The sequence below is a fragment of the Plantibacter sp. AC185 genome (genome assembly GCF_979258065.1).
Genome location: NZ_OZ409831.1, coordinates 3,615,993 through 3,729,488, shown reverse-complemented (window position 1 = coordinate 3,729,488; position 113,496 = coordinate 3,615,993). Strand labels below are relative to the sequence as shown.

Here is a 113,496-nt window from a genome sequence, read left to right as displayed (position 1 = left end):
CTGCGGGATGAAACCGAGCGTCGAGCCGCGCAGGGGGTGCCACTGCTTCCGGGAGAAGTCGGCGACCTCGTGACCGGCGACCGCGACCCGACCGGCGGTGACCGAGCCGTTGCCCGGGAGGAGCCCCGCGACCGCCCGGGCGATCGTGCTCTTCCCCGAACCGGACTGACCCACGAGCGACACCGTCTCGCCGCGCCCGACCTGGAACGACACGTCGCGCACCGTGTCGGTCAGCCCCCTCGAGCCACGTGTCCGGTACCCGACGGCGAGTCCGTCGACGAGCAACGGCACCGGAGCCGCGTCGACGACATGGAGTGCGCTGTGCTGCAGGGCTGCCTGGTTCATGCGGTGGTCCTCTCGCGGGTGAGTTGGCTGAGACGGCTGATGGCGAGCACGGTGACGGCGATCACGAGGCCCGGGACGACGACGAGCCACGGCGAGGACACGACGTACTGACGACCCTCGGAGACGAGCAGGCCCCACTCCGGGTCGGGGGGCGGAGCTCCGTACCCGAGGAAGCTGAGCGAGGAGATCCAGATGATCGCGAGGCCGAACTGGAGGGCCGTGAGCGACAGCACCGCGGAGTACGAGTTCGGGAAGACGTGCTTCGCGAGGACGTACGCCCGCGACCCGCCGAGATGGTGACTCGCCTCGACGAACGGCAGGTCCTTCACCGTCAGCACCTCGGAGCGCATGATCCTCGTGAACGCCGCGATCGAGGAGATCCCCACGGCGACGGCCGCGTTCAGGGTGCCGAAGCCGAGCGCCACGACGACGACCATCGCGAGGAGCAGCCCGGGGATCGAGAGCAGCACGTCGACGATCCGGCTGATGACGGCGTCGACGAGACCGCCGAACGACGCGGCGACGAGCCCGAGGACCGTGCCGGCGCCAAGTCCGATGAGGACGGCGACCGCCGAGCCGAGCAGGGTCCGACCGGTGCCGTGGATCACCCGCGACAGCAGGTCGCGACCGAGGGAGTCGGTTCCGAACCAGTGCGCGACCGACGGAGCGGCGAGCGCGTTGGCGTCGTCGGGCTCGAGCGGGTCGTATGGCGTGAGGAGGCCGGGTGCGACGACGGACACGAGGACGAGACCGACGACGATGATCGCCAGGACGTCAGCGACCCCGAGGCGGCCGCGGAGTCGACGGAACGCGTCAGGTCCGTCGTCGGCCGCGGTGACGTCGCGGTCCGGGTGGAGTCGGAGGCTCATGCGTCCACGCTCGCTTTCGTCGGGATACCGTCGGGCACCGCCGTCCCCGTCGCCGCCGCTGTCGCGACAGCAGGCCTGGCGAGGCGGGAGCGTCGGGACCGCCCATTCCCCGGGCGGACGATGCGCGGGTCGAGGACGGGGTAGACGAGGTCGGTCACGAGGTTGATGCCGACGTAGATGGAGGAGATGAGGATGACGACGGCCAGGATCACCGGGGTGTCCTGATCGCGCACGCTCTCGAAGGTGATGAATCCGAGGCCGGTGCGGGTGAACACGGCCTCGACGACGACGGCACCGGCCAGCAACTCTCCGACGACGAGGGCGAGCATCGTGATCGACGGGATCGCACCGTTCTTCAGGACGTGGCCGAGGGCGATCCGGACCTCGCTCGTCCCCTTCGCGCGGAGCACGGTGACGAAGGGTTCGTCCGCGGCCTTCCGGAGTCCCTGGATCAACACCTGCGTCAACGGACCGTTGACCGCGAGCGCCAGGGTCAGCGCCGGGAGCACGTAGGACACGAAGCCCTGATCGCGCACCGACGACACCCAGCCGAGCTGGAAGGAGAAGATCGCGAGGAGCACGAAGCCGATGAGGAAGCTCGGCGCGGAGATCGAGGCGATGGGCGCCGAGGCCGCGATGCTCCTGAGCGCCCTGACGGGGGCGTACACGGCGGTGAGCGCGATCGCGAGCGACAGCACGATCGTCATGACGAACGCCACACCCGCGAGCACGATCGTGTCCGAGAAGCCCTGCGCGACGAGGTCCGACACGGCACGACCGCTCACGAGCGAGTAGCCGAGGTCCCCGTGGAGGAGCCGACCGACCGTCAGCGTGAACTGTTCGATCGGCGACAGGTCGAAGTGGTAGTACGCCCGCAGCGCTTCGCCTGCGGACGGGGGCAGTGGGTTGAGCGGGCTCGTCAGCTTGTTCTCGATGGGGTCGCCGGGCAGGACGAAGAGGGTGAAGAAGACGAGCGTGTAGACGAGGGCGATCACGAGGAGCGCCTGGGCGACGCGCCTGATCACGTACTCGCGGTAGTGCCGGCGTCGCGTGTCCGCCGCGCTGGCGTTCGGATGCTGGTTGGACATGTGGGGCCTCCTCTCGGAAGGGACGGGACCGGACACGGGAGGGCCGGCCGATCGACCGCCCTCCCGCTCGCTCAGTCCTCGATCGAGGTGTTGTAGAACTCGGGCAGGGCGCCGTCGGTGAGGGAGAAGCCCTTCACCCGCTGCTGGGTGACGAACACCTGGCTGTCGTTGAGGATCGGGACGACGTAGGCCTGGTCGATCAGGTGGTCCTGGATCTGTCCGAGGATCGCCGCACGGGTGTCGTCGTCGGTCGCGGCGTTCTGCGAGTCGAGCAGCGACTGCAGGGTCGTGTCGGAGCCGACGAGCCCCAGGAGGTCTGAACCGTCCTTGCTGTAGTACTCGCTGAGGCCCTTCGAGGGGTCCGGGTGCGGCCAACCGACCCGGAGCGCCCCGACCTCCGGGTCCGCGAACGCGGTCGCCCAGTAGGTGGAGTAGTCGAGCTCGTTGAGCGACAGCTCGATCCCGACGTCCTTGAACTGGTTCTGGATCTGCTGGAAGAGGCTCTTCGCCGTGTTGTCGTAGACGTCGATGTAGGTCTTCACCGTGAGCCGCTCGCCGCCCTTCGTGCGGTAGCCGTCCGCGTCGCGCTCGGTCCAGCCGGCTCCGTCGAGGAGGCTGTTGGCCGCATCCGGGTCGTAGGCGAACTTCGCCGATTCGTCGACGTAGCCGAAGGTGCCCGGCGACAGGACCGACGTCGCGGGCGTCCAGCTGTCGGTGTACTGCGTCTCGATGATCTGCTCACGGTCGATCGCGTGCAGCAGCGCCTTGCGGACGTCGACGTCGTCGAGGAACGGCGCCTGGCTGCGGAGGAACCACTGGTTGCTGAGACCGACACCCGTCTTGGACACGATGTCGTAGCCGGCGTCGACGAGCCCCTGCTCCTCGCTCGGCTGGACGTAGCGGATGACGTCCGCCTCGCCCGACTTCAGGGTGCCGAGCCGGACGCTGTCCTCCTGCACGGGGATGACCGTGACCGAGGCGAGGTGCGCCTCGCCCTGGTTCGGGGAGGACGGCGGGGCCCAGGCGTACCCCTCACGACGGTCGAGCACGATCTCCTTGCCGTAGGTCTCGGAGGCGACGACGAAGGGACCGGAGCCGATGAGGTTCACGAACTTCGACTGCTCCTCCTTGCTCGCGTCGATCGTGGCGTCGGCGACGAGACCGGATCCCCACCCGGTGAGCACGTCGAGGAAGGGCGCGTAGGGTGCGGCGAGGACGACGGTGACGGTGCTGGTCGCGTCGTCCGGCGTCGCGACGAGACCGGGCGGGAACTGCGCGTTCGGGGTCGTGCCCTTCGCCTCGTCGCCGGTCGACTGCCAGTTCAGGTTCTTCGCGACGCTCGTGGCGTCGACGGCGGTGCCGTCGCTGTAGGTGACGCCGTCACGGATCACGAAGGTGTACGTGAGACCGTCGGGGCTGACGGTCCAGGAGTCGGCGATCCACGGTTCGAGTTCGCCCGTCTCCGCGTTGCGGTAGAGCAGTCGGTCGGTGATGTTCTGCTGGAGCGCACGGGTCTGCCATGTGCCCGCCTCCTGCACCTGCGCCGAGGTGGGGATCTCCGCGTCGAGGTAGGTGAGGCTGCCACCGTCCGCGTCAGACGAGGCCGACGCCGCCGAGCAGCCGGTCAGCGCGATGCTCACGGCGACGAGGGCTGCGGCGGCGAGTCGTGCTCGCCGTCTGGTGGTTCGGGTCATGACGGGTACTCCTGTGGGTCGGGGTGGTCCGGTGCTGTGCCGGTGTGGTTGCCCATCCTGGTCGGCGCACCGGGCCACCCCGCCGCTCTGTTACGACAGGTTTCCCGCGGGTTCCTTCGATGACGCCGTGTGACCGTCGAGCGCCCTCTCGTGCTGGTCGCCGAGGTTCCGTCCTCCGCGATATCGTGCGGCCGGGTGGTCGTCGGGGAGCCGGGCCGCCCCGCCCGTCAGGCGCTCGCGGAGCGTCTCCCCCGGTCGATACGCGTCGCGCAGCCGCCCTCGGCGACGCAGCTCCGGCACGACGAGTTCGACGAAATCGGTGAGCGTGTCGAGGCTGTGGTACTGCCGCAGGTTGATCCCGTCGATACCGACCTCGTCCAACCATCGCTCGATCTCGTCGGCGACGACCTCGGGGGTGCCGACAGCGAAGAAGTCCCGTTCGAGGTCGCTGCCGACCCGCACGATGAACTCGCCGACGGTGCCGGCCGTCACCTGCGGCGGCAGGGCGTCCGCCGGGACCCCCTCTGCGGCGAGCGCCTCGGCGACGGTCCAGTCCTCCGGGTGCGCCAGCGGGTCGAACGGCAGCCCGGCGTGCACGAACCGGCCGACGATACTCGCATGCTCGCGGTACTGCGCGGCCTTGGCCTCGGCCTCCTCCTGCGTCCGCCCGACGATGACGGCGGCCTGGACGACGATCTTCAGCGCGGCCCCGTCGCGTCCGTTGTCGGCCGCTGCCGCACGGAACCGCTCGAGGAGGGGTCCTGCACCACCTGGACCCCGCACGCCCGTGAACACGGCTTCGGCGTGCCGACCGGCGAACGCGATGCCGGCAGGCGATGCGGTCGCGGTGTAGAGCAGCGGTGTCCGCTGCGCGCTCGGCTCGGACAGGTGCGGTCCGGCGACCTGGAAGTAGCGTCCGACGTGATCGATGTACCGCACCTTGTCGGGGTCGGAGTAGACGCCGGCCTCCCGGTCGCGGATGACGGCGTCGTCGTCCCAGGAGCCCTCCCAGAGCTTGTAAAGGACGTCCAGGTACTCCTCGGCGATCGCGAACCGTTCGTCGTGCGGGATCTCCTCGGCGAGGCCGAAGTTCCGTGCGGCGTTCGGCAGGTAGGAGGTGACGATGTTCCACGCGACGCGGCCGTTCGTCAGGTGGTCGAGGGTGCTCATGCGACGCGCGAAGGCGAACGGCGGCTCGTAGCTCGTCGAGAAGGTGATGCCGAAGCCGAGGTGCTCGGTCACGGCGGCCATCGCGGGGACGACGAGCAGCGGGTCGTTGTTGGGGATCTGCAGGCCCTCGCGCAGGGCGTCGGCCGGGCCGCCGCGGAAGACGTCGTAGGCGCCGACCACGTCCGCGATGAAGATCGCGTCGAACCCGCCCGCCTCCGCTGTCCGGGCGAGTGTCGTCCAGTACCGGATGTCGGTGTACTGGTCGCGTCGGTTGTCCGGCAGGCGCCAGAGGCCGTGGGTGATGTGGCTCACGCAGTTCATCTCGAACAGGTTGAGGATGAGCTGCTTGGGGCTGGACCGCGTCGGGCTGGACTGTTCGCTGATGATCGACTCCTCCGGCGGAGCGGCGATCGGTCCGTCCGGACCGGGCCGCCTCAGCACCCTAGGCGCAGCGGGAGGGAGGAGGTCCGGCCGCGGTGTCACATCCCGTCATACGCCACCGGGCGACGCGGGGCGACGATCGGTCAGCGGGCGACGGACGGGACGCGGTCCTGCCAACGCAGTCGCCGCTCCAGTTGCGCACCGAGGGCGAGCAGGGTGGCCTCGCCTCCGGGACGCCCGATCAGCTGGACGCCCATCGGCAGCCCCTCGGACGTCTCGTGCACCGGGAGCGTGATGGCCGGCAGGCCGGTCGCGTTCACGAAGGAGGTGTGCGGCGCGTAGCGCACCTGCTGCTCGAAGTTCAGCTCGGGCGAGTCCTGGTCGTACCACCCGATCGGCCGTGGTGTCTGGGCGAGCGCCGGCGTGATGATCGCGTCGAACGGCGCGAACTGCGCGAGGACGCTGCGTTCGAACCGGTGGAGACTGGCGAGCGTCTCCATGAGCCGGGTCGCCGGCAGCGCCCGACCGCGCTCGACGAGGGACCTCGTGATGGGTTCGAGGAGCGCCAGCTCCGCCTCCGAGGACGCCGGGACACCGGCCGCTGAGGCCTGCCAGATCGTCGTGAAGTCGGTCGGGTACCGTTCGGCGTCGCGAAGGGTGAGCTCCTCCAGGCCGTGCCCCATCGCGGTGAACGCCCGGGTGGCGACGTCGACGGCGGCGCGGGCCTCCGGGTCCACCGCCAGCTCGAAGGCGCTGTCCCAGGGTGAGCCGTCGAGGACCGCCAACTGGAACCGGCCCTCGCCGCGCACGGCGTGCCCGAGCAGGGGTCCGTCGTCGGCGTCGGGTGCTCGCAGCGTGAAGTGATGGTCGATGCGTCCGTGCACGCGCTCGATCATCGCGTCGAGCAGGAGCGCCGCGTCGGCGACGGTCCGGGCGATCGGCCCGGGGACGACGAGGCCGGCGAGTCGGTCGACACCGGAGCCCGCGGGGACGAGCCCCCGCGTGGGCTTCAGGCCGACGAGCCCGCAGGCGGCCGCCGGGATGCGGACGGAGCCGCCACCGTCGGAGCCGGGGGCGAACGGGAGGAGCCGCGCGGCGACGGCGGCTGCGGCCCCGCCACTCGACCCCGCCGCTCCGCGGTCGAGGGCCCACGGGTTCCGCGTCGGCACCCCGTCGAGCGGCTCCGTGTAGCCGTACAGCCCGAACTCCGGGGTCGCGGTCTTCCCGAGGCTCACCGCTCCGGCCCGGTCGAGGACGCCGACCAGCTCGTCGTCGGTCGTCGCCACGACCTCCGCGGTGAGCCGTGACCCGAAGCGGACGGGCTGACCGGCACGGGACACGAGGTCCTTGTCGCCGATCGGGAGTCCCCAGAGCGGTGCGGTCCGAGGAAGTGCCTCGACCGCCTCCACGCGTTCGGCGAGCGATCCGGCGGCGACCGAGGTGAAGGCGCCGATCGCGTCGTCGAGGCGCTCGATGCGGTCGAGGTAGTGCCGGGCGAGCTCCGTCGGTGAGACTTCGTCCCGCTGCAACGCCTGCCACTGCTCGAGCGCCGTCAGCTCGTGGAGTTCCGCCATGCGACCAGCCTAGAGGCGGCGCTCTCCTGTGGTCCCCGTTCCCCGGCGGTTCCGGTCTCTGAGCCCGTCGAAGGGTGTCGACCGGTTCAGCGCTTCAAGGACTTCTGGAGGAGGACCGTGCCGATCCAGCGGCCGAACTTGAAGCCGACACGGCCCATGCGGCCCACCTCGGTGAACCCGAACTTCTCGTGGAGGGCGATCGAAGACTCGGCGCCCTTGTCGGCGATGACGGCCAGCATCTCCTTGAGCCCGGCGGCCTTCGAGCGCTCGATGAGCTCACCGAGCAGATCGGTGCCGAGGCCCTTGCCGGTCGCCGCCGCTCCGAGGTAGATCGAGCTCTCCACGGTGAATCGGTAGGCGCGCTTCTGCTTCCACGGCGCGCACAGCGCGTACCCGAGGATCTGTCCGGTCGGGTTGACGGCGACGATGAACGGGAGCTGGAGCCGCTGCAGGTAGGCGAACTTGGAGCGCCACTCGGCGAGGGTCATCGCGTCCTCGTCGAAAGTGACCATGCTGTTGGCGACGTAGTGGTTGTAGATCGCCCGGATGTCGGGCAGGTCGGCCGCAGTGGCATCGCGCATCGTGAAGGCGAACGGCGTCTCGGGGGTCGGCGGCTTGCGCAGGTGCGGCGGCAGCCGGCGCCTCGGCTCGTACTCCTCTTCCAGCATCCCCCAAGCCTAACGAGGGGGTGGGTCGGCGGACAGCCCTTGCGGCCGACGCCACGACCCGGTCGTCAGTCGAGCGACCAGTCGATCGGGTCCACGCCGCGGGAGACGAGGAAGTCGTTCGTGCGGCTGAACGGCTTCGAGCCGAAGAAGCCCCGCGAGGCGGAGAGCGGACTCGGGTGCGCCGAGACGATGACGTGGCGGTCGGGGTCGCCCGATGATTCGAGCAGCGGTGCCAGTCGTTCGGCGTCCTTGCCCCAGAGGATCGACACGAGCGGTGCGGGGCGTGCGGTGAGCGCGCGGATCGCCTGTTCCGTGACCGCCTCCCAGCCGTGTCGGCGGTGCGACCCGGCGGAACCCGCCTCGACCGTGAGGACGCGGTTGAGGAGCAGCACGCCCTGTCCGGTCCACGAACTGAGATCGCCGTGTTCCGGCGTCGGGACACCGAGGTCCTCGCGGAGTTCCCGATGGATGTTCGCGAGGCTGCGCGGCACCGGGCGGACCTCCCGGTCCGCGGCGAACGACAGGCCGATCGGATGACCCGGCGTCGGGTACGGGTCCTGCCCGACGATGAGGACCCGGACCGCGCTGAACGGCGTGCGGAAGGCCCGCAGGACGAGCTCGGGTGCCGGCAACCATCGGGCACCGGCCGCTGTCTGCGCCGCGAGCCAGTGGTCGATCGTCGCGAGGTCGTCCGCGACGGGTGCGAGCGCGTCGGCCCACCCCTCGTCCATCGACCCCGCCGCGGCGAGCTGTGCCGGGGTGCCGCCGAGGATCCCGTTCGTCATGGACTACTGCTGCTGCGGCTGCTCGGCACCGATCGTGCGGACGACGACCCCGTGCTCGGCGGTGAAGACCTGCCAGACACTGCCGCCACCGAGGACGGAGAGCGCCCCCTGCCCGACGACGAGCGCCGTGTTCTCGTCGATCGCGACCCCGCCGTCGACGACCCCGGCCTCCGTCGCGGCGACGAGCCGCCCGAGGGTGCCCCACTGTGCGGCATGCGCCTCGACCGCGATGTCGACGAGCCCGAGACCGTCGCCGATCGTGACCTCGTCGAGTTCCTCGGACGCCGCCTCGGGGCTCACGGGGACCTCGCCGACACGCCATCCGCCGATGATCGCGTGCTCGGCGGCGATCATCGCGCCGGCCGAGATGCCGAGGTAGGGCAGACCGGACGCGACGAGGCGTCGGATGTCGGTGGCGACCGGCGCGACCGCCTCCGCGTAGGCCGAGGGCAGTCCGCCGCCGACGACGATCCCGTCGACCTCGGCCAGCTGAGCCTGCGCGACCACGCCGCCCTCGCGGACGACCACGCGGATCGCCTCGATCTCACCGGAGCGTGCGACGGCACGTTCCAGGGCGGCGGACTGCTCGAGCCCGTCACCGTCGTGCACGACGACGATCGCGATGCGCGGGGCCAACCGACCGGCGACGACCGCGAGCGCGGCCGCCTCGGCGATGAACGCTGCGTAGACGGTCGACTCGGTCTCTGGGGCGGCCGGACCGCCGAGGAGGAAAACACTCACCCTGAGACCCTACCCGGCACCCCGGATCAGGCGGGGACGATCAGGCCGTGATCGTCGGCAGCGTCGACCAGGGGAAGGAGATCCAGCGGTCGACACGCTTCCACACGTAGTCGGGGCGGAGCACCGTCTGCGGCTTCTCGTACAGCGTCACCGTGCGGACCTCCGCCCCGCTCGCCTGCATGAGTTCCAGCACCATCGCGAGCGTGCGACCCGAGTCGGACACGTCGTCGACGAGCAGCACCCGACTCCCCGGCAGCCCGGCCACGTCGAGCAGCGGCGGGAGCACGACGGGCTCGGGGAGACGCGCGTCGACCCCGGTGTAGAACTCGACGTTCAGCGCGCCGCACGCCTTCACGTCGAGGGCGTAGGCGATGGCACCGGCGAGCAGGAGCCCGCCGCGCGCGATCGCGACGACGGAGTCGGGCCGGAACCCGCTCGCGACGATCGCACTGGACAGTTCGCGGGCCGCGTCACCGAACGTGGGCCAGTCGAGGACCTCTCGCTCCGGGGACGCTACGCTGGGGTTCTCGGTCGACATCCTCCAACGCTATCCTGCCGGCCGGGCCGCCTGTACCATCCCCCCATGGCGCGAGACAGCACGACGACCGGCGGAGCCTCGGCGACCGGATGGCGCACGTCGATCCGTGGCTCGGCAGCGGGCATCACGGCGGGACTCATCGGCTGGTTGTTCCTCGTCGAGATCACGAGCGGTGTCCTGCAGGGTTACTACGTCCCGCTCATCCCCGACCTCGTCGAGCACCTGGGCATCCACGACGCGGACTTCAACTGGTTCGAGGCCGCGCAACTGCTGTTGTCGGCGCTCGTCGTCCCCATCCTCGCGAAGGTCGGCGACATGTTCGGGCACAAGCGGGTCCTCCTCGTCTCCACCGTGTTGACGGCCGGCGCCAGCTGGTGGCTCGTCGTGGCCGGGGACTTCTGGTCGTTCCTCGCGGCCTGGGCGCTGCAGGGCTTCTACGTCGTGTGGCTGCCACTCGAGATCGCACTCATCTTCGAGCGGGGCCGTCGCTCCGGCACCGGGGCCTCGCAGACCCGCCGGGCCGCCGGGCTCCTCGTCGTGGCGCTCGAGGCCGGGGCCATCATCGGTGCGCTGTCGAGTGGCCGCATCCTCACCGCCCTCGGCGGCGATATCCCGCTCACGATGATGCTGCCGGCCGTTGCGGTGACCCTCGTCTTCTTCGCCATCCTCTTCGGCGTCCCGGAGTCCGAACCCCTGCCGGGCAGGACCCTGGACCTCGCGGGCTTCGTACTCCTCAGCCTCGCGCTCCTCCTCATCACCTCGGGGCTGACCTTCCTGCGACTCAACGGTCCGCAGACGTGGTGGGTGTGGGGGCTCATCGCGATCGGCGTGCTCGCGTTCCTGCCGTTCGGGCGATATGAACTGCGGCAGCCCGACCCGGCGATCGACCTCCGGGTGCTCCGGCAACCGAACATGTGGCCGGTGCAACTGACCGCCGGGCTCATCGGCATCAGCCTGCTCGGCGCCCAGGCCCCGCTCAGCACCTATGCGGGGACACCCCGGGAGAACGGGTACGGACTGGGGCTCGACGCCGGCGACATCTCCACGCTCATCGGCGCCTACCTGATCTCGATGATCGTCGGTGCGCTCCTGTTCCCACTCGTGTCGCGCTGGGCGACGCCTCGGATCGCGCTCATCATCGCCGCCTCACTCGTCGCGGTCGGGTACCTGCTGTTCCTCCCCTTCCACCTCGAGACGTGGCAGGTCTTCCTGAACATGGCGATCGCGGGGCTCGGCTCCGGTGCCCTCGTCGGCGCCATGCCGGCTGCGGCCGCGGCCGCCGCACCTCGCGGGCAGACGGGTGTCGCGTCGGCGCTGACCAACACGACGAAGACGATCGGCGGCTCCTTCGCCTCAGCCGTCTTCGGCGTGGTGCTGTTCGCCGGCGCCGCGCAGGCCGTCACGGCCGGGGCGTCGAGCCTGTCCGGTTACTTCACGGTCTGGGCGATCTGCGGGGCGGGGGCGCTCGTCGCCGCCGTCCTGCTCTGCTTCGTCCCGAAACTCGCCTTCGCGGATGTGGCCCCGGTCGACGTGGAACCCGGGCCACGCACCGATCCCGCTGCTGAGCACCCGGCCGGTCCCTGACCTCCCGACCCGTCCCTGACTGCAACCGGTCCCTGAGCCCCAACCGGTCCCTGAGCCTGTCGAAGGGCTACTCCGCGACGCGCAACGGACCCTTCGCCAGGCGGTACGGGGCGGCCTGGGCGACCGGCTTGATCGTGATGAGGTCGAGGTTGACGTGCGGCGGCAGGGAGGTCGCGTGGACGATCGCCTCGGCGACGTCGTCGGCCGAGAGCGGATCCGGCACGTCCTGGTAGACGGCGTCGGCGCGGTCCTGGTCGCCACCGAAGCGCACGAGCGAGAACTCCTCCGTGTGGACCATGCCCGGCGCCACCTCGATCACCCGGATCGGTTCGCCGTTGAGCTCGAGCCGAAGCACCTCGAAGAGCGCGCGCTCGGCGAACTTCGCCGCGTTGTACCCGCCGCCACCCACGTAGGCGACGTGGCCCGCGATCGAGGTGACACCGATGATGGTGGCGGCGCCACCCTCCGGGATGCTCCGACGGAGGATCGGCAGGAGCGCCTGGACCACGCGCTTCGTGCCGAGGACGTTGATGTCGAACATGCGGCGCCAGTCCTCGGCGTCGCCGTCCTCGACGGACGCGAGGCCGAAGGCACCGCCCGCGTTGTTGACGAGCGCCTGGGCGCCGCCGAGCTCCTCCACCCGGGCGGCGAGCGCGTCGACGTCCGCCTGCACGGTCAGGTCCGCGACGACCGCCGTACCGCCGATGTCCGCGACGAGCGCCTCGAGCCGCTCTGCTCGGCGGGCCACCGCCACGACGTCCCAGCCGTCGGCGGCGAATCGCCTCGCGGTCGCCTCCCCGATCCCTGAACTCGCACCGGTCACCACCACACGTCTCGTCGTCATGCCTCCAGGGTAGCCACCGGGCCGAGGCGTTACGCCGTGTTTCCGCGTGGTTGGCGCGTGCAGGTGGGGCCGGTAGCCTCGGGGTCACGACGGAGCACCACCCGGAGCCACGCCCGGCGACATCGCTGTCGGACCGAGCGGCCACACCGGCGGCACCCATCACCCGAGCAGCACCGACCACCCGAGCAGAGGGGACCATCCACCATGAGCGATGCCACGAACGACTGGAAGTTCGAGACGAAGCAGATCCACTCCGGAGCTGCGCCCGACCCGGTCACGAAGGCTCGGGCCACGCCGATCTACCAGACGACGAGCTACGTGTTCGACAACGCCGACCACGCGAAGAACCTCTTCGCCCTCGCGGAGTTCGGCAACATCTACACGCGCATCCAGAACCCGACGCAGGCCGTCGTCGAGGAGCGCCTGACCGCGCTCGAGGGCGGCAGCGGCGCCCTCCTCCTCGCCTCCGGGCAGGCGGCAGAGGCCTCGGCGGTCCTCAACATCGCACAGGCGGGCGACCACATCGTGTCGTCCTCGTCGATCTACGGCGGCACGTACAACCTGTTCAAGTACACGCTCGCGAAGCTCGGCATCGAGACCACCTTCGTGGAGAACCAGGACGACGCCGAGGAGTGGCGGCGTGCGGTGCGCCCGAACACGAAGCTGTTCTTCGCGGAGACCATCGGCAACCCGAAGATCAACATCCTCGACATCCGCCTCGTCGCCGACGTCGCGCACGAGGCCGGCGTCCCGCTGATCGTCGACAACACGATCGCCACGCCGTACCTCATCCGTCCCTTCGAGCACGGAGCGGACATCATCGTCCACTCGGCGACGAAGTTCCTCGGTGGTCACGGCACGGTCATCGGCGGGGTCATCGTCGACGGCGGCACCTTCTCCTGGACCGGGCACGCGGACAAGTTCCCGGGCCTCACGACGCCGGACCCCTCGTACCACGGCGCGGTCTACACGGACGCCGTGGGTGACGCGCTCGCCTACATCATCAAGGCGCGCGTGCAGCTCCTGCGCGACCTGGGTGCGGCCATCGCCCCGGCGAGCGCCTGGCAGCTGATCCAGGGCATCGAGACGCTCAGCCTCCGCATCGAGCGCCACGTGCAGAACGCCCAGCAGGTCGCCGAGTGGCTCGACGCCCACCCCGACATCGCGAGCGTCAACTACTCGGGTCTGCCGTCGAGCCCCTGGTACGCGGCGGCCAACCAGTACGCCCCGAAGGGTGTCGGAGCGGTCCTGTCCTTCGAGCTGAAGGGTGGGGTCGACGCCGGCCGCGCCTTCGTGAACTCCCTGCAGTTGTTCTCGCACCTCGCGAACATCGGCGACGTCCGTTCGCTCGTCATCCACCCGGCGTCGACGACGCACTCGCAGCTCACCCCGGAGCAGCAGCTCACGGCCGGCGTCACGCCCGGGCTCGTGCGGCTCTCGGTGGGGCTCGAGAACATCGACGACATCACGGCCGACCTCCAGGCCGGTCTGACCGCCGCGAAGCAGGTCGTCGAGGCCGCCCGGGTCTGAGTCCGTCCCGCAACGTGTCCTTCCCGGGTTGCGCCAGCGCGGTGCGCTGACGCGAGCGCACCCCACAACCGCGAGCGCGGGTCTCCAGAGACCCGCGCTCGCGTCGTTCGTTGCGCACTCGGGCCGGTTCCCCGTCACGCGAGCCCGTTGCGGCGTGCCGGAGCCGACGGGAGCGCACTCGCGCCAGCGCACCGCGCCGACCTCGACCGATCGGGTGACGTAACACGGCCGGTCGACGCCCCAGGGCACGCCACAATGGAGACCTATGGACTGGCAGACCCCGGAAGACAGCGTGCCCTCCCGCTTCGTGACCGAAGCCGAGGTCGGCGCCCTGCTCGCGAACCCGCCCTCGAGCGGCGCCTGGCGCGACGGCGACCGGCCAGGCGACCGGCTCTTCGCCCCGCTCGGCCGCCTCGACTTCGAACACGGCGGGAGCATCCCGCACGCCAGACTCGCCTACGAGACCTGGGGCACGCTCGACGACGACGGCGGCAACGCGGTCCTCATCCTCCACGCGCTCACCGGAGACAGCCACGTCCTCGGTGGTGCCGGCAACGGACATGCGACCGCCGGGTGGTGGGCCGGCATCGTCGGTCCGGGACTCGCCGTCGACACGGACCGCTGGTTCGTCGTCGCGCCGAACATGATCGGCGGCTGCCAGGGCAGCACCGGCCCCTCCTCCTTCGCGCCCGACGGCGTCGAGTGGGGTTCGCGGTTCCCGTACACCTCGATCCGCGACCAGGTCGAGGCCCAGCACCGACTGCTCGGCCACCTCGGACTCGACCGCTGGGCCGCGGTGATCGGTGGCTCGATGGGCGGCATGCACGCCCTCGAGTGGGCCGCCACCCACCCCGAACTCGTCGACCGACTGGCCGTGATCGCCGCACCCCCGGTCACGACGGCCGACCAGATCTCCCTGAACTTCGTGCAGCTCGAAGCGGTCCGCACGGATCCCCACTTCCAGGGCGGCGACTACTACGACGCCCCGGACGGTGAGGGCCCGCACCGCGGCCTCGCGCTCGCCCGCCGGATGGCCCTGCTCAACTACCGCAGCCCGGGTGAGTTGAACGCCCGTTTCGAGCGCAGCTGGCAGTCGAGCGTGAGCCCGCTCGGGCGCGGCGGACGCTTCGCCGTCGAGTCCTACCTCGACTTCCACGGCAACAAGTTCACCCGACGCTTCGACGCCGGGAGCTACGTGACCCTCGTCGAGGCGATGAACTCGCACGACGTCGGACGCGATCGTGGCGGCGTCGGGGCGGCGCTGCGGGCCTACACCGGTCCATCGCTCGTGCTCGGGATCGACAGCGACCGGCTCTTCCCGGTCAGCGGGCAGGAGGAGATCGCGCTCCATCTCCCCGGCAACCTCGACGGCACCCGACCATCGGTCCTCCGGTCCGACTTCGGACACGACGGCTTCCTCATCGAGAACGCGCTGGTCGCCCCGCATCTCAGCCGGCTCCTCGCCGTCTGACAGCCGCCCCCGTCTGTCCGACACCCGTTCCGCGGCGGTCGTGTCACCCGATAAGGTGACTCCTCAGAGGAGCGTGAGCATGGATCGGGTGGCGAGGACCCAGCGACGGCTGCTGCTGCGCACGACGCGTCTCTTCGGACTCGCGGGGTGCGTCACGGCCGCGATGATCCTCAGCGTCCCGGGCGTCGTCTCGGGAGGTCGGTACACCGTCCTCCTCGTCCTCGTCGCCGCCCTCGCGCTCACCCACGTGGCCGCCGAGCAGTACGACGGCCGTCGGTGGGTGGTCCTGGTGTTCCTGGTCGGTGTCGGGGTCGTCATCGTGATCGGTCTGTCCGACGGGAACACCGGCCAGGTCGGCTCCGCCAGCGCGATCGCCGCGATCACCTCCCTCGGCATGGGCGCCGTCGCGGCCCGACTCGTGCCGCTCCGGCGCACCTGGCCGCTGCTCCTGACCGCGTTCGTCGTGACGGCGGTCACGATCATCGTCGTCACCGGGCCCACCGCGCTCACGATCCCGACCATCGGCCTGACCGCGGTCGTGTGGATCGCGATCGGCGCCTTCGGCGGGTGGCTCGACACGAGCATCCCCCGACTCATCCGTCGGGTCGACACCATCGGCAGCGCCTACAACGCGGAGCGGCTCGCGAGTCAGGCCGAGTCGCAACGACGACAGGACGCACGACTCCTGCACGACACCGCGCTCGCGACCCTCACCATGCTCGCCCACTCCGGACGAGGCGTCGATGCCGCCGCCCTCCGCTCGCAGGCCGGGAACGACGCGCATCTGCTCCGCAGCCTCCGCCTCGGCGAGGAGCTCAGCCCCGTCTCCTCCGGCTCGTACATCCTGCAGCGCGGTGCCGACTTCACCCTCGACGAGGGCATCGAGGCCGTGACGGACCGGTTCGCCGGGCTCGGCCTCACGGTCAACGTCTACGGCGGTGGACAGGCGAACCTCGACCCACGTGTGCGGGAAGCGTTCCTCCTCGCGCTCGGGGAGTGCCTGGAGAACGTCCGGCGTCACTCCGGCGTCGACTCGGCCGACGTCACGGTCTCGATCGACGAGCTGACCGCCCGACTCCTCATCACCGACACCGGCACCGGGTTCGATCCGTCGGCCGTGCCGGACGGCCACCTCGGCGTCGCGGAATCGGTCGTCGCGCGCATCCAGGAGGTCGGTGGACAGGCGCGCGTCTTCTCCGCCCCGGGGGCCGGGACGACCGTCATCCTGGAGGTCCCGCAAGCATGAGTGTCGACGCCCTCGTTGAGGCCACCGGGCCGACCCGGCGCTACCGCCATCGGCGCGCCATCGACCGGCAGCGCTCGTCACTCGGAACGACACAGCTCGGCATCGGACTGTCGGTGTCCGGCCTCATCCTCGTCGTCTACGCCGCGATCCGATTCGTCGGATCGGTCCACCACTATCCGCGACCACTGCTCAGCGTCGTCGCCTGGCTGCTGCTCACCGCGGCGATCGCGTCGACCTTCCTCCTGCTCCGCCGTTCCGCGTTCCACCTCTCGGACCGGCTGTTCGTCGCGCTCCTGATCCAGCTGGTGGTGGTCGCCGCACTCGACCTCGCGAGCGTCTGGAGTCGCGACGCCGTAGGGGTCTATCCGACGGCGGCAGCGGCGGTCGGCGGCGTCCTGCTCGCGGTCGTCACCCTCCGCCCGGTCCGCGACATCGCCGCCGCGACCGTGGTGCTCGGGCTGATGCTCGTGGGGTCGATCCTCACCGTCACGCGGACCCAGACCGCGACGCTCGGAGCCGAGTTGCTCTTCGCCGCGGTCGCCGTCGTCCCGCCGCTCATCGCCTGCGCGATCGTCTCCCAGTACCGGCGGATCGTCCGTCTCGAACTCGACCGGGTCATGGTCGCCTCCACGGTCGCGAGCGTCCGTGACGCACTCGGGTTCTTCGACTCGGAGGAACTCGTCACCCTCGACCTCGAAGCGGAGGAACTGTTCGTCGGTGTCGCCGACGGCTCGGTCGACCTCCCGCTCAGCCCCGAGCTCGCCGTGCGCGCCTCCCGCCTCGCGACCGAGCTCCGGCGTCATCTCATGTCCGAGGGCAAGGAGTCCTGGCTCGAGCACGCGTTCCAGGAGTCGTCCGTGCTGTCGGACCGCGCGACCCTGCGCGACCCCGAGCGACTCGCGACGTATCTCGCAACGGATCAGCGGGATGGCCTGCTCTCTGCAGTATGGTTGCTCCTCGGGGAAGCAGATGCGCAGAGTGCCAGAGCTGTGCTGACGCTCGGACCGGTCGACCGCTCCGAACGACCGGGCCGATCTGGTGCGCTCGTCATCCCGATCGTCCTCGAAGCGGTCGGAGTGCAACGCGCCAAGGTGGATCCCGCGGTGTGGGAAGCGCTCGGACGAGTGGGCAGCTCCACGGACACGTACCAGAAATCCCGGATCAGGATCGAGATCGACAGCACCGTCGACAATCCTGCTGCGGGCCAGCGGAAAGGGGAACGTCAATGACGTCACAGGAGTCTCGCATCAGGGTCGGCATCGTCGATGACCACCGGATGCTGCTCGGCGCGCTCACCGAATGGATCAGGAGCGTCGCCGACGACATCGAACTCGTCGTCGTGACCCCGTCCTGGCCGGAACTGCTGACGCACCCCGCCTTCCCCGTCGACGTCCTGCTGCTCGACGTCGACCTCAAGGACAACGTGCCGGTCGCCGTCAAGCTCGCGACGCTGAAGACCACCGGCGTCACGACCGTGCTCATGAGCACCTACAGCGACCCGGCGGTCGTCCGCGAGGCGCTGGCCGCCGGCGCCCTGGGCTACCTCGCGAAGAGCGAGGACGCCGAGACCATCGTGCACGCCCTCCGTGCGGCGTCACGCGGTGAGTCCTACATCTCCCCCGAACTCGACCTCGCACTCGCGAGCGGCGCCTCCGGCACCGGCCCCCGCCTCAGCGCGCAGGAGCGACGTGTCATGGCACTGTACGCCGCCGGTGAGCCCGTGAAGATGGTCGCCGAGAGCCTCGGCATCTCCGACGAGACCGCGAAGAGCTACCTCAAGCGCATCCGCGAGAAGTACCGCAACGCCGGCATCGACGTCGGTACCAAGGTCGCCCTGCGCAAGCGGGCAATCCTCGACGGCATCATCGTCGACTAGCAGCGCGGTGCGCCGACGCGAGCGCGCGGGTATCGGTTCCAGCGCGGTGCGCTGACGCGAGACCGCATTGTTCGGCGTGAGCGCTACCCGGAGACGTCGGCGCGCATCTCCGGAGACCCGCGCTCACGCGTGCGGGGTGCGCTCGTGCGAGCGCACCGCGCTGGCACCCCACCCCACGGGCCGGGACGGGCGCCGGGTATCGGTCAGACGGGGATCGGTGCCGTCGGCGGATTGCGGTCCGCGATCCTGCGCTCCTCGGCGTCGTTCGCCCGCAGGAGTTCGCGCCGGAGCTGCCGTCGTTCGACCGTGAAGCTCGTGATGACGATCCCGAGGCCGATCACGGTCAGCACCACGCCGGTCCAGACCGGGGCGAGGTAGCCGAGTCCACCGGCGATGACCACACCGCCGAGGAACGCCCCGAGCGCGTTGCCGATGTTGAGCGCCGAGTGGTTGAGCGCGGCGGCGAGCGACTGGCTGTCACCCGCGACGTCCATGAGCCTCGTCTGGATCGCCGGACCGAGGCCCTGCGACGCGAAGCCGACCGCGAAGACGAAGAGGAACATGGTCGGGGTCCACGTCGCGGTGAGTGCCAAGGCGGTCAGGACCACGATCATGAGCGCGAAGAAGACGATCAGGGCCCGCTTCACCCCGCGGTCCGCGAGATGCCCGCCGACCAGGTTGCCGATCGTCATGCCGACCCCCATGGTCGCGAGCGCCCACGGGACGAGTGTCGCCGACTCCCCCGCGACCTCGGTCACGAGGGGCGCGAGATAGCTGTAGACGGCGAAGAGCCCGCCGAACCCGATGGACCCGAACCCGAGCACGAACCACACCTGGCCGCGACGGAAGACACGGAGCTCCCGACGCATCGTCTGCTGCGGGTTGCCCGCCTGCACCGGCACGGCGAACCAGATGGTCACGGTCGCGAGCGCGAAGATGCCGGTGACGATGAGGTAGGCGGAGCGCCACCCGAACTCCTGGCCCACCCAGGTCGCGAACGGCACGCCCACGACGTTCGCGATCGTCAGCCCGGTCATGACGAGCGCGACGCCCTTGCCGCGCTTCCCGGGCCCCATGAGACTCGCGGCGACGAGGGCGGCCATGCCGAAGTAGGCGCCGTGCGGCAGCGCCGCGACGAACCGTGCGAGGAGGACAAGGCCGAAGCTCGGCAGGAGCGCAGACGCGAGCGTGCCGACGGTGAACGCGACGCCCAGCCAGAGGAGGACGGTCTTACGCCGGTATCGCGCGACGAGCGCGGCGATCGTCGGCGCACCGACGACGACGCCGAGCGCGTACGCCGTGATCAACCAGGCGGCCTGCGCGTTCGCCTGCTCCTGGCTGCGCGCGGCCAGCTCGGGCAGGAGGTCGGTCGCGATGTTCGGCAGCAGACCCATCGCCACGAACTCGGTCGTGCCGATGCCGAACGCCCCGACGGCGAGCGCGAGGATGGCAAGACGAACACGGGTCGGCGACAGCTGCGTCGACCCGTCCAGGATGGTGGGCATGGATCGAGTGTACGGGAATCCTCGAATCGATTCGAGTCCCCCGGACGGCGAAACCGGACGACCGCTGCCCGATGGGCTCAGCCGTCGTTCTCGAGCGCGGCGTCGAGGCGGTCGAGCTTGGCGGTCAGCTCACCCGTGTAGCCGGGACGGATGTCGGCCTTGAGGACGAGTGAGACCCGGCTACCGTAGGCGCCGACCGCCTCGGTGGCGTCCTTGATGACCGCGAACACCTCGTCCCACTCCCCCTCGATGGTCGTGAACATGGAGTCGGTCCGGTTGGGCAGGCCGGACTCTCGGACGATCCGCACGGCGGCGGCGACCGCGTCGTGGACGGAACCGTCCGAGTTGCCGGTGCCGCTGGGGGCGACGGAGAAGGCGACGAGCATGGTCACTCCTTGTGGGTTCGAGCGGGGACGGGGATGGACGCCGAGGAGACGTCCTCGTCATGGTGGGACGGGGTGAACAGTGCGTGGACGGCCCAGCCTGCGAGGACCAGGTAGGCGAGGTTGCGGACCGTCAGCACCGTCACGAGGACCGGGTCGACGTTGAGCAACCAGAGGTACAGGTAGGGGTAGACGAGCTGCGTGAGCGCGGCGATCATCAGCGCGAGCACGGCCGGCGCGAGGAAGCGCCGACGCTGCAGGACGATCCCGAGGATCACCGGTGCCGCCAACCACATCGCGAACTGCGGTGACCCGACCTTGTTGAAGATGATGAGCGTGAGGACGAAGAGGAGCGACAACGGCGCGAGCACCTGCACGAGGGGGCGTCCGGACCGCACCGCGAGCACCCCGAGGAGCACCGCACCGGCGACGGCGAGGCCGAGGAGCGGCGTCATGACGGCGATCGCCGTGTCGACGCCCGGGCCCGTCACCTGGAAGGTCAGGATGTCGCGGTCGTAGTAGACGAAGCTCTGCGGGACACCCAGGACGGCGAGCCACAGGTAGGCGTTGCCGATGGGCGACTCGATCTGGAGACCACGTCCGGTCTGCTCCGTCACGAAGCTGACGGCGTTCGCACCGCCGAGCACGAGGCCGACCCCGAGGACCACGACCGACGTCGCCGCCGCCGCGACCAGGACCTGACCGCGATGGCGGTGCGCCAGGACGATCGCGCCGATCAGCGCCGCCGGCCAGATCTTCATCCAGGCGGCGAGCGTCAGGAGGACGGCGGCGACCCGCGGGCGGCCGGCGACCCAGAGGAGCCCGACGATCGCGATGGGGACGGTCACGGAGTCGATCCGGGCGAGCGCGATCGGTCCGAGCAGGAGGAGGAACGCGAGCCACCACCATGCCGCGATCAGCCGTGGGCGAGAGTGGCCGTTGCCGAGGAGGACCGCGAACGCCCCGGCGTTCATCGCGGTCACCAGCAGGAGCCAGCCGACGCCGTACCAGGCACTGCCGAGCAGCAGCGGGATCAGCATCGGCACGATCGCGAGGATCGGATAGACCCAGGGCTGGTCGATGGCGGGGATCGGGCCACCGGACGTCGCCTGTTCGACCCACGGCCGGTACACGAGGACGACGTCGCCGAGCGGGAGGCCCTCCGCCACGAGGCACAGCCACCCGACGAGGAGGTGCACGAGGCCGAACCCGCACCAGAGGAGCCAACGCCGCATCACGTGGACCATCCTAGGCTCGTGCCGCCGATGGGACCGGTCCGCCACTCGCTCGACGCCCGAGTGGGTCGGCTCCGCGAGCCTGCTGATCAGTACCCGCTGAAGGCGTCGGTGCGGACGTGTCCGACGCCGATCCCGCGCAGGGCGGGCTTCAGGGCCTCGATCATCGCGGGCGGACCGGAGATGAAGACCTCCCGCTCGGCAAGGTCGGGGACGGCCTCGGCGAGGCGCTCGTGGTCGAGGCGCCCGGGTCCGAGGCCACGCCAGCCGTCCGGCAGCCGGACGTCGTCCGTCGGTCCCACGACGAGCACCGGTGTCCCCCAGGTCTCGAGCTCGGCCGCGTAGGCGAGCTCCTGCGGGTCGGACACGACGTAGACGAGGACGACGTCACGCTGGTCGGCACGGAGGTGCAGCCGGGAGAGCTGGCTGACGAACGGGGTGATCCCGATCCCCGCGGCGATGAGCAGGATCGGCTTGCTCGTGTCCTTCGGCAGGACGAAGTCGCCCCACACGCCGGTCGCCGAAAGGCTCGCGCCGACGGGCAGCGCGTTCAGCGCCCGCTTGAAGCTACTGGCCCGCTCGGGCACACGCATGGCCACGCGGATCGTACGGTCGTCGTCGGGCGGCGAGGAGATGCTGAAGACGCGCCTCGAACCGCGGACGTCGGCCCCACGGTGCGGCAACGACAGCTCGAGGTACTGGCCGGCCGCGAACGGGATCGACCGCTTCGAGCTGAACTGGTACTCGACCGCCGTCGGGGTGAGCGCGCGGGTGCCTTCGAGCGTCAGTCGCATCCCCCGACGACGGGCGACGGCGAACGCGAGCACGTTGCCCACGATGAGCGCGAGCTCGGGGGTCGACGCCACCTGGCCGAGCATGAACGGGATGGAGAACAGCACCGCGACGATCGCCGCCTCGGCGAGCTGCTGCCAGCGCCGCGGTGGAAGCGTGAGCGGCTCGGTGAGCATGAACGCTGCGAGGAAGAGGATCGGGTACGACGTGAGCGGAGCCAGCAGTGCCGGTCCCAGCTCTTGACCGCCGGTGACGAGCCGGACGGTGACGAGCGCCCAGGAGAGCACGATGAAGACGAGTGCCATCGTGAGTCGCTTCGTCCGGATGAGGACGAGTCCGCCGAGGATGACGACACCGGGCAGCAGCCACGGGTTGGCGACCCACCAGACCGACGGTGACACGCCGGGGAGGGTGACGTAGCTCGCCAGCACGCTCATCACGAGTGCGGCGATGGCCGCCGGGTTGAGGACGTGTCGGCCTCGGATCGCGAGCAGGTACTTCGACGCCGAGGCGACCGTGGCGGCGAGGGCGATCCAGGCCAGCGCGGTGGGCTCGCTCGTCGGCCACAGGATGAAGAACAGCAGGAGGGAGGTGATGACGGACGACTCGCTGTGCGGCTGCACCTGGAACAGCGCACCGAACAGGCGGTTCGTCAGGTAGCCGACGACGAGCAGCGTGGCCAGGGTGGCGAGGAGCTCGAGCGGCTTGTAGAACACCTGCCCGAAGAGCGACAGCACGAAGGCGTAGATCGCGAGGGTGCCGAGTGACAGTGTCACGAGGCGGTACATGGTGACCCGCCCGAGGACGGTGCCGAAGAAGGAGCCGGTGCGGCCGTTCATGTGCGGTCTGCTTTCTGGGAGATGGTGCCGTCCGGGCTCAGGCCCTGTGGCGCGTGACTCAGGTGAAGAGTTCGCCGGGGAACCCGACGGACCGGTCGGTGAGACCGGTCGTGAACATACGGACGCTCTCGAAAATGAACGCCTCCGCCAGGGTCTCGTGATCGGTGAAGAACAGCGCGGTGGCCAGTCCGTCGGCGACCATCGCGTCCGGGGCGGTGACCCAGGTCGCCGCGATGGTCCTCGTCGGTTCACCGGTCCGGCCGTCGATGACATGGTGGAGCCCGTCGCCCCAGGCACGACGATTGGTCGCGGAGGCGCACAGGGCTCCGTCGTCGACCGTCGCGACCCCGATGGCCTTGCTGGGATCGTACGGATGCTCGAGCGCGATGCGGAGCGGGTCCGCCACGCGGGACCCGTGCTCGTGACGCAGGTCGCCCGAGGCGTCGACCGTGAAGGACTCGTGGCCGTGGCTGCGGAGGAGGTCCGCGACGAGGTCCACGAGCCGCCCCTTGCCGGCCGCGCCGATGTCGATCACGAGCGGACGGCTCGTCTCGAGCACCTCGCCGTCCCATCGGGCCACGTCGTCCCAGTGCGGGGCGGCGACCGCCGGGCCCTGGGGGACGAGCGAGTAGGAGGCGTCGTAGCCGAGCCGTTCGAGCGAGGTGCCGATGAACGGCGTCACGGCTCCGGCGGTGGCATCGTGCAGACGCCGGTACGTGTCGAGCAGCGCGACCGCATCCTCGCGCGTATCATCGGGGAAGGCGGTCGAGACCGGGCCGGCGGCGAACCGCGCGATGAACGCGTCGTCCCGGAACCTCGACCAGGTCCGGTCGAACCGGTCGATGCACGCGGCGACGGCCTCTGCGGTCTCGGGCTCGAGCGGCAGAGCCGTGTCGAGCTCCCATCCGGTGCCGATCGCCTCGAAGCGCAGTGTCGTCTCGCTCATCGTCGGTCCGGCCCCGCGGCTCAGCCCTTCGCTTCGGTCTTGATCGTGTCGATGGCCGAGTTGAAACCGCCGCTCGTGAGCGAGGAACCGGCGACCTTGGAGACCTTGAGGCTGTCGATGTCCTTGCCGACCACCTCGGCGGCGATCCCGGAGATGAACTCCGCCTGGTAGCGCTTGCTGTTCGCGCTCTCGGCGTGCGAGACGACGTCGACCGCCGTGACCTTGTCCTCGGCGAGTGTGACGGTCACCGTGATCGACTCGGTGCCGTTCGGCGACTGGTAGCTGCCGTCCGCGGTGTAGGAGCCGTCCTGGTAGTCGGTGGAGCCGGAGCCCGCCGCGGCGTCGGTGGAGGTGGTCGCCTCCGGCGCCGCCGTGCTCTTCGTCTCGGGCGACGTGGTCGTGGTCGAACTGCCGGCGTCGGCCGCCGAGCAACCGGCCAGGCTGCCGACGAGGGTGAGGCCGGTCAGGGCCGCGAAGGTCGTCTTCTTCGCCGCCACGGACAGGCGTGGCGTGCGGACGGGAGGCTGGGTGGTGGTGGGGTTGCGCATCGTTCAATCTCCTCGGGCGATGTGTGTGCCGCGGTGCGGCGGCCGCCGCGGCGAGGTCTCTGCCGCGGTGGCACCAGTGTCCTGAGCTTCCCTATGGGCGAGCTATGAGCGTTCTGGGAGTTGTCCTTCGTCCACCGATGAACGATCGTTCAGCGGAGGAGACCACCGACGACGCCGCGCACCGCTTCGGCCACGTCGAGCGCGGCCAGCGGGCCCTCGGCTGCCGCGGCGTCCCCGGCGGCCGCGTGCAGCAGCACCCCGCTGGCGGCCACGCTCGCCAGGCAGCCGGGGTCGGCGAGCACGCGCTCGGCGTTCGTGGCGACGAGCGCCCCGATGATCCCGGCCAGGGCGTCGCCCGTGCCGGCGGTCGCGAGCCAGGGCGATCCGCCGGAGACCGTGATGGCGTCGCCGTCAGGCGCGACCACGTGGGTCGTGCCGCCTTTCAGCACCACGACGATGCCGAGGCGGGCGGCGACGTCGGCCGCGTACGACACCGGGTCGGCACGGATGGCCTCGACCTCGGCCGGGCTCCCCAGGCCGCTCAACATGGTCGCCAGTTCACCGACGTGGGGTGTGGCCACGATGCGCCACGACTCGTCGACACCGAACGCCCGCTGGTGGGCACCTGCGGCGACGCGACGGAGTGAACCGGCATCGGCGACGACCGGCTCGCCCCCGTGCAGGGCGGCGTCGAGCAGGGAGCTCTCCTCGCGGGTCAGCTTGCCGGGGTCCATGCCGGAGCCGATGAGCCACGCCTGCACGCGCCCCTCCGCCGTCACGATCTCGGGGCGGCGCTGCAGCACGAGGTTCGCCGGTCGGTCCGCGCCGAGGTAACGGACCATGCCGACGCCGGTGCGGATCGCCGCCTCGACACCGATGACGGCGGCACCCGGGTAGCGGTCGGACCCGGTCACGACGCCGAGGACACCCCGGGAGTACTTGTCCGATTCGGCGTCGGGCACGGCGATCCAGTCGCGTGCGTCGGCAGGGGTCCAGAGTCGCGGTTCGGCCATGCCATCACCCTAGGCCAGTCGTCGCGGCGGACTGACGCTGAGCCGTCGATCGTCGGTCATCCCGGAGACGGGAATCCGAGCGCGCGCCGGGACGTTGAGCCGGGTGGCGACGCCCGTCGCCCAGAGACCCGAGGAGTTCCGTGCCCCAGCTGTTCGATCCGATCACCATCCGCGACCTCACCATCCCCAACCGCCTGTGGATCGCCCCGATGTGCCAGTACAGCGTCGCCGCCCAGGACGGCGTCCCCACCGACTGGCACCTCATGCACCTCGGCCAGTTCGCGGCGGGCGGCTTCGGCCTCGTCATCTCCGAGGCGGCGGCGATCAGCCCCGAGGGTCGGATCTCGCCCCAGGACGCAGGCATTTGGAACGACGAACAGCGCGAGGCCTGGCGACGGATCACCGCGTTCATCACCGAGCAGGGTTCCGTCCCCGGCATCCAGCTCGCGCACGCCGGCCGGAAGGCCTCCACGTTCGCCCCCTGGGGCACCGACGGACACGGCAGTGTGCCGATCGAGGAGGGTGGCTGGTCGACGGTCGCTCCATCGCCCGAGGCCTTCCCGGGCTACGCGGTTCCGGAGGCCCTCGACGACGAGGGGATCGACCGCGTCGTCGACGACTTCCGCGCGGCGGCCGTCCGGTCGGTCGACGCCGGCTTCCAGGTGATCGAACTCCACGCGGCGCACGGCTACCTGCTGCACCAGTTCCTCTCACCACTCGTCAACCACCGCGAGGACGGCTACGGCGGCTCGCTCGAGAACCGGGCCAAGCTCCTCCTGCGGGTCGTCGAAGCGGTTCGCGGGGTCCTCCCGGCCGGTCTCCCGTTGTTCGTCCGGTTCTCGGCCACGGACTGGGTGGACGACGGATGGGATGAACATCAGACCGCGACCGTCGCCGCCTGGTGCGCCGAGCGCGGGGCCGACTTCTTCGACATCTCCACCGGTGGAGCCGTCGGCGGCGTCCGCATCCCGCTCTCCCCCGGGTACCAGGTCCCGTTCGCGGCGCACATCGGGTCGACGGGTGTCGACACGAGCGCCGTCGGGCTCATCACCGACGCCCAGCAGGCCGCGGCCATCGTCGCCGACGGGCAGGCGGAGGCGGTCATGGTCGCCCGCGAGGCGCTCCGTGATCCGCACTTCGCGTTGCGCGCCGCGACCGAGCTCGGCGTGGAGGTCGCCTGGCCGGGCCAGTACGAGCGGGCCAAGCCGCGCGCCTGAGCGCGACCCCGACACGACGACGGCCCGCACGCGATCGCGTGCGGGCCGTCGTCGTGTCAGCGCTCAGGCGTCCGATCAGCGACGCCGGGTGGCGTCCTGGACCTCGCCGACGAGTTCCTCGATGATGTCCTCGAGGAAGAGGACCCCGGTGGTGGCGCCCGCTTCGTCGAACACCCGGGCGACGTGCGCTCCCGAGCGGCGCATCGTGGTCAGCGCGTCTTCGACGTCCGAATCCTCGAACACCGACACGAGCTGCCTGATGTGCTTCGCGGGCACCGGCCGCTCCTCGTCGCCACTGCCGTCGAGGTCGTCGTACCGCAGCACGTCCTTCAGGTGCAGGTAGCCGATCGGCACCGACTCGTCGTCGACGATCACGTACCGCGAGTAGCCGTACTTGGCGACGGCGCGCTCGACGTCCGAGGGGGTGGCCTCCTCCGTGAGCGTGATGAGGCTCCCGAGCGGCAGGGCCACGTCGTGGACCTTCTTCTCGGTGAACTCGAACGCCGCCACGAGCGCACCCGTCGAGTCGGTGAGCACACCCTCGCGGGTGGACTGGTCGACGATGGTCGCCACCTCGTCCAGCGTGAACGCACTCGCGGCCTCGTTCTTCGGCTCCACCCGGAACAGGCGGAGGACGGCGTTCGCGGTCGCGTTGAGGGACACGATGATCGGACGGAAGACGCGCGCCACGAAGACGAGCGGCGGAGCGAGCAGCAGGACCGCGCGATCCGGGATCGAGAAGGAGAGGTTCTTCGGGACCATCTCGCCGAAGACCACGTGGAGGTAGGAGACGAGCAGCAGCGCGATGATGAACGCCACCGTGCCGATGGTCTCCTCGGGCCAGCCGGTGAGCGCCAACGGCACCTCCAGCAGGTGGTGGATCGCCGGCTCGGAGACGTTCAGGATGAGCAGCGAGCAGACGGTGATGCCCAACTGACTCGTCGCCAACATGAGCGTGGCGTGTTCCATGGCCCACAGCGCGGTCTTGGCGCTCCGGCTCCCCTGCTCGGCGAGGGGTTCGATCTGCGACCGACGCGCGGAGATGACCGCGAACTCGGCACCGACGAAGAAGGCGTTCGCGAGCAGCAGCACCACGAGCCAGGCGATTCCTGCCCAGTCGCTCATACGTCACCACCGTCCTCCGACACGACGGGTCTCGGGGTGAATCGGATCCGATCGATCCGTCGGCCGTCGAGTCGCTCGACGCGGAGCGTGCCGTCCTCGAGCTCGAGCTCGTCGCCCGAGACCGCGAGTCGTCCGAGCTCGCTCATGACGTAGCCCGCGACCGTCTCGTACGGGCCGTCCTCGGGAACGCGCACGCCGGCTCGCTCGAGGAGCTCGTCGGGACGGAGGCTGCCCGGGAAGGTCGTGGAGTCGCGTCCGCGGACCACTCCGGCACGCGAACGGTCGTGCTCGTCGGCGACCTCGCCCACGAGTTCCTCGACGAGGTCCTCGAGGGTGGTCACGCCGGCGGTGCCGCCGTACTCGTCGACCACGACGGCCATCTGGTATCCGCGTCCGCGCAGCTGCGAGAGCAGCACGTCCAGCTTCATCGTCTCGGGGACGCGCAGGGCCGGCGACTGCAGGGCCGAGACGGGCACCTCGCCGCGTCGGTCGCGCGGGACCGCGATGGCCTGCTTGACATGCACGACACCGGTGATGTCGTCGACGTCGGCATCGGTGACCGGGAAGCGCGAGTGGCCGGTCGACCTCGCGAGGGCGAGCACCGCCTGGGCGGGTTCGCCACGCTGGATCGACGCGATGCGCGGCCTGGGCGTCATGACGTCCGACGCATCGTGGCTCGAGAAGCGGAGGGTGCGGTTGAGCAGGGTCGCGGTGTCGGCCTCGAGTGTGCCCTCGAGCGCCGATCGACGCACGAGCGACGACAGCTCCTCGGCCGTCCGGGCTCCGGACAGCTCCTCCTTGGGCTCGATGCCCATCGACCGCAGCAAGCCGTTGGCGCTGCCGTTGAGGACGACGATGGCGGGCTTGAACACCCAGGTGAAGGCCGTCTGGAACGGCACGACGAACTTGGCCGTCTGTCGGGGCAACGCGAGCGCGAAGTTCTTCGGGACGAGCTCGCCGATGATCATGCTGAGCAGCGTGGCGAGGGTGATCGCGACGATCGTCGCAACGACGGCGACGACGCCCTCGGGGATCCCGATGGAGCCGAGCGGACCGGCGAGCATCGACGACAGCGCCGGCTCCATGGTGTAACCGGTGAGGAGGGTGGTCAGGGTGATCCCGAGCTGCGCGCTCGACAGGTGCGTCGAGGTGATCTTGAGTGCTGCGATCGTCATCGTCAGGCGGGTCTCGCCGCGGTCGCGGCGGGCCTCGAGATCGGCGCGGTCGAGGTTCACGAGCGCGAACTCGGATGCGACGAAGAAGCCCGTCCCGATGGTCAGTACGAGGCCGACGCCGAGCATGATCCACTCAGACATGACGATCCCGTCCGTGCTGAGCGGGCGATGCCGGAGTGGGGGTACCGTCGCCCGGCTGGGCGGTCGTCTCCCGTGATCGGGTCAGCACGGGGCTGGGATGGTGGCCGGGGGATCTGTCTGAAGGAGGGTCGTCCATTGTGCGGACGAGTCTATCGGACATCCGCGGCTGTGGACCCCGGATTTCCGGGGTTCTTCTCAGCCTCTGCGAGACGCCGGCGCTCCTCGGCCGCGCGACGCTTCCGACGCCGCACGAGGAGGAACCGCACGCCGATGCACGCCGCGGCGAGCGCCGGGACCCCGCCCGAGACGATCATGCCCACGTGCGCCCCGGCGACCTCGACGAGCCAGCCCATGAGCGGGCCGCCGATCGACTGCCCGCCGAGCAGCACGAGGATGTACAGCGACATCACACGGCCACGGATCGCCATGTTGGACGACAGTTGGACGAGGGAGTTCGCCGCTGTGATGAAGAGGAGGTTCGCGACCCCGCCCGCGACGAGCAAGAGGGCGAACGGGAGGAGCACGGGCATCGCCCCGGCGGCCGCCTGCAGGACGCCGACCGCCGCCGCCGCGACGATCACGATGCGCAGGTCCACACCCCCACGCCTCGTCGACGCGAGCGCCCCGGTGAGCGCGCCGACGGCGACGAGGGCGTTGAGGAACCCGTAGCCGCTCGCGCCGATGTCGAAGACGTCCGACGCGTAGGCGGCGAGCAGGACCGGCAGGTTGAAGGCGAACACCGACATGAACGCGACCATGATGACCGTCCACCGGATGGCCGGCTTCCGCATGGCGTATCCGAGTCCCTCCTTGAGCTGGCCCTTCGCCTTCGCGACGACCGGGGTCGGGACGAGTTCCGAGACACGCATGAGCGCCAGGGTGAGCACGACGCCGGAGCAGGCGAGCGCGTTGATCGCGAAGGACCACCCGGAACCGACGGCGGTGATGAGGACACCGCCGACGGCCGGACCGACGAGCTGGCCGAGCTGGAAGACGGCGGAGTTGAGGCTGATGGCGTTCCGCAGCCTCGCCGGCCCAACGAGCTCGTTCACGAACACCTGTCGCGCCGGGTTGTCGACGACGGTGACGAGGCCGAGCATGAAGGCGATGACGTAGATGTGCCACACCTCGACCGCGCCGCTGAGCGTCAGGATCGACAGCGCGACCGCGAGGACGGCGGCGAGCGACTGCGTGATCATGAGCAGCACGCGCTTGGAGTAGCGGTCCGCGATCACCCCGCCGAGCAGTCCGAACAGCAGCATGGGCGCGAACTGCATCGCGACCGTGATCCCGACGGCGGCGACGCTGCCGGAGAGCTCGAGGACGAGCCAGTCCTGCGCGATGCGCTGCATCCCGATCGCGGTCGTCGCGACGATGTGTCCGATCGTGAAGAGTCGGAAGTTCGGGACGCGGAGCGAGGAGAAGGTGTCCCGCCAGGCGGGGCGCTCCCCCACGATCGGCATGGGGGCGGTGGGCGGCGGCGGAGCGACGGCGGTGTCGGAGGGAGGGGTCACGGAGAGAGCCAGCGTTTCGTATGTCGAGTGCGTGTCGTATGGGTGGAGCCGCGGAGGCCGTCGGCTCCCATCCACGCTATTGCCGACGCGGCCATTTCCGAGCAGGATGATCCCTATCAGTCCTATTCGATTCCCGAATGATCGGCTCACGCATGTTCGACCCCGCACTGCTGCGCACCTTCCTTGCCGTCGCCGAGACGAAGAACTTCACGCGCGCTGCCGCGCAGCTCGGGTTGAGCCAGCCGACGGTCAGTCAGCAGATCCGACGGCTCGAGGAGGCCGCCGGCCGGTGGCTCGTCGTCCGGGACACGAGGGCGGTCCGCCTGACCGACAACGGTGACGCGATGGCCGGGTTCGCGCGGACCATCCTCGCTGCACACGCCTCGGCGGAGAGCTACTTCACCGGCTCGGCGATGAGCGGTCGCCTCCGCTTCGGGGCCGCCGACGACCTCGCGATGACCCAGCTCCCCCGGATCCTGCGGCACTTCCGTCAGGGGCACCCGCAGCTGAACCTCGAACTCACCGTGAACCAGAGCGGGCCGCTCTACCGTCGGCTGAAGGCGGGCGCCCTCGACCTCATCTTCATCAAGATGCACCCCGGCCAGAACGAGGGCAAGCTCGTACGGACCGACTCGATGGTCTGGGTCGGTCTCGAGAAGACCACGATCGAGCCGGGCCAGCCCGTCCCCCTCATCGCCTACCAGGATCCGAGTCTCTCCCGGCAGCTGGCGATCGACGCCCTGGAAGCCGCCGGGCGCACCTGGCGGATCACCTGCAGCACCCGGGAGGTGAACGGCGTCCTCGCAGCGGTGCGGGCCGGGCTCGGCGTGGCGGTCTTCCCGCGCAGCCTGATCCCGAGCGACCTCGTCATGCTGAGCAACCGGCTGGAACTCCCGACCCTGGGCGGCGTCGACTTCACCCTGCTCGCGAACCCGTTGGCGGCGGCCGGCCCGGTGGAGGCGCTCTCCTCGGCCATCATGGACCGGTCGCTCGCCTGAGCGAGCACGCGGCGGTCAGGCGTCGACGGACTCCGACGCCTCGGCGAACGGCGCCGGGATGAGGTAGGTCTCGCGGACCTCGGCCGATTCGTGCGGGCCGCTGCCGTCCGGCGCGGTGAAGGGTTCGTCGAACTCGACGATCCACGTCGTCAGCTGTTCGGTCCACACCGAGACGAACGCCGCGGCACGCTGGCGGCCGGGTGCGACGATGACCCCGGAGGCACGCTCCCCCGTCGAGGGATCGGACGCCGGGTCCACGAGCACGAGGACCTGCATGCCGACACCGAACCCGTGCGTCCCACCGTTCACCACCATGGGCCCATCATCCCACCGCGGTCGTGCGCGCCGCACCAGCGCCCCGGCTCACCAGGAGACGGGCAGCGCCTTGCCCTCCTCGTACCCGGCGGCCGACTGGACGCCGACGATGGCGCGCTCGTGGAAGCCGGGGACCGAGTCGGCACCCGCGTAGGTGAACGACGAGCGCACACCGGCGGTGATCATGTCGAGGAGGTCCTCGACCGAGGGCCGGAGCGGGTCGATCGTGATGCGGGAGGACGAGATGCCCTCGGCGAAGAGCGTCTTCCGCGCGAGTTCGAACGGGTCGAGTCGACCGAAGCGCTCGTGTACGGCCTTGGTCGACGCCATGCCCCAGCTCTCCTTGTAGAGCGACCCGTCAGCGGCGCGCTGCAGCTCACCGGGGGCTTCGATCGTGCCGGCGAACCAGGACCCGATCATGACCGAGGACGCACCGGCCGCGAGGGCGAGGGCGACGTCGCGGGGGTAGCGGACGCCACCGTCCGCCCAGACCTTCGCGCCGAGTGCGCGGGCGGTCGCGGCCGTCTCGAGCACGGCCGAGAACTGCGGACGTCCGACCGCCGTCATCATCCGCGTGGTGCACATCGCACCGGGTCCGACACCGACCTTGAGGATGTCCGCACCGGCGTCGACGAGGTCCTGCACCGCGACGGCGGACACGACGTTGCCGGCGACGATCGGGAGGCCGAGACCGAGCGCACGGACGGCCGCGATCGCGCGGAGCATGCCCTCCTGGTGCCCGTGGGCGGTGTCGATCACGAGGACGTCCACCCCGGCGGCGGCGAGCGCCTGCGCCTTGACGGCGACGTCGCCGTTGATGCCGATCGCCGCGGCGACCCGGAGCCGGCCCGACGCGTCGAGCGCCGGCGTGTAGATGGTCGACCGGAGCGCGCTCGTCCGGCTGAGGGTGCCGACGACGGCGCCGTGGTGCAGCACGGGCGCGAACTCGAGGTCGGCGGCGACCATGAGGTCGAACGCGGCCCGGCCACCGGTCACGTCGTCGGCGTCGATCGAGGCGAGCGACCCGCGAGCGAGGTCGCCGAGCCGTGCGTCGGGCAGCGCCGTGGCGAGACGTGCGGCCGGGATGCAGCCGGCGAAGGCGTCGCGCTCGTCGTGGAGCACGATGCCGTGACCGGCGACCGCGGGGATCAGGCGCAGGGCGTCGGCCGCGGTCTGATCGGCGCGCATGATCAGCGGCGTGTCGAAGGCGACCGGCTGCTCCTTGACCCAGCGGATCGCCGCGTCGAGCTCTTGGAGCGGCATGTCCTGCGGCAGGACGCCGAGTCCGCCGCGCCGCGCCAGTGCCGCCGCGAGGCGTGGCCCGGTGACGGAGTTCATGTTGGCGGAGACGATCGGGATCGTGGCGCCGGTGCCGTCGTCCGGAGCCAGGTCGACGTCGAGTCGACTCGTGATCCCGGAGCGGCTGGGGACGAGGAACACGTCCGAGTACGTCAGGTCGTGGCTGGGAATCTCACCGATGAACCGCATGAGAACACCGTATCCCGACCGGCGTCCGAGCCGCACCGACGACGGAATGGGTTTAGGCTTGATGACTGGATCGTGCGGGCATGTTCCCTGCCTGCAAACAGTGAGAATTCAACGGAGAGAGTGGGCGATCGACGGTGTCGAGCCAGATGACCGGAGTGGGCGCCGATGACGGCGCAACGAACGAATTCGGAGCCAATGAATGGCTCGTCGACGAGATGTACGAGCAGTACCTCGTCGACAAGGATTCCGTGGACCGCTCCTGGTGGCCGATCCTCGAGCACTACCGGCCGGTGAACGGCGCAGCCCAGGGAACGACGGGCGGCCAGTCGGACGACGATGCGGCAGCCGCCGGCGCCACGGCGTCGGCCCCCACCCCTGCGGCGGCGGACGAGGCGGCGGCCCGGGTCAACCCGCCGACGGCCCCGATCCAGGTCATCGGCGCGCAGCCGGTCGCGCGCACCACCTCGGTCCAGGCGAAGCCGGCCCCGATCCCGGCCGACGCCCCGATGACGAGCCCGAACCAGGTCCAGCAGCCGAAGAGCGACCAGACCGAACCCGCTCCGGAGGACGTCGACAAGGTCACCGTGCTGAAGGGCATGGCCAAGTCGCTCGCCACCAACATGGACGCGAGCCTGACGGTCCCGACCGCGACGAGCGTGCGCACCATCCCGGCGAAGCTGATGATCGACAACCGCATCGTCATCAACAACCACCTGAAGCGCGCCAGAGGCGGCAAGGTCAGCTTCACCCATCTCATCGGCTGGGCCCTCATCCAGGCGTTGAAGGACTTCCCGAGCCAGAACGTCTACTACGAGGAGGCCGACGGCAAGCCCACGGTCGTCGCCCCGGCGCACATCAACCTCGGCATCGCCATCGACCTCCCGAAGCCCGACGGCTCCCGCGCCCTCATGGTGCCGGGCATCAAGCGCGCCGACACCCTCACCTTCAACGAGTACCTCTCGGCGTACGAGGACCTCGTGACCCGCGCCCGCAAAGGCAAGCTCACCGGAGCCGACTTCCAGGGCGTCACGATCTCGCTCACGAACCCCGGTGGCATCGGGACCGTGCACTCGGTCCCCCGTCTCATGAAGGGCCAGGGCTGCATCATCGGCGCCGGCGCCCTCGAGTACCCGGCCGAGTTCCAGGGCGCCTCCGAGCGCACGCTCAACGAGCTGGCGATCGGCAAGACGATCACCCTCACGAGCACCTACGACCACCGCGTCATCCAGGGTGCCGGCTCGGGCGAGTTCCTCAAGGTCGTCCACGAGCTGCTCATCGGCAGCCGCAGCTTCTACCAGGACATCTTCGCCGCGCTCCGCATCCCGTACGACCCGATCCACTGGTCGCCCGACATCAGCGTCGACCTCGCCGACGCCGTCGACAAGACCGCCCGCGTCCAGGAGCTCATCAACGCGTTCCGCGTCCGCGGCCACCTCATGGCCGACATCGACCCGCTGGAGTACGTGCAGCGCTCGCACCCCGACCTCGAGATCGAGACCCACGGCCTGACCTTCTGGGACCTCGACCGCGAGTTCGTCACGGGCGCCTTCGGCTCGGCCCGCACGGCCAAGCTGCGCGACATCCTCGGCGTCCTCCGCGACTCGTACTGCCGCACCACGGGCATCGAGTACATGCACATCCAGGACCCCGCGCAGCGCAAGTGGATCCAGAGCAAGGTCGAGCGCAAGTACGAGAAGCCGACGCACGACGAGCAGATGCGCATCCTCGGCAAGCTCAACGAGGCCGAGGCCTTCGAGACCTTCCTGCAGACGAAGTACGTCGGCCAGAAGCGCTTCAGCCTCGAAGGCGGCGAGTCCACCATCGCCCTGCTCGACACCATCCTCCAGGGTGCGTCGCAGGCCCAGCTCGACGAGGTCGCGATCGGTATGGCCCACCGCGGCCGCCTCAACGTCCTCACGAACATCGCCGGCAAGACGTACGGTCAGATCTTCCGCGAGTTCGAGGGAACGCAGGACCCTGCGAGCCACGGTTCCGGCGACGTGAAGTACCACCTCGGCACCGAGGGCACCTTCAAGGCCGAGGACGGCCGCGAGATCCCGGTCTACCTGGCAGCGAACCCCTCGCACCTCGAGGCCGTCAACGGCGTGCTCGAGGGCATCGTCCGCGCGAAGCAGGACCGCGGGCCGATCGGCGCGTTCGGCACCCTCCCGATCCTCATCCACGGCGATGCGGCGATGGCCGGTCAGGGCGTCGTCCTCGAGACGATGCAGCTGTCTCAGTTGCGCGGCTACCGCACGGGCGGCACGGTCCACGTCGTCATCAACAACCAGGTCGGCTTCACCACGCCTCCTGGCGAGGGCCGCTCCTCCATCTACAACACCGACGTCGCGAAGACCATCCAGGCGCCGATCTTCCACGTGAACGGCGACGACCCCGAGGCCGTCGTGCGGGTCGCGGAGCTCGCCTTCGAATACCGCCAGGAGTTCAAGCGCGACGTCGTCATCGACCTCGTGTGCTACCGCCGACGCGGCCACAACGAGGGCGACGACCCGTCGATGACGCAGCCGCTCATGTACAGCCTCATCGAGGCGAAGCGCTCCGTCCGCAAGCTGTACACCGAGGCGCTCGTCGGCCGTGGCGACATCACCGAGGAGGAGTACGAGGCCGCGCACCGCGACTTCCAGGACCGCCTCGAGCGCGCCTTCATGGAGACGCACGCCGAGCAGACCTCGCCGACGCCGATCCCGACCGAGGTCCTCGACGAGGACGGCTACTCCGGCGAACTCGAGACGACCGGTGTCTCCGAGGGCGTCGTGCAGCTCATCGGCGACGCGTTCAACAACAAGCCCGCCGGGTTCACCGTGCACCCGAAGGTGCAGCAGCTCCTCGAGAAGCGTCTCGACATGAGCCGCAACGGCAACATCGACTGGGGCTTCGGAGAACTGCTCGCGCTCGGATCGGTACTCATCGAGGGCACCCCGGTGCGGATGTCCGGACAGGACTCTCGCCGCGGCACCTTCGTGCAGCGTCACGCCGTCCTCCACGACCGGGTCAACGGCCAGGAATGGCTGCCGCTCGCGAACCTCAGCGACAACCAGGCCCGCTTCTGGATCTACGACTCGCTCCTCAGCGAGTACGCGGTCATGGGCTTCGAGTACGGCTACTCGGTCGAACGTGCCGACGCGCTCGTGCTGTGGGAGGCGCAGTTCGGCGACTTCACCAACGGCGCGCAGACGATCATCGATGAGTTCATCTCCTCCGCCGAGCAGAAGTGGTCGCAGCGGTCGAGTGTCACGCTCCTCCTCCCCCACGGCTACGAAGGCCAGGGCCCCGACCACTCGTCCGCGCGGATCGAGCGGTTCCTGCAGCTCTGCGCCGAGGACAACATGACCGTCGCACGGCCGTCGACCCCCGCGTCGTACTTCCACCTCCTGCGTCGCCAGGCGTACGCCCGCCCGCGTCGGCCGCTCGTCGTCTTCACCCCGAAGGCGATGCTACGTCTGCGTGGCGCGACCAGCCCGGTGGCGGACTTCACCTCCGGCCGCTTCGAGCCGGTGATCGACGACGCACGGATCACCGACAAGGCCGCGGTCAAGCGGGTGCTCCTGCACTCCGGGAAGATCCACTACGACCTCCTCAGCGAGCTGCAGAAGCAGCCGAACGACGAGATCGCCCTCGTCCGCGTCGAGCAGTTCTACCCGGTCCCGGTGGCCGAGCTGAACGCCGTGGTCGCGCAGTACCCGAACGCCGAACTGGCGTGGGTACAGGACGAGCCGGAGAACCAGGGCGCGTGGCCGTTCATCTGCCTGGAGGCCGCCAAGCACCTCGAGGGTCGGACGATCCGCAACGTGTCGCGCACCGCGTCCGCCTCCCCCGCCACGGGTTCGGCGAAGCGTCACGCCGCCGAGCAGGCGGAGCTCCTCCGCACCGCGCTGGCGCTCTGACCTCAGCCGCACGACCGACGACCGCCTGTTCCGACAGGCGGTCGTCGTCGTCTGCGTCGTCGTCTGGACGCGGGCGGTCAGCACGGCGACAGCGATCCGTGAGTGGGCGGTGAGCCACCGCCAATAGGCTGACGCCATGGACTTCGCATTCCTCGCCGTCGTCGCGGTGGTGACCATCGTCGCGGTGGCCCGCTTCGCGAACAAGCTGCGCGTGGCAGCCCCGCTCATCCTCGTCCTGGTCGGGCTCGCCCTCAGCTATCTGCCGTTCGTGCCGGACGTCGAGGTCAAGCCGGAGTGGATCCTCGCCGGCGTGCTGCCACCGCTCCTCTATTCGGCCGCCGTCAACGTGCCCCTGGTCGACTTCCGCCGCAACCTCAAGGCGATCTCCGGGCTCTCGGTCGTCCTCGTCGTGGTCTCGTCGGTCCTCATCGGCTGGATCCTTTCGACGATCCTCCCCGACCTGAGCCTGGCCGCCGGCATCGCCCTCGGCGCCGTCGTCAGCCCGACCGACGCGGTCGCCGCGACCTCCATCGGCAAGCGGCTGGGCATGCCGTCGCGCCTCGTGAGCGTCCTCGAGGGCGAGAGCCTCGTGAACGACGCCTCGGCCCTCGTCCTCCTGCGCTCCGCCATCGCCGCGACCGCCGGGACGGTCTCGTTGTGGGGTGTCCTGGGCGACTTCGCCTATGCCGTGGCGCTCGCGATCGCGATCGGGATCGTCGTCGGGTTCATCACGGTCCGGATCCGCTCCCGCCTCGGCGACCCGGTCCTGACGACGGTCATCTCCTTCGCCGTGCCGTTCATCGCGTATCTGCCCGCCGAGCACTTCCACGCCTCAGGCGTCCTGTCGGTCGTGGTCGCCGGGCTCTACACCGGGCATCAGAGCGCGAAGTACTTCACCGCCCAGGACCGCATCAGTGAGCGCATCAACTGGCGGACGACGCAGTTCCTCCTCGAGAACGGGGTGTTCCTGCTCATGGGGCTCGAGCTCGAGGCCATCGTCTCGCAGGTGGAGCAGGACGACCTCGGCATCTGGTCGTCGATCGGCCTCGGGTTGCTGACCGCCATGACCCTCATCGTCGTCCGCATCGTGTTCGTCGGCGTCCTCGTCTGGTCGTTGCGACGCGATGAACGGGAAGCCCTTGCCCGGCGGCCGAGACTGGAGCAGGTCTCCGCACGCCTCGAGGGGCATCCGACGGAGAACGCGCGTTCAGCCAAACGCAAGGCCGCCTTCTCGAGGTCGATCGCCCGGCGGAGCGCCGACCTGGACTTCCTGCAACGCGAGGGCCTCGGATGGCGGGGCGGCGCGGTGCTCGCCTGGGCGGGGATGCGTGGTGTCGTCACGATCGCCGCCGCTCAGTCGCTCCCGTTGGACACCCCGTATCGGGCGGAGCTGGTGCTCATCGCGTTCACGGTCGCGATCGTCACCCTCCTGCTCCAGGGCGGTTCCCTCCCGCTCGTCATCCGGCTGACCCGGGTCGGTGGGACGGACGAGCAGGCGGCGATGGCGGAACTGGCCGGTCTCGTGGAGGAGATCTCGACCGTCGGTGTGGCCGCCCTCGACGACCCGCAGCTGCGAACGGACGGCGGGGAGCCGTTCGACTCCGCGGTCGTCGACCGGGTACGCACGAGCAGCCTCATCCGCGTCGAGTCGGCGGCGGAACGCACCGATGCCGGCGTGGGCCCGCACGAGCAGTTCCGACAGCTGCGACGCCGAGTGCTCGACGCCGAACGCGATGCGCTCCTCGATGCGCGGGCGACCGGCAGCTACTCCTCCGAGGTGTTGGCGAAGGCGCAGCGGATGCTGGACGTCGAGGAGTCACGCCTCGACGGCGCCGGCTGATGCGGTCGGTCCGTCGTCAGGCGCTCTCGTGGGTGGCCTGGGTGGCCCGCAGCGACGCCAGGACCTGGTTCTTCAGGTCTTCGGGTGCCGTCTCCTTGCACGCCCGCTGCACGGCCTCGGTGAGGGTCTGGGCGACGAGCGCCTCGTTCTGACACTCCGGGCAGTTCGCGAGGTGCTCGCGGATGTCGGCCGCTTCGGTCGTGCACACCTCGTGACGGAGGTACTCCTCGAGGTCCTTCTTGGCCTTGTCGCAGCCGCAGTCGCTCATTTCTTGCTCCCCTGCTTCGTCACGGTGAACCCCCGGGACTCGGCGTAGTCGGCCAACAGGTCGCGGAGGAGTCGTCGGCCACGGTGCAGACGACTCATCACGGTCCCGATGGGCGTTTTCATGATGTCGGCGATCTCCTGGTAGGCGAAGCCCTCCACGTCGGCGAGGTACACCGCGAGGCGGAAGTCCTCCGGGATGGCCTGCAACGCGTTCTTGACGTCGCTGTCCGGCAGGTGATCGATCGCTTCGGCCTCGGCGGAGCGGCTGGAGGTGGCGCTGATCGACTCGGCGCCGCCCAACTGCCAGTCCTCGAGGTCGTCGATGGTGCCCTGGTACGGCTCGCGCTGCTTCTTCCGATACGTGTTGATGTACGTGTTCGTGAGGATGCGGTAGAGCCACGCCTTGAGGTTGGTGCCCTGTTCGAACTGCGCGAACGCGGCGAAGGCCTTCACGAACGTCTCCTGGACGAGGTCCTGAGCGTCCGACGGGTTCTTCGTCATGCGCATGGCAGCGCCGTACAACTGATCGATGAACGGCAGTGCCTGTGCTTCGAACAGTGATCGGGGGTCCGGCTCGGCCGGAAGGGCTTCTGGGTCGACGGAGGTCATCACCGGCCAGTCTACGGCCAGCGCCAGACGGCCGTGATCGGCCTCCGTCACCGGTCGTTCCAGTACCGCTGTGGACATCCGCTCCTCCTTCTGCTCTCGACCCCGACTACTGTTGGAACCAATGTTGACCAATCCGTATTCCGCACCAGATTTCGACGTGTACGGCGATGCCGAACCCGAGCACGACGACGCAGCCTGGCCGGCGCCCGTCGCGGGCGGTCCGGTCGATGCGACCGTCTCGCTTCCGGGCTCGAAGTCGCTCACGAACCGCGAGCTCGTCCTGGCCGCTCTGGCCGACGGGCCCTCCCTCCTGCGCGCCCCGCTCCACTCGATGGACAGCACCAACATGGTCGAGGCGCTCCGCGCACTCGGGACCACCATCGTCGAGCGACCGGCGTCGGGCGCGTTCGGCAAGGACTGGCTCGTCACGCCGGGCGAGCTGTTCGGCAGCACGACCGTCGAGTGCGGGCTCGCCGGCACCGTCATGCGGTTCGTCCCGCCGCTGGCCGCCCTCGCGCTCGGGCCGACCGTGTTCGATGCCGACCCCTCGGCCAGGAACCGGCCGATGGCCACCATGATCGGCTCGCTCCAGGCGCTCGGCGTCGACATCAGCGACGACGGCCGGAAGGCGCTCCCCTTCACGGTGCACGGCACGGGCACGGTGAAGGGTGGCAAGCTCACGATCGACGCGTCGTCGTCGAGCCAGTTCGTGTCCGGCCTCCTGCTGGCCGCAGCCCGCTTCGAGCAGGGCCTCCACCTCGTCCACGAGGGCGAGCGTCTGCCGAGCCTGCCGCACATCGAGATGACCATCGCGGCCCTCGCGGCCCGGGGGGTCACCGTGGAACAGCCCTCCGTCGGTGAGTGGGTCGTCGCCCCCGGCACGATCGCCGCGCTCGACGTCGACCTCGAGCCCGACCTCTCCAACGCCGCACCGTTCCTCGCCGCGGCGCTCGTCACCGGCGGAAGCGTCACGCTCCGCGGCTGGCCCACCTCCACCACCCAGGTCGGTGCCGACCTGGCGGACCTCCTGCCCCGCTTCGGCGCGACGGTCACCCTGGACGGCGACCGCCTCACCGTCACCGGCGGCGAGCGGATCACCGCGGTCGACCTCGACCTGACCACCGGCGGTGAGCTCGCGCCCGCCCTCACCGCGCTCGCGGCACTCGCCGACGGACCGTCGACCATCACGGGCATCGGGCACATCCGTCACCACGAGACCGACCGCCTCGCGGCCCTCGCGACGGAGATCAACAAGCTCGGTGGCGCCGTCACGGAGCTGCCGGACGGTCTCCGCATCGAACCGCGCCCCCTCCACGGCGGCGAGTGGTCGAGCTACCACGACCACCGCATGGCGACCACGGGAGCGATCCTCGGTCTCGTCGTGCCCGGGGTCACCATCGAGAACGTCGCCACGACCGCGAAGACGCTCCCACAGTTCACCGAACTGTGGCACGCGATGCTCGGGGGCTGAGCCGATGAGCTGGTGGGACGACGGCGTCGACGACGACGAGCCGGAACTCGACGAGTCGAGCATCAGGATGCGGCCGAACCCGAAGGCGAACCGCCCACGGACGAAGACGCGGCCCGAGCACCTCGATGCACTGACCGCACGCGTCCTCGCGGTCGACCGCGGTCGCTACACCGTGCTCCTCGACGAAGGCACGCCCGAGGAGCGCGTCCTGACGTCGACCCGCGCTCGTGAACTCCGTAAGCAGGCCATCGTGACCGGCGACCGGGTCGATGTCGTCGGCGACACCTCGGGTGCCGAGGGCACGCTGTCGCGCATCGTGCGGATCGTGCCGCGCACGACGCTGCTCCGCCGCAGTGGCGACGACACCGACGCCATGGAGCGCGTCGTCGTCGCCAACGCCGACCAGATGCTCATCGTCGTGGCTGCGGCGAACCCCGAACCACGGGCCCGCCTCGTCGACCGCTACCTCGTCGCCGCCTACGACGCGGGGATCACCCCGATCCTCTGCATCACGAAGACGGACCTCCAGGACCCCGACGAGTTCCTCGCGAACTTCGCCGGGCTCGGCCTGCGCGTGTTCCGCAGCCGGGAGGACGACGTCCCCCTGGCCGAGATCACCGAGGCCCTCATCGGCCACGACACGGTCTTCGTCGGCCACTCGGGCGTCGGCAAGTCCACCCTCGTCAACGCCCTCGTCCCGACCGCTGAGCGCGCCACAGGGCATGTGAACGTCGTCACCGGGCGTGGCCGCCACACCTCCTCGTCGACCGTCTCGTTGCGCATCGAGGCGCCCGGAGGATCCGGGTGGGTCATCGACACCCCGGGCGTCCGCTCGTTCGGTCTCGGACACGTCGACACCGCCAACATCCTGAAGTCGTTCACCGACCTCGCGGAGATCGCGCTCGAGTGCCCGCGCGGCTGCACCCATCTTCCCGACGCCCCCGACTGCGCGATCATCGAGGCCGTGGCCGAGGGACGGCTCGGAGAGAACGGCCCCGCGCGCCTCGACTCGCTCCAGCGGCTGCTGGGGACCTTCGCGACGATCAAAGCCGACCAGTACTCCTGACTAGGCTTGGGGTATGCCTGAACCCCTCCGTCTCTCCGCCGGCGACCCGGCCCCCGCGTTCACCCTGACCGACCAGGACGGCACCAGCGTGTCCCTGTCCGACTTCGCCGGACGGCGGGTGATCCTGTACTTCTACCCCGCCGCGATGACGCCCGGCTGCACCACCCAGGCGTGCGACTTCCGCGACAACCTCGCATCGCTCAGCGGTGCCGGGTACGTGGTGCTCGGCGTCTCGAAGGACTCCGTCGAGAAGCTCAAGGCCTTCCAGGAGGAGGACGGGCTCACGTTCCCGCTCCTCAGCGACCCGGAGCTGACGGTCCACCAGGCGTACGGAGCCTACGGTGAGAAGAACTCGTACGGACGCATCGTCACGGGCGTCCTCCGGTCGACGTTCGTCATCGACGAGACGGGCACCCTCACCCTCGCCCGGTACAACGTCAAGGCCACCGGCCACGTGAAGAGCCTCCGTAAGGCTCTCGGCCTCGACGCCTGACGCGTCGCGGCTGGACCATCAGGACCGACGCGTCGCGCTCAGATCTCGCGTCGGGTCACGGCGGCGACGGCCGGCGTGAACAGGAGCCCGAGGACGGCCAGCGACGGCAACAGCAGGAACCACCCGATCGCGGGTTGCGCGAAGACCCCCTGGAACGCGCCGACGGCGACGGCGATCTGCACGAGCTGCCAGGTGACCGCTCCCCCGCGGATCCAGCTCCGTCCGCGGATCGCGCCGAGGGCGAGCGCCGTGACGAACGCCGTGGCGATGAGCAGGATCACGAAGATCGCCAGTGCGCTCGTGAACGAGGCCGGCGTCGCCGCGACCAGCTCGAAGAGGAACCAGGCCGAGAGCCCGATCATGAGCAACGCCTCCGCGACGAGCAGGACGATGAAGGCCAGCACCGCCGGACGACGACGCTCCTCAGGGTTCGGAGCGGAGGCGGCGTTTCGATCGGTACTCACAGGGTTCACCCAAACTTGACTATTGATTTGCTCTTACCGATATGAAACCATGTTTGAGGCCGACATGAGGTCCACGAGGGTGTGGACAGATCCCGAATCCCGGACGATCATCCCCCTCGCATTTCGGCTTTCGCTTCCCGAGACCCCTCACTCGGTTGAAGAAATCTCACCATGCAATAAAAGGAGCTCCCCTATGGATTGGCGCGATAAAGCTGCCTGCCTGACCGTCGACCCGGAATTGTTCTTCCCGGTCGGGAACACCGGTCCGGCGGTCGATCAGATCGACAAGGCGAAGGCCGTGTGCGCCACCTGCAGTGTCACGGAGCTGTGCCTCCAGTACGCGCTCGAGACCGGCCAGGACTCCGGTGTGTGGGGCGGCCTCAGCGAAGACGAGCGCCGCGCCCTCAAGCGTCGCGCGGCTCGCGCCCGCCGCGCCTCCTAGTCGCAGACGAGAACCCCGGGTGCCGAACGGCCCCGGGGTTCTCGCATGTCCGCGGCCGTTCGCGACGGCCCAGGACCTCAGCTCTTGGCGACCCAGCGCATCGGGATCGCGATCGTGACCTCGGTTCCGCTCCCCATGAGCGTGTGCCAGTCGATCGTCCCGCCCAGTTCCCCCTGGATGAGCGTCCGCACGATCTGGGTGCCGAGGCCGGACCCGACCTTCCCCTCCGGGAGCCCCACGCCGTTGTCGCGGACCTGCACGCTCAGCAGCTCGTCCGTGCGGTCGGCCGTGATCTCCACGTCGCCGTCGCGGCCGTTGAGGCCGTGCTCCACCGCGTTGGTGACGAGTTCGGTGAGCGCGAGGGCGAGTGGCGTCGCGTACTCGCTCGGGAGCACGCCGAACGAGCCGGAGGACTTCGGGCGGACCGTGGTGTTGTGGGAGCTCGCCACTTCGGCGATGAGCAGGAGCACGCGCTCGAAGACCTCGTCGAAGTCGACGTTCTGATTGAGCCCCTCGGACAGCGTGTCGTGCACGACCGCGATGGCGGCCACGCGCCGCATGGCCTGCGTGAGGGCGTCGTGGGCGTCCTCCGAGTGCGTCCGCCTGGCCTGGATCCGCAGGAGCGACGCGACTGTCTGGAGGTTGTTCTTCACCCGGTGGTGGATCTCGCGGATCGTCGCGTCCTTGGTGATGAGTTCCTGCTCCTGGTGACGCAGTTCGCTGACGTCGCGGCAGAGCACGATCGCGCCGACCCGCTCGCCGCGGCTCCGCAACGGGATCGCCCGGAGGGAGACCGTCACGCCCTTGTCCTCGATGTCGGTCCGCCACGGCGCCCGACCGGTGACGACGAGTGGCAGGGACTCGTCGACGGTGACGGTCCCCGTCCCGGAGAGCAGATGGGTCGTGACGTCCGCGAGCGACTCGCCCTCGAGTTCCTCGGCGAATCCGATCCGGTTGAAGGCCGAGAGCGCGTTGGGGCTGGCGAACGTGACGGTACCGTCGACATCGAGACGGATCAGGCCGTCGCTCGCGCGCGGCGCGCCCCGGCGCGGTCCGGTCGGCGCTCCGAGATCCGGGAAGTCGCCAACCGCGATCATCTCGAACAGGTCGCTCGCGCAGTCGTTGAAGGTGAGTTCCTGGCGGCTGGGCGTGCGAGCCTCACCGAGATTGGTGTGGCGGGTGATGACCGCGATCGGTCCGTCGGCATTGGTCGTCTCGGTCGGAGATATCCGCCGGGCGACGGGTACGGCACGAACCCTGGTCGGGGTCTCCTCGTACCAATCCGGTGCGGACGACTCGATGATCCGTCCACTCTCGAAACAGTCGGTGACCTGCTTGCGCCATTCCTGCTTGATGGATTGCCCGACGAAGTCGCGATAGAAGAGTGTCGCGGCACTCGACGGACGCGAATGCGCGACCGCTATGAAACTGCCGGAATCGGTCGGTACCCAGATGACGATATCGGCGAACGCCAGATCCGCGAGGAGTTGACTGTCCGCGAGCAGCATGTGCAGCCACTCCACGTCGGCCGCACTGGAGCGGCCCTGGGCGAGAACGAGATCACTGAGCGTCGACACGATTCCAGTCTAGGCTCGGCCGGCCGACACCGAGTGCGCCGGGCGTGCCCTGACGACCACTGGTCCAGGCAGGCATGGAACGACGACGGCGCTCAGCGGCCCGTGGGGGGCCGCTGAGCGCCGTCGCCGGACGGGGATGCGTCAGTTGGCTGCGCGGTAGGCGTCCTGGACTGCCTGGGGGATGCGTCCGCGCGACGACACGGCGTGCCCGTTCTTCGCGGCCCACTCGCGGATCGCGGCGAGGTTCTCGGCGCTGTTGCGGGTGCTGGTGCTCGAGGTGCGGCGCCCACGCTTGACCGGGCGTCCGGCTCCGATGTAGGGCTTCAGCGACTCGCGGAGGTTCTTCGCATTGTCTGCCCCGAGATCGATCTCGTATTCGGTTCCGTCGATCGCGAACCGGACGGTCTCTCCTGCACCGGAAGCGAGTTCGCTGCCGTCGAGATCGTCGATGTATGTGGTGATGACTTTCTGAGCCATGGGGGGTCCTCCTGAAGATATCCGTGGTGAGTCCGACGGTTATCCGATCATATCGAACACCACCAAGCGAATCTGAATACCGACACGATACCGGAGTAATTCATCACCCAACGGATAACGATGCGTCGGAGAAGAATGCAGATGCATATATGGGCGAGCAAATGCATATTCGGTTGATCGCCCAATTGTATTGAGTGACTTCGTCGGGACTATTCCGCTCGGCGTGACCGACTCCGCGCACGACGCCCACGTGCTCCACCCGACGAGCGCCGCGAGCGGTCCCGCACCGGCGCCGGCTCCTGGTCGAGGACGGTGGACACGAACCGCCGCAACGCGACGGGAAGCGCCCCGCGCGGGGCCTGGTCGCGGAGGGTCCTCCCCGCGATCACCGCGGCGTCCACCACCCGTTGGTCCTCCGGCAGGAGCGCGGCCGCCTCGATCCCGCCGAAGCGGGAGAGCGTGGACGCCAGCTGACCGGCCGGGCCGGTACCGAGCGCGACGCCACGCAGCCGGTTCACCACCACCGAGATGCGCGACGGGTCGACGAGTTCGACGAGTTCCGCGTGCCCGCGGAGCAGCCTCGTGACCCCGACCGGGTCAGCCGCACCGACCTCCACCACCCGGTCCGCGGACCCGAGGACGGCGAACGCCGCCCCGTTCCGTCTGGGCGCGAACAGGTCGCTCGAGATCTCCTCGTCCGCCTCCAGACAGAACGCCGTGTCGATCACGATGTCGTCCATCCACGCCCGGCACCGTTCGATGGTCGTCGCGACGCGCTCCGTCGACAGTTCCGTCCAGCGTGCCGCACGGGAGATGCCGGTCAAGACCCGGAACGCGCCGGACGGCGACGGATGGACGACCGCGATCCGCTCGAGCTGCTCGATGTCGAGCGCCCCACTTCCGGCCAATCGGCAGGCCGCGGCGAACCCGGGCGCCTCGTCGAGGAGGCCGAGCATGGCCGCGACGGATGACCCGTAGGTGTCCGCGTCGATGAGGACGACCCGGCGTCCGCGCGCGGCCAGCTCGCTGGCGATGCCCGCGGCGACGGTGGTCGTGCCGGGCGACCCGGCCGCGCCCCACACGGCGATGACCCGCCCCGCGGCCTGGGCGACCGGACGAGGGCCGTCGCCGCCGAGGTCGAGCGGCGCGATGCTCCGATCGAGCTCCTCGGGATCGACCGGCAGGAGGACGATGTCGACCAGGCCCAGCCCCGCCGCATGGCGACGCTCGGACTCACCGGACGCGAGCGCCACGACCCTCGTACCCACGCGGTCCGCGAGGTCGATGAGGTCGGCGCGCAGGCGGTCGACCCCGGGTGACACGAGCAGTACGTCGACGGGCGTCCCGGCACCGATGCGCTCGTCGAGTTCGGCGCCGTCGTGACAGCGCCAGGCGACGCGGTGCCCGAGGTCGAGCATCGTCGCGAGGATCTCGCCCTCGACCCGTGGGTCGAGGGCGAGTCCGACGCGCAGCATCAGCGTTCGCCGTGCTCGGTGGGGACCACGGACAGCAGGTGCGCCGCCGCCGTCGCCGAGAGCACCGTCGCGACGGCCGAGCGTGGGACGGCGAGCTCGAGGGCGACCGAGCCGCGGCCGGACAGGAGCCCTTCGTCCTCGCCGACCCGGACGACCGTCGCGGCCGAGACCAACACCTCCGGCACTCCGTACCCGTCGCCGTCCGGCGCGGCCGCCCACAGGTCGACGACGGTCCCCGGCACGATGTCGGCGCCGAGCCGTCCGGCCGGTTCGACGACGAGCGTGGTCACGCCGACGGCGCTCGCCTCGCCGAGCGCGTCGAGCGGCACGAGCTCCCCCGCCGCGATCGTCCGCGTGACGTCGATTCCCGCCGGCGGTGCCGCTCCGGCTCCGAGGTACCCGCTTTCGACCGATCCCAGACGTGCGTCGATCACCTGGAGTGAGGAGCGGTCGAGCCGCGTTCCGGGCGTCAGCGTCTCGGAGGCCGCATACACCGGGGTCGTCCGGCTCGAGGTCGTGACGAGCCACCACACCCCCAGGATCGACACGACCACCAGCATGAGGCCCACGAGGAAGCGTGGGTCCACCCAGATGCGCGACCGGGACACCTGCCGTCCGCCAACACCATGACGCAGTCCGGCGAGACGGTCGCTCATCCGCTCGCCGCCGTCGCTTCGCGCTCCTCCCGATTCCGATCCGTGTCCCCGCTCGCTTCCCCGCACCGTCTCCTCCTTCATGGGCACCCCGTGCGCCGCCTCCGGTCCCATGCTGCCCGGGCTGCGGACATCGCGCCGAAGTTATCCACAGCCCGGCGGACGCCGCCCGCGCGAGAGGATAATCGAGGAATGGAATCGCAGCGCGATGCGGCCCCGCTCGGTCGCTTCCTCACCGTCGCCGACACGGCCGAGGTCTTGAACGTCTCGGCCCAGCACGTGGCCGAGCTCATCTCGAGCGGTGAGCTGCCCGCCATCCGGATCGGGCGCAGCGGACCGTGGCGCATCGAGTTCCCGGCACTCGAAGCCTTCATCAGCGGTCAGTACGAGGAGGCACGTCGTGCAGGCCTCTGGCATCAGGCCCAGCTCACCGAACTCGCCGAGTTCTCCGGCGCACCGATGCTCCGGCCCGTGCCACCACTCGGTTGAGCCCCGACCCCGGCAGGCGCCCGACGCCACGCCTCAGTCAGCCCGCTCGACGATGACGACCTCCGACAGCACGACGATGCGGATCTGCTCGACGCTCCGGCTGCGGCGCGGCGACCCCGGCTCGTGGACGGCCAGATCCAGATGGTCGCGGCCCACCCGGTCGATCGTGCCCGTCCAGCTCCCCGTCCGGGTCCGCACGACCACTGCAGCACGGCGCCGGCACAGATCACGGAGCAGGAACGAGACGGTCAGGCGGTCGAGCAGTCGCGGTTCGCGGACCACGACGTCGTCGAGACTCCAATCGACCTGGGTCTGCGTCATGGCGACCGCCGCGATCGCATCGAGCGGCACGACGACCTCCCGGCCGCCCGGGGTGCCGGAATCGGCCTGCAGCCAGTCCTTCCCGATGCTCCGGACCCGCAGCCGCCAGGTCGTCCCGTCGACGAGTTCCACGACGAGCGGTCCTGGTGCGCCGGCATCGCCGCAGAGGGCGGCCAGCCGCTCACGGAGGGTGAGGCGCGCACGCCGAAGCCGCTCGGCCTCGACGCGGACGGCGTCGTCGTCGACGGCGAGCTCGTCGTCGAGCTGACCGGCGAGATCGTCGAACAGGCTGTCCCAACGCATACGCCGACGGTAGTGCGCCGAGGTCGGCCGCGTCCTGCGTTCTCCACAGACCCCTGGTACCGGACACCGGAGAACTGACATGATGAGTGTGACATGTCAGATTCTGGTCGCCCGACTCGTGGCGGCCGCCCACCCCTCGGAGGCCCCATGAGCACCGCTGCCCGGCACGACGACGACGAGCCCGAAGCACACACGGCTCGCCTCCGGCCGGCGCCTCCGCTCCCCGAGCGACGCACGCGGGAGGTACGGGCGGCAGCCCGCCCCGGTGCGGACGACTATTTCGCGCCCCAACCGGCGCCCCGAGCCGAGCTCCCCGATCCGCGACCACTGCTCGAGAACCTGACTCGGAGCGTGATCGAGGTGATCGCCGGAGCCCGCGACCTCACGCAGCTCGCGCGCTGGATCACCGCTGACGTGCACACCGTCCTGCTGAAGCGCGTGATCCTCGCCGAACGGGCACGACGCGTCCGCGGCGTCCCGGGCACCGTCCCGGTCGTCTCGATCGGCACCGTGACCGTCTCCGAGCCACGCGACGGCGTCGTCGAGTCCGTGGTCATCGTCCACGGACGAGCCCGGTCCCGAGCCGTGGCCATCCGGCTGGAGGGCTTGGACGGCCGCTGGCGGGCGACCTCGGTGAGCGTGCTCTGACCGCCGCTGCATCTGCGCAGCACCCGACAGACGAGAGCCCTCCGGACCGATGTCACCATGGTCCGGAGGGCTCCCGTTCGTGCCGGCGTACGCCTACTTCTTCTTGCCCTGCTTGCGACGGTCCGAACGGTTGCTCGGAGCAGCCGCAGGGGCTTCCGACTGCTGGCCGAAGGCCCCACGCGACGCCTTCGCGGCCGGGGCGGCCTTCGTGGCGGGAGCCGCGTCGCCGGCGGGACGGTTCGTCTGCTGGAGACGCTGTGCCCGTTCGGTGGCCGCCTTCTCGATCTGCCCGCGCTGGTTGCGGACCTCGACCCCACCCTGCTCGCTCGGAGCGGAGTAGCTGAGCTTCTCGGTGTCGGGGGTCTCCTGCGTCAGGCCCTTGGCCGTGATCGCCGGCGCGGCGGTGCCTGCGTCGACCTCTCCGGCGACCTCGACCTCGAGGTTGAAGAGGAAGCCGACGCTCTCCTCGCGGATCTGCCCCATCATCTGCTGGAACATCGCGTAACCCTCGCGCTGGTACTCGACCAGCGGATCGCGCTGCGCCATCGCCCGCAGACCGATGCCGTCCTTCAGGTAGTCCATCTCGTACAGGTGGTCGCGCCAGCGGCGGTCGATCACCTGGAGGACGACGCGGCGCTCGAGCTCGCGCATGGCCGGGGCACCGAGCGACTCCTCACGGTTGGTGTACGCGAGCTTGGCGTCGGAGAGGATCTCCCGGCGCATGAAGTCGCGGTTGATCCGCCCCTTCGTCCCGGCCTCCTGGACGACCTCGTCGATCGTCAGGCCGACGGGGTAGAGCGTCTTCAGTTCGGCCCAGAGTGCGTCGAAGTCCCAGTCGTCGCCGTTGCCCTCGCCGGTGTGCTCGTCGAGGACGTCGTCGACGACGCTCTCGAGGAACTGCTGTGCGCGGTCGTGGAGGTCGTCGCCCTCGAGGATGTGGCGGCGGTCGGAGTAGATCGCCTCGCGCTGCCGGTTGAGGACGTCGTCGTACTTGAGCACGTTCTTGCGGATCTCCGCGTTCCGCGCCTCGACCTGCGACTGGGCGCTGCGGATCGCGCGGCTGACGATCTTCGACTCGATCGCGAGGTCGTCCGGCACGTTCTGACGCCCCATGAGGCTCTCCGCGGCTCCGGCGTTGAACAGGCGCATGAGGTCGTCGGTGAGGGACAGGTAGAACCGGCTCTCGCCCGGGTCGCCCTGACGGCCGGAGCGACCGCGCAGCTGGTTGTCGATGCGGCGCGACTCGTGGCGCTCGGTACCGAGGACGTAGAGTCCGCCGGCGTCGATGACCTTGTCGGCCTCCTCCTTGACCGCTGCCTTCACCTCGGTGAAGACGTCGTCCCACGCAGCCTCGTACTCCTCGGGGGTGTCGATCGGGCTGAGCCCCTTGGCGTTCATCTCCGCGACGGCGAGGAACTCGGCGTTGCCGCCGAGCATGATGTCGGTTCCACGACCGGCCATGTTGGTGGCGACGGTGACCGAGCCGAGTCGACCGGCCTGGGCGATGATGGCGGCCTCACGCGCGTGGTTCTTCGCGTTGAGGACCTCGTGCTTGACGCCCTTCTTGGCGAGGAGCCTCGACAGGTATTCGCTCTTCTCGACGCTCGTCGTGCCCACGAGGACCGGCTGGCCCTGCTCGTGGCGCTCGACGATGTCCTCGACGACCTGTGCGAACTTCGCCTCCTCGTTCTTGTACACGAGGTCCGACTGATCGATGCGCTGCATCGGGCGGTTGGTCGGGATCGGGACGACGCCGAGCTTGTACGTCGACATGAACTCGGCAGCCTCGGTCTCGGCCGTACCGGTCATGCCGGACAGCTTCTCGTAGAGACGGAAGTAGTTCTGGAGCGTCACGGTCGCGAGGGTCTGGTTCTCGGCCTGGACGGCGACGCCCTCCTTGGCTTCGATCGCCTGGTGGATGCCCTCGTTGTAGCGACGTCCGACCAGGATGCGACCGGTGTGCTCGTCGACGATGAGCACCTCGCCGTTCATCACGACGTAGTCCTTGTCCTTCTTGAAGAGCGCGCGGGCCTTGATCGCGTTGTTCAGGAAGGAGATGAGCGGGGTGTTGGCGGACTCGTAGAGGTTGTCGATGCCGAGGTAGTCCTCGACCTTCTCGATGCCGGGCTCGAGTACGCCGACGGTGCGCTTCTTCTCGTCGACCTCGAAGTCCTCACCGGGCTCGAGTCGCACCGCGAGCCGGGCGAACTCCTGGAACCAGCGGTTCGCCTCGCCGGAGGCCTTCCCGGAGATGATGAGCGGGGTCCGTGCCTCGTCGATGAGGATGGAGTCGACCTCGTCGACCACGGCGAAGAAGTGACCGCGCTGGACCATGTCCTTCGCCTGCCACGCCATGTTGTCGCGGAGGTAGTCGAACCCGAACTGGTTGTTCGTGCCGTAGGTGATGTCGGCCGCGTACTGCTCGCGGCGCTGCTCCGGCGTCTGCCCCTCGACGATCACGCCGGTCGTCATGCCGAGCGCGCGGAAGACGCGCCCCATGATCTCCGACTGGTACGACGCGAGGTAGTCGTTCACCGTGACGATGTGCACGCCCTTGCCGGCGATGGCGTTGAGGTAGGCCGGGAGGGTCGCGACGAGCGTCTTTCCCTCACCGGTCTTCATCTCGGCGATGTTGCCGAGGTGGAGCGCGGCGCCACCCATGATCTGGACGTCGAAGTGACGCATGCCGATCGTGCGGCGTGCAGCCTCGCGCACCGCGGCGAAGGCTTCGGGGAGGAGGTCGTCGAGGGTCTCGCCGTTCTCGAAGCGCTCGCGCAGCTCGACGGTCTCGCTCTTCAGCTCCTCGTCGCTCAACTCCGTGAAGTCGTCCTCGAGGGCATTGACCGCCTTCGTGAGGCTGGTCAGCTTCCGGAGGATGCGACCTTCGCCGACGCGAAGGATCTTCTCAAGTGGTGAGGCCACGAATTGCTCTCCATTACGTGTTCCTGATCTCCGTCCTGGTCGACTGACCGGGACGGACGGGGTGCACCAGAACGGGGCAGTCCTCTGAACATGTTAGCGGGGAGTCCCTTGAGTGGACGCTGTGTATCGAGGGGCGGACGGATGTCGACGGAGCGCCGCCGCAGCGCGGGACGGACGGGTCACTAGGCTGGCGACACCTACGGCGTAGGCATTTCCTGGAGGTTCGATGTCGGTCAAGCACGGTCTGCTCGCGATCCTCGCGCTCGGTGACGACTACGGGTACCGTCTGCGCGGTGAGTTCGACCGGCGGACGACACCCGACACACCACTCAACGTCGGCCAGGCCTATGCGACCCTCGATCGTCTCGAGCGGGACAGGCTCGTCGAGCGGGCCGCCGTGGATGCGCAGGGGCATGTCTTCTACCGCATCACCGCCGACGGGCGCGACGTCCTCGACCGCTGGTGGGCGACACCCGTCACGGCCAGCGCATCGCGAGACGAACTCCCGAACAAGGTCGCCCTCGCGGCGTCACTCGACGGCGTCGACGTGTTCGGGGTCATCGCCGTCCAACGCGCGTGGGCGCTCGATCTCGTGCAGCAGCTCGACGCGGACCTGTCGGCCCTCCCCCCGACGCCGCAGGGTGACATCGCGTGGATCGGGCTCGAAGCCAGACGGCGACGCTCCCTGGCCGAGCTCGATTGGCTCGAGGCGACCTCGGCACGCCTGCGCGTGCACGACGCCGTCTTCGAGGTCGGCACCGACATGCCACGACGCGGCCGCCCGGCGAACCGGGCGACCGCGTCGGTCGGGGTGCAGGACGCTAGTTCGAGCCGTCCTCGAGGCTGATCACGCCGTAGTCCCAGCCCTTGCGGCGGTACACGACGCTCGCCCGCTCCGACGAGGCGTCGATGAACAGGAAGAAGTCGTGGCCGACGAGTTCCATGCGGTCGACGGCGTCCTCGACGCTCATCCACTCCGCGGGGAACTCCTTCGTGCGGATGACGACGGGTGAGTACGCCTCCTGCTCCTCGTCCTCGTGGGTCAGCGTCGCGACGCTCCCGGTCGCGACCTGCTCGAGCAGCTCCGGTGCGGCAGGCGTGATGTCGACGCCGCTGAACCCCTCGCTGCTGGCGGCGTGCAGGGAGGTGCGGTGCTTGCCACGGTGCTCCTTCTTGCGGTCCTTCGAGCGGCGGACGCGCTCGAGCATCCGCGCGATCGCGAGATCGAAGGCCACGTACTTGTCGGAGCCGGTCGACTCCGCACGGACCAACGGCCCGGGGCCGACGAGCGTCAGCTCGACGCGGTCCTCGCCCTTGCGTCCGTTGGCGTCGTGATGGCGGGACACCTTGATGTCGAGCGACTGCGCCTGCTCGACCAGATGGGCGACCTTCTCCGCCTTCTCGGTCGCGTACTCGCGGAACCGATCGGTGATGCCGAGTCCAAGTCCGACGATGTTGATATCCACGTTCGACCTCCTCATCCGGCTGACCACCCGGTCCCGGGCGGTCCTTTCACGCCGTTCTGCAACCGTAGTGCCCGAGCCTGCGGAAGTCATCAGCGGTGTTCAGGGAACGTTCATCTACCGGCCTTGGTACCCTCCGTCCGTTCACGGTCCGACCCTGGCTAGGGCCACGACACCGACCACGAGACCACCGCCGTCGTGCATCGCCCGGACCGCTTCCCCGACGGTGGCGCCCGTCGTGACGACGTCCTCCACGAGGAGGAAGCGGCGCCCGTCGAGCCGCCGCGCCGCGACCAGGGCCCCGGCGAGGTTCTCCAGACGCTCCGCCCGGCCGAAGTCCCGCTGGTCGGCGGGCTCCCGCGCCCACCGCAGCGGGCGCGACGGTCTGGCGCCGAGCCGGCGCACGAGCTGCTCCACCGGGTGGAAGCCCCGATCGCGGGCGGCGCGTCGCCTGGCAGGGATCGTCGCGATCTCCGGCGAGACGCCGCCCATCGCCCGGCTCGCCTCGAGCACGGCGGACCGGAACGCCGGTTCGAGCGCGGCGGCCAGCGGTCGGACGAGGCCGGTCCGGGCGTCCTCTTTGTAGGCGAGGAGGACGGCGCCGACGAACTCGTCGTAGCGACGGGCGGCGAGACCGGGGGTACCGTCCGCACCGTTCCACCGCACGAGGTCGGCGTCGTCGTCGGAGGCCGCCGGCCGGACCAGGCGCCCGCGGCAGTCGTCGCACAGCTCACGGTCCGGCACACCGCATCCGGCGCACGTGACCGGGACCGGCCAGGGCCCACGCGTCCAGGCCGGCTTCGCGGGCATGAGCGAGGGGCGCAGTTCGACTCGACGAGGATCGCATCATCCGATGGTGGCGCCCACGCGGCGCGTCCGGTGGCGCATCGTCCGAGACGCAGACGGCTCCGGCGCTCCGGACGCGCTGTGGAGCGCGCTCACTCAGTCGGGCGACCCCAGCTGGGTCGCGATGAACCGGACGTCACTGCCCGCCTCCTGCCAGCTCGATCCACGGGGCAACAGCAGCCGGCCGTCACTCGTGAGGGCACGCAGCTGCGTCGGCCCGTTGCCCCCGACCAGGTTCGTGACGTCCGCGAGCTTCGGCACGGGCGCGGAGCGGCCGCCGATCTGCTGCGTGACGATCGTCGTCCCGTCACCGCCGCCCAGCAGGACGGCGACGGTGATGTCGTCGACCCAGGTGACGGTCGTCGCCTCCGTGGACATCACCCGGAGCTCCACGGGGTCGCCGAGTCGCAACGGCGCGTTCCGGTCACCGCGGATGATCGCGGCGGCCACGAGCCGCGACTGCGTCCCGTCCCGGAGCAGCGCGACGAGGCGCGTACCCTCCCGGGACACCTGGATCGAATCGATCGTGGACGCGCCGGTCCAACTCGTCGCGACCTGCACCGTGCCACCCGCGGCGTCGTGCGCGAGCAGTGCGGACGGCGCTGCTGCCGGGACCGTCCAGGTGAAGCCGAACGGGTCCATCGTCGGCGGGAGGAGGCCCGGGCGGTTGTCGACGAGCCGGACGTCGCCGTCCGCCTGGATCACCGTGACGCCGGCGGCGGAACGGACCGCGGCCTGGTCATGGTCGGCGGACAACACGGCCGCGTCGGCCCCGGCCGCCACGACCGCCGCCGATATCCCCGGCACGGCCTCGAGCCGGTTCCCCGAGGCGAAGCCGAACTCGTCTCCACGCTGGACGAGTGCCCGGGGGTCGACCCGTGGTGCGGCGAGCGACAGCGGCGAGACCGTCTGCGTGGAGTTGCCCACGACGGTGATCGCGACGTTCGAGACGGCGGCGACCCCGCCGACGCTGCCCGACAGCTGCACCAGGCTGCTGCTCAGCTGGAGCTGCATCCGCTGGAGGGTGACCGCGTCCGCCTGCAGGGCCGGTTTGGTCAGGTCCACGCGCGCGGTCCCGGCCTCGACCGGAACGGCGTCGCTCGTGAGCGAGGTCCCCTCGGGGAACGCCGTCGCCACCGCGCCCTTCAACCATTCGGCCGGTCCGTCGAGGAGCGCCCCGACGATCCTCGTCGCGGTCGACGCCCGCGAGGGGAACCAGCGCTGGTCGGGGACGAGTCGGGTGAAACTCGGGTCGAAGTAGCTCAGGGAGTAGGCCGCGAAGACGTCGGCGAACGTCGAGGACTCGAGGACGATGCCAGGCGGAGCGGCGGCGATCCGCCACTCCCCCCGCACCTGCTCGAAGGAGTAGGTCCAGCTGAGCGGCGACGAGTTCCCCGATTCGCGGTACTCACCCCGGTCGTCGACCGCCGCGACGGGGCTGACGGTGAGTTGCACCGTGTCGGCGACCGGGGCGAACGTGCGGCCGCCCTGGTCGATGGTCACTCCGGCGTCGGGGTCCCAGTCGGACCGGAGCGCCGGTGCGAGGAATTCGCGCGCGATCTCGTAGTTGTTCTGCGGGCTCGCGGCGGCGTCGATGAAGCCACGGAGGATCTGCTCCGGCGTCGCCCCCTCGGCTGGGCCCGGCGCGATGAAGTTGACGTCGACGTCGCCGCCGTCCCCCTCGACCGTGCCGCCGTCCTGCACGGAACCGCCCCGCGGGATGCCCACGCAGGCGCTGAGCACCACCACGAGGAGCATCGGCAGCGCCGCCGCAGCGATCCGACGCACTGCGGATCGTCGTCTCGGCGATCGTGCGGGGACGTCAACCACGACCATCCTCCTTGTCGTCGTCGGCCGATCGCACGGTCGGGAGTGAGCGGGTCGTCGGCGCGGTGAGCTCGTCGACGATGGACTCGATCGCATCGTCGGGCGGCAGGCTGATGGGCGAGCGGACGATCTCCGTCCCGGGTTCGCGTGGGATGGTGAGGCGGAAGGACGAGCCGGCGGCGGGCTCCGACCAGACCTCCAGCCACCCCTCGTGCAGGACCGCGTCCTCGAGGGAGATCGCGAGTCCGAGCCCGGTGCCGCCGATGGTGCGCTTGCGGGACGGGTCCGCGCGCCAGAAGCGGTCGAACACGCGCTCGGTGGCCTCACGCGTCATGCCCTGGCCGTAGTCGCGCACCGCGATCGCGACCGAGGACTCGTTGCTGTCCACCGACACCACGATCGGTTTGCCCTCGCCGTGCTCGATGGCGTTGCCGACGAGGTTGCGCACGATCCGCCGGATGCGCCGCGGGTCCATCGGGACCGCCGAGTAGCCACCCGGTGCGACGATCCGGAGGTCCGAACCCGTCGGCTCCGCGAGCGGTCGGAGCTCCTCCACGACCTCCTCCGCGAGATGGACGAGACTGGTGGGCTCCAGTTCGAGTTCGATGCTCCCGGCGTCGTAGCGGCTGATCTCCAGCAGATCGGCCAGCAGGATCTCGAACCGCCCGACCTGGTCGTGGAGGAGCTCGGCCGTCCGCTCGGTGGCCGGTGGGAAGGAGTCGCGCTGGTCGTAGAGCACGTCGCCGGCCAGGCGGATGGTCGTCAGGGGCGTGCGCAGCTCATGGGAGACGTCCGAGACGAATCGCTGCTGCACGAGCGAGAGCTCAGCGAGTTCCTTGATCTGCTTCTGCATGCTGGCGGCCATCCCGTTGAAGGAGCGGGCGAGGATGGCGAGCTCGTCCTCGCCCTTCTCGGGCATCCGCACGTCGAGGTCGCCGCCGGCGAGGCGTTGACTCGTCTCGGCGGCGGACCGGATCGGTGTCGCGACGAAGCGGACGATGAACCACGCTGCGCCACCGACGAGGATCATGAGGCCGACACCCGCGACGAAGAGGGTCCGTTGGACGAAGCCGAGCGTCTGCTCCGATTCGCTCAGGTCGTAGCCGAGGTAGATCTCGTAGGAGCCGGCGGTCGGCATCGAGACCTCCGAGCCCACGACGATGCCGGCCGTCGACGAGCCGTCGGCCGCGGTGAGCGTGACCGACTGCCACTGGAGGGTGTCCGGGTCGGCCCGGACCGCCTCGGTCAGCGCGTCGGAGATGACACCGCCGCCGAGCCCCGGCGACTCGAAGCCCGGGGGTGTGACCTGACTGAAGTCCTGGCCCGGTGCTCGGTAGGCGGCGATGAGGCTGCTGCCGGACGTCGTCTGGAGATCGGTCCGCACGGTCCCCATGAGCTGTTGCAGGGCGACCCGCTCGCTGGCGTCGGACGCGTCGAGGATGCTCTGCGCGGACGCGATGGCGCGACCGGAGCCGCCGAGCGCCTGCTGCAGCCGGGATTGGAAGAGGTCGTTGCCGATGCTGAACGAGAGGTAGGCGCCGGTCAGGAGGATGGCGAGTCCCGAGAGGCCGACCGTGATGGCGACCGTCCGGAACTGCAGCGAGCGCCGCCACTGCGAGCGCACCTGCTGCGGCCACCTCCGCCACAGCCGCCAGTCGGCCGCCCAGCCGGCGAGTCGGGAGGCCATGTCGGATCAGCCGGTGACCGCGCCGGCGCGGTATCCGACGCCACGCACCGTCATGACGATCTTCGGGTTGTCGGGGTCTTCCTCGACCTTGGCGCGGAGCCGCTGCACGTGGACGTTCACGAGTCGGGTGTCGGCCTTGTAGTGGTATCCCCAGACCTGTTCGAGCAGCATCTCGCGGGTGAAGACCTGCTGGGGTTTGCTCGCCAGTGCGAGGAGGAGGTCGAACTCCAGCGGCGTGAGCCCGATGACGCCGTCGGCGCGACGGACCTCGTGGCCCGCGACGTCCACGGTGAGGTCGCCGATGCGGAGGGTCTCCGCGAGGTCGGCGGCCGGCGCGCGCAGCCGCGTGCGGATCCGGGCGACGAGCTCCTTCGGGTTGAACGGCTTCACCATGTAGTCGTCGGCGCCGGACTCGAGCCCCTTCACCACGTCCGCGGTGTCGGACTTCGCGGTCAGCATGATGACCGGGACACCGGACTCCTGACGGATCAGGCGGCACACCTCGATCCCGTCGATCCCCGGGAGCATGAGGTCGAGGAGGACGAGGTCGGGCTTGGTGTCGCGGAACGCCTGGAGCGCGCCGCCGCCGTCCGCACAGAACGACGGCTCGAAGCCCTCGGTGCGCAGCACGATGCCGATCATCTCGGCGAGTGCGGTGTCGTCGTCGACGACGAGAATGCGTGCGTTCATAGCTCCGTCTCGGGTGTGACCGGCCGGCCGCGCTGCCTGACCGGTGTCCTTACGTCTCGCCTCAGCGTAGTCGAAGTGTCCAGGAGAACCGCCGAACCGCCGGTCGCGGGCAGGCTCGGTGTGACAACATGGAGGGGTTCGAGACGGCGAGGGGGTGTTGCTGATGGACACGGAACAGCGAGCCGGGGGCGAGATGGGCGACCAGGATCCGAACCCGTGGGCGACGCCGCAGGGGCCACAGCAGCCGGTGGCGCCGGAGCAGGCGACACCGCAGCAGGGGTATCCACAGCAGCCCGGGTATCCGCCGCAGCAGGGATACCCGCAGCAGCCCGGGTACCCGCCGCAGGCGACGTACCCACAGCCGGGATACGGCCAGCAGCCGTATCCGCAGCAGGTCCCGCCCCAGTACACCCAGCCGTACCCCCAGGCTCAGCAGCCCGGGTACGGGACCCCTCCCTCGGCTCCGACTGCCGCCTACGACGCGAATCCGTATGCGACCGGCGCGCCCTGGGCCCCAGGTCCCCAGCAGGGCTGGGCACCACCGCCGAAGCCGGGGCTCATCCCGCTCCGGCCACTGTCCTTCAGCGACCTGTTCGGCGCGCCCTTCCTCGTGCTGCGACGCAACCCGAAGGCGACGTTCGGGAGCGCCCTCCTGCTGCAGGGTCTCACCGCCGTCCTCTCCCTCGTGATCGTCGGCGTCGTCACCTGGCTCTCGTTGAGCCGGCTGTCGCAGGCGGCCCCTGGCGAGGAGGACGCCATCAGCGCCGGGGCGATCACGGCCATCATCCTGTCCTTCCTCATCCCGGTGGCGGTCTCGATCGCCGGCAGCGCGATCCTGCAGGGCATCATCGCGCAAGAGGTCGCTCGCGGCACCCTCGGCGAGAAATTGCCGCTCGGCGTGCTCTGGCGGCGCACGAAGGCGCGCTTCCTGCCGCTCATCGGCTACACCTTCCTCCTGATCGGTGTCGTGACGGTGTTCGTCGCCGTCGCGGTGGGCCTCGGATTCGTGCTGACCGGTCTCGGCGGGACCGCGGGCGTGGTTCTGACGGTGGTCATGGGCATCGGAGCGCTGCTCGTCCTGATCGCCGCTTCCGTGTGGCTCGGGACGAAGTTCTCCCTCACACCGAGCATCATCGTCCTCGAGAACGGCAAGGTCTTCCCCTCGCTCGCTCGCTCCTGGCGCCTGACCGACGGCTATTTCTGGCGGACCTTCGGCGTCCAGTTCCTCGTCTCCTCGGTCGTCAGTGTCGCGTCGCAGGTCGTCGCGACCCCGATCAGCCTGCTCGCGAGTCTCGTCCCCGTGCTGTTCGTCGGGGTGGGCTCGGAGGCGACCATGATCGTCGCCACCATCGCCGCGCAGGGCCTGTCATTGCTCGTCTCCGTCATCATCGGCGCGATCACGGTCGTCGTCATCAGTGCCACGTCGGCGGTCATCTATGTGGACCTGCGGATGCGCAAGGAGGGGCTCGACCTCGACCTCGCGCGGTTCGTCGAGGCGCGTGCGGGTGGTCGCGAGACGGTCGACAACCCCTTCGACGCCGCCGCCGCCGGAGGCAAAGCGACCCGATGAGCCCGCTGTTCCTCGCGTCGCGCCTCGACGTCCCGCTCGTCCCGGATGCACCGGGCGCCCGGGACCTCCTGCAGCGTGAGCTGTCGAAGCCCGAGTACCAGACAGCGCAACCGTCGTTGTGGGACATCGTGTCGAAGGCGTTCTGGGACTGGGTGAACTCCCTCCGGGTGCCGGGTGAGGGCCCCTTCACCGGCCTGTTCCCGATCATCGCGATGACCGTGGTCGTCGTCGGGATCGTCATCGCGTTCATCGTGTGGGGCGTCCCCCGCCTCAACCGGCGGAGCGCCCGCCAGCTCGACCTCTTCGGCGAACGCGACGATCGGACCGCCGAGCGGTTGCGCCAGGACGCGAGGACCGCCGCCGCGGCCGGCGACTGGACCCTCGCGCTCCAGGAGCTGTATCGGGCGATCGCTCGCGGACTGTCCGAGCGGACGATCGTCGTGGTCACCCCTGGCACGACGGCGCACGGTTTCGCCGCCCGGGCGGCGGCCGCGTTCCCGCAGGACGGGCGCGCGCTCGCGGAGGCCGCGGACGTCTTCGACGCCGTCCGCTACCTCGAGGCGACGGGTACCGAGGCACAGTACCGGGAGCTCGAAGCGCTCGACGCGCGGCTCTCCGTCGCCGCGCCGCAGCTCCTCGCCGACCCCGAGGAGCTGGTCCGGTGACGCTCACGACGAAGCCCACGGGGCATGGGCAGCCCGAGCCCGACGTCGCCACACCACGGCTGCGGACCCGGCTGCGACGGAACCGGTTCTGGATCATCGCGGCGGTCTTCGCCATTGGGATCGCCCTCGTGCTCATGTTCGCCACGCGAGGCGCATCGATCGACGCGGCGCTGCTCAGCCCCGGAAACCAGACCCCGAACGGCGGACGCGCGCTCGCGCAGGTGCTCCGTCAGGAGGGCGTCACCGTGACGGAGACCACCACGCTCGACGCGACGCTCGAGGCGGTCGAGGACACCGACAGCACCGTCCTCCTGTTCGATCCCAGCGGGCTGCTCGACGCCTCGCAGCTCGAGCGGTTGGGCGACACCGACGCCGGACTCGTCGTCGTCACCCCCCGGGCCGCGGCGCTCCGCACCCTGTTCCCCGGCGTCTCGTTCGCGGGCAGCTCGGACGCCACCGACGTCCTGTCGTCCGACTGCGGCGACCCCACCGCCGAGCGGGCGGGGACGGTCACCGGTGGGTGGACGCTGTACACGACCACCGACGCCGACGCCGAGGGCTGCTTCACCGCCGACAGCGGCGGGAGCGCGGTCGTGACGCAGACGGACGGTGCACGGGTGCTACTCGGCTCCGCCGACGCCCTGACGAACGACGTCGTCGACCGTGCGGGGAACGCCGCCCTCGCGCTCGGCCTGCTCGGCTCCACCGAGCAGTTGGTCTGGTACCTGCCGAGCCTCGCCGACGTTCCGGTCACCGGTCCCCCGAGCCTCGACGAGCTGACGCCGAGCTGGGTCGCCGGAGTCACCGGCACCGTCGTCATCACGGCGATCCTGGCCATGTTCTGGCGCGGGCGACGCTTCGGCCCGCTCGTCATCGAGGACCTGCCCGTCGCGGTCCGCGCAAGCGAGACGATGGAGGGGCGCGCACGCCTCTACCAGCGGTCCGGCAACCGTCAGCGGGCGCTCGACGCGCTGCGGATCGGCACCGTGTCCCGCCTCGCGGTCGCCGCAGGCCTCTCGCGCCACGCCTCCGTCGTCGAGGTCGCCGACACGGTCGCCGGACTCGCCGGACTCGACCCTCGGCACGTGCGGTCCGTCCTGCTCGACGCCGTACCGACGAGCGACGCCGACCTCGTCTCCCTGTCCGATCACCTGCTCGATCTCGAAGCCGCCGTCGCGCGCGCCACGGACCTCACCGGAAGGAACCATCCATGACCGACGCCCCCGTGCCAGGATCCACCGCACCGAACCCCGACGACCTCCGGCGAGCACTCGCCCAGGTCCGCGTCGAGGTCGGCAAGGCCGTCGTGGGTCAGGACGCCGCCGTCACCGGGCTCGTCATCGCGCTCCTCGCCAAGGGCCACGCGCTCCTCGAGGGTGTGCCCGGCGTCGCGAAGACGCTCCTCGTCCGGTCGCTCAGTCACGCGCTCAGTCTGGACACGAAGCGCGTGCAGTTCACGCCCGACCTCATGCCCGGCGACGTCACCGGCTCCCTCGTCTACGACGCCAAGACCGGGGAGTTCGAGTTCCGCGAGGGCCCGGTGTTCACGAACATCCTGCTGGCCGACGAGATCAACCGCACACCCCCGAAGACCCAGTCCGCCCTGCTGGAGGCGATGGAGGAGCGCCAGGTCAGCGTCGACGGCCGTTCGCTCCCACTCCCGGACCCGTTCATCGTCGCCGCCACGCAGAACCCGATCGAGTACGAGGGCACCTACACGCTCCCCGAGGCGCAGCTCGACCGCTTCCTGCTGAAGCTCGTCCTCGACGTGCCCGAGCGCGACGTCGAGGTGGAGGTGCTCCGACGGCATTCCGCCGGGTTCAGCCCGCGCGACCTCACGGCCGCGGGTGTCAGGCCGGTCATGGGCGCGGCCGATCTGCGGGCGGCGCAGCTCGAGGTCGGACGCGTGGGTGCCAGCGCCGACGTCCTCGCCTACATCGTCGACCTCGCGCGCGCCACTCGGCGGAGCCCGTCCGTCCGGCTCGGGGTCAGCCCCCGAGGGACGACCGCCCTCCTCGCGTCGGCGAAGGCCTGGGCATGGCTGAGCGGCTACCAGTCGATCACCCCCGACCACGTGCAGACGATGGTCCTCCCGGTGTGGCGCCACCGCATGCAGCTGCGGCCCGAGGCCGAGCTCGAGGGTGTCTCGGTCGACGCGATCCTGCGTTCGATCATGCAGCAGGTGCAGGTGCCCATCTAGATGGCCGTCACCGGGAGGTTCGTCGCGCTCGTCGCGTTCGGCATCGTGCCGATCGTGGTGCTCGGCGTGCTCACGGGCGACGCGGCTCCGGCGTTCATCGCATGGCTCGTGCTCGCCGCCGCGCTCGGAACGGTCGACCTCGTGGTCGCCGGTTCGCCTCGGGACATCGTCCTGCAACGGCAGCTGCCGTCCCGGGTCCGGCTCGGTGACTCGGCGACGAGCACCCTCTTCCTCACCAACCGCGGAGGTCGCCGCGTCCGGGCGCTGGTCCGCGACGCCTGGCAGCCGTCCGCCGGCGCGCCCGCCGAGCGACTCCGCGTCGACCTCCCGCCCGGTGAGCGGCGGAGCGTCAGCCTGGTGCTCACGCCGTTCCGTCGGGGCGAGCGACGGGTGTCCCAGGTCACGGTGCGGTCGTTCGGTCCGCTCGGTCTCCTGGCTCGACAGGCGACGCTGAACAGCGCCGGGCACCTCCGAGTCCTGCCGGCGTTCAACTCCCGGAAGCACCTCCCGAGCCGGATCGCACGCCTCCGCGAGCTCGACGGCGCGACGAGCGTCATGGTCCGCGGTCAGGGCACCGAGTTCGACTCCCTCCGCGAATACGTGCGAGGTGATGACGTCCGTTCGATCGACTGGCGTGCCACGGCACGACGCGGCGACGTCATGATCCGCACCTGGCGGCCAGAGCGCGACCGCCGGGTCGTCATCGTCACCGACACCGGCCGCACCTCCGCCGCGCGCATCGCCGACGAGCCGCGCATCGACACCGCGTTCGAAGCCGCGCTCCTCCTGGCCGCGCTCGCCACGAGAGCAGGCGACCGCATCGACTATCTCGCCTACGACCGTCGCGTGCGTGGTCGCGTCCAGGGGGCGACCGGCGCCGAACTCCTCTCCAGGATGGTCGATGCGATGGCACTCGTCGACCCGGAACTCATCGAGACAGACTGGGACGCCGTCCCCGGCCAGGTCAGGCAGATCACGAACCAGCGCGCCCTCGTCGTCCTGCAGACCTCGATCGACGCCCCCGGGGCCGCGCGCGGGCTCCTCGCCGTCCTCCCCCAGCTCACGCAGCGCCACACGGTCGTCGTGACGAGCGTCGTCGACCCGGCGACCCTCGAGGCCACGCGCGACCGCGGCGACCGCGAGACCGTCTACCGCGCCGCTGCGGCCGAACGCGCCCTGCTGGACATCGAACGCGTGTCGGCGGCGATCAGACAGCTCGGGGCCGACGTCGTCACCGGTTCGCCGGAGACCCTGCCCCCGGCGCTCGCCGACGCCTACATCGCGCTCAAGGCCTCCGGTCGGCTCTAGCCCGATCCGTCGCCGATCGAGCGGCTTCCTCCGAGTGCCGGCCGGAACCGGATCGACGGGTCAGCGGCCCTTACGCTTCTTGCGGCGTTCCCGGGCGAGCTCCTCCTGCTTGGCCTTGCGCGCGGCGAGCTGGGCGCCTCGGCTCGTCCCGGCGGCGGTGCCCTGGGTCGAACCGGCCTTCGGCGCCTTCCGTCGTCTCGCGGCCTGCTGCGGTGCAGGAGCGGCGGCCTGCTCGGTCGGGGCGGACCGTCGCGAGCTGTTGGCCGTGCGTCCGCGCACGATGCCGATGAACTCCTCCACGGCTTCGTCCTCGCGGTCCTGCGGCCAGACCAGCACGACCGGGATCGAAGGAAGACCGACGATCGGACGGTACTCCACGTCCTTCCGCTGGTGCAGTCGCGCGACCGACTGCGGGACCACGACGATCCCGACCTCGGACGCGGCCAGTTCGACCGCTGCCTCCGGGTCGTCGGTCAACGGGGCCGCCTGGGCGTCGAACCCGAGCACGGCGGCACGTTCGGCCCACTCGAGGACGAGCGGCGTCATGATCAGCTGCTCGTCGGCGAGCGCGGCCATCCCGACCGTGTCCTCGGCTCCGAGTGCAGCGCCCTTGGCGAAGACGACGACGGGGAGTTCCTCGAACAGGGCGATCGTGTTCAGCCCGTCCTGGTCGATCGGGACCCGGGCAAGCACGACGTCCGCCGCACCGGAGGCCAGGACCGCTTGCTGCTCGTCGAGGTCCACTCGGATCAGGCGGAGTTCGTCGTCCGGACGGCGCTCGCTCCAGATGCGCGCCCACTTCCCCGGGTTCACGCCGCGCGCGTAGGCGACGGTCAGCGCCGGCGGGACGATCTCCGGCACCGTGTCGGTGCCGATCCCGTCGTCGCCGACCTCGATCCCGTCGACCTGGTCGTCCTGCCTGTCCATCGAAGCCTCCACTGCTCGGCTTGCCACACTACTGCAGCTCAGTCGACGGGTGATCCGGCCGGTTGGGCGAGGACACCGCAGCGAGGTACGCTGAGCGGATGGGTGCGAGCGAACAGATCATGAAACCGGCGACCGCGGCGAAGAAGCTCGGGGTCTACCTGCCGGCGACCCCGGCGTCGTTCCAGGAGGAGCCGATCACGCGGTCGGCGTTCCTCGAACTGCAGGCGAACCCGGCGGACTGGCTCGTCGAGCTCCGCAAGAACGGACCGCACCCGCGGGACGTCGTCGCCCGCAAGCTGGGTGTGTCGACCTCCGGTCTGGCTCGCGCCGAGATCACCGAGGCGTTGACCACCGAACAGATCCAGGAGCTCCTCCGCACGCTGCCCGCCTGGCTCGTGCAGGAGCGCGCCGTCCACGCCGAGGTGAACGCCGAGAACGCCCGGGTCAACGCCAGGAACGCCGAGCGCCGCGCACGATCCGAAGCCGGCGAGTAGCCGTCAGCCGGCGACGATCCGCTTCGCGCCGGCCTCGAACTCAGCCAGATCACCCCGCTCGCCCGAGCGGTACGCGCGGCCGCCCCACCAGCACATGTACGTCAGGAATGCGGCGAGCGCTCCCCCGCCGATGATCATCTTGACCGCCCACGGCCACGGTGCCGGCGTCACGAAGCCCTCGACGAGCCCGGAGACGAAGAGCACGATGACCAGCCCGATGGCGATCGTGAACAGTGCTCGGCCTTCTTCCGCAAGCGCCTGGCCCCTCGTCCGTGGGCCCGGTGCCACCCAGGCCCAGAAGATGCGCAGACCCGCCGCGGCCGCGACGAACACCGCCGTGAGCTCGAGCATGCCGTGCGGGAGGATGTACTCGAAGAACACGTCGCCCTTGCCGTAGGCGAACATGACCCCCGCGGCCTGCCCGACCCCCTGGGCGTTGGTGACGATGATGTACGGGACCCAGACACCGCTGATGCCGAACGCGACGCATTGCGCTGCGATCCACGCGTTGTTCGTCCACACCTGGCCGGCGAAGCTCGCGGCCGGGTTGTTGGAGTAGTAGGCGACGAAGTCGTCCTCGACGTACTGCTTGAGCTGGGCGTCGGTACCGAGGTTCGCGAGGACCTGCGGGTTGCCGGCGATCCACACGGCGTACAGGGTCGCGATGACGACCGTCGCGACCGCGACGGCGAGGGTCACCCACCGGACCCGGTAGAGCGCGGCCGGCAGCGCCAGGACGAAGAACCGCGGGACACTCGACAACACGTTCGCGCTGGCGCCGGTGAACCGGAGGCGCGCCCGCGACAGCGACACCGAGAGGCGGTCGCCGACGAGGGTCGATCCGGCCGTCGTCTTGATCGCGGAGAGCTGGGTCGCTCCGGCCTGGTAGCGGTCGATCAGCTCGTCGGCCTCCGGCCCGCTGAAGAACCGCTGCTTGCCGAGCGCGTCGAGGCGGTCCCATTCCTGGCGGTGGGCTGCGGAGTAGGCGTCGAGGTCCATCGCAGCCATGCTACGCGGTGGTGGCGCTCCATGGCCGGTCCCCCGCGCATCTGCTTGAATGGAGCACATGTCCGAACCGGCCCGGGTCCCGCTGCACGAGACGACGCTGGACGACGGCACCGAGCTGATCACCGGCGAGGCGGTCGCCCTCGACGTGCGGCCCACCGGATTCATCCTGCGCGCGGCGGGCGCCATCATCGACTACGTGGTGTCCATCCTCGTGTTCGTCGGCCTCATGCTCGCGATGTTCTCCTGGATCCTGTCCGGGGTCGCCATGGACACCGCGATGTTCACCGCCATCGTGCTCGGCCTGACGGTGCTCTGCCTCGTCGTCCTGCCGGCAGCGGTCGAGATCGCCACCCGCGGACGGTCGCTCGGCAGACTCGTGGTCGGTGCCCGCATCGTCCGGGACGACGGGGGTGCACCCGGCTTCCGGCACGCGTTCATCCGTGCCCTCACCGGGTACTTCGAGATCTACGCCACAGCTGGTGGCATCGCTGCACTCACCGGCCTGCTCAGTGCTCGCTCGAAGCGCCTCGGCGACGTGCTCGCCGGGACCTACAGCCAACGTGAGCGTCTGCCGCGGGTGGTGGAGCCCGTCGCGATGATCCCACCGCAGCTCGCCGCCTGGGCCGGCGGCGCCGACGTGGCCCGACTGCCCGACCCGCTGGCGCGGCGCGTCACCCAGTTCCTCAAGCAGGCCGGCTCACTGACCCCGGCCACGAGGACCCGATTGGCGGCCGAACTCGCGGCAGAGGTGTCCCGATTCGTGTCGCCGCTGCCGATCGCTCCCCCGGAGGCGTTCCTCGTCGGTGTCTCCGTCATCCGCCGGGAGCGCGAGTACCAGGCCCAACTCGCAGCTCGTCAGCGCCTGTCGCTCCTCCAGCCGGTGCTGAGCGGTCAGCCGCACCGGTTCCCCGACCGCTGAGGCGGGGAACCGGCGGCACCGCCTAGTAGCGGTAGTGGTCGACCTTGTACGGGCCCTCGACCGGCACACCGATGTAGTCGGCCTGCTCGCCCGTGAGCGTCGTCAGCTGCACGCCGAGCGCGTCGAGGTGCAGGCGAGCGACCTTCTCGTCGAGGTGCTTCGGCAGCACGTACACGCCGATCGGGTACTCCTCGATCCGCGTCCAGAGCTCGAGCTGTGCGAGCACCTGGTTCGTGAAGGAGTTGCTCATCACGAACGAGGGGTGCCCCGTCGCGTTCCCGAGGTTCATGAGTCGTCCCTCGCTGAGCACGAGGACGCTGCGCCCCGTGGGGAGACGCCACTCGTGGACCTGGGGCTTGATCTCGATCTTCTCGGCGCCCTCGAGCGCCTCGAGCGAGGCCATGTCGATCTCGTTGTCGAAGTGCCCGACGTTCGAGACGATCGCGAGGTGCTTGAGCGCGAGGATGTGGTCGAGGGTGACGACGTTGAAGTTGCCGGTGCACGTCACGATGATGTCGACCTGGTCGGCGACGCTCTCGAGGGTCGCGACCTGGAAGCCGTCCATCGACGCCTGGAGGGCGCAGATCGGGTCGACCTCGGAGACGATGACCCGAGCGCCCTGGCCGCGGAGGGCCTCAGCTGCACCCTTGCCGACGTCGCCGTAGCCCGCGACGAAGACGACCTTGCCACCGATGAGCACGTCGGTCGCGCGGTTGAGGCCGTCCGGCAGCGAGTGCCGGATGCCGTACTTGTTGTCGAACTTGCTCTTCGTGACCGAGTCGTTCACGTTGATCGCGGGGAACAGCAGCTCACCCTGCTTCGCCAGCTCGTAGAGGCGGTGGACACCGGTGGTGGTCTCCTCCGTTACGCCGAGGATGTCGGCGGCGACCTTCGTCCAACGATCGCTGCTGCCGGCGAGCGAACGACGGAGCACGTCGAGGACGATGCTGTACTCGTGGCTGTCGGCGTCGGTCGTGTCGGGGACCGCTCCGGCCAGCTCGAACCGACGGCCCTGGTGGACGAGCATGCTCGCGTCGCCGCCGTCGTCGAGGATGAGGTTGGGTCCGGTCCACTCGGCTCCGGCCGTGGCGGCCTCGGTCGACCAGTCGAAGATCTGCTCGGTGCACCACCAGTACTCTTCGAGCGTCTCGCCCTTCCAAGCGAAGACCGGCACGCCGGCCGGTGCCTCGACGGTCCCGTGCGGACCGACGGCGACGGCCGCCGCCGCCTCGTCCTGGGTCGAGAAGATGTTGCAGCTCGCCCAGCGCACCTGGGCACCGAGCGCGACGAGTGTCTCGATGAGCACCGCGGTCTGCACCGTCATGTGCAGCGAACCGGCGATGCGGGCACCGGCGAGCGGCTGGCTCGCGCCGAACTCCTCGCGGAGGGCCATCAGACCAGGCATCTCGTTCTCGGCGAGGCGGAGCTGGTGTCGGCCGGCCTCGGCGAGCGACAGGTCGGCCACCTTGTAGGGCAGGGTGGTCGTGGGGGCAGTCGGTGCGGAAGAACTCATGACGCCATTCTCGCAGACCGTCAGGCGTCGTGGACCTTCATGTCGGGTCCGAGATCGGCACGGAGCGGTGGCGCGCCGACGGTCAGGAGCCGTAGCCGACGTCGCCGAGGACGCTGTGCTTCACGACGCTCCACCCCTGCGGCACGCTCAGCCGTACGGCGTGGATGGAGCAGAGGTCGTAGCTGTGCGGGCTCTTCTCGATGCTCAGCGGACCGAGGACGGCCATCGAGTCGCGGTAGTCGTAGGTCAGCGTCGCCACGGGCTCGCGCGAGCAGCCGACCTTCGAACACATCCTGTCCACCATTTGCCCCAGCGTAGCCCGGGGGCGCCCGCGGCACCGTCCGGCTCGCCGGTCGAGCGGGTCTGAACCGGGCCGCCGACGACACCTAGACTGGACGCATGGCGCAGGCTGACGAGGAGACGCGAGGCGCCCTCTCGCGCCGCCGATCACGGCACGGTCGCAACGGTCGTTCGAGCGTCGTCGGACCGGACGTGCCACCGATCGACACCCGGATCGACCAGTTCGACCTGACGGTCGCCACCACCGCCGACTACCTGCGCGGAGCCTGGCCCGCCGAACTCGCCGACGTCCGGTTCGAGGTCGGCGCGATGCCGGCGCAAAACTCCGGGACGGACGGCGTCGACCGCTGGTTCGTCGACCGAGCACGCCGACGCATCATCCTGTACCGGCTGCCCATCCAGCGGATGAGCAAGCTCCACCGGAACGACGAGCTGCATCAGCGCATGATGGTGGAGAGCTGCGTGTTCCGCGCCGTCGCCGAGCTCCTCGGCAAGGACCCCTGGGACCTCGGGCCGGAACGCTACCGGTTCCTCTGACCCGAGGCCGCCGCGGTCAACGCGGGTAGACGCTGATCGGCGCCGCCAGCGGGTTCGGCGGCGTGACCGGCAGCGACGTGAGTCGCCCAGCCGCAGCGAGACTGATCGAGGCGTGGAGGCCGTCGGCCCCGGCGAGGACGTAGCTCTGACCGGCGCCGACGCCGATCGGCACCGCGGTACCAGCCCCGACCGTCACCGTGGTCTCCTTGCCGTTGGCGTCCGTCACCATGACGTCCGCGTCGGTACTCGTCGGGTTGAAGACGTGCAATTTCGGATCCGGGCCGGTTGGGACGGTGAAGGCCGCGGTGTCGTCGAGTGCGGGGGTCGCTCCGAACCAGGCGAAGTCCTCGAGCGTTCCGCCGCGCGAGTTCGTCCTGGCCGCTGCGACCACGGGTCGGGTCGAGGTGACCTCCAGCGAGAACTCACCGGCCGGGAGTTCGGCCAGGGCGATCTCACCGGGAACGCCCGGCTGGATGGTCGCGTCGATGACGATCGGCTCGTCCTTCGCGTTCTCTCGAGTGGCGGTGATGACGACGTCGGCGGGCTCGGATCCCGGCGCGAACAGCCTGAGGGCCGTGGCCCGGTCGTCGACGGACGCGATGTCGGAGCTCGCCCCGGCGGCCGCCGGGGCCGTGACGACGACACCAGGGATCACGAGGTCGGTCGAGGGCGACGCGGTCGGCCCCTGGACCTCGACACCGCCCGGGGTGAGCACGCGGACCGTGCTCTGTTGGAGCGCGGCCACCACCTGGCCGCCCTCACTCGTCACGTGCACGACCGGGGTCGGCTCGTTGGGTGCGAGGCCGGTGAGGGCGATCACCCGCTGCGTGCCGGTGGCGACGACGATCCCGGCGGCACCCGGAGCGTCGATCCGCCCGGCGGCGCCGAAGACCTCGAGGGTCACGTTCGCATCGACGGCCGACGGATTGCTCAGGAGGACCAGCGTGGTGCGACCGATGTCACTCGATCCGCCGACGAGCCAGCTCTCGGCCGATGCCGGCGTGCAGGCGGCGGCGGCCAGGCCGGCGACCTCGGCTTCGGCGGCGATCTGCGACTGCGCACCGCTCAGGGGCGTCACCGTCCCGTCGGTCGCGCCGGGGACGGTGATCACCGTGGGTCCGCCGTCCGCCGCGCCGCTCGTGTTGTCGGGTGCGGCGAGCTCACTCGTCGTGGGCGTCACCCCGTTCGCTCCGAAGTCGACACTCGCCGGGCCGAAGGAGCCGGCTGCCGTCGCGGCTGTCGCGTCCTGGGCCAGGGCGAGCAGCGGCCCCGGGCACACGACCGACTGGTCGCCGGCCACCGGGGTGACTCGGATGTCCTGAGGGGCGATCTCCACCGTCGGGAGGGGCAGCTGCCCGGCCGCTGCGATCGTGACCGCGGCGATCCCGATCCCGACGAGGCCGGTGACGATCCGACCGGAGGTGATGGCGACTCCGCGCTTACTGGGCATGCGGCTGCTCCGTTCCCGGGGTGTCCCGGCGGGTGGTGTCGGGATCCGGCGTCGTCTCGGTCGAGTCGCTCGGATCCGGATCTGGCACGGCGGCATCGCGCGCGGCGACCGCCGGTTCGTCGGGGACCTGGTCGGCTGTGGTGTTCGCGTCCGCGTCGGCGTCTGGAGTCGACCCGGTCACGTCGCGGTCCGTGTCGACGGTGTCGTCCGTGACCGGCACGGTTCCATCGCGAACGACGGTGTCGTCGGCCGACCCGGTGTCGACGGTCGATGCACGGTCGTCGACGGACTCGGCGTCATCGGCTGGTTCGGCAGTCACCGCCGCGGGCACGGGCGCCTCAGCGGAGGAGGCCTGCCCCCGACGCCACCAACGCGGCTTGGACGGGCGGGTCGACGCGTCGGTGGTGTCGGCAGACTCGGAACCCTCCGCCTCGTCGTCGAGATCGGCGGTCGGTTCCTCGTCGTCGTACGTGCCGGTCGCCTCGTCGTCGATCACCGCGACCGTCGCCCCGGACGCGGCCGCCTTGCGAGCAGCACGACCCTTCAGCTTCACGGGCTTCCGGGATCCCGCGCGGTATCCGTCGCGGGACGCACCGTTGGGGATGCTCAGGAGCAGGGTGATGAGGAACACGACGCCAAGACCGACACCGATGAGGGTGCCGAGCACATTCGACGTCGGGAGCTCGGGACCGGTGCCGACGTCCGCGACGGTGCGCCAGAGTGTGCCGCTCGTCGTGTCACCGACGGCGACCAGCGCCGCGTTGGCGTCGAGCGCACTCGCCGCACGACCGGCGGTCTGACCCGCCACCGTCTGCTCCTCGCCGTCGGCGACCGGCGACAGCAGCACGAAGGCGATACCGTGCTCGACGAGGGTCTCCGTCGGGTCCAGTCCGCTCTGCGACGCGAGGTTGCCGGCGAGCTCGGCGACGACGCGGTCGTCCGAGGACACGCCGGGGGCCGTCTGGGCGATGGTCGACTGGCCGTCGAGCGTCTCCCCCTGGCCACGGATGACGACCGCGGTGATGGTCCCGTCGTCGCCGGGGGTGATGACGAGGGTGCCGAGCCGAGGATCGGTCTGCGTCGCGGCCGTCACGTAGGCGGGCAGCTGGCGACCGGAGCTCTCACGGACCACCGAGGTGCCGAGAGGCTGGGCGAGGGCGAGTGGGAGGGCGATCACCGCGGCGGCGAGGACCATGACGAGCGCCGGAACCGCCCGGAACCGTGGGATGCGGTCGAGGCCGAGGGTCGCAGCACCCACGATCCCGAGCCAGTACAGGCTGATCGCCGCGCCGGCCCAGACGGGGACGGCCGTTCCGGCGGCCGAGGCGAGGAGGAGATGCGTGGCGAACACGGCCGACACGAGTCCGAGGAACGCCGCGATGAGCAACGGGACGGCCCGTCGGGACCCCGGGAGGAACAGGGCCAGCAGAGCGAGGATCGCGAGCGGCGCGAGCAGCGCGGGCACCACGATGGCGGGAGCCGCACCCGGCAGTCCGAGCGCTGCACCGAGCTGGCTCCATCCACCCAGGCTGCCGCCGGGGAAGCCGAGGGACAGTTGCCAGCCGGACGCCGCGGTCGCAGGCGTCGCGACACCGGGGTCGGCGAGGATTCCGAGCCAGTTGTTCCGGTGGAGCCCCTGCTGCCAGATGAGCGGAGCGAACAGCGCGATGGCGGGGATCGGGACGAGGCCGACCCTGGCGACACCACGACCGGCGAAGACCATCGCGACGACCCAGATGACGAGCAACGCCGGGGCGAGGGACGGCGAGCTCGCGACGATCGCGGCGAACAGGAAGGCGCTCGTGCCGGCTGCGGCCCACGACCGGGACGCGACCACACCCGCGTAGAACAGCCAGGGCAGCAGGACATGGACGATGACGGCCGCGGGACGTCCATCGGCGAGTGCGGTCAGGAGCGTCGGGGCGAGCGCCCAGAGCAGCGCCGCCACCGCTCGAGGACCGCTGCGCTCCGTGAGCCGGGTGGCAGCGAACCAGGCGCCGAGCGCCGAGAGCGGCAGTGCGAGCAGGAAGAGGAGGACCAGGGAGAAGGACGGCTGCCAGAAGGTGATGGTCCCGAGCACTGCGAGGACCGCGCTGAACGGGTCGGCGGCACCGACGAAGCCGAGACCGACGTCGCGCCACCCGAAGCCGATGTGCTGCCAGAGTTCGCCGACCGTCGCCGAGAGCGGGAGGAGTCCCCCGCCGGTGAGGTACGTGGCTCCGAGGAGCGGAGCGAGGATCGCCGCTCCGATGACCGCCGTCGCGAGGACGACCCAGGCGCCTCCGCCGGAGAAGAAGCGAAGGTCGCGTTCCTCACCGATGAAGCCGATCTGCGTCGCCTCCCGCGCGAGCGCGCGTTTGCGTCGGACCTCGTCGAGTCGCATCCGCAGGCCGGCGATACTCGACCAGCCCAAGGTGCGGTTCTTCGCGAGCTGGCGCCGCGCACTCCCGACCTTCGTCCCGGAGAACGCGACGGCGAACGCCGCCGAGAGCTCGCCCAGCACGAGCTCGGGTTGCTTCTTCACGAAGTGGCCGATGACCCGCAGGATGGCGAGGGGCACGAGGCTGAGCCAGTGCACCGGGACCATGATCCCGGGCGCATAGACGAGACGGCGGTGGAGCTGTGCGGCGCGGGCCTGGCGGTGGCGACGACGACGCGCGCCGAGCCGGTTCGACCAGGAGGGCCCGGCGATGCCTTCGCCGGCGGAGGCGACCCGCGCCGTCGGCACGACCGCGACCAGGTAGCCCGCGAGGCGGGTCCTGATGCAGAAGTCGAGGGCGTCGTCCGCCACGAGGGCCTGGTCGAAGCCGCCCAACCGGTCCCACAGCTGATGGCGCACGAGCATGCCGGCCGGACCGACCGCCATCACGTCGTTCATCGTGTCGTGCTGGGCCTGGTCGAGCTCGTCCTCGACCACCGGGACCGCCGCCCCGAGGGTGGTGATCGTCTCGCCGTAGCGACGGAGGAACGACGCGTCGTCCCAGTCGAGGATCTTCGGGCCGGCCACACCGACGGACGGCGAGACCTCGAGGGCGCCCAACAGGGCGGCGAGCGCCGTCGGCTCGGGAGCCGTGTCCTCGGAGAGCAACCAGAGCATCTGCTCGGCGTCCTCCGGCTGATCGGTGACGCGGACGCCGGCGGCCACGGCCTGCGCGAAGCTGAGGTCCTCGGTCGAGGTCACGAGCTTCATGCCGGGGACGCGACCGAGTTCCTCGATCGTCGCCTCACTCGCGCGGGTGGCGACGGCGATGATCCCGTCCGCCGGACGGGTCTGGGCACGGAGGGCGTCGAGCGTGCGTGCGAGCGGCTCTGAGCCGTCGCGCACCACGAGAATCGCCGTTACTCGGGGAGACATCGGATTCAGACTAAGCGGGTCCGGCCGGAAGAGCGGGAACCGAGCGGGCGCGCCCCGAATCGGGGGCGTTCCGGTGAGCCGGGAGCGGTTCGGCCAGCGTTCGAGGAAGCGTCAAACGGCGCGCTTGCGCAGCTTCCGGCGCTCGCGCTCGGAGAGGCCGCCCCAGATGCCGAAGCGCTCGTCGTTCGCGAGCGCGTACTCCAGGCACTGCGACTTGACGTCGCAGCTGGTGCAGATCCGCTTCGCGTCGCGCGTGGATCCACCCTTCTCGGGGAAGAACGCCTCGGGGTCGGTCTGCGCGCACAGCGCATCGGTCTGCCAGGAGAGCTGGGTGTCGTCCTCGCCCTCCGCAGCGGGCTGACGGACGCCGGGGACTCCCAGATTGACCGGATCGACGAACCAGTCGTCGGGTACTCCGGCACGATACTCAGGAATCGCCATACCGTCTCCCCACCTACTCGTACCCTGCGCCACGCGGCGCGATACATAATTACACCCTTGTAGTTATGGTCGAGTCAAGTCGCACATCGTAAAGCCTCAATCACGAGGTGAGGGTTCGCGACGCGCCGAGTGTGACCCGAACTGGGTGTCGGGGCACGTCGGGGCGGATCGTGCGGCCGCGCGACGTCAGTCGGCGGCGCGCCTGGCCCGCCATGCACTCTCCACCATCTGGCGCAGATCGTGTCGCATCCGCCAGTCGAGGTCGCGCGCTGCGAGCGCGCCGGACGCGACGATCCGTGCGGGGTCGCCCGCCCTCCGCGGCATAATCTCGGGGGTGAAGTCGATCCCGGTCACCTCCGCCATCGCGGTCATGATCTCGCCGACGCTCGACCCGTCGCCGCTCCCGAGGTTGTACGCCGCCTCGAGGGGCTCACCCGCATCGAGCCGCTTGGCCGCGGCGACGTGCGCGGCCGCGAGATCCGCGACGTGCAGGTAGTCGCGGACGCAGGTGCCGTCCGGCGTGGGGTAGTCGTCGCCGTTGATGCGGGGCGTGCGTCCGGCGAGGAGCGCGTCGAAGACGAGGGGGAAGAGGTTGTGCGGGCTCGTGTCGTAGACCTCGTCCGTCCCGGAGCCGACGACGTTGAAGTACCGCAACGAGGTGTGGCGAAGCCCGGTCGCGACACCCTGGTCGCGGAGCAGCCACTCGCCGATGAGCTTGGACTCGCCGTAGGGCGACTCAGGGGCCTTCGGGGTGTCCTCGGTGACCAGGTCGACGTCCGTGGTCCCGTACACCGCGGCGCTCGACGAGAAGACGATGCGCTCCACCCGGTGCTCCTCCATCGCGGCGAGCAGCATCGCGGTGGCCGTGACGTTCTGGGCATAGGTGTGGAGTGGGCGCTGCACGGAGACACCCGCGTACTTGTACCCGGCGACATGGACGACGCCGCTCAGCTCGAACTCGGAGAAGGTGCGCTCGAGGACCGAGCCGTCGAGCAGGGTTCCGCGGACGAACGGCACTCCGGCCGGGACGAAGCGCTCGTGCCCGCTCGACAGGTCGTCGAGGACGACGACGTCGATCCCCTCCGCCTGGAAGGCCCGAACCACATGGGCTCCGATGTATCCGGCTCCGCCCGTCACCAGCCACGCCACGATGCTTCCTCCAGGGAGTCCTCCACCTGCCGTGCTGCAGACGGAGTGACCAGACTACTGGAGGCGCGTGCGTCGTGCGCCGGCACGGCTGGGGACACGGCGATAGCCGTCGGTCAGGACGGCACGGAGGGTCGCGGCGGAAGCGACGACGACGATGAGGACGGTGATGATGCCGATGACGAGTGCGATGATGGACATGTCTGAAACTCTAGGAATGGCGAAAAACTGCCACCAGTGGCAGGATGGACGCAAAGCAGCACATTCCTGCCAAATCGATCATCCGGAGGTCCCATGCTGTCGAAGGTCGCCCTGCTCGCCATCCCGGGGTTGCAACCGTTCGAGTTCAGCGTCGTCTGCGAGGTCTTCGGCATCGACCGGTCGGACCAGGGCGGTCCCGCCTTCGACCTCCGCATCGTCACGAAGGACCCCGGTCCGGTTCGAATGAACCTGAGCGACGACGGTTCGCGGGGCTTCGACATGATCGTCGACGACGACCTGTCGTTCGCGGCCGAGGCGGACCTCGTGGTGATCACCGGTCGTGGTGGATCGCGTGCCGGAGCGGTCGACGAGGCCTACCTCGACGTCCTCCGAGCAGCGGAGGCACGTGGTGCCTGGGTCCTCAGCGTGTGCAGCGGGTCGTTCGTCCTCGGTCAGGCCGGGCTGCTCGACGGTCGGCGCAGCACGACCCACTGGATGTACACCAGCGAGCAGCAGACGATGTTTCCGGGCACCACCGTCGACCCGGACGTGCTGTTCGTCGAGGACCGCAAGGTCATCACGGGCGCGGGGACCGCTGCCGGCATCGACGCGTGTCTGCACCTGGTACGACAGGAGTACGGCGCGGCGAGCGCGAACGTCATCGCCCGCCGGATGGTCGTCCCGCCACAGCGTGACGGCGGTCAGGCGCAGTACGTCCTCTCCCCCGTCGCGGCGCAGCAGTGCGAGTCCCTCGCCCCGGTCGTCGACTGGATGCTCGACCACCTCGCCGAGGACCTGCCCATCGGGCGCCTCGCGCGGCAGGCGCACATGTCCGAGCGGACCTTCGCACGCCGCTTCCGCTCGGAGCTCGGCAGCACGCCGGCCGCCTGGCTGAACCGGCAACGCCTGTTCCGAGCCCAGGAGATGCTCGAACGGACCGACCACGGTGTCGAGCGGATCGCTGCGGACACCGGGTTCGGCACCGCGGCGGTCCTCCGTCATCATTTCGACCGCGTCCTCGGCACCACGCCCGCCGCCTACCGGCGGAGTTTCGGGGTGCGGGAGAGCGCCTGAGCCGCGTGGACCGGACCGGCGGGCCGCGCGGTCAGCCCTGAGTGGTCGCCAGGAAGAGGGTCCCGGTCCCGGAGAAGCGCAGCTCCGCCTCGTCGGGCGTGATGAAGGCGTAGCCACCTCGACCGAGCTCGATGGACGAGGTGGCTCCGGTGATCCGCACCGAGCCGTCGACCACGATCGCGATCCCGGGGCCGGGGAGCCGGAACGACGACTCCTGCTCGGACGGCTCATCGGACAGGTCCACCCGCAGCAGCTCGAAGTCCGGCACGTCCGGGACGAAGAGGCTGAGCCCCCCACCCAGGTCCGTCGGGGTGAGCCACGGCACCGGCCGCGGCTCGAACTCCAGGACCTCGAGCAGCTCGGGCACGTCGACGTGCTTCGGGGTGAGCCCGCCGCGCAGGACGTTGTCGCTCGCGGCCATGAGCTCGACGCCGATGCCGCGGAGGTAGGCGTGGATGTTCCCGGCTGGGAGGTACAGCGCCTCTCCTGCTCGCAACGTCACGAGGTTGAGGAGGAGGGCGACCGCGATGCCGGGATCACCCGGATACTCCTGCGCGAGCCGCCCGACCAGGGCACGCTCGGCGTCGAACGCGCCCGAACCGGGAGCCGCGGCGGACACGACGAGGGCGTCGAGCAGCCCGCCGGGGAGCTGCTCGAGCAGGATCCGCACGGTGTCGCGGAGCCCGTCGGGGGCGGCCAGCATCCCCCGGAGCATGGTGATGCGCGCCGCAGCAGCCGGATCGGGCGCCGAGGCCACCAGCTCGGCGAGCAGCGCATCGGTCGCATCGAGCTCGCGGAACCCGCAGAGCGCCTCGAAGCCGTCCCGGAGGGCGACGATGAGTTCCGGCTTGTGGAGCGCGTCCTTGTAGTTGCGGTGCGGAGCGTCGAGCGGCACCCCTCGTACGTTCTCGGCGGCGAAGCCCGCGGCGGCGCGGTGCAGGTCGGGGTGGGCCTGCAGCGAGAGCGGATGGGCCGCTGCGAGGACCTTGAGGAGGAACGGCAGCGAGCCGTGCCCGCCGAGCGCGGTGGGATCGGCGGCGAGCCAGCGCTCGAGGTCGGCGTGGCCCCCCACCGTCGACGGATCCGCGATCGGCGTCGGCGCCCCGGGGTGTGCGCCGAGCCAGAGTTCCGCCTCCGGACGTCCTGAGCGCTCGGACCCGAGCACCTCCGCGATCGCCGTCGACGACCCCCACGCGTAGTCACGAGGAGTGGCACGGAGCGGCACGAACATGGTGGGGCCCTTTCGACGGACGAGGGTGACGCGCCAGCCGGACCCTGGGGCCGCTTGGCGTCGTCCTACAAGCCGTGCGACGCGGTCGCCCGGCACCGTGCACCAAACTACCAAGCCGTTGTCCGCGCCGAGCACACCTGCCTAGGCTGGCCGGGACGCCGATCCGGCGCCAGCGGACGCAATGGAGCAACGGACCATGATCTTCGAACCCCTCGCCAGCGACTTCTACGGCTTCGAGAGCCTTCTGACGGCTCCCGAGCAGGAGGCCATCGCCCGCCTCCGAGCCTGGGCCGAGACCGAGGCGAAGCCGATCGTGAACGAGTACTGGGAGCGGGCCGAGTTCCCGAAGCACCTCATCACCCCGCTCCTCGAGCTCGACGTCGCCCGGTGGGCCTGGCCGGAGACGACGCCGTTCGAGAACAGCGCCGTGTTCCGCGGCCTCGCCTCGATGGAGCTCTCCCGGATCGACGCGTCGATCTCCACCTTCGTCGGGGTGCAGGACGGTCTCACCATGGGCTCGATCAGCGAGTGCGGCTCCCGGGAGCAGCAGGACGAATGGCTCCCGAAGCTCGCCTCCGGCGAGGTCCTCGGTGCCTTCGGACTCACTGAACCGCAATCGGGGTCGGACAGCGCACAGGGGCTCCGCACCACGGCGACGAGGGACGGCGACGACTGGATCCTGTCCGGCTCGAAACGGTGGATCGGCAACGCGACCTTCAGCGACATCACGATCATCTGGGCGAAGGACACCGCCGACGGTCAGGTGAAGGGCTTCATCGTGCCGACCGACTCCCCCGGCTACTCCGCGACCAAGATCGAGGGCAAGATCAGCCTGCGCATGGTGCAGAACGCCGACATCACCCTCGAGAACGTCCGGGTCCCCGAGCGCCTCCGGCTGCAGCACGCGAACTCCTTCCGCGACACGGCGAAGGTACTGCGACTCACGCGCGCCGGCGTCGCCTGGTCGAGTGTCGGCGTCGCTGTCGGCGCGTACGAGGCGGCGGTCGCCTACGCCAAGGAGCGCGTGCAGTTCGGCAAGCCGATCGCGGGCCACCAGCTGATCCAGGACCTGCTCTCGAAGTGCCTCGGGAACATCACGGCATCGATGGCGATGTGCGTCCGGGTCTCGCAGATGCTCGACGAGGGCACCCAGCGCGACGAGCACTCCGCGCTCGCCAAAGCGTTCTGCACCGCGCGGATGCGCGAGACGGTCGCGTGGGCACGGGAGATCATGGGCGGGAACGGCATCGTGCTGGACTACCACGCCGCCCGGTTCTTCGCGGATGCCGAAGCCCTCTACAGCTATGAGGGCACGCGGGAGATGAACGCGCTCATCGTCGGGCGGGCCATCACCGGCACTGCGGCGTTCGTCTGACCACCGCGCTGGACCAGGGCCTCGGTGGCGGCCGCAGCCGCTACCCTGGGGGCACGATGCTGTCCACCGAACCCGCCCCGCCCCGCCCGCCGGCAGCGCTGACGACACGCGCACTCGTCGTCAGGCACGTCGCGGTGTTCGCGACGTTCGCGGTCCTCGCCGGGACGTTCTGGACGAACCTCTTCACCATCTGGGGGTACACGGCGGTGGCCCTGGTCTCAGGCGGCGCCGCGCTCGCGTGCCTGATGGTCGTCCGCCCGAACTGGCGGCGCACCAGGGTGCCGTGGTCGCTCGTCGGTTACGGGGTGCTGTCGATCGTGTCGCTCGCCTGGTCCGCCTACCCCAGCGGCACGGCCGCGACCCTGCTCGGTGCGGCGCTGTGCACGATCCTCGGCGTGACCCTCGCCGGCTGCTTCACTTGGCCCGAGGTCATCCGGGTCCTCGGCCGTGCCGTGACGTGGGTGCTGTCACTGTCCCTCCTCTTCGAGTTCGTCGTCGCAGCGATCATCCGGCACCCGGTCCTCCCGAACTTCTACGCCGGGGACTCGGCGGACCCGCCCCTGCTCGACTACTGGTCGCGGGACCTCCTGTTCTCCGGAGGACGCATCCAGGGCATCTCGGGGAACGCCAACCTCCTCGCCGTGGTGGCGCTGCTCGGGATCATCGTCTTCGGGCTCCGGCTGGCGGCGCGCCGCGACGAGCCCGGCGCAGCCAGGCTGACCGGCCCGGAACGTCGCTGGACCCTGCTCGTCCGCCTCGGTCTCTCCGTCGTGATGTTCCTCCTGAGCTTCTCGACCACCATCCTGCTCGCCGCCGTGGTGACGGCGGTGGTCCTCGCCGCTGCACTCGCGATCCGTCGGGCGCCTCGCCCGGAGGCGAGGACACCGGTGTACCTCGGCTTCCTCGGCATCGGGGTCGTCGGCGCGGTGGGAGCGGTCGTCTTCCGGACGCAACTCCTCGGCCTCCTCGGGAAGAGCCCGGACCTCACCGGTCGACTCGACATCTGGGCGACCGTCTGGCGCCTCATCGAACAGCGGCCGGTCTTCGGTTGGGGTTTCTCGAGCCCGTGGGCACCGTGGGAGCCGCTCTTCACCGACCTCGTCATCCGACGCGGCGTCCGACAGCTCCAGGCGCACAACGCCTGGCTCGACGTCTGGTTCCAACTCGGCGTCGTCGGCCTCGTGCTCTTCGCCGCGGTCGTCCTGTCCATGTTGACCCGCACCTGGTTCCTCGCCGTCGACCGTCCACGCGTCGACCTCGACGCGCGGCGTCCGTACACGGCACTCTCGCTCGCCCCCGTCCTCATCGCGGTCTCCCTCGTCGTGCAGTCGGTCGCGGAGAGTCGGTTGCTCATCGAGTCCGGCTGGGTCCTCCTCGTGCTCCTCGTCGTGAAGACCAAGCAGGAACCCGCCTGGCCGATCCCCGCCGTCGCCGCGTCGTCCGATCTCGCACCCGCGCACCGGCGCGACGTCGTCGGCGGATGAGCCCGGCGTGAGACCGGCGGACTTCGACGCGTTCTCCGTCGCCGCGCGCGTCCTGTCGTCTGCGCCGTTGGCCGCCGCGTTCGCCACCATCGCCGTCGCGACCGCCTTCGGTGAGCACCTCGTCACGAGCCTGATCGGTGTCGCCGGGTTCAGCGCGATGCTCGTGGGCCTCGCGACGATCGGCACGGGCATCCTCCTCGCACGCCTCCCCATCATCGAGTGGCGTGGCCTCCTGCCGATCTCAGTCCTGCTGTTCCTCGCCTGGAGCGCGCTGTCGCTGGTGTGGAGCGCCACGCCGCTCGCAACCGTGCCCGCCATCGGCGGGCAGCTCGCGTGGGCCTTCATCGCCATCGTGATCGCGCTGACCCGTGACACCATCCAGATCGTCCGGGCGACGGGCACCGCCTTCCGCGCGCTCCTCGGCACCTCGCTGGCCCTCGAGGTCGTGAGCGGCGTCCTCATCGACACCCCGCTGCCGTTCCTCGGGATCAGCGGGAACCTCGCCTTCGGTGGCCCGTTGGAAGGGGTCTTCGGAAGCCGGAGCGCCCTCGGCATCGCGGCCCTGCTCGGTCTCGTCACCTTCGTCGTCGAATGGCGGACCCGTTCCGTGCGTCATGGGGTGACGATCGGGTCCATCGCCCTCGCCGCCGGGCTCATCCTGGGCACGCGCTCGCCGAGCATCGCGCTCCTCGCCGCGGCCCTCGGCATCGCGACCGCAGTGCTCTACGTCTTCCGACAACTCCGACCGGAACTGCGCCGCACCTGGCAGTTCGTCCTCCTCACCGTCCTCGCGCTCGTCGGCCTCATCGGGTACCTCTTCCGGTCCGAGGTGTTCCGCGTCCTCGGTCTCGGGCTCGAGATCGAGCAGCGTTACGCACTCTGGCAGGAGACCCTGCGACGCCTGGCTCCGAGCGAGATCAACGGCTGGGGATGGACGGGCGGCTGGGTCTCCGACGCTGTCCCGTACCGGTTCATCGACGCTGGCCTCGGCCGCACGAACGACTCGGCGCTGAACGCCTACCTGGACGTGTACCTGCAGCTCGGACTGATCGGGCTCGCCCTGTTCCTCCTCCTCGGCGGCCTGGCGCTCGTGCGGACCTGGCTCATCGCGACCAACCGGCGGAGCGTCGTGCACGTCTGGGCTGCGCTCATCGTCGTGACCCTGCTCGCATCGGGCGCTGCCGAGAGCAGCCTGCTGCTGAGCGGCGGGTGGTTGCTCCTCGTGGTCTGCGCCGTCATCGGTGCCGGCGGGCTGAGCTGGCGGCACAAGCTCCCCGAACGCTGAACCCGGCCGCGGTTCCGGATCACCGTGCATCGGTTCCCGGGGCGACGACCGCTCGCACCGTCTGCGCGAGGATCCTCAGATCCACCGCAGCCGACCAGTTCTCCACGTAGTACAGGTCGAGATCGACCGAGTCGTCCCAGGAGAGGTTGGACCGCCCGCTGACCTGCCACAGTCCGCTCATACCCGGCTTCACCAGGAGGCGTCGCTGCGCGAGCAGGTCGTAGCGCTCGACCTCCCAGCCCCGATGGGGCCTCGGACCGACGAGGCTCATCGAACCACCGAGCACGTTCAACAGCTGCGGCAGCTCATCGAGCGAGTATTTCCGGAGGAGCCGTCCGATCGGCGTCACGAGCGGATTGTCCGGGGCCTTCGTCAGCAGTTCGTCCGCGTGCTGCTGCACCGCGAGGGCTGCCCCGGTGTCGGCGTCGGCGGCCATCGAGCGGAACTTCAGGATACGGAACGGGCGGCCGCGCAGACCGATGCGCTCCTGCCGGTACAGCACGGTCCCCCGACTCGTCGTCTTCACTGCGAGCGCGACCGCGAGCATGACCGGGGCCAGGAGCACGAGCAGCGTCGCGGACCCGATGATGTCGAACGTCCGCTTCGCCGCAGCCTTGGCCCCGGATATCTCGAGATGGTCCACGTGGATGAGCGGGATGCCGGCCACCGCCTGCAGGTACAGGCGGGTCGAGGCCACACCCGTGAGCGTCGGTGCGATGATGAACTTCACCCCGCGCTCGCTGAGGTCCCAACCCAGGCGTCGGAGATCTGCGGGGGTGAGTTCGGCGGGGCCGACGAGGATCACGGTGTCCGCTTGGACCTCCATCGCGGCGTCGAGGATCGACGGCCGCCCGGCGAGGACCGGGGCGTCCGCGATGCGTGCATCGTCGTCGATGCCCGGGGTCGCGACTCCCACCACCCGATGCCCTGCCCAGTCGCCCCGTCGCATGCGCTCGGCGACATGCACCGCGTGGTCGCGGTCACCCACGAGCAGCGTGCGGTAGACGAGCGCGCTTCCGCGCCGCCGCGCACGGAGGTGTCGACGGGCGCCCCAGCGGACCGCCAGGAGCAGGGCGACCCCGAGCGGCATGGCTGTGAGCAGGAACCCGCGTCCGATCTCGAGCTTGAGGAGGTAGGACGCCATCGCCACGGTGCCGAAGACCGTCGTCGTCACGACGACGACCCGTCGATACGGCGTCCAACCGTCCGCCAGGACCCGCGGGTGGCGCGACCGGGCAGCGGCCAGGGGCGACCACCACGCGACGGCGAGCGCGAAGGTGACTGCGGGATAGCCGAGGTCGAAGCGTCCGAACGACCCGACGACCTGCACGGTCCCGTGCCAGTACGCGTCCCACCACAGGAGCTGGGTCACGCTGAGCGCCACCGTGACGGCCAGGAGGTCGAGGACGAGGATCACGCGTGAGCACCGGCGCTCCCAGAGGCGTCGAGCTTCGACGAAGGGCATGACGGTGGCCTTCCTAGGTTCGGACCGATCCAGTCAGCCGGACCGGTCCCGGCTGGGGTCGCAAACGAGTCGACCGATGTTCGAGCATAATGTATTCCATCAACTCATATCCGCTGATGCAAGCGGGCCGGACGGAGTGCCATGACCTATCTCGAGACCATGCGTCGACGCACGGAAGCGGCGTTCACCGCATTGCACCGAGGCGTCTCCGAGCTCCACTACACGCAGTTCCCCGACCACAAGAACTCCGGCGACTCGGCCATCGCTCTCGGACAGGCCCGGTTCTGGCGGGAACACGGCATCGCGGTCCGCACCACGTCGAGCGCCGGGAGCATGCCGGAGCGGGTCCGAGACTCGTCGATCCCGGTCCTCATCCAGGGCGGCGGCAATCTCGGAGGCCTCTACCCGGTGCTGAGCGAAGCCCGCTACGACCTCGCGGAGCGCCTCCCTGCCGACACGTTGCTCATCCAGGCACCGCAGTCGGTCGTGTTCCCCACGGATGCAGACCGCCGGGCGTTCTCCCGACGGTTCGCCGCCCGGCCCAACCTGCGGGTCGCCGTCCGCGACCGGACCTCCTACGACCTCCTCCGCGACGAGGTCGAGGATCTCACCCTCTCGCCGGACGCGGTGCATCTCCTCGGCTCGATCAGCGCCCCCGAGCCGACGCAGCGGCGCATCGTCATCGCCCGGACGGACGACGAGACCTCGGGTCGGCTCGCGGGCTCCGAGAGCGCCGACTGGCCAGCCGACCCCCTGGACCTCCGGGCGCACGAGTGGCTCGGCTGGCGGGCGGCGAAGCACCCGGCCCTGAAGCCGCTCATGGCGCGGGACCACGAGGCGTGGATGCGACGGGCGGAGCGCCGCTTCACCGCGGCGGTCCGACTCATCTCCCGCGGCGAGGAGGTCGTCACGGATCGCCTGCACGCCATGCTGATCGCCCTGCAGATGGGACGCCACGTCATCGCGATCGACAACAACAACCGCAAGCTGACCAGGTACGCGGAGACCTGGTTCGGCGAGCTCCAGCCGTCGTTACGGTTCGAGCACGCTCCGCACACGCTCCGTCCGTGACCGCCCGGCAGTCGCCCGAACCCCTGACCCGGCGGGAACTGGCCCGTGCCCGGGCCGACGCCGCCGCCCGCCGGACCGAGTACCGCCATCGACTGATCCAGCGGACACCCGGGATCGGCGATCGCGGGCACCACCGTCCGTTCGTCGGCGGGTCGCTCCTCATGATCGCCTCACTCCTCGCGCTCGCCTGGGTGGCAGCCGAACAACCAGGACTGCCCGGGCACTTCGCGAATGACGAGGGCACGATCATCAGCGTGAACCGGGGGACGTTCACCGAGGCCGACTCCTCGTTCCAGCTCATCGCCGCGGTCTACCGCTGGATGGGCCTCGCCGAAATGCCGACGCTCGCCGCGCTCGTCGGTGTCGCGAGCTACCTGCTCGTCCTGACGGTGGCGATCTCACGCACCCGGACGACGACGGCCGAGTGGGTGGACTGGGCCATCATCATCTGCTGCGTCGCGCTCGCCGCCGTCTACCACGGCGCATACACGAAGGACCTGCTGACCGTGGGAGCGGTCCTCGCGCTCGTCGTCAACCGGGGACGAGGCCTGCCGGCCGAGCTGGTACCGGTGGCCGCGATGCTGCTGTACGCCCAGGGCTTCCGCACGTACTGGTTCCTCGTGGCCGGTCTCTACCTGGCGCTCCGTCTCGCACTGCGGGCGCGGCGCGGCCGGACAGCCACCCTGGCGCTCATCCTGGTGCTCTACGCCGGGCTGTCCGTCGTCTTCCCGCTGGTCGTCGGTGTCGACCTCGACCACTACCGCCTGATGGTGAACGAGCACCGCACCGCGGAATCGGTCAACACCTTGATCGTGCAGTTCTTCCCCGGTGCCGGCCCCGTGTCCGGGTTCGTCAACAGTGTCCTCACCTTCGCCTCGTTCGTCATCCCGATCCCGCTGATGCTCCGCGGCGGGGCGATCTACCTGGTCGTGGCGCTCGTCCTGCTCGCCATCTGGGGGTCGCTCATCGCCGCGATCCGGTCGGCGAGGATCCGAGCGCCCCGCGGCTCGTCGGTCCTCACGGCGTTCCAGAACCGGTTGTTCGCGGCGATCCTCGCGTTCCTGATCGTGCAGTCGATCTTCGAGCCGGACTACGGCTCGTTCCTCCGGCATCTCACACCGATGCTCATCGTCGCCGTGTGCCTCCTCCTGAGCCTGCGGCCCGGAGCGACGGGAGCCTCAGCCCGGCGGGGGCCGACATCCGCCGCATGCCGTCGGGGTCAGCGACCCGTGGGCACGACGGATGCTGCCGCGACGCGCACGTCGGCTGCGACGCGCGCCCAGGAGAACGGACCCGCTGCAGCGAGCACCCCCGCCGTGGAGAGCGCCTGGTAACGACCGGCGTCGGCGAGGAGCTCCTCCAGCGCGTCGGCGAGCGCGGTCGACGTCACCGCCGTGGCCACGATGCCCGATCCTGACGCGATCGCCTGCTCGGCGAGTCCGCCGACCGGCGTCACGACGGACGGCACCCCGAGTGCCATTGCATAGGCTAGCACACCGGACTGACTGGCCTCGGTGTACGGCAGCAGGGCGACGTCGAAGCCGTCCACCACGTCGACGATCTCCTCCTGGGCGACCCAGCGGTTCTCCAGTTCGTCGTCCGGGTGGTGCAGGAGTGCGAGGGCGTCGTCGGTCCCGGACCCGACGACCCGAAGCCGGACGCGGACACCGCGAGCCCGCAGTTCGGTGATCGCCGCCACACCGAGACCGAGCCCCTTGTACGCCGACAGCCGACCGAAGCATCCGACGACCGGAACGCCCTCCCGGTGCGTCGACCGGACCACGGCACGGCCCGCGTCGACCCGGTACGCGGCGTGGACGGTCTCGTGGACACGGTCCGCGCGGAACTCACCACGGGACGTGAGTGCAGCGGCGACCGGGGCGGAGAACACGATCGCTCCGTCCGTCGCCCGACGCTCGGCACGACGCAGGAGGTGCTCGAGCCGCGAGAAGTCCCCGGGGTGCATCGTGGCGTCATGGACGCAGAGCAGACTCCGACGACCACCGAAGCGGAACACGGGCGCGACCACCCCCTGCCAGAGCTGCTCCATCGCGATGACGACGACGTCGATGCGATGCCGACGGAGGAAGCGGTCGAGCCGGAGCGCCGCCCAGAGGAGGCGCGGGAGGCCGAGCACCGCGCCGCGCTTGTCGCGATACGTGCGGATCGTGAAGGACGGCACCCCGAGGGCGACGAACCGCTCCGCCACCTCGGCGTCGAGGGAATAGGACACGACGACATCGCAGCCGCCCTCCTGAAGCGCCTGAGCCAGTTCCTGGGCGAAGAGCGGGCCTCCCCGGTCCGACCCCACTGCACGACCGCGACTCGCATCAGGCCACCTGCGGTATCCGGTACGCCTCGGCGAGGGCCGCCCGTTGGCGGGCCGGGGTGTGATCCTTGAGGCGTTCCGACCAGCGGGAGACGTTCCGCTCCGCCCAGGTGGCGAACGCCTCCGGGCCGGCCAGCCTCCGGGCGACCATCACCTCGAGGCCGCGGTCGAGGGTGAGGACGTCCGGGAGCGCCCCGAACGCGGCGATCGGGCGGACGAGCGTCGGGACGCCGGCCTGCACGGCCTCCAGGACGGCGAGCGGAAACCCTTCCCAGGCGGCAGTGTGGAGGTAGACGTCGCTCCGCGCAAGGCGCGAGCCCACCTCGGCGTGCGGGATCCAACCGGTGACCTCGACGCCGGCCGCCTCCAGTCGGGTGACGTCGTCGACGCGGCCGCCGCCCATCCACACGGGAGCGACCTCGACCCCGCCCGACCGGATCGACGCGACCGCCTCGGCGAACCGCATCGGATCCTTCTGCGGAGCGATGCGTCCGAGACTCGCGACCCGCAGCGGCCGATGGAGGTCCGGGTCATCGTTCCGGCGAGCGCTGGGAGGCGGAACCGCGACCACGTTCGGCACGTGGACCACCCGTGGCCGCAAGGGTCCGCGCCGTTCCGCGGTTGCCGCCTCCCCCTCGGAACAGGCGGCGATGGTCTCGACGTTGAACGAGAGCAACCATTCCACGGCACGGAACGCTCGACGACTCCATCGCGGGAGGTCGGCACGCTCGAACGCGTAACAGTGCGGGGTGTAGACGATGCGGGACCGCGGCGAGCTGCGCATGGCGACACGGGCGTACGCACCGGCGAAACTCGAGTGGGCGTGCACGATGTCCGCGCCCGTCCGACGCCGAGCGCTCCTGATCGCGCGCACGGCACCGAGCCGGCTCCGACCGAGCGCGGTGACCGACGCGAAGCGGTCGAACAGGCTCTCGTCGACCGATGCCCCCACCGGAACCTCGGCGAGCAGATGGTGTTCGACCCCGGCGGGCGCGTTCCGGACGTACGCGTCGATGGCGACCGGAATACCTCCCGCATAGCAATCGGTGACATGGAGAACGGTTGCGGTCATGGGGCGCCCTTCGATCGTCGACCGTCGAACGGGCGCGACGTGGCCAGCGCGCGCTTCCGGCAGCGAACAGTCTGATGTTCATCTAACATATGACATATATCAGTGCCACCACCAGCCTTGGGAGTTCACCGCATGCCCGCTCCGATCCGCCGCCTGTTCCGGCGGTGCACGCAGGTGTGGTCCAACGGATCCGGCCTCATGCGCGCGTGTGTCCTCCTCTGGTTGTTCGCAGGCGCAACCCCACGGCTCGCCGTCTTCGAAGGACGCTCTCCGTCGTTGCGGATCCTCGGGTCCTTCGAAGCGGGAACCCGGCTGAAGATGCGGGCCGTGACCCTGCGCTCAGCACTGTCGACCAGCCCCGAGGGCGAACTCATCCTGGGGGACCGCGTGTTCATCAACCAGGGCACCACGATCCACGCTCAGCGCTCCATCCGCATCGGCGATCGCGTCTCCATCGGTGATGGCGTCCGCATTTACGACACCGGATTCCATCCCGTCCGGCCCGAGCAGTCGGTCAAGACGGAACCGATCGTCATCGAGGACGACGTCTGGATCGCCGCCGGCGTCACGATCCTCCCCGGCGTCACCATCGGCCGGGGGTCGGTCATCGGCACCGGCGCCGTCGTGACCCGGCCCATCCCCGCAGGCTCCCTCGTCGCCGGGCCGGCCGCCGTCGTCATCGACGGGTTCGACGTCCCGGACGACTTCAGACGCACCGGGCGATGAGGCACACAGAGACAACAGACGTCGCCGGACTTCTCCGCGCCCAAACGATATGGTGGCATCCTCCCCCCGCGCCGGACCAGCCAGCTGGAGCATCATGCTGTCCATCGTCATCCCGTGCCGGAACGGCTCGCGGACGCTCGCATCCCAACTCGACGCCATCCTGGCGCAGGCGACGGACCTCCCCATCGAGATCATCGTGGCCGACAATGGCTCGACCGACACCACCGCAGAGCTGGTCCAGACGTTCCATGCTCACGACGACCGCGTCCGTCTGGTGAGCGCCCACGGGACCATCGGGATCAATCACGGGCGCAACGTCGGCATCCGAGCGGCCAATGGCCAGTACATCCTGTTGTGCGACGCCGACGACCTCGTGCAACCCGGCTGGCTCGCCGGCCACGCGCAGGCATTCACCCAAGGAGCCCTATGCGTGGGCGGCGGCGTCGAGTTCACCCTCGACGACGGTACGGTCATCGACCACATCCCGGGGGTCGTGACCGTGAACTGGGACGTCCCCTCGCCCATCGGCGCGAACTGCGGGTTCCGCCGGGAGGTCTTCGACGGCATCGGGGGCTTTGACGAGTCGTTCCGCGGAGGCGGCGACGAGACCGACTTCTTCTGGCGCGCGCATGCCGCGGGCTTCCCGACCACGGCGGTGCCGGACGCACTGGTCTCCTACGCCTTGCGATCGAAGCTCTCGGACGTCGCTCGGCAGTTCTTCGGATACGGCCTCGGAACCGTCGCCCTGTATGTCGCCCATCGAACCTGGGGAATGCCGAGATCACGGTGGTGGCAGGCTCCCGTCGTGATCGCGATCGCAGCAGCGCAGCTTGTCGCGCCGGACCCGCGACGACGACGCAAGGCTGTCGAGCGGATCGCAGTCCGCGCAGGTCGACTCGTCGGTAGCGTGCGGCATCGCACCATGTATCTCTGACGAGCACCGGAACCGCCCGGCGCAGTGCGCCCCCCCGACCAGAGCGACGCCACGGTCACCACCACCACACCTTGTTCCGCCGCGCGTCGAGTCGATAGGAATCAGCCCGTGGACGCGAGGTGATCGGGACAGCGGGAACGCCGCCGACGAGGGTCCATTCCGGGACGTCTCGACTCACGACGGCGCCGGCCGCGACGACCGCCCCCTCACCGATCGTCACCCCCGGAAGGATCACCGCCCGAGCACTGATCCATGCGCGGTCGCCGATCCGGACCGCTTCTGACACGAAGGCGAAGTCATGCGAACGGAGGTCGTGCTGTGCCGTCCAGATCTGCGCGCCGCTGTTGATGCTCACGTGCGATCCGATGGACAGGCCGCCCCGCGCATCCAGCGTGACATCCTCCGCGACGAAGCAATCCTCCCCGAGCGCCAGACGGCGAGCCGCGCGGACCTGCAGTCCGTGATGGATCGCGCACCCTCCGCCGATGGCCGCCCCCCACGACCGGAGTGCCGCCACACGAACGTCATTGCTCGGCACTGAGGAGGCCGCCCGCAGGGCGACCATCTCGGCTGACCCGACGATCAAGCCCACTCGTTTCCGTACCATTCTTCATCCCCGCTCGAATCAGTCGACACGATCAACTAAAATACCGAGTATACAAACATCACATCTCATGAAGGGGACCTATGCTCTCGATCGTCATCCCCTGTCGGAACGGGGCGGCCACACTGCATCGACAGCTCGACGCGCTCCTCACCCAGGAAAGCGACGAGGCGTTCGAGATCGTCGTCGCGGACAACGGTTCCTCCGACTCCACGGCCGAGATCGTCAGGCGATACGCCCGTCTCGATGCTCGCGTCAACCTCGTCGACGCGAGCGGGAGACCCGGGATCAACCACGCCAGGAACAGCGGCGTGGCAGCCTCGCGCGGGCGGATCGTACTGATGTGCGACGCGGACGACGTCGTTCGACCGGGCTGGCTCACCGCCCATACCAGGGCGTTCGCCGCGGGTGCGGAATGCGTCGGCGGGGCGGTCGATCGACGACTGCCCGACGGACGCCTCGTCACCAGCGATGAGGGTGTCTACCGCACGCTGTGGAACGTCCCTTGGCCGGTCGGCGCAAACTGCGGCTTCGCACGAACGGTCTACGACCGCGTCGGCGGGTTCGACGAGTCGTTCGTCGGCGGCGGTGACGAGACCGACTTCTTCTGGCGCGCGGCACGACTCGGCTTCGAGACGATCGCGGTGCCCGACGCTGTCCTCGACTACACCCTGCGTGGCGACCTCCGCTCGGTCGCGAGGCAGTTCTTCGCCTACGGCCGCGCGAATGTCAGGCTGTACCGGGAGCACCGGCCCGCCGGTATGCCACGGTCGCCCTGGTGGTCCATGCCCGCGGCCGTCAGCTCCGGGGTCCTCCTCCTCCTGTCGAGCCGCCCGTCGAGCTTGCGGCGCCGTCGAGCAGTCGAGCGGCTCTGCTCTCGGGCCGGTCGACTCGTCGAGAGCCTCCGTCTCCGGACGCTCTACCTGTGACGCCTCGATGATCAACCTCGCGTGGTCGGTGCTCGAGCGGGTCCTGCCGCGCGCGGCCTCGGCGCTCATCATGCTCGTCTTGGCCGCGAGCCTCGCGCCGTCCGTCGTCGGCATGTACGCGTGGATGGTCCTCGCCCTCACGCTGGTCCAGACCGTCGGCGACACGGCCGCTCGGCAGACCGCCGTCGTCCACGACGGGACCGATTCCGGGGCACGCTTCATCGGACGATTCCGGGTGTGGTCCGCCGTCGTCGGAGGAGCCCTCCTCTCGGTCGTCGTCATGGCGCTCCTCCTCACACACGCGGAGCAGGACCGGTGGCAGGCGCTCGCCCTCGCGCCGTTCGTCCTCGTCCCCGCCGCGTCGGCCGCCGGTATCGATGCCCTGGTCAGACTGCAGCGATCGGGGCGTTGGAAGGACATCGCATCGAATCAGGCATGGTCGTCGACCTGCTCCCTCCTGTGCAGCGTGCCGACGCTGGTCGCGACAGGGTCGCTCCTCGCGAGCGCGCTGCAGGCGCTCCTCGCCGAAGCCGGGTTCGCCGTCCTCAACCGTCGGCGAGCGGCGCGACTGGGACGTGGAGCAGACACCGGGACGCGACCCTCGGAGCTGACCGGCGGCGTGTTCCGCGACTACCTGCACACGGCGCTCTTCGCCCTCCTCGGTTGGGGACAGGGACAGACCGACCGCCTCTCGATCGGGGGTCTTGCGGGCGGGTCGCGCCTGGGGCAATACGCATTCGCCATGTCGTTGTCACGCAGCATCGGCGACGCGGCGGCGCTTGCCGCGGTCAACGTCCTCCGGCCGGCCCTCACCGAGGCGGCACGTGACGGCCGAGGGTCCGAGATCGTCGCGGTCACGGAAGCTTCGCTCCGACGATCGCTGGTCCTGGCGGTCGTGGCCGCCGTGGCGACGAGCATCGGGGTTGAGCTGCTCGTGAACCCCTTCCTCGCAGACGACTGGGACCCCGCCCTCGCGCTCGTCCCCGTCCTCGCCCTGTCGGTCGCGCCCTCGGTCGTCGCCTGGTCGGTCACGGCGGTCCTCCAGGCCGAAAGCCGGATGCGCTGGGCGAGTCCGATCAAGGCGGTCGGCGTGCTGCTGTCCCTCCCGGTCGGCGTCGTCGCCCTTCACGACCTGCAGCTCGCGGCCTGGCTCGTGAACGCCCGGGAGCTCGTCGTGATGGCGCTGCTCCTCCTCGCCGCGCATCATCGGGCGCCCTGGCGGGGCGGCCTCATCGCCCTCGGCGTCGTCCTGGTCGGCGCGGCCATGTGGCATCTGACCCGAGGCTAGGCCGGCTGCAGCAGGTCCCTCACGATGTCCAGTGCCCCCTGGCTCGCATACCGCTGGTACTCGCCGCGGGGAGCACGCAGCATGACGGGGAGGATCCGTCGCCACCGAGCCGGGGCGAGATCGGCCCGGAACCGCTCGAAGGCCGCTTTGGCGACGACGGCCGAGCGATCGGCGAGCGGTGCGGGCTCACGGGCCTCGTCGAGCCAGGAAGCGAGCCCGGCGACGCGATCTGCGATGTCGCGGTTGCGCTGGCGCCCCGGCTGCATCAGCCTCGAGACCTTGTACGCCAGCGTCGGCTCGACGATCCCGATCTGGTTCGCGCCGTGCTGTCGGTAGTCGACGAGGGGTTCGTCCAGCAGCTCGATCAGGCCACGCGACGCGGCCACGATCGCCAACCACTCGTCGTGCACCCACGGAGCGGGGAACGGTACGGCTGCGTCGAAGACCTCGCGCCGGAGCATCGCGGTCGCACCGGTGACCAGATTGCGTCGCAGCAACACGCCGAAAGCATCACCAGCCCGGATCCCGTCGCGTTCGTGCGGGCCGATCGACAGCGACGCGAAGAGCGTGGTGCCGAGGGACACCCCGTCGGCTCCGACGAGCCGGGCGTCCGAGCACACCATCTGCAGCTCCGGACGCGCGTCGAAGGCGGCCAGGGCACGCTCGACGCGGTCGGGCCGCCACACGTCGTCCTGATCGGAGAGGACGATCAGGCTCCCCGTGGTCGCGCGGATCGCCCCCTCGAAGTTCTTCGTGACGCCGAGTGGACTCGGATTCCGCAGGACACGCACCGGGACGGACGACTCAGCGGCGAAGCGCTCGACGATGGCGGATGTCCCGTCAGTCGAACCGTCGTCGCTGACCACGATCTCGCCCGGGAGCACGGTCTGCGCGAGCATGCTGGCCAACTGCTCTTCGAGGAACGCGGCGCCGTTGTAGGTGCACAGGGCGACGGAGACGCGTCCGTCGACTGCTGCTGTTGCTGGCATGGACCCGCCCCTCACCGCTCATCGGACCGCGGACCAGCCTATCCCGCCCGCCCCACTGGTATCCTCGTGCCTTATGCCCCGCGTAGCCGTCGACCTCCTCTCGTACACCGGAACGAAAGGCGGTATGGAGACATACGCGCGCGAGCTGTACCGCGAGATCGGCCGACTCGGCAGTGAATTCGAGTTCGTCGGACTCGCCAGCAAAGAGGGATACCAGCTCGACCGTTCCTGGTTCCCCGGGGACATGATCGACACCGGTATCACCGGAGAGAACCGCTTCCGGTGGGCGATCGGCGAGCTCTGGTCGATCGGTCGTATCGCGAAGCGTCACGGTGCGGATCTGTTGCACTGCCCGGCTCTGCTCGGTCCTGCCCGGAGCAGCATGCCCACCGTGATCTCCATGCACGACATGCTCTACTGGAGCCAGCCCCAGATGATGAGCACCCCGGCGTTCACGGAACCCGTGAAGTTCATGGAGCGCCTGGGTGCACGGAACGCCAGCCGGATGATCACCATCAGTGAGGTGTCCCGGCGCGAGATCATCACCTACCTCGGCTTCCCGGCAGACCGCATCGACCTCATCCCCCTCGCCGGAACCGCCCTGCCGATGGGCGAACGACGACCGGACAAGGAGCACCCCTTCATCCTGGCGACGGGCAACCGGCGCCCGCACAAGAACTGGGCTGGTCTCATCAGGGCGTTGCCGCTCGTTGACGAGGCGATCCGCCCTCGAGTGGTCATCACCGGCAGCCACGGTGAGGACCCTCTGCGCGCCGTCGTCGACGAGGTCGGCATGCACGACTGGGTCGAGCTGCGATCCTGGTTGACCAGCGAGGAACTCGGTCACCTCTACGAGACCGCGACCGCGCTCGCCATGCCGTCGTTCCACGACGGCTTCAGCCTGCCCGCCCTCGAGGCCATGATGGCGGGGCTCCCCGTGCTCATCTCCGACATCCCCGTGTACCGGGAGGTCGCCGGCGATGCGGCCGAGTACTTCGATCCCCATTCGCTCGAGTCGATCGCCACTGCCATGACGACGGCGGTCAGTGACCCCGCACGGATGGCCGAACTCGCCGATCAGGGCAGGGAACGCGCCAAGCAGTTCTCCTGGGAACGCGTGGCGACACGCACGCTCGAGACCTTCCGGACCACACTCGCCTGACACGGCCGCGGCTGGACGACGGGCCACCGCCATCCAGCCGCGTCGCCTCACTCCGACTGCGGCTGGATGACCGGGATCGACTCGGTGTCGGCCGGGCCGAGCGCGATGGTCGGCATCGAGACGGTGATGAGTGAGCCGTCGGCACGGCGGCTGCCCTCGATGTCGCTCGCGCTCGGCTCGCCGACGAGGTGCGGACCCTGGTTGTCGAGTGGAACGGTGACCGTGGTGCCGGCCTCGACGAGGACGTTGCCGCCGCCGACGACGAACGAGGCGGAATCGCCCTCCTCGACGGTGAACCGCATCTCGGTGCGCCGGACGGAGATGCGCACGCGCGTTCCCTTGACCGTGAGCCGGAAGGTGATGCCTTGCCAGTCGACCGGCAGCCGCGGCGAGAAGGAGATCACGCCGCCGTGGTCGCGCATCCCGGCGAAGCCGAGCACGAGCGCGCTCCACACGCCACCGGTGGAGGCGACGTGCACGCCGTCCGGGGTGTTGCGGTGCAGGTTCGCGAGGTCGACGAACAGCGCCGACCAGAAGTACTTGAGCGCGAGCCGCTGGTACCCGACCTCGGCGGCGATGATCGACTGCACGACCGCCGACAGGGTCGAGTCGCCCGTCGTCAGCGGATCGTAGTAGTCGAAGTCGGCGAGCTTCTCCTCGTCGGTGAAGTGGTCGCCCTGCAGGAGCAGCGCCAGCACGACGTCCGCCTGCTTGAGCACCTGGAACCGGTAGATGACGAGCGGGTGGAAGTGCAGGAGCAGCGGGAGGTGCTCAGGAGGGGTGTGATCGAGGTCCCACAGCTCCTTCTCGAGGAACTGGGCGTCCTGCGGGTGGATGCCGAGCCGCTTGTCGAAGGGGATGTGCATGTGCTCGGCGGCGCGCTGCCACTCGCGGACCTCGGCGTCGTCGAGCGACAGCCGCGTGACCAGGCGTTCGAAGGAGGCCGGATCGTCCTCGCGGAGGCGCTCCACGGCCTCGACGGCCGACAGCAGGTTCGACCGCGCCATGACGTTGGTGTAGAGGTTGTCGTTCACGACGGTCGTGTACTCGTCGGGCCCCGTGACCCCGTAGATGTGGAACGAGTCCTTGCCGTTCGCGCGCCAGAAGCCCAGGTCGGCCCACATGCGCGCTGTCTCGACGAAGATGTCGACGGCTCCGCGGGCGAGGAAGTCCTCATCCCCCGTCGCCGCGACGTACTGCCGCAGCGCATAGGAGATGTCGGCGTCGATGTGGTACTGCGCCGTGCCGGCCGCGTAGTACGCGGACGACTCGAGCCCGTTGATCGTGCGCCACGGGAACAGGGCGCCGTGCTGGTTCAGCTCGGTCGCGCGGGAGCGGGCGGCGTCGAGCATGTTCTGACGGAACCGGAGGGCGTTCCGCGCGACGAGCGGTGCCGTGTAGCTGAGGAACGGGAGGACGTAGACCTCGGTGTCCCAGAAGTAGTGGCCGCCGTACCCGGAGCCGGACACGCCCTTCGCCGCGACACCGCCGCCGTCCGTGCGTGCGGACGCCTGCGCCAGCTGGAAGAGGTTCCAACGCGTCGCCTGCTGGATGGCCGGCTGTCCGTGGACCTCGACGTCGGAGCGCGCCCAGAAGTCCTCGAGCCACAGCTCCTGGTTGCGGATCGCCGATTCGATGCCGTTCTCAGCGGAACGGTCGAGCGTGCGGGCGCAGCGGTCGGCGAGTTCCTTCGGAGGGACGGCGTTGGAGGTGTGGTAGCTGATGATCTTGGTGAGCTTCGTGGGCACACCTGCGCGGCCGCGGATCGTGTACACGTGCTTCGCGAGGTCGGCCTCGATGTGCGTCGAGACCTCGTATTCGTTCTCGGTCTCGATCGTGTGGTCGGCGCCGGCCACGATCGTCATGCCGGAGTTCGTCGTCTGGTATCCGAGCATCGCGCGCGGACCGTCGATGAGCTTGTACCGCGGCTGCAGCACCCGCTCGGTGAGGGACTCCGCCTTGCGCGGGTCGCCCATCCCCGGCTCGGGTGCGTTCGTGAGGTAGTCGTCCTGACGGTCCTGCCGGTTGATGATCTGGCTGGAGAGCACGAGCGACGCGTCCGCGTCGAGCAACGTGACCTCGTAGTCGAGGACCGCGAGATGGCGGTCGGTGAAGGACACCATGCGACGGGAGCGGATGTGGACCCGCTTGCCCGAGGGCGTCCGCCATTCGAGTTCACGGCTGAGGACACCGGTCTTGAAGTCGAGGCGACGCTCGAAGCTCAGGAGGTCGGCGTCGTTGAGGATCAAGGGCTCGTCGTCGACGTAGAGGCGCACGACCTTCGTGTCGGGCGCGTTGACGATCGTCTGACCGACGCGGGCGAAGCCGAACGCCTCCTCGGCGTGACGGATCGGCCAGGTCTCGTGGAACCCGTTGATGAATGTGCCGTGGACGTGGCCGTCGCGGCCCTCCTCGACGTTGCCGCGGAAGCCGAGGTAGCCGTTGCCGAGCGCGAACAGGGTCTCGGTCGTGCCCTCGTCGTCCGCGTCGACATGGGTCTCGACGAGCGCCCAGTCGTCGAGCGGGAACCGGTGACGGTCGAGCGGGTCGCTGGTGATGTGGTTCATGCCTGGTCCTCGGAGGAGTCGTGGGGTGCCGTGAAGGTCTGGGAGTCGGCCGGATCGTCCGGCCCCGCTGTTCGCGAAGCCGACCGCAGTGGGTCGACGAGCTCGTCGAGGTCGTCGACCACGATGTCGGCTCCCGCGTCGATGAGCGCCTGGTGCCCGATGCCGCGGTCGACGCCGAGTACGAGACCGAAGTCGCCACGTCGACCGGCCTCTACCCCGGAGTGCGCGTCCTCGACGACGACGCATTCAGACGGCGCGTAACCGAGCAGACGACCGGCCGCGACGTAGGTGTCCGGCGCGGGCTTGCCGGCGATCCCCTCACGCGCGGCGACGACGCCGTCCATCACGACCGGGAACCGCTCACGGAGTCCTGCCGCTCGGAGGACGACCTCGGCGTTCTTGGAACTCGACACCACGGCGACCGCGAGCCCGGCCTGCTCGACCGTGTCGAGGAAGGTCGACGATCCCGGGTACGCGGCGATTCCGTCCGCTTCCAGGACGGCCGTGAACACCGAGTTCTTCCGGTTGCCGAGACCGCACACGGTCTCCAGCTCAGGCGCGTCGGTCGGCGAACCCTCGGGGAGCGTGATGCCGCGTGACGCGAGCATCGCGCGCACCCCGTCGTACCGCGGCTTGCCGTCGATGTACCGGAAGTAGTCGGCATCGGTGTACGGCTCAGTGATCCCGTGGGCGAGGAGCTCGTCGGTGAAGAGCTTCGCCCAGGCGTGCATGTGGATCTCGGCGGTCGGGGTGATGACGCCGTCGAGGTCGAACAGCACCGCCCGGCAGCCGAGGAGCCGCGAGGCCGCCTCGTCGAGGGTCAGGACGTCGTTCGATGGCGCGTTGATCGGCTGGGTCACGGTGCACGGTCCTCGTCGGTTTGGGGGAAGAGGTGGACAGTGGAACGGAAGCTGCTGCGGACCGGTGGGGCGGCCGCGCAGACCCAGCCTAGGAGAGTTTGGCCACCACGTCGTACACGCGGTCGATACCGGCGTGGACCGGGAAGTGGTGGTTGCCGACGAACAGCCCGTCCTCGTGGATCTTGTCGGCGGCGGGGAGTTCGGCCGGGACCTTCGCGTCGAGGTACTTCATGACCGGGTTCTTCGTGAAGTTGCCCGCCACGATGGGCCGTGACTCGATCCCCTCGGCAGCGAACGCCTGCACGACCTCCTTGCGTCGGCCGGCGAGCGCGCCCTCGAGCACGAGGGAGAAGCCGAACCAGCTGCTCTCGCCCTGCTCGCGCTGGATGCGCACGGAATCGAGGTCGGCGAAGCGTTCCGTCCAGTACACGGCGTTCTCCCGACGACCCGCGATGAGCTGTGGGACCTTCTGGATCTGCTCGATGCCGATCGCGCCGGACATCTCGAGCGGACGGACGTTGTAACCGGGAAGGACGAAGCGGAAGAGGTCGTCCCACTCGTCGCCCGACTTGTCGTGGACGGCGTTCTTCTCGGGGAGTCCACGGGTCCAGCCGTGGGCCCGCAGCGAGATGAGCATCTGCGCCGTGGCCTCGTCGTCCGTCAGGATCATCCCGCCTTCCATCGTCGAGATGTGGTGGGAGAAGAAGGCGCTGAACGTGCCCATCGCTCCGACCGTTCCGGCGAACCGACCGTCGTCCTTCGCGCCGAGCGACTCGCAGTTGTCCTCCAGCAGGAGGAGACCGTGACGTTCGGCGAGTGCCGTGAGCGCCGCGAAGTCGTTCGGGTTGCCGAGGAGGTTGACCGCGAAGATCGCCTTGGTACGCGGGGTGATGGCGGCCTCGGCGAGCGACAGGTCCAGGTTGAGGGTGTCGACGTCGATGTCGACGAAGCTCGGGATGAGGCCGTACTGCTGGAGCGGGTAGTAGGTGGTGGCCCACGACACGGCGGGCACCAGGACCTCGTCGCCCGCCTGCAGGTCGACCCGGTCGTCGAGGACGGCTGCGGCGATCGCGAGGAGGTTCGCGCTCGACCCGGAGTTGACCATGACGCCGAACCCGGCGCCGAACGCACCGGCGAAATCGCGCTCGAACTGCGCGACGAGCGGACCCATGGTGAAGCGGCCGCTGTCGACGACGCGCTGGATGGCGGCGTACTCCGCGGCATCCCAGGAGGAGGTGGCGAGGGGGAAACCGGAGTCGAAAGTGTCGTCGGTCATGCTGTCTGTGGCTCCTGAGCTGCGAGGTAGGCGTGGTAGCTCGCGGCGACGCCGGCCGCGAGCGGGGTGGTGGGGTTCCAGCCGAGCGCACGGGCGGCGGCCGAATCGAGCAGGCGCTGGTGCACGCCGGAAGGCTTGGTGGCGTCGTACCGGAAGCGACCGGTGAAGCCGGCGGCGCGACCGGCTGCTTCGTAGTACTCGGTGACGCTGTGGTCGACACCCGGCCCGAGGTTGAGCGTGACGGGCCATGCGTCGAGTGAGCCGAGCTGCGTGACGAGCCACGCCGCGAGATCGGGCGTGTAGGTGAATTCGCGTCGGGCGGTGCCGTCACCCCAGACCTCGACCTCGTCGGAGCCGCTCGTCACGGCGGCGTGCACCTTACCGAGGGCGGCGGCGATGAGGTGCGCCTGACCGTGGGTGTAGTCGTCGCCCGGGCCGTAGAGGTTCGACGGCACTGCTGCGCGATAGGCGAACCCATACTGCCGACTCGCGTACTCGCAGAGCTTCGTCCCGGCGATCTTCGCGAGCGCATATCCCTCGTTCGCGCCCTCCAGCGTGCCGCTGAGGAGCGCGCCCTCACCGATCGGCTGTGGGAGCCCCTCGGGGTAGATCGCCGCGCTCGACACGTAGAGCAGCTCGGGGACGCCGGCGTCGATCGCGCCTCGGATGACCGAGGTGTCGATCAGGAGGTTGTCGAGCAGGAAGTCGGTGGGACGCTGCAGCTTCGCCTGGATGCCGGCGACCTTCGCGGCGGCGTGCACGATCGCGTCCGGCGACGTGCGCCCGATGAGGGCGGCGACGGCGGCACGATCGGTGAGGTCGGCGTCCGCGCGCGTCGCCACGATCAGTTCGTCGGCGGCGCGGAGCGTGGGCCAGACCTCGGCGATGCTCGAACCGAGCATGCCGGCACCACCCGTGAGGAGGACGCGCACCGCGCCTAGACCTCCGCGGTGTCGATGTAGGGCTTGCCGGACGCCTCGAGTTCGGCGACGTCGGAGTCGACCATGATCTGCGCGAGGCGCGGTGGCAGCACCTTCGGGGTCCAGCCGAGGACCGACTCGGCCTTCGCATAGTCGCCGATCAGCGCGTCGACCTCGGTGGGACGGAGGTAGCGCTCATCGAACTTGACGTACTTCTCCCAGTCGAGGTCGAGCCGCTCGAAGGAGAACTGGAGGAAGTCCTTGACCGTGTACGCGGTGTTGGTGGCGAGGACGAAGTCGGTCGGTTCGTCGGCCTGCAGCATCCGCCACATGCCCTCGACGTAGTCGGGCGCGTAGCCCCAGTCGCGGACGGCGTCGAGGTTGCCCATGTACAGGAAGTCCTGCTGGCCGGCGGCGATGCGCGCGGCGGCACGGGTGATCTTGCGGGTCACGAAGGTGCCACCACGCCGCGGCGACTCGTGGTTGAACAGGATGCCGTTGACCGCGAACATGCCGTAGGCCTCACGGTAGTTCCGGGTGATCCAGTAGGAGTAGACCTTCGCGACGCCGTAGGGCGAACGCGGGTAGAACGGGGTCTCCTCGTTCTGCGGCGGTGGCGTCGCACCGAACATCTCGGAGCTCGACGCCTGGTAGAAGCGGCAGTGGAGACCGATCTGGCGGATGGCCTCGAGGAGACGGACCGTCCCGATGCCGGTCGTGTCGCCCGTGTACTCGGGCTCGTCGAAGCTGACGCGCACGTGGGACTGGGCGGCGAGGTTGTAGACCTCGTCGGGCTGGATCTCGGCGAGCAGTGTTGCGAGGCGCGAGCCGTCGGCCAGATCGGCGAAGTGCAACTGGAGTCGGGGCGAACCGTCGTGGGTCGTCTCGGGGTCGTAGATGTGGTCGATCCGGCCGGTGTTGAAGGTGGACGCGCGCCGCACGAAGCCGTGCACCTCGTACCCCTTCGACAACAGGAGTTCTGCGAGGTAGCTGCCGTCCTGGCCGGTGATACCGGTGATGACGGCCTTCTTCACGGGGGCTGGCGTCGCGGCCGGGCGCGCCTGGCCTGAGGTCTCAGTCATGGAAGAACACTCTACCCGGGGCGCGTCCGGGGCCAGGGACATCTCACGTCTGCGAACCTTGCTACCGTACCGGGGTGACGCTCGACATCATGATGCCCTTCTACGGACGCTTCGACCATTTCCGGTCGGCGGTGCAGAGCGTGCTCGCGCAAACCGACCCGGACTGGCGTCTGGTCGTCGTCGACGACGTCTACCCGGATACCGCACCAGGCGACTGGCTGCGATCGCTCGACGACGATCGCATCGTGTATCTGCGCAACGAGCGGAACCTCGGCGTGAGCGGCAACTTCGACCGATGCATCGAGCTCGCCATGGCGCCACGCTGCGTGCTCATGGGCTGCGACGACGAGCTGCTCCCCGGCTACGTCGCGCAGATCGCTTCGATCGCCCGACGATTCCCCGACGTCGACCTCATCCAACCCGGTGTCGAAGTGATCGACGAAGAAGGGCAGGTCGTGCGCCCCCTGGGCGACCGGATCAAGGCCCTGCTTCGCCCATCGGCCCCCGAACCGGTCCAACTCTCGGGTGGACGTCTCACGGCCAGCCTCCTCCGCGGCAACTGGGCGTACTTCCCATCCATCTGCTGGCGGGTCGACTCCGTGCGCAGATTCGGCTTCCGTGCAGACCTGCAGGTCGTGCAGGACCTCGCGCTGATGATGGAGATCTTCCGCGGGGGCGGGACGCTGGTGCTCGATGGCACGCCTGTGTTCCGCTACAGGCGCCACCGCGGCAGCGTCTCCTCCTACACTGCGGTGGACGGGAGGCGGTTCCAACAGGAGCGGACGGTGTTCGCCGAGGAGGCGGCCCGACAAGCGGAGCTCGGCTGGCGCCATGCTTCTCGGGTTGCCCGCGTCCATCTCACTTCGCGCCTCAATGCCGCCCTCCAGCTCCCGAAGGCGGCGTTGGCGCGAGACGGTGCCGGAATGCGCGTTCTGCTTCGGCACACGTTCACCTGATCAGCCCGTCACTCGGGCTCGACCGGCTCCTCCGAGTAGGATTGCCGCATGCCGCACCAGCTCGACAGCACGCTCATCGTCATGCCTGCGCTCAACGAGGAAGCCTCGGTCGCTGCAGTGGTGCGCGAGGTCCGTGGGAAGCTTCCGGGCGTCGCGATTCTCGTCGTGAACGACGGCTCGACCGATGACACGACCGTCCAGGCCAGGTCTGCGGGTGCCGTCGTCGCCGAGCTGCCCTTCAACCTCGGCGTCGGCGGTGCGATGCGGGTCGGCTTCAAGTACGCTCTCGAGCACGGCTTCCGCAACGTCGTGCAGGTCGACTCGGACGGCCAGCACGACCCGGCGGGTGTGTTGGAACTCCTCGACGCGCTCCAGACCGCTGACCTCGTGCTCGGCGCGCGGTTCGCGGGGGCAGGCAACTACGAGGTGAGCGGTCCGCGCAGGTGGGCGATGGTCGTCCTCTCCGCGGCGCTCAGCCGTGTTGCCCGGACGAGACTCACCGACACGACCAGCGGGTTCCGAGCCACCGGACCCCGCGCGGTCAGGCTGTTCGCAGAACACTATCCGGCCGAATACCTCGGCGACACCATCGAGTCGTTGGTGATCGCTGCGCGCGCTGGGTGCATTATCCGGCAGGTGCCCGTGGCCATGCGCCCACGAGCCGGTGGTACTCCATCACACAATCCGGTCAAAGCCGCCACCTACTTGGCTCGGGCCGGACTGGCCCTGATCTTCGCCCTCATCCGTCCGCCGGTACCGCTCAGCGGAGAAGAAGTGGTGACCGCATGATCCCCGTCGGCACCTACGTCCTCGGCATCGTCGCCGCATTGTTCACGCTCGGCGTCGTCATCGAGGCGCTGCGCCGGAGACGGCTCCGTGAACGCCACGCCGCGTGGTGGCTCCTCGCCGGCTTCCTCGCGCTGGTCATCGGGGTGTTCCCGCAGGTGCTCGTCTGGGCCGCGGTGGCGATCGGCGTCGAGATCCCTACGAACCTGGTGTTCTTCGTCAGCATCCTGATTCTGTTCCTGGTCAGCATCCAACACAGTTCCGAGCTCACGACGCTCGAGAATCGAAGTCGAACCCTGGCTGAGGAGAGCGCGCTGCAGGACCTCCGGATCAAGGCACTGGAAGAGGAGCTGGCCGGTCGGCCTCGAGGCGAGTCCACGACGAACGATCCGTCCTGACCGGTCGGCGCGCGCTCCGAGGCTCATCTCAGCGAGCAGTCGTAGAGATGCCCATCACGTGCCGGATGTCGGAGTCGCGGTGTCTCCGACCTGGGGCCTGCCTCGGACGAGTGCGATGCATTGCACGATCAGGCCCGCAAGCGGGCCGATCGTGAGCGCCAGGATCGTCCGTTCGTGGAGGCCCGTCGGCAGCAGGAGTGCGCCGACCATCACGATCGCGGCGATGATCCAGCCGCCGGCGAACGCACCGTGCTGTGCGCGGGAGAGCGTGGCCGCCCCGGTCACGCAGAGCACGCCGACGAGGCCGGCTGTTGCGACAAGCAGTGCGATCGTCCCACCGGCGAGCACATCCGGTCGGCCGAAGAGCAACGACAGTGCCCACGGGCCGAGCCACCATGCGAGCAGGGCCAACACGGCGGAAGCGGCAAGCACGACCGCCGACAAGCGGACGACCCACCCGACCACGGTAGCAGCATGGGTGCGGAACACGACGACCAGGTAGCTCTGCAGTGCGAGCACCACGATGACGATCGGCGCGCGCGTCAAGGTGATGGCGTAGGTCAACGAGCCGAAGGCGTCCGGTGAGACGGTGTCACCCGTTGCCTGAATCATGAGCGGCAGACCGCTGACCATCACCCCGGTCGCGGCGGCAGCGGCGACCGTGCGCGCGACGTTCCACCCGAGCTCCTTCGGGCCGACGTCGGTGCCGAACCGCCCGACCACACCGGCGCGGATGAACCACCAGAGGATGACCGGGGCGATGACGAACGGGAGCGCGACCCCCCAGGCCAACACCACGGAGTCCCGCGTGAACAGCAGCATCCCGCCGACGACACCGAACCGCAACAGCCCGTCGACGATGGTCATCGCCGCAGCCGCGGTCCAGAAGGACAAGCCGTAGAGCACGCCGGAGATCGCTGCGACCACGAGGTATGCAGCCACTCCGAGGACGAGCGGCGGTACGAGCGACCAGCCGTTCGCCGGGAACACCGCACCGGTCCACAGCCAGGCCGAGCCCGTGAGGACGACGACGACGAGCGCCGCCGACGCCACGGTGAAGTTCCGGACCACTGGCACACGCCCCGAAGGTTCCGCAGCACCGAGCGGATACGTCGCGCGAGCGACCTCTTGTTGGACGCCGGACAGCGCGCTCACCAACAAGTAGAGCGCCGACCAGAAGACGGCGAACGACGCATACGCCGCTGTCCCGAGTGCGACGCCCGCGATGATCTGCAGAAGATAGGCGGCGCCACCTCCAATCGCGGTGGCGAGCAGGATCACCAGCGCACCGTTCGGTCCGCGACGTCCCGCCTCGGTCGGCACGCCCCCATCACCGGCGCTCACGACGGTCCCCTGCGCTGCCGATCCGCTTCCCCATGCGGGTCGGCCCGTCCTACCAGGGATCCTGACGGCACCGGTGCCGTTCCCAGCGACGATGGTTTCACGAGGTGGCTTCCTTCAGGTGGACGAACTTCGATGGTACCCGCCCAGTTCGCGCCGTCAGGACCACGTCTCGCCTCGTTCGCCAGCACGGTGTTAGCAGACCCCTCGGTAGACTCATCGTCGAACGCCGGCGGCAACGCCCTGCTCTCCGATTGGACCTCTTCGCCATGGCAGTCCCCACCCTCCCTGACACGACAACGCGTTGGGAACGACGTCGATGGCTGACGCTCCTCATTGCGTTCGTCGCGGTTCTCGCCCCTATGGCCCTCTGGGCACTCGCCTCGCCGATCGGCTCGATTCCAGACGAGCCCTCGCACGCGATCCGAGCCGCAGCAGTGGTCCGCGGCCAATTCGTCTCGGAGCCCTGGGTCAAGAACCCAGCGCTCGCGGAAGCGACGGTCCCGGAGAACATCGCCAATGCGCACGACCTCGTCTGCTTCGCATTCGACCCCGAAAAGACCGCCGACTGCCAGGACGCCGTTCGGGACCGCGACCAGGATCTGGTGACCACTGGAAACTCGGCCGGGCTCAACTCTCCCGTCTTCTACGCCCTGGTGGGTTGGCCGTCGCTCTTCCTTGATGGTGACGCCGCCTTCTACGGCATGCGCCTCGCGGGTGCAGCCCTCAGCGCACTCGCGGTGGCGATCATGGTCATGCAGCTCACGCTGCTGGCCCGATTCCGTTGGGCGGTGGTCGGTGGCGTGGTCGCCATCACCCCGATGGTGCTGTACCTCGGCGGCTCGATCAACCCGAACGGCCTCGAAGCCGCAGCGGCAGGCGGTCTCTTCGCGACCCTGCTCGCCACGTTCCGCGGCGTGCAACTCGGCCGTCGGCTCTGGGAGCAGGCTGGTCTCGCCCTCCTCACGGCCTCCTTCCTCCTGACCGGTCGCAGTATCTCGCTCCTCTGGGTGCTCGTCATCGCCGTCGTGGCGATGCTGCTCGGGAGCAGGCAGCGGACGCTCGAACTCCTTCGGAAGCCGGCAGCATGGGCGCTGATCGCAGGGCTGGCCGCCGTCGGACTCCTCACCGTGCTCTGGTACGTCTTCCCCCCGGTGTACGGCACCGAGACCGCACCTGGGAACCCCGGCGTCATCGGTCTGGCTTTCGTCGTCGTCTTCACCCTCCTCCAGACGATCGACTTCCTGTTCGGGATGATCGGCTTGTTCGGATGGGTCGACACGAGCGCACCATCGCTCACCATCGCCGTGTGGGTCACCGCGATCCTGCTCTTACTCGCTACGTCGGTCATCTGGGGGCGCGCGGGATCCCGCTGGGCGGTCTGGGTACTGCTCGCCGTCACCGTCCTGGTCCCCGCGATCACGCAGATCGGGGTGTACGCGCAGTCCGGCTTCATCTGGCAAGGCCGGTACATGCTCGCAATCCTGGTCTGTCTGCTCATCGCCGCCGGGCTCGCCCTCGACGATGCGGGGATCGGTGCGGACGCGAAGCTCTCCCGGTTCGTGACGGGCGGCTACGTATTGCTCGCGGCTGGACAGCTCCTGGCGTTCTTCATGGTCCTCCGCCGCTACATCGTCGGGGCGAACGGGAGCCTGTCGGCCATGCTCTTCGACGACGGCTGGGAGCCGCCGTTCGGCTGGAACAGTCTCGTTATCCTCTTCGCCATCGTCGCCGTCGGGTGGACACTGTTGGCCAGGAGGCTCTTCCGAAGCGCGCCGGACGGCACCGCTCCGACTCAGGTCGACGGACGACCGGAGAGATCTTCTGTCAGTTGAGCGATCTCCTCGGTCGAGAGCCCGGCCGACTCAGCACCGCGTTGGTTGATTCCGCGCACACGCGCAGGATTGCCGTAGGCCTTGGCGAAGTCGGCGACATCACGTGTGACGACGGCGCCCATGCCGATCATGCATCCCGCCCCGATCCGGCGACGCTGGTGGACGAGCGCACCAAGACCGATGTTCGCCCCGTCGCCGACGTGCACGTGTCCGGCCAGTCGTGCGCCGCCGGCCACGGTTACACGCGAACCGATCTGCACGTCGTGCGCGATGTATACCTGATTCATGATGAACGCGTCGTCCCCGATCACGGTCGGTTCCTGCCAACCCTGATGTACCTGGGCGTACTCGCGCACCACGTTCCGGTTTCCGATCACCACGCCTCTCGGCTGATCCGAAGTTGACCCGTCCGCGGACGGGACGGCCCCTGGTGCGAGAGCAGCCCCTGTGACGCCGTGAGGCACGGATCGCACCTCCGGGAGCGCTCCGATCACCGCTCCTGCGCCGATCCAGTTTCCATCACCGATCCTCACCGGACCGTTGATGATGACGAAGGGGCCGATCACGTTGGCCGTTCCGAGGACCACTTCGCCGGTGATCACCGCCGACGGATGGATTGCGTTCATCCCTTGAGCATACGAGAGCGCACGGGATCAGGGACGCCGGTGGTCGCTCACCGCGGTATCGCCGGGCCCCTCGGACGGCACGACGTGGCCTTCGTACTCGGCTTCCTCCTCCGAGTACTGCGCCATGGCGACCCCGAGGCGCTTCCGGAGGGCGACGGCGAACACCATCGCGATGCCGGCCGCCAGGAGGTCCGCTGCGGTGAACGCGAGTCGGGAGACGAGGCTGATCCCGGTGGCCTGCGGAAGCGTGAGCACGATGGTCATCGCGCCGATGAGGATCGCTTCCCGCACACCGAGACCCGATGGGAAGATGAAGGCGAACAGGCCGACCGTGAACCCGAGCGCGATGGCGCCCGTCAGCAGCACGAGGGTGCCGAGATCCGGGCTCTCGAGCGCGTTGACGAGGAACCAGAGGTGGAGTCCGTAGAACACGTACGACAACAGAGACCATCCGACCGCCTGCCCGACGTCCGAGAATGAGACCCGGTGATCCAGCGGAGGACGGCGGAACGCCTTCAGCACGAGCGACGCCGCCCACGTCATGATCCGAGGATGCAGGCAGGCGAGGCCGACCGGCAACGCCAGGAACAACCACATCAGCTCGAGATGCCCCTGGAGCACCACCGGCAGGGCGAGCGCGCCGAGCACGAGCGACGAGACGACACCGATCCCCGCCGCGTACAGCGAGGCGATCAACACGCGCGGCCGCAGGACACCGAACTGTCGTCCGAGCTCCATCTGCATGACGTACGACCACACGGAACCCGGCACGTACTTGCCGAGCTGACCGACCAGCATGATCTGGGCCGCGCGGATCACGGGAACGCGCGGCCCGAGTCCGTTCAAGATGCTCACCCAGCTCATCGTGCCTGCCGCGAGCCCGGCGAGCACGGCGAGGAGTGATACGAGGAGGGACGGGGCCTCGATCTTCGCGAGTTCGACCGACACCGTCGACCACTGACTCACGAAGTAGTAGACCGCGAATCCGATCACGACCGCGAGGAGGAGATACCGCAGTATGAGGAGCAGTTTGGGCGCCGCCGCGCGGATCTTCTTCACATAGCCCCACAAACTCAAGAGATCGGTGGCCGCCTCCGGGCGGCAGGTCATCGTGTCGTCGACGGTACTCGCACCGGTGCATCGTCCATCGAGCGGCTAGGATCGTTCCGGTGCCTTGCGGACCGCATTGTGCACTCACGAACACGAAGTGGATTCCATGATACCGATTACCGTCGTCGAATTCGGCACCGAGGAAGAAGAGCTCGTACTGGAGGTCCTCCGGTCCGGCGTCATCGCTCAAGGCCCCAAGGTCCTGGAGCTCGAGAACGCGTTCGCAGAGCGGGTCGGCGTCAAGCATGCGGTAGCCGTCAGCAACGGCACGATCTCGCTCGTCGCATCCCTTGCAGCACTCGACCTCGAACCCGGTGACGAAGTCGTCACGAGCCCGTTCACGTTCGTCGCATCGCTCAACGCCATCCTCGAGGCCGGGGCCACCGCGACCTTCGCCGACATCTCCGAAGCCGACTACAACGTCACCGCCGAGACGGTCGCCGCAGCGATCACCGCCCGCACGAAGGTCGTCATGCCCGTGCACCTGTACGGTCAGATGGCCGACATGGAAGGGATCTCCTCCCTCGCCGCAGACCGCGGCCTGCAGGTGCTCGAAGACGCCGCCCAGGCGTTCGGCTCCTCGCAGAACGGCCGTGCCGCCGGGAGCTTCGGTCTCGGCTCGTTCTCGCTCTATGCGACCAAGAACATCACGACCGGAGAAGGCGGTGTCGTCACGACCGACGACGACCGCCTCGCGGACCGACTTCGACTGCTCCGCAACCAGGGCATGCGCGCCCGGTACCAGTATGAACTCGCCGGCCACAACTACCGACTGACCGATCTGCAAGCCGCGGTCGGAATCCCCCAGATCCGGCGATACGACGATCTCGTCGCGCGCCGCCAGAACAATGCAGAGCGTCTGAACGAGGGACTCGCCGGAGTGCGCGGGATCATCACCCCGGCTACCGCTGCGGGCAGACATCATGTTTGGCACCAGTACACAATCCGAGTGACGGAAGCCGCGGCAGTGTCCCGGGACGAATTCGTCGCGCGACTCGGCGAGGCGGGTGTCGGCGCTGGGATCTACTACCCGAAGCTCGTGTTCGACTACGACAGCTATCGCGATCGTGCCGACGTGATCATCGGTCGTCTCCCCGTGGCGGAACGGATCGTCCGCGAAGTCGTGTCGCTGCCGGTGCACCCGCACCTCTCCGACGAAGATCTCTCGCGCATCATCGAGGTCGTCTCCAACCTCGCCGAGGGTCGCTGATGTCGGCCGCCAGCCCCCGCATTCTGCTCGTCGGCGCAGGCACGATGGGCTCGCTCCACGCCAGAGTCGTCGCCCAGTCGGGCGTCGCGACCCTCTCCGGCGTCGTCGACGCCTTCCCGAGCAGCGGGCAGCGGTTGGCCGAGCGATTCGACGTCGACTGGACGCCGGAGCTGACCGCCCTGGACCAGGTCGACGGAGTCATCGTCGCCGCCTCGACCGAGGCGCATTTCGACCTCTGTGCGGCCGTCCTCGAATCGGGCACCCCCCTCCTCGTCGAGAAACCGGTCGCCGCAGGTCTCGAGCAGACCGAACAGACGCTCGCGCTCTCGGAGCGGACCGGTACACCGATGATGTGCGGACTCCTCGAACGGTTCAATCCCGCGGTCATCACCGCGCGCGCCCTGATCTCCGAACCGGTGCACGTCACCGCGACGAGGCATTCGCCGTATGCGCCTCGGATCAAGACGGGTGTCAGCTGGGATCTGCTCGTCCACGACGTCGACCTCGCGATCAGCACCGTGGGCAGCCCGATCACCGCGGTCACAGGAGGTCTGTCACGGTTCCACCCCACGTCCCTTCCCGGGGCCGAGGACGTCGCTGAGGCCGTCTTGAGCTTCGACAACGGAGCGGTCGCGCAGATCTCAGCGTCTCGGATCGGCCAGCGGAAGGTGCGGTCGCTGAACGTGTACGAACTCGATCGGCACATCGAGATCGATCTGCTGCGACGGGACGTCACCGTGTACTTCCACGTGTCTGGACAGGCAGCCGATGACGGGCGCGGGTATCGCCAGCAGACGGTCATCGAGATCCCGGAGCTGGCAACCTCCCAGGAGCCCCTCGCAGCACAACTCGAGCACTTCGTCGGCCTGATCAACGGGACGGTCGATGCTGATGCCGAGCGCGCGTCGATCGCGCCGTCGCATCAGGTCATCGACGCCCTGCAGCGGGCGTCTCACCACTGACCAAGTCGCTCACCTGGCTCCGCACGAATGATGCCGCCTCCTCGATGGACGAGGAGGCGGCATGGTTGGTGAGCGTCACCGCTTCGAGCGCGTCTTGCGACTCCGAGCGAAGGCGACGAGGGCTTCGAGCTCCTCAAGGTGCTTCGCGGCGACCCGACTGATGGTGAAATGCTCCTCGACCACCGCTTGCGCGTGGGCCGACACCGAGCGTCGAGCCGCCACCGGGTCCTCAAGGACCTCGATGATCGTCTCCGCCAACGCCGCCGGGTCGGCACGCTGATCCGAGGCCGATATCGGCGGCGTCAGGAAGAGGTGGTGCCTGTCCCGCAGAATGACCTCGACGAAGTTGTCGGGCCGGATGGCGGCGACCACCGGGATACCGACAGCGAGCGCTTCGAGGCTTGCCGTCCCGAACCCCTGACCATCCAGCTCATGCACTTCGAGGTCTGCCGCCGCCAGGTAGTCGGGGATCTCCGACTGCGGTTTCGCCCCGGGTGCGTGCACCGCATGCGAGACACCGAGACGCTCGGCCACATGGAGGAACTCGTCGAAGTAGACCCCGCCGATGACGACCACGATCGTGTCGGGGAACCGGGCGAGTACGGACGGGAGCGCCTCCATCAGCGCCACGCGGTTCCGCTGGGGGATAACGTGCCCGAGGGACAGAATGACATGCTTGTCGCCGAGACCGTGGAGCGTACGCGCCCGTGCGGCGTCGCCACCGGTCAGCGCGCTCGGGTTGATGCCTACCGGAATGTAGACCTTGCCGCTGAGCGCCCGTTTGTACCGCTCGTCGATGTACTGGTCCATGAGGACGTCCATGACGACGAGCGTCGGCCGGTGCAAGCGCATGAGGGGGGTGACGAGAAGCGCATCGCCGAGCCGGTAGATCAGATTGTGCAGCGGGTTCGGTGAGTAGAGCCGCGTATGGATGCTCAACAG

The 113,496-nt window shown here is 69.7% G+C and carries 103 protein-coding genes (2 of these 103 running past the window's edge); 42 read left to right on the top strand and 61 right to left on the bottom strand.

Annotation, left to right across the window (positions count from 1 at the left end; genetic code table 11):
• The 10 genes from ACZZZB_RS17370 to ACZZZB_RS17325 all read right to left on the bottom strand — a co-directional run.
• Positions 1-345, bottom strand: the start of a protein-coding gene (locus ACZZZB_RS17370; protein WP_463530357.1) for a dipeptide ABC transporter ATP-binding protein. The gene continues 1,374 nt to the left of window position 1, outside the view; the window shows 345 of its 1,719 coding nt (coding positions 1-345); its start codon is at positions 343-345; its stop codon lies beyond the left edge, outside the window.
• Positions 342-1,214 (bottom strand): ABC transporter permease, encoded by an 873-nt coding sequence (locus ACZZZB_RS17365; RefSeq protein ID WP_229939056.1) that lies wholly within the window; start codon positions 1,212-1,214, stop codon positions 342-344. Before ACZZZB_RS17365 ends, ACZZZB_RS17370 begins: the two co-directional genes overlap by 4 nt.
• Positions 1,211-2,302, bottom strand: a complete 1,092-nt coding sequence (locus ACZZZB_RS17360; RefSeq protein ID WP_229939055.1) for an ABC transporter permease — start codon at positions 2,300-2,302, stop codon at positions 1,211-1,213. The genes ACZZZB_RS17365 and ACZZZB_RS17360 overlap by 4 nt, the downstream gene beginning before the upstream one ends.
• Positions 2,303-2,373: 71 nt before the next feature.
• On the bottom strand, positions 2,374-3,996 hold the full coding sequence (locus ACZZZB_RS17355) for an ABC transporter substrate-binding protein (RefSeq protein ID WP_463530356.1): 1,623 nt from the start codon (positions 3,994-3,996) through the stop codon (positions 2,374-2,376).
• A 90-nt stretch (positions 3,997-4,086) separates the two neighbouring features.
• The gene (locus tag ACZZZB_RS17350; RefSeq protein ID WP_463530355.1) at positions 4,087-5,607 is read right to left on the bottom strand and encodes an NtaA/DmoA family FMN-dependent monooxygenase; all 1,521 of its coding nucleotides are present in this window, start codon (positions 5,605-5,607) and stop codon (positions 4,087-4,089) included.
• Positions 5,608-5,690: 83 nt separating this feature from the next.
• Positions 5,691-7,121 (bottom strand): amidase, encoded by a 1,431-nt coding sequence (locus ACZZZB_RS17345; RefSeq protein WP_137243320.1) that lies wholly within the window; start codon positions 7,119-7,121, stop codon positions 5,691-5,693.
• A gap of 86 nt (positions 7,122-7,207) precedes the next feature.
• Complete coding sequence (locus ACZZZB_RS17340) at positions 7,208-7,789, bottom strand: GNAT family N-acetyltransferase (RefSeq protein ID WP_079707223.1); 582 nt, start codon at positions 7,787-7,789, stop codon at positions 7,208-7,210.
• Between the two features lie 65 nt (positions 7,790-7,854).
• Entirely contained in the window at positions 7,855-8,574 is a 720-nt protein-coding gene (locus ACZZZB_RS17335; RefSeq protein WP_463530354.1) for a uracil-DNA glycosylase, read from the bottom strand.
• Between the two features lie 3 nt (positions 8,575-8,577).
• Entirely contained in the window at positions 8,578-9,315 is a 738-nt protein-coding gene (locus tag ACZZZB_RS17330; protein ID WP_064295268.1) for a Type 1 glutamine amidotransferase-like domain-containing protein, read from the bottom strand.
• 40 nt (positions 9,316-9,355) lie between these two features.
• A complete protein-coding gene (locus tag ACZZZB_RS17325) occupies positions 9,356-9,853 on the bottom strand; it encodes a phosphoribosyltransferase (protein ID WP_463530353.1) in 498 nt (165 codons plus the stop codon).
• A gap of 45 nt (positions 9,854-9,898) precedes the next feature.
• Here ACZZZB_RS17325 and ACZZZB_RS17320 point away from each other — a divergent pair, with 45 nt between their 5' ends.
• On the top strand, positions 9,899-11,437 hold the full coding sequence (locus tag ACZZZB_RS17320) for an MFS transporter (protein WP_463530352.1): 1,539 nt from the start codon (positions 9,899-9,901) through the stop codon (positions 11,435-11,437).
• A gap of 67 nt (positions 11,438-11,504) precedes the next feature.
• Here ACZZZB_RS17320 and ACZZZB_RS17315 read toward each other — a convergent pair whose 3' ends face one another.
• Positions 11,505-12,281: an SDR family oxidoreductase gene (locus tag ACZZZB_RS17315; protein ID WP_193555847.1), complete on the bottom strand. Its 777-nt coding sequence runs from the start codon at positions 12,279-12,281 to the stop codon at positions 11,505-11,507.
• A gap of 204 nt (positions 12,282-12,485) precedes the next feature.
• Here ACZZZB_RS17315 and ACZZZB_RS17310 point away from each other — a divergent pair, with 204 nt between their 5' ends.
• From ACZZZB_RS17310 to ACZZZB_RS17290, 5 genes are all read left to right on the top strand, one after another.
• On the top strand, positions 12,486-13,811 hold the full coding sequence (locus tag ACZZZB_RS17310; RefSeq protein ID WP_086473990.1) for a bifunctional o-acetylhomoserine/o-acetylserine sulfhydrylase: 1,326 nt from the start codon (positions 12,486-12,488) through the stop codon (positions 13,809-13,811).
• Positions 13,812-14,076: 265 nt separating this feature from the next.
• Positions 14,077-15,282 (top strand): homoserine O-acetyltransferase MetX, encoded by a 1,206-nt coding sequence (metX, locus tag ACZZZB_RS17305; RefSeq protein ID WP_124769618.1) that lies wholly within the window; start codon positions 14,077-14,079, stop codon positions 15,280-15,282.
• 88 nt (positions 15,283-15,370) lie between these two features.
• Positions 15,371-16,528, top strand: coding sequence for a sensor histidine kinase (locus tag ACZZZB_RS17300; protein WP_463530351.1), 1,158 nt, complete (start codon positions 15,371-15,373; stop codon positions 16,526-16,528).
• The gene (locus ACZZZB_RS17295) at positions 16,525-17,757 is read left to right on the top strand and encodes a hypothetical protein (RefSeq protein WP_463530350.1); all 1,233 of its coding nucleotides are present in this window, start codon (positions 16,525-16,527) and stop codon (positions 17,755-17,757) included. The genes ACZZZB_RS17300 and ACZZZB_RS17295 overlap by 4 nt, the downstream gene beginning before the upstream one ends.
• Positions 17,754-18,404: a response regulator transcription factor gene (locus ACZZZB_RS17290; protein ID WP_056012577.1), complete on the top strand. Its 651-nt coding sequence runs from the start codon at positions 17,754-17,756 to the stop codon at positions 18,402-18,404. The genes ACZZZB_RS17295 and ACZZZB_RS17290 overlap by 4 nt, the downstream gene beginning before the upstream one ends.
• A gap of 203 nt (positions 18,405-18,607) precedes the next feature.
• Here ACZZZB_RS17290 and ACZZZB_RS17285 read toward each other — a convergent pair whose 3' ends face one another.
• From ACZZZB_RS17285 to ACZZZB_RS17255, 7 genes are all read right to left on the bottom strand, one after another.
• Entirely contained in the window at positions 18,608-19,909 is a 1,302-nt protein-coding gene (locus tag ACZZZB_RS17285) for an MFS transporter (RefSeq protein WP_191941432.1), read from the bottom strand.
• Positions 19,910-19,986: 77 nt separating this feature from the next.
• The gene (locus ACZZZB_RS17280) at positions 19,987-20,295 is read right to left on the bottom strand and encodes a thiamine-binding protein (RefSeq protein ID WP_064295260.1); all 309 of its coding nucleotides are present in this window, start codon (positions 20,293-20,295) and stop codon (positions 19,987-19,989) included.
• A 2-nt stretch (positions 20,296-20,297) separates the two neighbouring features.
• On the bottom strand, positions 20,298-21,527 hold the full coding sequence (locus tag ACZZZB_RS17275; protein WP_463530349.1) for a glycosyltransferase 87 family protein: 1,230 nt from the start codon (positions 21,525-21,527) through the stop codon (positions 20,298-20,300).
• 89 nt (positions 21,528-21,616) lie between these two features.
• Positions 21,617-23,158: an FAD-dependent oxidoreductase gene (locus tag ACZZZB_RS17270; protein ID WP_463530348.1), complete on the bottom strand. Its 1,542-nt coding sequence runs from the start codon at positions 23,156-23,158 to the stop codon at positions 21,617-21,619.
• Positions 23,159-23,216: 58 nt separating this feature from the next.
• Positions 23,217-24,104 (bottom strand): FAD:protein FMN transferase, encoded by an 888-nt coding sequence (locus ACZZZB_RS17265; protein ID WP_463530347.1) that lies wholly within the window; start codon positions 24,102-24,104, stop codon positions 23,217-23,219.
• 20 nt (positions 24,105-24,124) lie between these two features.
• Complete coding sequence (locus tag ACZZZB_RS17260; RefSeq protein WP_191941435.1) at positions 24,125-24,652, bottom strand: FMN-binding protein; 528 nt, start codon at positions 24,650-24,652, stop codon at positions 24,125-24,127.
• A gap of 149 nt (positions 24,653-24,801) precedes the next feature.
• Entirely contained in the window at positions 24,802-25,665 is an 864-nt protein-coding gene (locus ACZZZB_RS17255; protein WP_137243331.1) for an ADP-dependent NAD(P)H-hydrate dehydratase, read from the bottom strand.
• Between the two features lie 140 nt (positions 25,666-25,805).
• Between ACZZZB_RS17255 and ACZZZB_RS17250 the strand changes: the two genes are divergently transcribed.
• Entirely contained in the window at positions 25,806-26,882 is a 1,077-nt protein-coding gene (locus ACZZZB_RS17250) for an NADH:flavin oxidoreductase/NADH oxidase (RefSeq protein ID WP_202939727.1), read from the top strand.
• A 75-nt stretch (positions 26,883-26,957) separates the two neighbouring features.
• Here ACZZZB_RS17250 and ACZZZB_RS17245 read toward each other — a convergent pair whose 3' ends face one another.
• The 3 genes from ACZZZB_RS17245 to ACZZZB_RS17235 all read right to left on the bottom strand — a co-directional run bounded on the left by ACZZZB_RS17245 (position 26,958) and on the right by ACZZZB_RS17235 (position 30,786).
• Positions 26,958-28,007 carry a hemolysin family protein gene (locus ACZZZB_RS17245; RefSeq protein WP_064295254.1) on the bottom strand — a complete coding sequence of 350 codons (1,050 nt, stop codon included), beginning with the start codon at positions 28,005-28,007 and terminating at the stop codon, positions 26,958-26,960.
• Positions 28,004-29,323 carry a hemolysin family protein gene (locus ACZZZB_RS17240; RefSeq protein WP_137243333.1) on the bottom strand — a complete coding sequence of 440 codons (1,320 nt, stop codon included), beginning with the start codon at positions 29,321-29,323 and terminating at the stop codon, positions 28,004-28,006. The genes ACZZZB_RS17245 and ACZZZB_RS17240 overlap by 4 nt, the downstream gene beginning before the upstream one ends.
• 149 nt (positions 29,324-29,472) lie before the next feature.
• Positions 29,473-30,786 (bottom strand): MFS transporter, encoded by a 1,314-nt coding sequence (locus ACZZZB_RS17235; protein ID WP_085513339.1) that lies wholly within the window; start codon positions 30,784-30,786, stop codon positions 29,473-29,475.
• A 203-nt stretch (positions 30,787-30,989) separates the two neighbouring features.
• Here ACZZZB_RS17235 and ACZZZB_RS17230 point away from each other — a divergent pair, with 203 nt between their 5' ends.
• A complete protein-coding gene (locus tag ACZZZB_RS17230) occupies positions 30,990-31,835 on the top strand; it encodes a LysR substrate-binding domain-containing protein (protein ID WP_079003972.1) in 846 nt (281 codons plus the stop codon).
• Between the two features lie 15 nt (positions 31,836-31,850).
• Here the strand turns inward: ACZZZB_RS17230 and ACZZZB_RS17225 are convergent, their stop codons facing one another.
• The gene (locus ACZZZB_RS17225) at positions 31,851-32,150 is read right to left on the bottom strand and encodes a hypothetical protein (protein ID WP_194645532.1); all 300 of its coding nucleotides are present in this window, start codon (positions 32,148-32,150) and stop codon (positions 31,851-31,853) included.
• Positions 32,151-32,198: 48 nt separating this feature from the next.
• Positions 32,199-33,638, bottom strand: coding sequence for a GMP reductase (gene guaB1 / locus ACZZZB_RS17220; RefSeq protein WP_071262471.1), 1,440 nt, complete (start codon positions 33,636-33,638; stop codon positions 32,199-32,201).
• 134 nt (positions 33,639-33,772) lie between these two features.
• On the opposite strand from guaB1, the gene ACZZZB_RS17215 reads away from it, so the two are divergent.
• Entirely contained in the window at positions 33,773-37,543 is a 3,771-nt protein-coding gene (locus ACZZZB_RS17215; protein ID WP_463530346.1) for a multifunctional oxoglutarate decarboxylase/oxoglutarate dehydrogenase thiamine pyrophosphate-binding subunit/dihydrolipoyllysine-residue succinyltransferase subunit, read from the top strand.
• Between the two features lie 136 nt (positions 37,544-37,679).
• Positions 37,680-39,383: a cation:proton antiporter gene (locus ACZZZB_RS17210; protein WP_463530345.1), complete on the top strand. Its 1,704-nt coding sequence runs from the start codon at positions 37,680-37,682 to the stop codon at positions 39,381-39,383.
• Positions 39,384-39,399: 16 nt separating this feature from the next.
• Here ACZZZB_RS17210 and ACZZZB_RS17205 read toward each other — a convergent pair whose 3' ends face one another.
• Positions 39,400-39,651, bottom strand: a complete 252-nt coding sequence (locus ACZZZB_RS17205; protein WP_079707242.1) for a zf-HC2 domain-containing protein — start codon at positions 39,649-39,651, stop codon at positions 39,400-39,402.
• Entirely contained in the window at positions 39,648-40,337 is a 690-nt protein-coding gene (locus ACZZZB_RS17200; protein WP_079707243.1) for a sigma-70 family RNA polymerase sigma factor, read from the bottom strand. The genes ACZZZB_RS17205 and ACZZZB_RS17200 overlap by 4 nt, the downstream gene beginning before the upstream one ends.
• 43 nt (positions 40,338-40,380) lie before the next feature.
• Between ACZZZB_RS17200 and aroA the strand changes: the two genes are divergently transcribed.
• The 3 genes from aroA to bcp are packed head-to-tail and all read left to right on the top strand — an operon-like array spanning position 40,381 to position 43,289.
• Complete coding sequence (aroA, locus tag ACZZZB_RS17195) at positions 40,381-41,730, top strand: 3-phosphoshikimate 1-carboxyvinyltransferase (protein WP_191941437.1); 1,350 nt, start codon at positions 40,381-40,383, stop codon at positions 41,728-41,730.
• 4 nt (positions 41,731-41,734) lie between these two features.
• Positions 41,735-42,796 (top strand): ribosome small subunit-dependent GTPase A, encoded by a 1,062-nt coding sequence (rsgA, locus tag ACZZZB_RS17190; protein ID WP_064295360.1) that lies wholly within the window; start codon positions 41,735-41,737, stop codon positions 42,794-42,796.
• Positions 42,797-42,809: 13 nt separating this feature from the next.
• Positions 42,810-43,289: a thioredoxin-dependent thiol peroxidase gene (gene bcp, locus ACZZZB_RS17185; RefSeq protein WP_079002800.1), complete on the top strand. Its 480-nt coding sequence runs from the start codon at positions 42,810-42,812 to the stop codon at positions 43,287-43,289.
• Between the two features lie 38 nt (positions 43,290-43,327).
• Here bcp and ACZZZB_RS17180 read toward each other — a convergent pair whose 3' ends face one another.
• Positions 43,328-43,753, bottom strand: a complete 426-nt coding sequence (locus tag ACZZZB_RS17180; protein WP_137243338.1) for a hypothetical protein — start codon at positions 43,751-43,753, stop codon at positions 43,328-43,330.
• Between the two features lie 193 nt (positions 43,754-43,946).
• Here ACZZZB_RS17180 and ACZZZB_RS17175 point away from each other — a divergent pair, with 193 nt between their 5' ends.
• Complete coding sequence (locus tag ACZZZB_RS17175) at positions 43,947-44,195, top strand: WhiB family transcriptional regulator (RefSeq protein ID WP_056012627.1); 249 nt, start codon at positions 43,947-43,949, stop codon at positions 44,193-44,195.
• A 77-nt stretch (positions 44,196-44,272) separates the two neighbouring features.
• Here ACZZZB_RS17175 and ACZZZB_RS17170 read toward each other — a convergent pair whose 3' ends face one another.
• The 4 genes from ACZZZB_RS17170 to ACZZZB_RS17155 all read right to left on the bottom strand — a co-directional run bounded on the left by ACZZZB_RS17170 (position 44,273) and on the right by ACZZZB_RS17155 (position 48,380).
• Positions 44,273-45,772: a sensor histidine kinase gene (locus tag ACZZZB_RS17170; protein ID WP_079002802.1), complete on the bottom strand. Its 1,500-nt coding sequence runs from the start codon at positions 45,770-45,772 to the stop codon at positions 44,273-44,275.
• Between the two features lie 141 nt (positions 45,773-45,913).
• Positions 45,914-46,249: a histone-like nucleoid-structuring protein Lsr2 gene (locus tag ACZZZB_RS17165; protein ID WP_085513359.1), complete on the bottom strand. Its 336-nt coding sequence runs from the start codon at positions 46,247-46,249 to the stop codon at positions 45,914-45,916.
• 209 nt (positions 46,250-46,458) lie between these two features.
• Positions 46,459-47,724, bottom strand: coding sequence for an AAA family ATPase (locus ACZZZB_RS17160; protein ID WP_194645530.1), 1,266 nt, complete (start codon positions 47,722-47,724; stop codon positions 46,459-46,461).
• The gene (locus ACZZZB_RS17155; protein ID WP_463530344.1) at positions 47,724-48,380 is read right to left on the bottom strand and encodes a hypothetical protein; all 657 of its coding nucleotides are present in this window, start codon (positions 48,378-48,380) and stop codon (positions 47,724-47,726) included. The genes ACZZZB_RS17160 and ACZZZB_RS17155 overlap by 1 nt, the downstream gene beginning before the upstream one ends.
• 189 nt (positions 48,381-48,569) lie before the next feature.
• On the opposite strand from ACZZZB_RS17155, the gene ACZZZB_RS17150 reads away from it, so the two are divergent.
• Positions 48,570-48,866 carry a helix-turn-helix domain-containing protein gene (locus tag ACZZZB_RS17150; RefSeq protein WP_064295239.1) on the top strand — a complete coding sequence of 99 codons (297 nt, stop codon included), beginning with the start codon at positions 48,570-48,572 and terminating at the stop codon, positions 48,864-48,866.
• 33 nt (positions 48,867-48,899) lie between these two features.
• On the opposite strand, the gene ACZZZB_RS17145 is transcribed toward ACZZZB_RS17150, so the two are convergent.
• Entirely contained in the window at positions 48,900-49,490 is a 591-nt protein-coding gene (locus tag ACZZZB_RS17145; RefSeq protein ID WP_194645528.1) for a hypothetical protein, read from the bottom strand.
• Between the two features lie 147 nt (positions 49,491-49,637).
• Here ACZZZB_RS17145 and ACZZZB_RS17140 point away from each other — a divergent pair, with 147 nt between their 5' ends.
• Positions 49,638-50,138: an Rv3235 family protein gene (locus tag ACZZZB_RS17140; protein ID WP_193555848.1), complete on the top strand. Its 501-nt coding sequence runs from the start codon at positions 49,638-49,640 to the stop codon at positions 50,136-50,138.
• Between the two features lie 93 nt (positions 50,139-50,231).
• Here the strand turns inward: ACZZZB_RS17140 and secA are convergent, their stop codons facing one another.
• On the bottom strand, positions 50,232-53,060 hold the full coding sequence (gene secA / locus ACZZZB_RS17135) for a preprotein translocase subunit SecA (RefSeq protein ID WP_137243342.1): 2,829 nt from the start codon (positions 53,058-53,060) through the stop codon (positions 50,232-50,234).
• 226 nt (positions 53,061-53,286) lie between these two features.
• Here secA and ACZZZB_RS17130 point away from each other — a divergent pair, with 226 nt between their 5' ends.
• Positions 53,287-53,907 carry a PadR family transcriptional regulator gene (locus tag ACZZZB_RS17130; RefSeq protein ID WP_137243343.1) on the top strand — a complete coding sequence of 207 codons (621 nt, stop codon included), beginning with the start codon at positions 53,287-53,289 and terminating at the stop codon, positions 53,905-53,907.
• On the opposite strand, the gene hpf is transcribed toward ACZZZB_RS17130, so the two are convergent.
• The 5 genes from hpf to mtrA form a co-directional block, all read right to left on the bottom strand.
• Positions 53,882-54,526, bottom strand: coding sequence for a ribosome hibernation-promoting factor, HPF/YfiA family (hpf, locus tag ACZZZB_RS17125; RefSeq protein WP_064295235.1), 645 nt, complete (start codon positions 54,524-54,526; stop codon positions 53,882-53,884). The genes ACZZZB_RS17130 and hpf overlap by 26 nt on opposite strands.
• 141 nt (positions 54,527-54,667) lie before the next feature.
• Positions 54,668-55,267 (bottom strand): ComF family protein, encoded by a 600-nt coding sequence (locus ACZZZB_RS17120; protein ID WP_229939040.1) that lies wholly within the window; start codon positions 55,265-55,267, stop codon positions 54,668-54,670.
• A 198-nt stretch (positions 55,268-55,465) separates the two neighbouring features.
• Positions 55,466-57,199, bottom strand: a complete 1,734-nt coding sequence (locus ACZZZB_RS17115; protein ID WP_229939039.1) for an LpqB family beta-propeller domain-containing protein — start codon at positions 57,197-57,199, stop codon at positions 55,466-55,468.
• Entirely contained in the window at positions 57,192-58,883 is a 1,692-nt protein-coding gene (mtrB, locus tag ACZZZB_RS17110; protein WP_463530343.1) for an MtrAB system histidine kinase MtrB, read from the bottom strand. Before mtrB ends, ACZZZB_RS17115 begins: the two co-directional genes overlap by 8 nt.
• 6 nt (positions 58,884-58,889) lie before the next feature.
• The gene (gene mtrA, locus ACZZZB_RS17105) at positions 58,890-59,573 is read right to left on the bottom strand and encodes an MtrAB system response regulator MtrA (RefSeq protein WP_064295232.1); all 684 of its coding nucleotides are present in this window, start codon (positions 59,571-59,573) and stop codon (positions 58,890-58,892) included.
• A gap of 163 nt (positions 59,574-59,736) precedes the next feature.
• Between mtrA and ACZZZB_RS17100 the strand changes: the two genes are divergently transcribed.
• Genes ACZZZB_RS17100 through ACZZZB_RS17080 form a run of 5 tightly spaced genes read left to right on the top strand, consistent with a single transcriptional unit; the run spans position 59,737 to position 65,316 of the window.
• A complete protein-coding gene (locus tag ACZZZB_RS17100; RefSeq protein WP_463530342.1) occupies positions 59,737-61,143 on the top strand; it encodes a hypothetical protein in 1,407 nt (468 codons plus the stop codon).
• The gene (locus ACZZZB_RS17095; RefSeq protein WP_079002809.1) at positions 61,140-61,808 is read left to right on the top strand and encodes a DUF4129 domain-containing protein; all 669 of its coding nucleotides are present in this window, start codon (positions 61,140-61,142) and stop codon (positions 61,806-61,808) included. The genes ACZZZB_RS17100 and ACZZZB_RS17095 overlap by 4 nt, the downstream gene beginning before the upstream one ends.
• On the top strand, positions 61,805-63,022 hold the full coding sequence (locus ACZZZB_RS17090) for a DUF4350 domain-containing protein (protein WP_463530341.1): 1,218 nt from the start codon (positions 61,805-61,807) through the stop codon (positions 63,020-63,022). Before ACZZZB_RS17095 ends, ACZZZB_RS17090 begins: the two co-directional genes overlap by 4 nt.
• Entirely contained in the window at positions 63,019-64,008 is a 990-nt protein-coding gene (locus ACZZZB_RS17085; RefSeq protein WP_079707257.1) for an AAA family ATPase, read from the top strand. Before ACZZZB_RS17090 ends, ACZZZB_RS17085 begins: the two co-directional genes overlap by 4 nt.
• On the top strand, positions 64,009-65,316 hold the full coding sequence (locus ACZZZB_RS17080; protein WP_159879343.1) for a DUF58 domain-containing protein: 1,308 nt from the start codon (positions 64,009-64,011) through the stop codon (positions 65,314-65,316). It abuts the gene before it with no gap.
• 60 nt (positions 65,317-65,376) lie between these two features.
• Here ACZZZB_RS17080 and ACZZZB_RS17075 read toward each other — a convergent pair whose 3' ends face one another.
• A complete protein-coding gene (locus ACZZZB_RS17075; RefSeq protein WP_463530340.1) occupies positions 65,377-66,243 on the bottom strand; it encodes a LysR family substrate-binding domain-containing protein in 867 nt (288 codons plus the stop codon).
• Positions 66,244-66,341: 98 nt separating this feature from the next.
• On the opposite strand from ACZZZB_RS17075, the gene ACZZZB_RS17070 reads away from it, so the two are divergent.
• Positions 66,342-66,737, top strand: a complete 396-nt coding sequence (locus ACZZZB_RS17070) for a DUF5997 family protein (RefSeq protein WP_056012681.1) — start codon at positions 66,342-66,344, stop codon at positions 66,735-66,737.
• A gap of 3 nt (positions 66,738-66,740) precedes the next feature.
• On the opposite strand, the gene ACZZZB_RS17065 is transcribed toward ACZZZB_RS17070, so the two are convergent.
• Complete coding sequence (locus tag ACZZZB_RS17065) at positions 66,741-67,736, bottom strand: stage II sporulation protein M (protein ID WP_192006746.1); 996 nt, start codon at positions 67,734-67,736, stop codon at positions 66,741-66,743.
• A 67-nt stretch (positions 67,737-67,803) separates the two neighbouring features.
• On the opposite strand from ACZZZB_RS17065, the gene ACZZZB_RS17060 reads away from it, so the two are divergent.
• Positions 67,804-68,664, top strand: a complete 861-nt coding sequence (locus tag ACZZZB_RS17060) for an RDD family protein (protein WP_085513390.1) — start codon at positions 67,804-67,806, stop codon at positions 68,662-68,664.
• 22 nt (positions 68,665-68,686) lie between these two features.
• On the opposite strand, the gene ahcY is transcribed toward ACZZZB_RS17060, so the two are convergent.
• Entirely contained in the window at positions 68,687-70,177 is a 1,491-nt protein-coding gene (gene ahcY, locus ACZZZB_RS17055; RefSeq protein WP_079707263.1) for an adenosylhomocysteinase, read from the bottom strand.
• An 82-nt stretch (positions 70,178-70,259) separates the two neighbouring features.
• A complete protein-coding gene (locus ACZZZB_RS17050; protein ID WP_369808449.1) occupies positions 70,260-70,469 on the bottom strand; it encodes a DUF3499 family protein in 210 nt (69 codons plus the stop codon).
• Between the two features lie 107 nt (positions 70,470-70,576).
• Here ACZZZB_RS17050 and ACZZZB_RS17045 point away from each other — a divergent pair, with 107 nt between their 5' ends.
• Positions 70,577-71,014: a metallopeptidase family protein gene (locus ACZZZB_RS17045; protein ID WP_064295223.1), complete on the top strand. Its 438-nt coding sequence runs from the start codon at positions 70,577-70,579 to the stop codon at positions 71,012-71,014.
• Between the two features lie 16 nt (positions 71,015-71,030).
• On the opposite strand, the gene ACZZZB_RS17040 is transcribed toward ACZZZB_RS17045, so the two are convergent.
• The 5 genes from ACZZZB_RS17040 to ACZZZB_RS17020 all read right to left on the bottom strand — a co-directional run bounded on the left by ACZZZB_RS17040 (position 71,031) and on the right by ACZZZB_RS17020 (position 77,607).
• Positions 71,031-72,464 (bottom strand): DUF5719 family protein, encoded by a 1,434-nt coding sequence (locus tag ACZZZB_RS17040; protein ID WP_463530339.1) that lies wholly within the window; start codon positions 72,462-72,464, stop codon positions 71,031-71,033.
• A complete protein-coding gene (locus tag ACZZZB_RS17035) occupies positions 72,454-75,819 on the bottom strand; it encodes a glycosyltransferase family 2 protein (protein ID WP_463530338.1) in 3,366 nt (1,121 codons plus the stop codon). The genes ACZZZB_RS17040 and ACZZZB_RS17035 overlap by 11 nt, the downstream gene beginning before the upstream one ends.
• Before the next feature lie 111 nt (positions 75,820-75,930).
• The gene (locus ACZZZB_RS17030) at positions 75,931-76,260 is read right to left on the bottom strand and encodes a WhiB family transcriptional regulator (protein ID WP_079002812.1); all 330 of its coding nucleotides are present in this window, start codon (positions 76,258-76,260) and stop codon (positions 75,931-75,933) included.
• Positions 76,261-76,446: 186 nt separating this feature from the next.
• Positions 76,447-77,409: a UDP-glucose 4-epimerase GalE gene (galE, locus tag ACZZZB_RS17025; RefSeq protein WP_064295220.1), complete on the bottom strand. Its 963-nt coding sequence runs from the start codon at positions 77,407-77,409 to the stop codon at positions 76,447-76,449.
• A 54-nt stretch (positions 77,410-77,463) separates the two neighbouring features.
• Complete coding sequence (locus ACZZZB_RS17020) at positions 77,464-77,607, bottom strand: hypothetical protein (protein ID WP_161578604.1); 144 nt, start codon at positions 77,605-77,607, stop codon at positions 77,464-77,466.
• A gap of 93 nt (positions 77,608-77,700) precedes the next feature.
• Between ACZZZB_RS17020 and ACZZZB_RS17015 the strand changes: the two genes are divergently transcribed.
• The gene (locus ACZZZB_RS17015) at positions 77,701-78,681 is read left to right on the top strand and encodes a GlxA family transcriptional regulator (protein ID WP_137243358.1); all 981 of its coding nucleotides are present in this window, start codon (positions 77,701-77,703) and stop codon (positions 78,679-78,681) included.
• A 31-nt stretch (positions 78,682-78,712) separates the two neighbouring features.
• On the opposite strand, the gene manA is transcribed toward ACZZZB_RS17015, so the two are convergent.
• Positions 78,713-79,912 (bottom strand): mannose-6-phosphate isomerase, class I, encoded by a 1,200-nt coding sequence (gene manA, locus ACZZZB_RS17010; protein WP_137243359.1) that lies wholly within the window; start codon positions 79,910-79,912, stop codon positions 78,713-78,715.
• A 196-nt stretch (positions 79,913-80,108) separates the two neighbouring features.
• Between manA and ACZZZB_RS17005 the strand changes: the two genes are divergently transcribed.
• From ACZZZB_RS17005 to ACZZZB_RS16995, 3 genes are read left to right on the top strand one after another with little or no spacing between them, the layout of a single operon-like run.
• A complete protein-coding gene (locus ACZZZB_RS17005; RefSeq protein ID WP_137243360.1) occupies positions 80,109-81,287 on the top strand; it encodes an acyl-CoA dehydrogenase family protein in 1,179 nt (392 codons plus the stop codon).
• A gap of 56 nt (positions 81,288-81,343) precedes the next feature.
• The gene (locus tag ACZZZB_RS17000; RefSeq protein WP_191941448.1) at positions 81,344-82,771 is read left to right on the top strand and encodes an O-antigen ligase family protein; all 1,428 of its coding nucleotides are present in this window, start codon (positions 81,344-81,346) and stop codon (positions 82,769-82,771) included.
• A gap of 7 nt (positions 82,772-82,778) precedes the next feature.
• Positions 82,779-84,056 (top strand): O-antigen ligase family protein, encoded by a 1,278-nt coding sequence (locus tag ACZZZB_RS16995; protein ID WP_463530337.1) that lies wholly within the window; start codon positions 82,779-82,781, stop codon positions 84,054-84,056.
• Positions 84,057-84,075: 19 nt separating this feature from the next.
• On the opposite strand, the gene ACZZZB_RS16990 is transcribed toward ACZZZB_RS16995, so the two are convergent.
• On the bottom strand, positions 84,076-85,521 hold the full coding sequence (locus tag ACZZZB_RS16990) for a sugar transferase (RefSeq protein WP_202938084.1): 1,446 nt from the start codon (positions 85,519-85,521) through the stop codon (positions 84,076-84,078).
• A 141-nt stretch (positions 85,522-85,662) separates the two neighbouring features.
• Here ACZZZB_RS16990 and ACZZZB_RS16985 point away from each other — a divergent pair, with 141 nt between their 5' ends.
• A complete protein-coding gene (locus tag ACZZZB_RS16985) occupies positions 85,663-86,592 on the top strand; it encodes a polysaccharide pyruvyl transferase family protein (RefSeq protein WP_191941451.1) in 930 nt (309 codons plus the stop codon).
• Complete coding sequence (locus ACZZZB_RS16980) at positions 86,589-87,926, top strand: hypothetical protein (RefSeq protein ID WP_191941452.1); 1,338 nt, start codon at positions 86,589-86,591, stop codon at positions 87,924-87,926. The genes ACZZZB_RS16985 and ACZZZB_RS16980 overlap by 4 nt, the downstream gene beginning before the upstream one ends.
• On the opposite strand, the gene ACZZZB_RS16975 is transcribed toward ACZZZB_RS16980, so the two are convergent.
• A complete protein-coding gene (locus tag ACZZZB_RS16975) occupies positions 87,812-88,903 on the bottom strand; it encodes a glycosyltransferase family 4 protein (protein ID WP_463530336.1) in 1,092 nt (363 codons plus the stop codon). The genes ACZZZB_RS16980 and ACZZZB_RS16975 overlap by 115 nt on opposite strands.
• Before the next feature lie 19 nt (positions 88,904-88,922).
• On the bottom strand, positions 88,923-89,993 hold the full coding sequence (locus tag ACZZZB_RS16970; protein WP_191941454.1) for a glycosyltransferase family 4 protein: 1,071 nt from the start codon (positions 89,991-89,993) through the stop codon (positions 88,923-88,925).
• 132 nt (positions 89,994-90,125) lie between these two features.
• Here ACZZZB_RS16970 and ACZZZB_RS16965 point away from each other — a divergent pair, with 132 nt between their 5' ends.
• Both ACZZZB_RS16965 and ACZZZB_RS16960 read left to right on the top strand, forming a co-directional pair.
• A complete protein-coding gene (locus ACZZZB_RS16965) occupies positions 90,126-90,719 on the top strand; it encodes an acyltransferase (RefSeq protein ID WP_191941455.1) in 594 nt (197 codons plus the stop codon).
• Positions 90,720-90,813: 94 nt separating this feature from the next.
• Positions 90,814-91,653, top strand: a complete 840-nt coding sequence (locus tag ACZZZB_RS16960; RefSeq protein ID WP_192018512.1) for a glycosyltransferase family 2 protein — start codon at positions 90,814-90,816, stop codon at positions 91,651-91,653.
• A 55-nt stretch (positions 91,654-91,708) separates the two neighbouring features.
• Here the strand turns inward: ACZZZB_RS16960 and ACZZZB_RS16955 are convergent, their stop codons facing one another.
• Positions 91,709-92,008 carry an acyltransferase gene (locus ACZZZB_RS16955; protein ID WP_307783387.1) on the bottom strand — a complete coding sequence of 100 codons (300 nt, stop codon included), beginning with the start codon at positions 92,006-92,008 and terminating at the stop codon, positions 91,709-91,711.
• Between the two features lie 332 nt (positions 92,009-92,340).
• On the opposite strand from ACZZZB_RS16955, the gene ACZZZB_RS16950 reads away from it, so the two are divergent.
• Positions 92,341-93,186 (top strand): glycosyltransferase family 2 protein, encoded by an 846-nt coding sequence (locus ACZZZB_RS16950; protein ID WP_191941457.1) that lies wholly within the window; start codon positions 92,341-92,343, stop codon positions 93,184-93,186.
• 7 nt (positions 93,187-93,193) lie between these two features.
• Entirely contained in the window at positions 93,194-94,474 is a 1,281-nt protein-coding gene (locus tag ACZZZB_RS16945) for a lipopolysaccharide biosynthesis protein (protein ID WP_463530335.1), read from the top strand.
• Here ACZZZB_RS16945 and ACZZZB_RS16940 read toward each other — a convergent pair.
• Positions 94,471-95,463 carry a glycosyltransferase family 2 protein gene (locus ACZZZB_RS16940; RefSeq protein ID WP_463530334.1) on the bottom strand — a complete coding sequence of 331 codons (993 nt, stop codon included), beginning with the start codon at positions 95,461-95,463 and terminating at the stop codon, positions 94,471-94,473. The genes ACZZZB_RS16945 and ACZZZB_RS16940 overlap by 4 nt on opposite strands.
• 124 nt (positions 95,464-95,587) lie before the next feature.
• Between ACZZZB_RS16940 and ACZZZB_RS16935 the strand changes: the two genes are divergently transcribed.
• On the top strand, positions 95,588-96,625 hold the full coding sequence (locus ACZZZB_RS16935; RefSeq protein WP_463530333.1) for a glycosyltransferase family 4 protein: 1,038 nt from the start codon (positions 95,588-95,590) through the stop codon (positions 96,623-96,625).
• Between the two features lie 47 nt (positions 96,626-96,672).
• On the opposite strand, the gene ACZZZB_RS16930 is transcribed toward ACZZZB_RS16935, so the two are convergent.
• From ACZZZB_RS16930 to gmd, 5 genes are all read right to left on the bottom strand, one after another.
• Positions 96,673-99,192 carry a glycoside hydrolase family 65 protein gene (locus ACZZZB_RS16930; RefSeq protein WP_137243373.1) on the bottom strand — a complete coding sequence of 840 codons (2,520 nt, stop codon included), beginning with the start codon at positions 99,190-99,192 and terminating at the stop codon, positions 96,673-96,675.
• On the bottom strand, positions 99,189-100,016 hold the full coding sequence (locus tag ACZZZB_RS16925; RefSeq protein WP_290368185.1) for an HAD family hydrolase: 828 nt from the start codon (positions 100,014-100,016) through the stop codon (positions 99,189-99,191). The genes ACZZZB_RS16930 and ACZZZB_RS16925 overlap by 4 nt, the downstream gene beginning before the upstream one ends.
• 124 nt (positions 100,017-100,140) lie before the next feature.
• Entirely contained in the window at positions 100,141-101,328 is a 1,188-nt protein-coding gene (locus tag ACZZZB_RS16920) for a DegT/DnrJ/EryC1/StrS family aminotransferase (protein WP_229939020.1), read from the bottom strand.
• Complete coding sequence (locus ACZZZB_RS16915) at positions 101,325-102,260, bottom strand: NAD-dependent epimerase/dehydratase family protein (RefSeq protein ID WP_463530332.1); 936 nt, start codon at positions 102,258-102,260, stop codon at positions 101,325-101,327. Before ACZZZB_RS16915 ends, ACZZZB_RS16920 begins: the two co-directional genes overlap by 4 nt.
• A 5-nt stretch (positions 102,261-102,265) precedes the next feature.
• Entirely contained in the window at positions 102,266-103,330 is a 1,065-nt protein-coding gene (gmd, locus tag ACZZZB_RS16910; RefSeq protein WP_463530331.1) for a GDP-mannose 4,6-dehydratase, read from the bottom strand.
• 74 nt (positions 103,331-103,404) lie between these two features.
• Here gmd and ACZZZB_RS16905 point away from each other — a divergent pair, with 74 nt between their 5' ends.
• Genes ACZZZB_RS16905 through ACZZZB_RS16895 form a run of 3 tightly spaced genes read left to right on the top strand, consistent with a single transcriptional unit; the run spans position 103,405 to position 105,470 of the window.
• Positions 103,405-104,286 carry a glycosyltransferase family 2 protein gene (locus ACZZZB_RS16905; protein ID WP_463530330.1) on the top strand — a complete coding sequence of 294 codons (882 nt, stop codon included), beginning with the start codon at positions 103,405-103,407 and terminating at the stop codon, positions 104,284-104,286.
• A 48-nt stretch (positions 104,287-104,334) separates the two neighbouring features.
• Positions 104,335-105,075 (top strand): glycosyltransferase family 2 protein, encoded by a 741-nt coding sequence (locus ACZZZB_RS16900; RefSeq protein WP_463530329.1) that lies wholly within the window; start codon positions 104,335-104,337, stop codon positions 105,073-105,075.
• A complete protein-coding gene (locus tag ACZZZB_RS16895) occupies positions 105,072-105,470 on the top strand; it encodes a DUF2304 family protein (protein ID WP_463530328.1) in 399 nt (132 codons plus the stop codon). The genes ACZZZB_RS16900 and ACZZZB_RS16895 overlap by 4 nt, the downstream gene beginning before the upstream one ends.
• A 54-nt stretch (positions 105,471-105,524) precedes the next feature.
• Here ACZZZB_RS16895 and ACZZZB_RS16890 read toward each other — a convergent pair whose 3' ends face one another.
• Positions 105,525-106,814, bottom strand: a complete 1,290-nt coding sequence (locus tag ACZZZB_RS16890) for a hypothetical protein (protein ID WP_463530327.1) — start codon at positions 106,812-106,814, stop codon at positions 105,525-105,527.
• 359 nt (positions 106,815-107,173) lie between these two features.
• Here ACZZZB_RS16890 and ACZZZB_RS16885 point away from each other — a divergent pair, with 359 nt between their 5' ends.
• Positions 107,174-108,646, top strand: coding sequence for a DUF2142 domain-containing protein (locus ACZZZB_RS16885; RefSeq protein ID WP_463530326.1), 1,473 nt, complete (start codon positions 107,174-107,176; stop codon positions 108,644-108,646).
• Here ACZZZB_RS16885 and ACZZZB_RS16880 read toward each other — a convergent pair.
• A complete protein-coding gene (locus tag ACZZZB_RS16880; RefSeq protein ID WP_463530325.1) occupies positions 108,607-109,002 on the bottom strand; it encodes a hypothetical protein in 396 nt (131 codons plus the stop codon). The two genes, ACZZZB_RS16885 and ACZZZB_RS16880, sit on opposite strands and share 40 nt — an antisense overlap.
• 297 nt (positions 109,003-109,299) lie before the next feature.
• Entirely contained in the window at positions 109,300-110,382 is a 1,083-nt protein-coding gene (locus ACZZZB_RS16875; protein ID WP_463530324.1) for a lysylphosphatidylglycerol synthase domain-containing protein, read from the bottom strand.
• 106 nt (positions 110,383-110,488) lie between these two features.
• On the opposite strand from ACZZZB_RS16875, the gene ACZZZB_RS16870 reads away from it, so the two are divergent.
• The gene (locus ACZZZB_RS16870; protein ID WP_463530323.1) at positions 110,489-111,592 is read left to right on the top strand and encodes a DegT/DnrJ/EryC1/StrS family aminotransferase; all 1,104 of its coding nucleotides are present in this window, start codon (positions 110,489-110,491) and stop codon (positions 111,590-111,592) included.
• Positions 111,592-112,554 carry a Gfo/Idh/MocA family oxidoreductase gene (locus ACZZZB_RS16865; RefSeq protein WP_463530322.1) on the top strand — a complete coding sequence of 321 codons (963 nt, stop codon included), beginning with the start codon at positions 111,592-111,594 and terminating at the stop codon, positions 112,552-112,554. The genes ACZZZB_RS16870 and ACZZZB_RS16865 overlap by 1 nt, the downstream gene beginning before the upstream one ends.
• 75 nt (positions 112,555-112,629) lie before the next feature.
• Here the strand turns inward: ACZZZB_RS16865 and ACZZZB_RS16860 are convergent, their stop codons facing one another.
• Positions 112,630-113,496, bottom strand: partial view of a glycosyltransferase family 4 protein gene (locus tag ACZZZB_RS16860; protein ID WP_463530321.1) — the 3' portion only. The gene runs 369 nt beyond the window's last position; the window shows 867 of its 1,236 coding nt (coding positions 370-1,236); the start codon falls outside the window, past its right edge — the gene reads right to left on this strand; its stop codon occupies positions 112,630-112,632.

Bases quoted from the DNA above. Each gene is read 5' to 3' on its own strand.
- ACZZZB_RS17335 (WP_463530354.1), bottom strand. From the start codon at position 8,574: ATGACGAACGGGATCCTCGGCGGCACCCCGGCACAGCTCGCCGCGGCG.
- ACZZZB_RS17070 (WP_056012681.1), top strand. From the start codon at position 66,342: ATGGGTGCGAGCGAACAGATCATGAAACCGGCGACCGCGGCGAAGAAG.
- ACZZZB_RS17100 (WP_463530342.1), top strand. From the start codon at position 59,737: ATGGACACGGAACAGCGAGCCGGGGGCGAGATGGGCGACCAGGATCCG.
- ACZZZB_RS17080 (WP_159879343.1), top strand. From the start codon at position 64,009: ATGGCCGTCACCGGGAGGTTCGTCGCGCTCGTCGCGTTCGGCATCGTG.
- ACZZZB_RS17310 (WP_086473990.1), top strand. From the start codon at position 12,486: ATGAGCGATGCCACGAACGACTGGAAGTTCGAGACGAAGCAGATCCAC.
- ACZZZB_RS17060 (WP_085513390.1), top strand. From the start codon at position 67,804: ATGTCCGAACCGGCCCGGGTCCCGCTGCACGAGACGACGCTGGACGAC.
- ACZZZB_RS17320 (WP_463530352.1), top strand. From the start codon at position 9,899: ATGGCGCGAGACAGCACGACGACCGGCGGAGCCTCGGCGACCGGATGG.
- ahcY (WP_079707263.1), bottom strand. From the start codon at position 70,177: ATGAGTTCTTCCGCACCGACTGCCCCCACGACCACCCTGCCCTACAAG.
- ACZZZB_RS17030 (WP_079002812.1), bottom strand. From the start codon at position 76,260: ATGGCGATTCCTGAGTATCGTGCCGGAGTACCCGACGACTGGTTCGTC.
- ACZZZB_RS17160 (WP_194645530.1), bottom strand. From the start codon at position 47,724: ATGCTGCGCGTCGGACTCGCCCTCGACCCACGGGTCGAGGGCGAGATC.
- ACZZZB_RS16865 (WP_463530322.1), top strand. From the start codon at position 111,592: ATGTCGGCCGCCAGCCCCCGCATTCTGCTCGTCGGCGCAGGCACGATG.
- ACZZZB_RS16970 (WP_191941454.1), bottom strand. From the start codon at position 89,993: ATGACCGCAACCGTTCTCCATGTCACCGATTGCTATGCGGGAGGTATT.
- guaB1 (WP_071262471.1), bottom strand. From the start codon at position 33,638: ATGCGGTTCATCGGTGAGATTCCCAGCCACGACCTGACGTACTCGGAC.
- ACZZZB_RS17050 (WP_369808449.1), bottom strand. From the start codon at position 70,469: ATGTGTTCGAAGGTCGGCTGCTCGCGCGAGCCCGTGGCGACGCTGACC.
- ACZZZB_RS17280 (WP_064295260.1), bottom strand. From the start codon at position 20,295: ATGCTCGTCGCCTTCTCCGTCGCCCCCAGCGGCACCGGCAACTCGGAC.
- ACZZZB_RS17020 (WP_161578604.1), bottom strand. From the start codon at position 77,607: ATGTCCATCATCGCACTCGTCATCGGCATCATCACCGTCCTCATCGTC.
- ACZZZB_RS17205 (WP_079707242.1), bottom strand. From the start codon at position 39,651: ATGAGCGACTGCGGCTGCGACAAGGCCAAGAAGGACCTCGAGGAGTAC.
- ACZZZB_RS16950 (WP_191941457.1), top strand. From the start codon at position 92,341: ATGCTCTCGATCGTCATCCCCTGTCGGAACGGGGCGGCCACACTGCAT.
- ACZZZB_RS17235 (WP_085513339.1), bottom strand. From the start codon at position 30,786: ATGCCGATCGTGGGGGAGCGCCCCGCCTGGCGGGACACCTTCTCCTCG.
- ACZZZB_RS17175 (WP_056012627.1), top strand. From the start codon at position 43,947: ATGGATTGGCGCGATAAAGCTGCCTGCCTGACCGTCGACCCGGAATTG.
- ACZZZB_RS17065 (WP_192006746.1), bottom strand. From the start codon at position 67,736: ATGGACCTCGACGCCTACTCCGCAGCCCACCGCCAGGAATGGGACCGC.
- ACZZZB_RS17260 (WP_191941435.1), bottom strand. From the start codon at position 24,652: ATGCGCAACCCCACCACCACCCAGCCTCCCGTCCGCACGCCACGCCTG.
- ACZZZB_RS17230 (WP_079003972.1), top strand. From the start codon at position 30,990: ATGTTCGACCCCGCACTGCTGCGCACCTTCCTTGCCGTCGCCGAGACG.
- ACZZZB_RS16935 (WP_463530333.1), top strand. From the start codon at position 95,588: ATGGAGACATACGCGCGCGAGCTGTACCGCGAGATCGGCCGACTCGGC.
- ACZZZB_RS16965 (WP_191941455.1), top strand. From the start codon at position 90,126: ATGCCCGCTCCGATCCGCCGCCTGTTCCGGCGGTGCACGCAGGTGTGG.
- gmd (WP_463530331.1), bottom strand. From the start codon at position 103,330: ATGACTGAGACCTCAGGCCAGGCGCGCCCGGCCGCGACGCCAGCCCCC.
- ACZZZB_RS16945 (WP_463530335.1), top strand. From the start codon at position 93,194: ATGATCAACCTCGCGTGGTCGGTGCTCGAGCGGGTCCTGCCGCGCGCG.
- ACZZZB_RS17345 (WP_137243320.1), bottom strand. From the start codon at position 7,121: ATGGCGGAACTCCACGAGCTGACGGCGCTCGAGCAGTGGCAGGCGTTG.
- ACZZZB_RS17210 (WP_463530345.1), top strand. From the start codon at position 37,680: ATGGACTTCGCATTCCTCGCCGTCGTCGCGGTGGTGACCATCGTCGCG.
- ACZZZB_RS16895 (WP_463530328.1), top strand. From the start codon at position 105,072: ATGATCCCCGTCGGCACCTACGTCCTCGGCATCGTCGCCGCATTGTTC.
- ACZZZB_RS16985 (WP_191941451.1), top strand. From the start codon at position 85,663: ATGACCTATCTCGAGACCATGCGTCGACGCACGGAAGCGGCGTTCACC.
- ACZZZB_RS17000 (WP_191941448.1), top strand. From the start codon at position 81,344: ATGCTGTCCACCGAACCCGCCCCGCCCCGCCCGCCGGCAGCGCTGACG.
- ACZZZB_RS17155 (WP_463530344.1), bottom strand. From the start codon at position 48,380: ATGAGCGACCGTCTCGCCGGACTGCGTCATGGTGTTGGCGGACGGCAG.
- ACZZZB_RS17275 (WP_463530349.1), bottom strand. From the start codon at position 21,527: ATGCGGCGTTGGCTCCTCTGGTGCGGGTTCGGCCTCGTGCACCTCCTC.
- ACZZZB_RS17165 (WP_085513359.1), bottom strand. From the start codon at position 46,249: ATGGCTCAGAAAGTCATCACCACATACATCGACGATCTCGACGGCAGC.
- ACZZZB_RS17315 (WP_193555847.1), bottom strand. From the start codon at position 12,281: ATGACGACGAGACGTGTGGTGGTGACCGGTGCGAGTTCAGGGATCGGG.
- mtrA (WP_064295232.1), bottom strand. From the start codon at position 59,573: ATGAACGCACGCATTCTCGTCGTCGACGACGACACCGCACTCGCCGAG.
- ACZZZB_RS17145 (WP_194645528.1), bottom strand. From the start codon at position 49,490: ATGCGTTGGGACAGCCTGTTCGACGATCTCGCCGGTCAGCTCGACGAC.
- ACZZZB_RS17035 (WP_463530338.1), bottom strand. From the start codon at position 75,819: ATGTCTCCCCGAGTAACGGCGATTCTCGTGGTGCGCGACGGCTCAGAG.
- mtrB (WP_463530343.1), bottom strand. From the start codon at position 58,883: ATGGCCTCCCGACTCGCCGGCTGGGCGGCCGACTGGCGGCTGTGGCGG.
- ACZZZB_RS17040 (WP_463530339.1), bottom strand. From the start codon at position 72,464: ATGCCCAGTAAGCGCGGAGTCGCCATCACCTCCGGTCGGATCGTCACC.
- ACZZZB_RS17290 (WP_056012577.1), top strand. From the start codon at position 17,754: ATGACGTCACAGGAGTCTCGCATCAGGGTCGGCATCGTCGATGACCAC.
- ACZZZB_RS17075 (WP_463530340.1), bottom strand. From the start codon at position 66,243: ATGGACAGGCAGGACGACCAGGTCGACGGGATCGAGGTCGGCGACGAC.
- ACZZZB_RS17085 (WP_079707257.1), top strand. From the start codon at position 63,019: ATGACCGACGCCCCCGTGCCAGGATCCACCGCACCGAACCCCGACGAC.
- ACZZZB_RS16885 (WP_463530326.1), top strand. From the start codon at position 107,174: ATGGCCCTCTGGGCACTCGCCTCGCCGATCGGCTCGATTCCAGACGAG.
- ACZZZB_RS17150 (WP_064295239.1), top strand. From the start codon at position 48,570: ATGGAATCGCAGCGCGATGCGGCCCCGCTCGGTCGCTTCCTCACCGTC.
- ACZZZB_RS16870 (WP_463530323.1), top strand. From the start codon at position 110,489: ATGATACCGATTACCGTCGTCGAATTCGGCACCGAGGAAGAAGAGCTC.
- bcp (WP_079002800.1), top strand. From the start codon at position 42,810: ATGCCTGAACCCCTCCGTCTCTCCGCCGGCGACCCGGCCCCCGCGTTC.
- manA (WP_137243359.1), bottom strand. From the start codon at position 79,912: ATGTTCGTGCCGCTCCGTGCCACTCCTCGTGACTACGCGTGGGGGTCG.
- ACZZZB_RS17355 (WP_463530356.1), bottom strand. From the start codon at position 3,996: ATGACCCGAACCACCAGACGGCGAGCACGACTCGCCGCCGCAGCCCTC.
- ACZZZB_RS16930 (WP_137243373.1), bottom strand. From the start codon at position 99,192: ATGAACCACATCACCAGCGACCCGCTCGACCGTCACCGGTTCCCGCTC.
- ACZZZB_RS17325 (WP_463530353.1), bottom strand. From the start codon at position 9,853: ATGTCGACCGAGAACCCCAGCGTAGCGTCCCCGGAGCGAGAGGTCCTC.
- ACZZZB_RS17095 (WP_079002809.1), top strand. From the start codon at position 61,140: ATGAGCCCGCTGTTCCTCGCGTCGCGCCTCGACGTCCCGCTCGTCCCG.
- ACZZZB_RS17225 (WP_194645532.1), bottom strand. From the start codon at position 32,150: ATGGTGGTGAACGGTGGGACGCACGGGTTCGGTGTCGGCATGCAGGTC.
- ACZZZB_RS16920 (WP_229939020.1), bottom strand. From the start codon at position 101,328: ATGACCGACGACACTTTCGACTCCGGTTTCCCCCTCGCCACCTCCTCC.
- aroA (WP_191941437.1), top strand. From the start codon at position 40,381: ATGTTGACCAATCCGTATTCCGCACCAGATTTCGACGTGTACGGCGAT.
- ACZZZB_RS17140 (WP_193555848.1), top strand. From the start codon at position 49,638: ATGAGCACCGCTGCCCGGCACGACGACGACGAGCCCGAAGCACACACG.
- ACZZZB_RS17245 (WP_064295254.1), bottom strand. From the start codon at position 28,007: ATGAGCGACTGGGCAGGAATCGCCTGGCTCGTGGTGCTGCTGCTCGCG.
- ACZZZB_RS17255 (WP_137243331.1), bottom strand. From the start codon at position 25,665: ATGGCCGAACCGCGACTCTGGACCCCTGCCGACGCACGCGACTGGATC.
- ACZZZB_RS17340 (WP_079707223.1), bottom strand. From the start codon at position 7,789: ATGCTGGAAGAGGAGTACGAGCCGAGGCGCCGGCTGCCGCCGCACCTG.
- ACZZZB_RS17240 (WP_137243333.1), bottom strand. From the start codon at position 29,323: ATGTCTGAGTGGATCATGCTCGGCGTCGGCCTCGTACTGACCATCGGG.
- ACZZZB_RS17360 (WP_229939055.1), bottom strand. From the start codon at position 2,302: ATGTCCAACCAGCATCCGAACGCCAGCGCGGCGGACACGCGACGCCGG.
- ACZZZB_RS17130 (WP_137243343.1), top strand. From the start codon at position 53,287: ATGTCGGTCAAGCACGGTCTGCTCGCGATCCTCGCGCTCGGTGACGAC.
- ACZZZB_RS17265 (WP_463530347.1), bottom strand. From the start codon at position 24,104: ATGAGCGAGACGACACTGCGCTTCGAGGCGATCGGCACCGGATGGGAG.
- ACZZZB_RS17285 (WP_191941432.1), bottom strand. From the start codon at position 19,909: ATGCCCACCATCCTGGACGGGTCGACGCAGCTGTCGCCGACCCGTGTT.
- ACZZZB_RS17200 (WP_079707243.1), bottom strand. From the start codon at position 40,337: ATGTCCACAGCGGTACTGGAACGACCGGTGACGGAGGCCGATCACGGC.
- ACZZZB_RS17005 (WP_137243360.1), top strand. From the start codon at position 80,109: ATGATCTTCGAACCCCTCGCCAGCGACTTCTACGGCTTCGAGAGCCTT.
- ACZZZB_RS16960 (WP_192018512.1), top strand. From the start codon at position 90,814: ATGCTGTCCATCGTCATCCCGTGCCGGAACGGCTCGCGGACGCTCGCA.
- ACZZZB_RS16940 (WP_463530334.1), bottom strand. From the start codon at position 95,463: ATGCCAGCAACAGCAGCAGTCGACGGACGCGTCTCCGTCGCCCTGTGC.
- ACZZZB_RS17015 (WP_137243358.1), top strand. From the start codon at position 77,701: ATGCTGTCGAAGGTCGCCCTGCTCGCCATCCCGGGGTTGCAACCGTTC.
- ACZZZB_RS16900 (WP_463530329.1), top strand. From the start codon at position 104,335: ATGCCGCACCAGCTCGACAGCACGCTCATCGTCATGCCTGCGCTCAAC.
- ACZZZB_RS17295 (WP_463530350.1), top strand. From the start codon at position 16,525: ATGAGTGTCGACGCCCTCGTTGAGGCCACCGGGCCGACCCGGCGCTAC.
- ACZZZB_RS16990 (WP_202938084.1), bottom strand. From the start codon at position 85,521: ATGCCCTTCGTCGAAGCTCGACGCCTCTGGGAGCGCCGGTGCTCACGC.
- ACZZZB_RS16875 (WP_463530324.1), bottom strand. From the start codon at position 110,382: ATGACCTGCCGCCCGGAGGCGGCCACCGATCTCTTGAGTTTGTGGGGC.
- rsgA (WP_064295360.1), top strand. From the start codon at position 41,735: ATGAGCTGGTGGGACGACGGCGTCGACGACGACGAGCCGGAACTCGAC.
- ACZZZB_RS17365 (WP_229939056.1), bottom strand. From the start codon at position 1,214: ATGAGCCTCCGACTCCACCCGGACCGCGACGTCACCGCGGCCGACGAC.
- ACZZZB_RS17270 (WP_463530348.1), bottom strand. From the start codon at position 23,158: ATGAACGGCCGCACCGGCTCCTTCTTCGGCACCGTCCTCGGGCGGGTC.
- metX (WP_124769618.1), top strand. From the start codon at position 14,077: ATGGACTGGCAGACCCCGGAAGACAGCGTGCCCTCCCGCTTCGTGACC.
- ACZZZB_RS17045 (WP_064295223.1), top strand. From the start codon at position 70,577: ATGGCGCAGGCTGACGAGGAGACGCGAGGCGCCCTCTCGCGCCGCCGA.